The sequence below is a fragment of the Rhodococcus sp. 4CII genome (genome assembly GCF_014256275.1).
Taxonomy (GTDB): Bacteria; Actinomycetota; Actinomycetes; order Mycobacteriales; family Mycobacteriaceae; genus Rhodococcus_F; species Rhodococcus_F wratislaviensis_A.
This window is the reverse complement of record NZ_JACCFE010000002.1, coordinates 1,430,991-1,546,333: the sequence shown is the minus strand read 5'-3', so window position 1 is coordinate 1,546,333 and position 115,343 is coordinate 1,430,991. Positions and strand designations below refer to the sequence as shown.

Here is a 115,343-nt window from a genome sequence, read left to right as displayed (position 1 = left end):
GTGGACGCGACCCCCGAGAGGGTCGTGCGCACCCGGATGACCGGCACCCAGCGCCGGGAGCAGTTGATCGAGATCGGTCGAGCCCTGTTCGCCGAGCGGGGCTACGAGGCGACGTCGATCGAGGAGATCGCCCAGCGGGCGCACGTGTCCAAGCCCGTCGTCTACGAGCACTTCGGCGGCAAGGAAGGCCTGTATGCCGTGGTCGTGGATCGGGAGATGTCGCGGCTGCTGGAGATGGTGACGTCCTCGCTGAAGCAGAACCGGTCACGGATCCGGGTCGAGCGGGTGGCGCTGGCGTTGCTGACGTACGTCGAGGAGCACACCGACGGATTCCGCATCCTCGTTCGTGACTCTCCGGTGGCGGCGCCGGACGGCACGTATTCGAGCCTGCTCAACGAGGCCATCGGCCAGGTGGGGCACATCCTCGCCGGCGACTTCTCCCGGCGCGGGTTCAATCCGGATCTGGCATTGCTCTACGCGCAGGCACTCGTCGGGATGGTGTCCACCACCGCGACGTGGTGGCTGGACGAGCGGACGCCGCCGAAGGAGGTCGTCGCCGCGCATCTCGTCAACCTGTGCTGGAACGGGTTGACCAATCTCGAGGCGGATCCGCAGCTGGGTACCGATCGGTCGCATACCGCCCCGCGGTGAACATGTTCTCGTACTTCGACTCGCGGTTCAACATCCGGAGGGCGGACCCTGTCAAGTGCTAGGGTTCGCTGGAGTTTGCGCCCCGTCGGGGGGGTTGTTCGGGAGGCAGTCGATGGCGAGACAGGTTCGAGCAGAGGTAACTCGGGCTTCGGTCCTGATGGCGGCGGCCGACGTGTTCTTACGCCTTGGCTATGCGAACGCGGGTCTCAACGAGATCATCGAGCAGTCCGGCGTGACCAAAGGCGCGTTGTACTTCCATTTCAGTTCCAAGGAAGACCTGGCTCGCGGTGTGATCGACGAGGGACAGATCCGGCTCACCGCCGGAATGACGTCCGTCAGCGACGGGCCGACGCCGGCCCTGGAGGCGCTCGTCGCACTGTCGTACGTCGCGATCGAGGCGGCGAGCTCCGATCCGATCGTCGCTGCGATGTTGCGGCTACAGCACGAGATCGGTGACTACCAGGGAACGCACGGCAACGTGGTGTCCTCGTGGCAGCGGGGTTTCGAGCGCCTGGTGGCGAGAGCCGTCGAAGAGGGCGACGTTCTCGCGGAGGAGGATGTCTCCACCGAAACGCTGTCCGCCTTCTTGCTCGGTTCGTTGCTGGGGGCACATGTCGTCGCGACCGCGACGGGTGCCTTCGACGACCTTCCGCGTCGTATGGAACGGGTCTGGTACTTCATCCTTCCCGGACTGGTCGAGCCGTCGAAGCTGGTCTACTTCCGGCAGTTCGCGTCGCGGCGCCTGCTGCGCTGAGTGTGTTTCCGGCCGTCGTGCCTCCGCCGCATGTCTAACCGGTGCTGGAACTGGCTCTCGAGCCTCTAGCTTCTGCCGGTCAGGCTGGGTAGTCTCGATCGAAGTGACATTGCTCTCTTGTCTGTGTCGGGGGCCAAGAGAAGGCTGTGGAGGCAGCGCTCACCCATATCGATGGAGCCACCATGTTCCACTTGCAACCCGCGCTTCGTTCACTTGCGGCCGCTGCGGCTGTTGTCATCTCCGCCACGGTCACACCGCTCGCGGTGACACCAGAGGCAGGCGCGGCGCCGACCATCACCTCGGCGGCGCGGCTCTTCACAGGCGACTACAGCAGCGGGGACTTCTCCCAATGGCCGTCGGTGCAGACCAAGGACTACAACGGCCCCGGAACGGGTTACGTCCCCGATTATTCGGCGAGTATCGTCCCGGACGCGACCTACGGCAGGGCGGCCCGTTTCGAGGTTCGCAGTGGTGACGTCCCCTCGTTCGAGGGCGGTGAGCGTTCCGAAGTGGCGGCCGGGAACGAGACCGGCGGCCTCGAAGGCCAGACACGCTGGTACCGATTTTCCACCAAATTCGACCCGGCATTTCCTCAGAACCACGCCACCCTGGGTTGGGGGCTGACGAACCAGTGGCATCAGGACGTCGGCGTCGGAAGTCCTCCGGTCGCGTGGTCGGTGGGCCAGCGGGACGGATACTGGTCGCTGGTCGTCCAGAAGCAGTCCGTGCCCGGCGCCTATCTGGAAACACTCACCCTCTTCGAGACGCCCCTGGACGTGGGGCGGTGGCATGACGTGACGATGCAGATCAACTGGTCGGCGTCGGACACCACAGGCTGGATCAAGCTGTGGCTCAACGGCGTACCGCAGACGTTCACCAACGGCGCCGACACCTACTTCGTCCGCACGCTGATTCCCGGCACGAGCACCGTCTATTACAAAGAGGGCTACTACCGGCAAGCTATGCAACCCACTGGTGTCGTGTTCCACACCGGATTCCGGTGCGCCACCGACGAGGCGGCACTGTAGGAAGTGCCCGATGAATGGCAGGCCGCGCCTGTGATCCCGTGACGCATGTCTGATGTGGCCGTGAAGCCGAAATAGTCCAGGTGTCCAGGCCGGACAGGCGCCAGTTACGTACGCTCGGCAATCAGGATGACTTCACGCACCGACAGCGGGCCGGCGAACTTCGTACGAATGGACATCGGCGCTGCCTTCAGCAGACGCTCGATGGCTGCCTTGACCGCGACCGGCACGTAAGCATGACGCTTTGCCCTGCCTAGGTGTATCAATATCCGACTCGGCACGGCACGGCTGCGCACGCGTCGAAAGCCGGCATCACGAAGCATGGCACCCATCTCCCCGTTGGTGTACTCCCGCAGGTGGAACCCCGTGGCCACAGGAGTGAAGCCGCGCGAAATGTCCCAGGGACCGGTCAGCCGGCTGGGTGTCTCGATGAGAAAGCGCCCTCCCGGCCGCAGAATCTTCCGGACCGCGGCCAGGTGCCCGGGGACGTCGTCAGGGTGCAGATGCTCCATGACCTGACGGCTTACCACGAAATCGGCAGAGGACGGCGGCAGCGGAGGGCTCAGTACGCTACCGACCATGAACCGTGCGTTGGCCGGGCGCTCTCGGTTCGCAAGTTGCACCATCGCGTCCGAGGCGTCGATGCCGATGCATTCGCACACGGCCGGCGCGAATCGCCGAATCAGCCCCCCTCGTCCGCAGCCGACGTCGACCAGCGTGTCAGTCGGCCTGGTCAGTGCCCCGTACTGCTGGAACCATCCTTCTTCGAACGCTTCTTCGGAAGCGGCGTCCGTGACGTGCGCTCGATGCCATGGAACCTCTTCGAACAGGCGGTTGTACACATCGCGAGTGACGGCCTCGCGAGTGTCGGGGGTGCTGGCCAACAGCTCCTCGCGCAGTTCCCGCTCGATGTTCCAGTGAACTCTGGCTCGGTCTTCCGGCGGTGGCCAGTGCTTCGAGGACTCGCCCGGTGGTTGAGACATGTCTATCGAGACCTCCTGCAAACTGACGTGAGGGTTTCCGGCCGAGGCCTCTGACCAGGATGAATCGCTCGAGGACGGAGATCGGCCCACGATCTTCAGTGTAGACATCCGCGCGGCCCGCGCTGAGGTGAACGGTCGACTCACCGACAACACCTGGGCCGTCCCTTCCGGATCGTTCCGGCACTTCCCGTTGCGTCGCCTGTACTCCTCCGGGTCCGCGTCGGCGAAGCGGAGTGCCGGGCTTCCGGCGAGCGTTCGAGTGGAGCCGGTGGAACGAGGCGAAGCCTCGCAATTCGGTGTTCACAGAGCGCGTTTCAGGGTTTCGGCTTGTCGCTCCTTTGGTGGGAGGCGCCAATACGGCTCAGTCACTCCGGTATCACCGGACACTTGGATGAATTTTGTGGTTGCTATCTGACTCGTCCGTCGACGAAAGCGATTCTGCTGCTGAGGAATTAGTTGGATATGCCGATCCTGCGGGGCGCGGCGTACCGGCGGAGGGCAGGGGCGACCGGCCGGCCGCGGAGGAATCCCGCCACACTCCCGGATTCGATCGCCCTGCTGTAGATCTGCAGGGCGTCTCGTGTTGCGTCCAGGGTGTGGGTGATGTCCGCCTCGGTGTGTGCTGCGGATATGACGAACGATTGGCCGAGCACTCCGCCCGACAGCAGTTCCTGGAGGAAGAGCGTGCGGAACTCCTGCGATGGTTGACGTTCGGAGTCTCGGGTGACGAAGACGAGGCAGGACGGTCGGCCGATCACTTGGACGTAGTCTGCGATGCCCAGCTCTGCCGCTGCCGTGTTGACACCGTCGGCCAAACGCTGTCCCGACTGCATCATGTGCGAGATGGGGTCCTCGGCGGCGTAGGCGCGAACGACCGCTCGGAAAGCTGCCAGTCCACCGCGCTCCGGGCCGTGCGTGGTCGACAGGAGGAATACCCGCTCCCTGTCCGTATTCAGGCCCCCCAAGTCCATGAACTCACGTTTGCCCGCGAGGGCTGATATCGGAAAGCCGTTGCCCATGGCCTTTCCCCAACACGACAGATCGGGTTCGACCGCGTAGAGCGCCTGTGCGCCGCCGGCCGCCCATCGGAATCCGGTGATCATCTCGTCGAAGATCAACAGTGCGCCGTGCCGGTCACAGAGGGCGCGGACACCCTGGAGGAAGCCTGGTTCCGGCTCCGCCGTTGCAGTGGCGGCTTCGAGGATGACACAAGCGATCTGACCGTCGTTCCCGTCGAAGAGTGCGGCGAGCGAAGCGAGATCGTTGAACGCGAAGCCGACGGACTTGGCGGCGATGTCGGTGGGGACACCGTTGTTCATCGCTGTGGTACCGATGAACCAGTCGTCGATCGAGAAGAAGGGTTGATTGCAGATGGCCACCATCTCTCGACCCGTCACCGCCCGTGCGAGGCGGACGGCGGCGGTGGTGACGTCCGACCCGTTCTTGGCGAACTTCACCATGTCTGCGGCGGGAACCAGTTCGAGGAAGTCTTCCGCGGCGTGCAGTTCGAGTTGCGTCGGTCTGCTGAAGTTGGTCCCGTCGGCGATCGCTGCGGATACAGCTTCCGTGACGGGACGGTAGCCGTGCCCCAACGTCACCGATCGCAGACCCATGCCGTACTCGATGAACCTGTTTCCGTCCGCGTCCCATACATGTGCGCCTGATCCGCGGACGAGGACGGGTGCCATGAAGTCCGGATACTGGTCGGGACCGCGCGCGTACGTGTGCGCGCCGCCCGGGACCAATCTGTTCAGCCGGGATTGCAGCTCGTTGGAGCGCGTGAACGATCGGCGCGCCGAGCCGTCATCGGGTGCATTCGACATAGCCGAACTCCGGGGTGTAGAGGTGTGCAGCGCCTTCAAGTCTGCGGTACTGTCGACACGAGTCTCTCCCCGTCGGGGTGTGCTCGCAAGCGGCGTCGATCGGAATCCATTCCCCGGCTGCAGCTGACGCGACTGTTGTCGGCCCCGCGTTCTCGCGCGAGACTGTAGCCGTACACGATCTCTCCGGACTCTCGAGGACAGCCATGGCGAACTATGAGGCCGATACGACGGGCATCGACAGTTCGACTGTGCGTGTACTGATCGAGAACGGGGAGTACTGGCTCACCAATAGAGGCGATCTCGCCATCCTCGACGTCACCGTCAGGAGACTGAGCGAACGATGGCCTGGCGCCCGGCTCGGCGTCCTGACCTACGCACCGTCCCTGTTGCGTGCGTTCGCTCCCGCTGCAGAGCCGGTCACCTATCGCCGTGGGAGCAGATGGTCGCGATCCGGACCGTGGTGGCAGGTACCTGCGTATGCGGGGCCCCAGCTGGTCGGCCCGGTGTCGGGGGGCTGGTGGGCTGCCTCCGATCGTCCACGCCGCTACGCGCGCAGGGTTCGTGACTCCTTTCGTAAATCGGTCCCGGAGCCGGACGAAACCGGGCGCATTCCGCGCATTCCGATGGCCGTCCGCGATGCCTCACTCGTGCTCGCCATGGGCGGTGGCTACATGACCGACGTGGATCCCTACCAAGCCCACCGGACCCTCGATCTGCTCGAGCGCGCGGCTGACCTGCAAATACCGACTGCGATGTGTGGTCAGGGCATCGGACCGATCACGGGTGACCACCTACTCGCGCATGCCGCGCGGGTCTTGCCGAAGGTCGACCTCATCGCGGTCCGAGAGGCAGTGCGCGGCCCCGCGCTCCTGCGGTCGCTCGGCGTATCTTCCGAGAGGATCGTGGTCACCGGCGACGACGCGGTGGAGCTGGCCTACGACATGCAATCCGATTCGATCGGGACGGACATCGGGGTATGCCTTCGGGTTGCCGGATATTCCCCGGTCACGGCAAGGGCTCAAGATGTCGTCGGCCGCGTGGTCAGGGGGTTCGCCGGTACGGTCGACGCTGGTCTCGTCCCGCTGATCGTCTCGGAATACGAGGCCGAGGATCGTCGTTCGACGATGCCGCTGGTGGACGGGTTCCCGGTCGTGAGACCCACGTTGGGACGCTTCGCCACTGCCCGAGATCTGGTGTCCGAAGTGGCCCGGTGTCGTGTGCTCGTCACCGGTGCATACCACGTTGCCGTTTTCGCTCTCGCCCAAGGAATTCCGGTTGTGGGATTGTCTACGTCACGCTATTACGACGACAAACTCGGTGGTCTGAGCGGGATGTTCCCAGGCGGCGTCGAGTTGGTACAGCTCGCCGAGGACGGGCTCGACGAACGACTCACGCGTGCGATTCACCGTCTGTGGCGGGCGGCTCCGGATATGCGTCCCGAGCTGCGTGCGGCGGCACGCGCGCAGGTGTGCGCGAGTAGGGGGGCGTTCGAGCGCGTGTTCACCCTCCTGGAGTCGGAACAACCGCACCGGACAACGGAACAATAACGCGCCGTTCGTGTTCCGGTCGAATCACGCGCTACCGAATGCGGTGGACAGGGTGCGTCAATGTTGGATGTCGTGATGTGGTTCCTTCATGGTCGTAGTGAGCGCCCACATATCCGACGTGATTGCCCACATGTCGTGATCTCTACGGTGACCGCCGACGTCGAGGAAGCTGGCAATTGTGCCCTCACGTCTCATGCCCATGCGCTGAGCCCGCTTCGCGGCCGGAGCGTTGTCCACACAGATGGGCGCGGTGACTCGGCGTAGACCCAATGTGTCGATCGCGTAGTCCGCGAGTAGCGCGCCCACGACTGCGCAAACGCCTCTGCCGGTCACCTGTGCGTCGAGCCAGATCCCTAACTCCGCGGTCTTGGTGCGCATGTCGATGCGCTCGAGATTGCATTGCCCCGCGAATCGCCCGTCGACCTCGACTACCAATGGCAGCGAGAGTCCGGCGCGGGCGGCTTTTCGTGACTGCAGGCACTCGTCCACCCATATCGTCTCGGTGTGGCGCTCAGGCCAACTCAGTGCAGAACTGACCCAGTACGGCTCGATCAGATGCTGATCCCGCAGCCGAATTTCCCGCCAGGCGGTTGCGTCGGAAAGCCGCGGGGACCGGAGCGCCACCTCGTGCCCGGCGACGACTGTCGGGCCGAGGCGTAAGGCCGGGGCCCGGCGTGGAACATGAATCCGGCGAAGCGGCCGGAGGTGGAACCTGACGGCCGCGACGACTGCAACTCTTGTTCTCGGAAGATCCAACGACCTCACCTCTGGCCGTCGATGTTACTCGGCTCCAGGCTTCCAAACACCAAATATGGAAAGTCCGCCAAAACCATACCGCAAGTCCTCATTGATGTTGTAAATTAATCCCCAGGTCGGGAATCGTTAAGTCGACACTTCGGGTCGGCACCGTGGGTTGGACGTTTGTGTGCCGAGTCGGCCGACATCACAGCGGGGATGCGCGATTCTCCGCAACCGGTTGGTGGGAGGGACACGTGACCAGCACATTGAACGTTCAGATCGAGCGTATTTGGCGCCGTCGTGTGTTGGTCCTCGTCATCACGGCGCTGGCGGTCCTCGGAGCAGTCGCAGCGGTGAAGGAGGCCGGGGCCAGCTATACGGGCAGGGCGGCGCTGATCGTCTCCTCACCGGGCCGGGCTCCCGAGCAGGACGCAATTCTCGTGGTGGGGTACGTCGACTATTTCAACAACGGGCCCTACCAGGAGCGTATCCGGGCGCAAGCAGGTGTTCCCGACGACGTAGCCTTCGCGGCCAGCACGGCCGCCGCGAGTCCGATCATGTACATCGACGCCACGGCGAACGACCCGGAGACCGCAGCAACCGCGGCAACCGCGATGGCCGGGGCTTTCCGCGACGACGTCAACGCCGTCCGGTTTGCCGGCAGGGCAGACACCCTCGACGAGCTCAGGCAACAGCTGGACCAGCAGCGTTCGTCCCCCCAAGCAGACCCCGTCGCAATGGCACAACTGCAGGACCGGATCACTGCTATCGAACTGGACACGACAAACGAGCTGCAAGACCAGCAGCTCGCCGCAGGCGTCGCCGAGCAGAGCCCATCTCTGATACGGAACGCAGTGCTCGGGCTGTTCGGTGGCCTGATCCTCGGGTGCGTTGCAGCTCTTGCGCTGGATGCGGTGTCGAAGCGCCTCACGACCGCCGCCGACGTGCGTGGGAAGATCGGTGTGGAGACCTTGGTCGAGGTGCCACGCGGCGGGAAACCACGCGCGGAGCAGCGTCGCGAGGAGCAATTCCGACGGTTGGCAAACATTGTAGGTTTGGCCGATCTTCCCCGACCGGCAACGCTTGTGGTGACCGCGCCGCGACGTACGGAGGGGGTTGCACAGGTGGTGCGGGCAATCGCTGAGCACAGGGCGATTCAGGGTGAACGCTCCCTGATCTTGTGGGCGGATCTGCGCAGCTCCGAGCACACAACGAACGTCGACGGAGCTCCGGGCGTCGCCGATTTTCTCGCCGCCGTCAGGCGACCCGGGATCGCTGGGTTCATCCAGGAGTCGGCACCAGGCGCTGTGCCGGAAATGCCGCCCGGGACTGAGCACGGTGATCCCTACGCACTGTTCACTCGTGAGCGGTTCGGTGACCTTCTCCACCACGCGCACAATGTCGCAGACGTGGTTGTCGTCGAGGCTCCGCCGATCACGGAAGCTGCTGAGGCGCAAGTGATGTGCGCGGCAGCAGATGCGGTCGTGCTCGTCGTCGAGCGGGGCACCACGCGCGTCCCCGAAACGGTGGAGGCGTGCCGGCTGCTCGGACAGGTGGGATCGAGGTTGCTCGGCGCCGTGATCATCGATCCTCGATGCACGCCACGCAGTGTGCCGACCCCTTCACCGGACGAGTCAGCCTACTCGGACGACTTGGACACGGTCGACCTGGTCAAGGTCCGCGAGTCCGCTTCGGATCAGACCGCGCATTCGTGACCTGACGACGATGAGCAGTACTCCGCACCTCGCCGACCCCACCAACGTTTCGTCCACGGGTGGATCGGTCTCCCGATGGATGCCGGGCGTCGCGTTTCCCGTGGCCGTGCTCGTTGTGTTCGCGGCTGCGGTGAAGGTACCGACTCACTTCGGTGTGCTTCTCCTGCTCGGCGCCGTGGGCAGCGCTCTCGTCTTCGCCGGGCTGCGCGATCCGGTGGTCGCTGTGCTTCTGCTGCTGGTCACCACGTTTCTCCGGGTGGCTACACCCAGCATCCTGCCGGTGGATCCCTTCGTCCTGGCGTATCTCGGGGTGGTGGGCGCCTGGGCGATCTGGATCGCCCGGGGGGCCGACCGCGCGCCGCGTCTGGGCGCAATCGAGTGTGCAATGGTTCTCTACGTCACATGGAACATGATCTCGATGTTCTCTTCGCACCCCTACGGCTCAGTGATCCCACTCTCCGGCGCAGAACTCTCCGTGCCGCGATTCGTGCTGACCGGCGCCATCATTCCGTTCACGGTATTCGTCGTGGGGCGGGCCACGTTCGACCGGGTGTCCGCAGTCCGGCTACTTCTGTGGACGATTCTGACGCTGGGGGCCTACTCGGCGGCGGTGAGCATCCTGCAATTTCATGGTCCGACTGCGCTCGTGTGGCCCCGCTACATAGTCGAGTCCCCGAGCTGGGAGGGGCGGGCCGTCGGCATCTTCGACCAGCCTGTGGTCAACGGCGTGGTGTTGATCCTCGCTTTCATCGTGGCACTCCTCCTGGCCGCAACACGGAGCGAACCCCGGTGGAGCAGGATACTGGCCACCGCTATCGCGGTAGCGTCCGCTTACGGCGTCTATCTGACCCACACGCGAGTCGTCTGGCTGGCATTCGCTGTCGTCGTGTTGATAGGAGCGGTGTCTGCCAGGGGATTTCGAACGGGATTTGTCACGACAGGTGCGGTCGCCGCGGCCGCCGTGACCGTCAAATGGTCGGCCTTCACCAGCAGCGATCGTTCCGCGGGCGGCGTCGGCTCACCCGACGAATTGCAGGATCGGCTCAATACTGCGAAGACGGCGATCTGGGCGATCCAGGAGAAACCGTTGGCAGGATGGGGGATCGGGCGCTTCACCGCGATGAACACGTACCATCACCAGCGGTGGGCACCCGATGTTCCGTGGATTCGCGGCTTCGGAATCGCGTCCCACTTCAACGAGCTCGGCATCGCGGCGGAGCTGGGACTGATCGGGTTGACGTTGTGGCTCGCCGTGCTTTTTCTCTTGGCCCGCGGTCTCTTCCACTCATACCGGGTGCTGCCGGCCGACGGCCTGTGCGGAAGGCGTCTCGCGCTTGTGGCGATCATGGCCTTCATCGTGCTCGTAATCTCCGGTCTCACGGTGGACCTGCGGTTCTTCGACTTTCCTAACGCGGTCGTGATGCTGCTCGTCGGAATCACGATCGGATGGGCCGATCGATCCACTGAGGGCCATGTGACATCCGATGCGCAAGGATGCAGGTCTGTAGCGATACCGACACGGGAGCGCACGTGAACCGGCAGCGGGCCTTGTGGGCATCGACGAGCACATCTACCCGGGGCGGAGTAGCGAGCTTCGTCCGAACGATGCAAGCCACCCCGCTGTGGGAGCTGTGGAACATTCGCCATGTCAGTACCCACCGGAACGGGTCGGTCGTCACGAGGATCGGGGTGTTCGTGACGGGGCTGGGCTCGTTCGTGACCGCTCTGGTCTTCGACCGGCCGGATGTGGTTCACCTGCATACCTCCGTCGCCGGAAGCTTCATCCGAAAGGCCATCCTCACCTGGATTTGTCGAATCTTCCGGGTGCCGGTTGTGATGCACGTACACGGTTCCGATTTCCATCTGTTCTACGGCCGATCGCCGCGCCCACTGAAGGCGATCATCCGCGCGACCCTCACCAGCGCAGACGTGGTAGTGGCACTCGGCGACCGGTGGGTGGAGCGACTCGGACGGATCGCGCCGCAGGCGAAGGTCGTCTCCGTTCCCAATGCGGTGCGGCCTTGCCGTCCGGTACGGCAGCCGTCCGGAGGAGAACCGGTGCACGTTCTGTTCCTCGGTTGCGTCGGCGATCGCAAGGGGACCTTCACCCTGCTCGAAGCGTGGGCGAAGATGATCGGCGACGGAAAGGGCCGCGCGCGACTGACGATCGCCGGAGACGGTGAAGTACAGCGCGCGCGGGAGCGGGTCGAAGAGCTGTCGGTGGGTAGCACAGTCACGGTGCTCGGATGGCTCGCTCCGGATCGGGTGCCCGAATTGTTGGCAAGCGCCCAGGTCCTGGCCCTGCCATCGCGCAATGAGGGCCAGCCGATGGCGATACTCGAGGCGATGGCCCACGGCGTGTGTGTCGTCGCCAGCGCCGTGGGGGGCATTCCCGAGCTGATCGACCACCGTTGTGGGTTGCTGGTTCCGGTTGACGATGTCGAAGCACTGGCCCAAGCGTTGCGTCATGTCGTCTACGACGACGATGCCCGCACCAGGCTCGGATCCCAGGCGTTGCAGCGCATCCGATCCGAGTTCGACGTCGACGTCGTCTGGCGCCGGTTCGATGCCCTCTACCGCGAGGTGCTGCGATGACCCCCGATCGCCCACTGCGCGTGTTGTATGTGGTGCCCGACCTCCGCGTCGGTGGAGCCGAGCGTCATGTCGCGACGTTGTTCCCCCGGCTGGATCGAAAGAGGTTCGAGCCCAGCGTCATCTGCATCGGGAGTGAAGGGGAGCTTTTTCCGGCCCTGGCGGCCGGTGAAGTTCCCGCCGTGGCGTTGCGACGAACGAAGTTGCAGGTGGTCGGTGCGCTTCGCGACCTCGTGCGGGAGACGCGCAGGATCGCCCCGGACATCATGATCGTGCGCGGCTTCAACGCCGAGACCCTCGGCCGTGTCGCAGCTGTTCTGGCGCGAGTTCCCCGGACGGTCGTCTGGGTTCACAACTGTGGTGAGACCACCACGAGGAGCGTCCTTCGGCGGATCGTCGACCGCGCGCTCGGCCCGGTGACGAGTGCCTATTTCGGCGTGGCGAAATTGCAGGTTCCGTATCTGGTAGACGATCTGCACATCCCGCCGGGCAAGATCCGGATAGTCCACAACGGGGTGGATCCCGCAGCGTTCGATCCGAACGGAGACCGGGCAGCGGCCGCCGAGCTCGGGATCGGCCGGCGCGACCGGGTGGTGGGAATTCTGGCCGCGCTGCGTCCCGAGAAGGACCATGCCACGTTGTTGTGCGCGGCGCGGCTGGTCATCGACAAGCTGCCCGCCGCGAAATTCCTGGTAGTCGGCGACGGGCCGATGCGAGGCGATCTGGAACGGCTGACCGGTGAGCTGGGCATCGCCGACCGCGTCGTGTTCACCGGCTCCCGGCAGGATGTGAGGGAGCTGCTCGGAGTGATGGACGTCTTCGTCCTGAGCTCGTACAGCGTGGAATGCTTTCCGATGGCGTTGCTCGAGGCAATGGCCACCGGTCGACCGGCGGTGTGTACCGCGGTCGGCGGCGTTCCAGAAATGATTTCGGAGGGTGTGACCGGATTCCTCGTGCCCCCACGTGCGCCGACGGCGCTGGCCGAGAAACTGTTGCGAGTGTTGACGGACACCGAGAAGTCCACGGACATGGGCCTGGCAGCGCGAACCCGAGTCGAGTCCGAGTTCAGTCTGCGCGCCAGCGTAGCCGAGAGCGAACGCGCGCTCGAGGAGGTGGCGGGGCGACGCTCACGTCGTTCGACGAGGCCGATCCGGCTCAGTCTGGTGTTGGATCTGACGTTCGTCGGGGGCGTCGAGCTCCTGATGCTGGAACTGTTCCGGAATCTCGATCCGCGGGTGGTACGACCGCGCCTGATCTGCCTGCGCGAGGCGGGGCCGCTCGGCGAGGAGTTCCGGAGGGCGGGATTCGATGTCGAAGTCCTCGAACGCACGGGGCGCTACGACGTTCGAACCCTGTCACGATTGATCCGAAGCCTGCGACGCGATCACACGGACGCGGTGCTCGTTACTCATCACCATCGGGCGGCGCTGGCGCTGGGGCGAATCGCGGCACGACTCGCCGGAGTGCGTGCCAATATCGTGGCGGCCCACGACATGGACCTGACCTCCGTCGGCAAGCGCTGCCTGCCGCGGTCCACCGTGGAGACGCTGTGGCTGTCGACCGCGCTCGTCCTACTGGCCCCGCGACAGGGTGAGTACCTGCGCCGGGAAGAAGGGGTAGGACGCTTCGCCTGGCGCCGCACGCGCGAGGTGGTGATCCCGAACGGGATCGTGCTGCCACCCTTGCCGAGCAACACGGACCGTGAGCGTGCGAGGGCCGCGCTCGGTCTCGACCACCGGGACTTCATCGTCGGAATCGTCGGCCGGCTCAGCGCTCAGAAGGCGCACCAGGTGCTCTTCGAAGCGATTTCCGCTGTGGCGGAATCCGATGTCCGGGTGCGATTGGTTGTGATCGGGGGTGGCGAACGCGAGGATGAGCTACACACTCTTGCCGACGAACTCGGAATCTCCGACCGCACGCGATTCATGGGGGTGCGGCGCGATGTGCGACAACTCCTGCCGGGGCTCGACGTGTCCTGCCTGTCGTCGGTGCACGAGGGAGTGCCGATCATAGCGATCGAGTCCATGGCCGCGGGTGTGCCGCTCGTGGTCACCGATTGCGGTTGCCTGCGAGACATGGTCACCGATGGTGAACAGGGATATGTGGTGCCGGTCGGAGATGCACGTGCGATGGCGCAGCGGCTCCTCTCTTTGGCGGCGGACCCGGGACTACGCGCACGGCAGGGGCGATCCGGGCGTGCACGGGTGGAACAGCGGTACCGGATAGAAGACACGGCGCGCGGTTTCGAGCGCCTGCTCACCGAAGTTGTGGAGGTGTGATGAGTCGGCACATTCTGATTCTGGTGGAAAACCTTTCGGTACCGTTCGACCGTCGGGTGTGGCAGGAGAGCAGCGCATTGGTGGAGGCCGGCTACTGCGTCACGGTGATCTGCCCGATGGGGACGACCCAGGACATCGAGCCGGACGTCACGATCGATGGGGTCCGCATTCTCCGCTATCCGCTCCGCGCTGCGGAAGGTGGCCCGCTGGGTTATCTGCGGGAGTATGGGCTGGCGTTGTGGCACACCACCCGGCTCGCCCTTCGGGTGCGGCGTGACGATCCGGTCGACGCCGTCCACGCCTGCAATCCGCCCGATCTGCTGTTCCTCGTCGCCGCGCTGCTCCGCCCGGCCGGTACCCGGTTTGTGTTCGACCACCACGATCTGGTGCCCGAACTCTTTCTGTCCCGGTTCCCCGGTGGCGGCCCGATCCTCTATTGGGCGACGAGGTTCCTGGAGCGGCTCACATTCGCCACCGCCGACGCAGTCATCTCGACGAACGACAGCTACCGGCGGGTCGCACTCGAGCGCGGTCGTCTGGCACCGGAGCGGGTTACCGTCGTCCGGAGTGCGCCCGATCTGAGTCGGTTCGTCCGCCGGGACCCCGATCCGAATCTGAAGCGCGGCAAGCGATATCTCGCGGCATATCTGGGTGTGATGGGTCCGCAGGACGGCGTCGACTATGCGTTGCGCGCCCTCGCGCACCTGCGGGACCGCCTCGGGCGGGACGATCTCCACTGCATATTCATGGGAGCGGGAGATTCCTTCGACGACATGGTGGCCCTCAGCGAGAAGCTGGGACTCACGGACATGGTCGAATTCACCGGCCGGGTCCCCGACGAGTTCGTGCAGCGGTGTCTGTCGACTGCAGATGTCTGTCTCGCACCGGATCCACGCAATCCGTTGAACGATGTATCGACGATGAACAAGGTTGTCGAATACATGGCGATGGGTCGGCCACTCGTTTCGTTCGACCTCGTCGAATCGAGAGTGTCGGCGGGGGAGTCCGCTGTCTACGCCCCGGCCAACGACGAGGCGGTTTTCGCAGCAGGGATCGACGAGCTGTTACGGGACCCGCAGAAACGTCGCAGGATGGGCGAACTGGGCAGGGCGCGGGTGGAGCAGCAGTTGTCGTGGGACACGTCGCGCCGGGCACTCGCGGACTTCTACGCGCGGCTGTTCGCGGCCGAGCGCGTGATGCGATGAGGGACCGAATGCGGTCAGGGGTTCTCGTTCGAGAGCACGAGACCGTCGTTCGGTTGAAGGATCACCGACGTGACGGTGGCCCCGTTGTCGGTGCTCGGATCCTGGACGCCCTGAATTCGGCGAAAGGTCTTCTCGAGGTGCACTTCTCGCGGTTTGTCATCGGTATTCAGCAGGGCGATTCCGTGCTCGAAGTCGCGACGGAAGAGGCCGTGACCCAGCGACCCGACCCCGTCCGCGTACGGATCGTTGAGGGCAGCTGGCGACGGGTCGGCCATCAGCGGATGCCCGAGGTAACCCGGGCCGAGTCCGCCACCGTCCATCTCGTCGAAGTAGGCCATCTCATCGTAGTCGGCACCCATCGGGGCCCAGAATCCGTCCTGGAGCAACGTCGCCGCCAGAAAGTACCGGGCGCGTTGGAAATCCTGTGCCGAATGCGGTGCGGCACCCAGCTTGTCGATCGTCATCGCGAGGCCGGGTCGACGGTGGTCCCCTTCGGCGGTCAGGCTGACGTACTGCTCGATGTCGAACATGGGATTCCGGTCGGCGGTGGGGTCGGCGAATTTCTCCCACGCCCGGCCGTCCAATTGTTGCTTCAGCAGTGTCCGGTCCCCGTTCGCGACCAGGATGGCATCCGGAATTCGTTGCCGGATGATCTCTTCTGCCCGATTCACGCCGCGCTCCCAGGGGTTGCCGAGCCCGTAGATCGAATCATCCGGTTCGTCGGTTCCATCGGAATCGATGTCCCAGTGATCGCGGTCCGCGCTGTAGATCCGGTCGCCCCAGACATCGAGGAAGATGCCGTCCCACACACCCGAAGACCAGACGTCGTCCACCACCCAGTTCGCGGCGTACTCCGCAAAGATCTGGCCGTCGACCTGTGGCGCCTCATCCGTGAGGTTGGTCATGGTCGACTCCGGCCACTCGCTGACCGGCGCGCCATCCTTTGTGTGCGCCAGCCATGGTTCCGGGAACGCACTGTCGCCGTTCCGGCCGAACTGCCACAGCGCGTATCGGTTGGCCCAGTACGCCGCCGTCCCGAGTTGATCAGGATGGTCGACCACGTTCACGTAGGCGAGCAACCGGAGGCGAGGATTGGCGCGACGGAGCTCGTCGAAGTATGCGCGCGGCTTTCGATTCGCCCATTCGTTGTCGATCACCACCACGTCATATCGAGCAAGCTCCTCGACGGGCGGAAGATCCTGCTGATTCAGGAAATAGGTTGCAGTCCTCGGGAAGGTCAGGGAGTTCGGATCGGCGGTGGCGGTCGCGGGACGCTCTTCCACGGGCGCAGCGCACGCGGCGATCAGTCCAACGGCCGTAACGACCGTCGTCAGGGCGAACCGGAGGCGGCCGAAACGCCGCGAGGCGAGAGTGCCGGACACCGAGTCAGCTTGACACGCCCGACGGCACCTTGTCACCTACCGCACGGTCACCTGCCGCACGACGCTCTCATACCCGCATGGAGTGCGCGGTGAGTCAATTTCTTTGGCGCGTGCGCCGATTGCGGTCGATGAGCACTCGCGAGGTGGCTTGGCGTGCGAGTCGAGCCGCCCGGAGTATGCTTCCGCAGGGCGGGCACGGTGCGATGAGTGACGCGGACGTGTTCGGCACACCCGAGGCGGACTGGGACGCCGCGTTGGCGCGATTCCGGGAATGCGTCGGCAGGCCCGCGCTTCTGGACCGCGACCGGGCGGCCGTCATCGCGCGGGAACATCCGGCCGGGGCCGGGCAGGTGATCGCGGCTGCCGAGCGCGTCGCGGGTCGGCGATTTGCCTACTTCGGGTACCCGGAAGTGACTCTGCCGGAGCCGATCGACTGGCATTACGACCCGCATTCGAATGTCGGCTGGCCTGTCGTGCCCGCATCCCAAATCGACCACCGCACCGCGAAGGGTGATCCGAAGTGGATCTGGGAGCTCAACAGACTCCAGCATCTGCCCTGGCTCGCCGAGGCGTGGTTGTTCACCGGTGACGAGCGTTTCGCTGACGAGGCGTTTCGTCAACTCGACTCGTGGATCGAGCAGAATCCACCGGGCATCGGCATCGGATGGCGTGGTGCCTTCGAGGCGGGGATCCGCTCGATCTCCGTCGCGGTGGCACTCCAGGGTCTACGGGATTCGCCGGCGTTGACAACCGCGCGGTTTCGGGCCGTCGTCCGTGTGCTGGCCGAGTCTGCCCGTCGCTGCTGGGACGAGCGTTCACGGTTCAGCTCGGCGAACAACCACCTCGTCGGGGAAATGGCCGGCCTGGCCACAATCGCAATTCTTCTGCCGGACCTGGCCAGGGCCGTGTCCTGGGAGAGGGACGCGATTCGCGTGTTGTCAGCCGAGGCCACCCGTCAGATCCTGCCCGACGGCGCGGGCGCCGAGCAGGCAATGGGATACCAGATCTTCACGTCGGAACTGCTTCTCACCGTAGCCGCGTTGCTGACCCTTCGCGACGGTCGACCGCCCCCGGAATTGATCGCGGCCGTCGATCGGAGCGCGGACTTCATCGCCGCACTCGTCGGTGATCGTGACCCGGCGCCACGCTACGGCGACGACGACGAGGGCTTCGCGCTCCGGCTCGGCGCCGAGCCGTTGCGCACGGTCCGAGATCATCTCGGCACTGTCGGCGCGATGACCGGAAATATCGCAGCGTGGCGGGTGGGCCGCCCGACGCTGTCGGCGGCCTGGATGAACTACGCTCGCACAGAATCTCTTTCCGGGTCGGGAGCCGTCCCGGACCCCGGTTCCCGTGGCTTCTTCGCCCCGCACGGCGGGCTCGTCGTGCTCCGCGCGGGAGCTCGTCGGCTGACTGCCGACGTCGGCCCACTGGGGTACCTGTCGCTGGCGGCACACGGGCATGCCGACGCCCTCTCGGTGACGCTGAGCATCGACGGCGAGGACGTGATCGGCGATCCCGGTACCGGCAGTTACTACCGGCACCCCGACTGGCGCGTCGCTCATCGGGGCACTCGCGCTCACGCCACCGTGTGTGTCGACGGACTGGACCAGTCGGTGGTCGGCGGGCCGTTTCTGTGGACCGAGCACGCCCGGGTGCGGGTCCGGTCGGTCGACCTCGAGCGCGGTGTCGTCGATGCCCAACACAGCGGCTACCGTCGGCTCTCGAAGCCGGTGGTGCATCGAAGGTGGGTCGTCGCGCCGCCCGATCGCCGCAGCGTCCTGGTGGTCGATCTCGTCGTCGGCCGGGGACGCCACGAGGTGCGCACGTCGTGGCCGCTGTCGCCGTCGCTGGACGTTACTCCGGTCGCGGCGGGTCACCTGGCCAGCCGCAATGGGGAGCCGGTGCTCCAGCTGATCCACGCCGCCAGTGGTGAGCTGATCCCGTACGAGGTGCGCGGTGACGCCGAACTCGGCCTCGGATGGTGGTCGTACCGGCTCGAATCGAGAGAGCCGTCGTGGTTGGTCGGTGGGTACTGCACGGGCGGCGTGCCGGCTGTGGTCGCTACTGTGCTCAACCCGCTGGACGAGCGCCTCGCATGGGCTGAAGACCTCACCGTTGCGGTTCGCGACGGGTGCCTCGTGGCGAGATGGCGGGACAGGGACGCTGAAAATCGAGTAACAATCAACTGCTCGATGGGAACCATGGCGAAAAACGGGGACGTAGTATGGAAGACGTACCACTAGCAAACCTCAAGACCCCTACTGGTTTGGCGGTTGTCATGAGCGCGACCGAATTGCATCTGCGTCCATCCGCGCGGCGGATGACCCTGAGCGTCTTCGGGCTGGGCTATGTCGGATGTGTTTCGGCGGCATGCCTGGCGTCCCGGGGTTTCCGGGTGGTCGGGGTCGACGTCAATTCCGCGAAGATCGAGTTTCTGCGCCGGGGCCAGACCCCGGTCTTCGAGGAGCGGATCGGCCAACTGATCTCCGAGGTTGTGGAATCCGGGCTGCTCACCGTCAGCGAGGATCCCGCCCGCGCCGTCCTCTCGAGCGACGTCACGATCGTCTGCGTCGGCACCCCGTCAGCACCGGGGGGTGGACTGACCACCCGCTATCTCGAGCGCGCGACCGACGAGATCGGCGCCGCGCTGGCGACGAAGGACACCTTCCACGTCGTCGTCTACCGCAGCACCATGGTCCCGGGTACCTGCGAGGAGATACTGATTCCGCGCCTGGAAAGAGCGTCGGGCAAGCGTGTCGGTGTCGACTTCGGCGTCTGCGTCAACCCGGAATTCCTGCGCGAAGGCAGCAGCGTGCGCGATTTCCTCAATCCGCCCAAGACGGTGGTCGGGGAAAGTGACGAGCGCAGCGGCCGGCTGGTCACAAGCCTGTACGACGGGCTCGGTGGACCGCGGTTCCGTGTCCCGATTCCGGTCGCCGAGATGATCAAGTACGTCGACAACAGTTTCCACGCTCTGAAAGTGGGGTTCGGCAACGAAATCGGAGCCATCTGTGCATCTCTGGGGCTCGACTCGCACGCCGTGATGGACATCTTCCTCGCCGACACGAAACTCAATCTCAGTGCCGCCTATCTGCGTCCGGGATTTGCGTTCGGCGGTTCCTGTCTGCCGAAGGACGTGCGCGCGCTGATGCACACTGCACGAATTCACGACGTAGAAGTGCCGGTGCTGGCGAATGTGCTGGTGTCGAACGAGATGCATCTTCGACGGGCAGTGGACCAGGTGATCGCGCTGGGTAAGCGCAGGATCGGCATCTTCGGTCTGTCGTTCAAGCCCGGCACGGACGATCTGCGCGAGAGCCCGATGGTCGACTTGGCGGAACGGCTCATCGGCAAGGGCTACGACGTCAAGATCTGCGATGCCAATGTCGCACTGTCCAGGCTGTTGGGGGCGAACCGCGACTTCATCGAAGAACTGCTACCACACATCGGTCAGGTTCTCACCGATGATGTCGATGCCGTTCTCGACCACGCGGAGGTACTCATCGCAGGGTCCCGGGAGCCCTCGGTGGTGGCGGCGGTCGACCGGGCGGGCGCACAGCACACGGTCGTCGACCTCGTCCGGCTCCCGGGCGCCGAGGAGCGGCGCCGGCGCGAAGGTTACGTGGGTTTGGGGTGGTGACGGTGAGCGTATCGCAACCCCGCCCCGCCTTCAGTTTCCTGACCACCGCCTACCGAACCGAACAGTATCTGGCACAGTCGATCGAGTCGGTGTGCGGCCAGACCCGCACGGACTGGGAGTTGATCGTCGTCGACAACGGGCACTCCGACGACATCGCGAGGATAGTCCGCTCCTTCGCATCCGACAGCCGAATCAGACTGATACGTCAGGAGAATCGCGGATACGAGGGCGGTGTGTCGGCTGCGGCGGCTCTGGCGCGCGGACAGTACTTCTGTGTGCTCGACAGCGACGATCTGCTGATGCCGGACTTCTGTGCCCGAATGGGGGCGGTGCTCGCCGCGGACAGGGCCGTCGACGCGGTCGGCTGTGACGCTTTCCTATTCGACGATCACGGTGGCGCTTCCAAGGGGTACCTACGCTCGATCGGCATCAGGGGGCGACCCCACCCCGGACACCGTCTGGCGTTGACCGAGATGCTCGCGGGGTACATCCCCTACTATACGGGCGCGGTTCGACGGGAGGCGTGGAGCGCGGTGGGTGGGTACGACCGTGCGGCAGAGGAAGTCGAGGCAGATGTCGTCATGTGGCTGAGGCTCGTCGAATCCGGATTCGACGTGCGCATGCTCCCCGAACGCCTCGCTCGCTGCCGCGTCCGGAAGGACTCGGTGTCGCGCGACCCCGCGGGGGTCGAGGCGTTCGAGCGGCGCATTCAGCGGTCGTTCCAGACGGTGGCCCGCTCCACGAGGCGGGCCGAGGACCTGGACGCCTTACAGAGCAACCTGCGGCGGTTACGGTATCGCCAGGCGATGCGGCGGGCACGATGGTCGCTACTCGAAGGGAATCCGGCCGCGGCGCGTGTCGAGGCGAAAGCGGCGTTCGCGCAGCGGCACACGCTCCGCGCTGGCTTGGTAACCTGCTCACTGGCGCTCTTTCCCGAGACGATGCGCAGGCTGCATCCGGTCAAGCACCGGATCACCGTCGCACTCGGACAGACGACCGGTCGGCGCCGCGAGCCCGCGAGTCGGCCGTGAACGAAGGCGGCGCAGTGGATTCGTCGACACCCGGGCGCGCCCCGGAGGGCGGTGACTCGGAATCTGCACCGGCGCCCGAGACCCCCTCGGTCGGCACACTGAGTGGCATCCTGCGCCGCGGAGCCGCCATGGCCGCGGCGGGTCTGCTGATCGTCCAGAGTGTGACGTTCGTGCAGACGTTGGTGCTGGCGCGGTTGCTGAGCCCCGAGATCGTCGGCGTGTTCGCGGCGGGCACCGTAATGACCACCTTCCTGGTGGTCGTCACCCACGGCACGTTGGCCCAGGCACTCGTTCAGCGTGAGCACGACGTCGAGGATGCAGCCACCACCGTGTTCTGGGTCACTCTCGGGACCGGGCTCCTCATGAGCCTGGTCATGTTGGCGGTATCTCCGATCATCGGACGCGTATTCAGCAGCCACGCGGTGGGGACGGTGGCCGCTGTCATGTCGGGTTCGATGTTCTTGATCGCGATCACATGCGTTCCGGATGCCTTAATGCAGCGCCGTTTTCAGTTCAAGCGCCGGATCATCGTCGATCCCGCCGTGGGCATCACGTTCGCGGTGGGTTCCATAGTTTTCGCCGCCCTGGGGTACGGCGTCTGGTCCCTTGTGATCGGATCGTATGCGTCGATGCTCGTCTGGATCGTCGCGAGCTGGTGGCTGTCGAGATGGCATCCGTTCGGTGGGCGGTTCTCGTTTCGGATCTGGCGCGAGATGGCAATCTTCTCCTTTCCTCTGCTGCTCGACGGCGCCGCAGCCCGCGCACAGGAGGTCGTCGAACTGACGATCATCGGCCGCGGGCTGAGCGAGGCCGCGCTCGGCAACTACCGGTACGGCCGCAGGATCGCGTTGCTCCCCGGCATGGCGATCGTCCAGGTCTGCTCGTATGTGCTTTTTCCCGCGTTCGCCCGCATCTCCTCCGACTCGCAGCGGTTCAAGGATGCCTTCCTCCGTGCCCTGAGCTGGATCTGGCGGGTGGCGATGCCGGCCGGGGCGGTGATGGTCGCTGTCGGTGAACCCGCCGTCGTGGTGCTGCTCGGCGAACCCTGGCGCGGCGCGGGTGTGGCGGTGGCATCGATGGCGGGCATCGGACTCGGCGTGGCGATGAACTCGGTGAGTGCGGAGGCGATGAAGGGCGCCGGCCGATCCAGTCGAATGAATTGGATGACCGCAGCCGGCCTGCTGACCGGAGTTCCCTTGCTGTTGCTGTTGCTCCCTCTCGGTCTCGCCGGGGTCGGTCTCGCGGTGTCGGGCGCTGCGATCGTCGTGGGAATCACGGGGCTCGGACTCGCGCGATCGGTGGTCGGGGCGTCGGGTGGTGAGATAGCCCGGGTGATGGTCCCACCGATCATCGCGTCGCTGGCGGCGTTCGCGCTGATCGCGCCGCTCGAACGGTACGTGGTGCACTCGGACCAGCGGTCGATCGCGGTGGGACTCGCGTCGATAGCCCTGGAGTGTGTGGCGTTCCTGATCGCCTACCTCCTGTCCCTACGGCTGGTCGCACCATCCGCCTTCGCCGAGATGCGGGAGGCCGTCCACATGATTGCCGGCCGAGTCGTAGGAGGAGAACGCTAGGTGCGCAGACGAGCTCGATGGCCGCGCTGGACGTTCGTCCTCGTGGTTGCCGCTGTCCTCGGCGCGACGGCAGCGAGTGTGCCGACATATGTCGAGCCGCAACTCGACAAGCTGCACCGGGCGGACGCGATCCTCGTCCTCGGCGGTCCCAGCCACGAGCGCTACACCTACGGACTCGACCTCGCCCACGAGGGACTTGCCGGGCGTGTGCTGCTGTCCGATCCCAGCGGGGGATCCGACGAGTGGCTCGATCGACTCTGCGGAAAGCGGTTCACATTTTCCGTCGTCTGCTTCGATCCCGACCCCGCGACCACAGCCGGGGAAGCGAAGACATTCCGCGATTTCGCGATCGCTGGGGGATGGAACAGCGTCATCGTCGTCACGTTCACTCCGCATGTTTCACGGGCTCGATATACCATCCAGCGCTGTTTTGGCGGGGAAGTCATGATGGCGGCCAGCCCGGCGAACATCTCTGCCGCCGACTGGGTGTGGCAGAGCGGCTATCAGACGGCGGGGTACGTGCGGAGTCTGTTCCAGCAAGGCTGCTGAGGTCCACGAGTGAGCGCACGATCGGCATTCAGCCCGTCCCCGTCGGGAATGTCCACCACCCATTTGCCGGTCAACTGTGGAAGCTGTGTCTGCACTTCCTCGGCCAGGTCTGCGACCGTCAGGAGTACGAGGTCGGGGTCGGCCGCGACCAACTCGGTAGGGGAGATGATCGGAACGTTCGTGCCCGGCATACGGCGCCCCTGCTTGGCTGGGGATGCGTCGGCCACGGCCCCCACCAGTCGCCGATCGATACCGGCCCGGCCGAACAACGCGACGGCGCGCGATGCCGCGCCGTACGCGTAGACGCGCCGACCGTGACCGGCCATCGCGTCGAGCCAGTCGTGCAGCGCCCGGGCGTGGTCGTCCGCGGCATGCTGCAGCCGGCCGAGGGTGCGGGGCGTGCACACGCCGAGTTCGTTCTCGGCCGCGAGGATTCTCCGCACGGCAGGGGAGGTGTCGGACCGGATACCGTGCCGTGCGGCGACCAAGACGGTCCCGCCGTACAGGTCGAACTCCCACGCGGACGACAAGCTCATCCCGACGTCGCCGAGCAGGCGCTGCAGGGCCGTCAGTGAGTAGTACGCGTAGTGGCCGTGTCGCAGCGCGTTCCACTGTCCGTGTGTGACTATCGCAGCGAGAGAGTGGAATTGGACAAGGAGGACACCGTCGCTCGCCGTGGAGTCGGCACGGTGCCGCAGTGCCGTCCGCTGGTGGACTTCGTGCATGAGGCCGAAGCAGTCGAGCACCACCGAGGCCGGCTTCCCCGGGGGCGGCGGGCAGAATCCCCGCGCGGCGAGCAGACCGAGCCAGCTACCCCCGTGCGGGCTGCCGAACTCGAGTACGGTGTCGCCGTCCAGGAAACCCGACACCGCGACCGTCCGAACGGCGTCGGCGGCCTGGTTCCGCAACGCCAGTGGCTCGACGCCCCGCGGCTCCTCCGGGGTCGTGTCGTCCTCCGCGAGTTGCGCGAGGCCGCACCGCAGGCACAGCTCCATAGCCAGCGGATGAGCCGACTCGCACGAGTCGATCGCCGATCGCTCGGGCGGGAAGTGGTCCGCAGCAGGCACAGCCCCGAGATCGAGTACCCGGACCGTGTCGGATCCGACGCATCCGCGGCAGATCATCGTGGCCGTCCCGACTTCCGTAAATGCCGGACCCGCCCACCGCGATGCGGCACGATGGGGAGGTGCGCGTGGAACTCACGGAACTCGACGACGTCCTGCTGTTCACTCCCGAGCCGTTCCGGGACGGGCGGGGACTCTTCACGCGGACCTTCGATGCGCAGATCTTCGACGACGCCGTCGCGAGCCGAGCGTCGACGGGCCGGGTGGTCCGTGCGGCGGACTTCGTCCAGGACTCGCAGTCGCGGTCGGTGCGCGGCGTGATCCGCGGCATGCACTGCAGATCGGGGGACGGCGAGGCCAAGCTCGTGCGTTGTGCGCGCGGAGCGATCTACGACGTGCTCGTGGATGTGCGGCGCACGTCCGCGACGTTCGGCCGGAAGCAGGCGTTCAGGCTCGACGACGACACCTTCTCGCATCTGTTCGTGCCCCGGGGATTTCTCCACGGTTTCCAGGCCCTCACCGACTGCGACGTGTGTTACCGGATCGACCGCGGGCACGATCCCACCGAGGATCTCGCCGTGGCCTACGACGACCCCAGCCTGGGGATCGAGTGGCCGCTCCCCGTGTCCGGCACGAGCCCACGCGATGCCTCGGCGGGAAGCTGGGAGGATCTGCTGCGATCTCTCTGACCGCCGGGTAGTGGCTGTGTCAGGCATGGCCGGCCCCGATTCGGAGAAACCGCAGTGACTCGTCGAGCACCCCCGACGTCCGCAGTGCCTGTAGGTGGGCCAGCCGGGTGAATCGGGTGGTGAACAGCTCGTCCGTGAGGCCCCATCGCACGTAGTTGTCGTACAGCTCGACCGCGCCGTCGGCGACGGTCCATTGCGGTGCGTATCCCTCGAATGCGGTTCTGATCGCGCTGAAGTCGACGCGGTAGGACCGCGGATCCGGTCCCGTCTCGCCGGTGAGGGCGACCGTCGAGCCCGGCACCGCTGCGGCGGCAGCTTCCGCGATCTGCGCCACCGTGACGTTGTTGGCCTCGGTTCCCACGTTGTAGGCGCGGCAGTGGATCGTGCCCGTCGGAGCGGTCAGCGCGGCGCAGAACGCGGCGGCAATGTCGCGCGCATGCACGAGGGGGCGCCACGGGGTGCCGTCGGACAGCACTCGCACCGTGCCGGTGAGCGTGGCGATGCCGACGAGGTTGTTGAGAACGATGTCGGCACGCAGTCGGGGCGAGAACCCGAACGCCGTCGCGTTCCGCAGAAAGACCGGCGAGAACCCGGAGTCGGCGATGGCGGCCACATCGTCCTCTACGCGAACCTTGCTTTCCGCATACGGGGTGAGCGGGCGGAGAGGCGCCGATTCGGTCACCAGGTCCTCGCCCGCCGATCCGTACACCGAACAGGTGGATGCGTAGAGGAAGCGTTGTACCCCAGCGGTTTTCGCAAGACGAGCCAAGCGAACCGACCCGTGATGGTTGATGTCGTAGGTGACGTCGGGGGCGAAGGACCCCAGCGGATCGTTCGACAGCGCGGCAAGGTGAATCACGGCGTCGAACCCGGCCAGGTGGGCCTCCGTCACGTCCCGTAGATCTACATCGACGGACGGGGGATCGGCAGGTGCGGGGCCGAGGAGACAGCCGGCGAACAGTCCGGAATCGAGACCGACGACATCGTGCCCCTCGGCGCGCAGCGCCGGGACCATGACCGAACCCAGGTAGCCCTGGTGTCCTGTGAGGAGCACTCTCATGTCAGGTCCTTCCGAATCGGATGGTCGTCTTCTCGAGGACGAAGGCTTCGGCGTACATTCGCCGGCACTGCACACCCCGTAGCCGGCTGACGCCGAGGAACGCTTCTTCGTCGAACCAGCCGCGGTCGAGCTGTGACGGGTAGTGCTTCAGCAGAACCCGGGCCTTTTCCTCCGCGACCGCCCGTGACAGGGGATGGAAGACGGTGGGGTGTGGAGTGTCGGTTTCCCATTTCAGGATCTCGTATCCCAGCACGAGGTGGTCCCGAAACGCGGTGGGCACGAGTTCGGCCAGTAGCCGGTGATCCTGGTGGGCGTCTCCGCGGTGAGGAGCGAACACGATGTCGGGCTCACACCGTCGCCGAAATCCCTCGAGTGCAGTCTTGATCGGTTCCCAATACGCGGGCGCGTGCCCGTCCGGAACGTCGAGTACGTCGAGTTCGACGTCGGCGCCGGGACACAGTGCGGCGAGCGCGTGCCGTTCCTCGATCTCTCGTCGGGAGTCGTTGCCCGACAGCACGAGCGCGCGCACCCGGAGTCCGGGAGACGTAGACGACATAGTCAGTAGCGTCCCGCCGATGCCGATCGCGATGTCGTCGCAGTGTGCGCCGAGAACAGCGATCTCGGCGACGTGCGGGGCGTGGAGGTCGAGCATGAGCTATGACACCGCCTCCGATTGCTCCCACACCATCCACGGATGGATGCCCTTCGAATAGTTGGCGTCGAGTTCGGCACGCTCCTTGAAGGTGTCCGCCGGCTTCCAGAAGCCCGTGTGCCGGTATCCGAACAAGCGTCCCTCGCCCGCCAGGGTCTCGCAGACGTCCGCCACCAGATCGCCGCCCGGCGGGAGTAGTTCGAAGATCTCGTCGCTGAGGACGAAGTAGCCACCGTTCTCCCAGATCGGTAATCGGCCGACCGGGATGATCTCCTTGACCTCTCCGTTTTCGGCCACGTTCACGCAGTGGAACGAGGATTGCGGCGGAACGACGAGCATCGAGGCCGCGGCACCCGATTCGTGGAACTTCGCGACCACGTCGTCGAGCGGAGCGTCGGTCAGGACGTCGGCGTAGTTCGCGAGGAAGTACTCGTCGCCGTCGAGATGCCGTCGCACGCGGCGCAGTCGCTCACCGATTGCCGATTCCAGACCCGTGTCGACGAATGTGATGGACCAATCGCTGATGTCGGAATTCAAAAGCTCGATCTTGTTGGCGTGGAGCACGAAGTCGTTGGATTCCGCTTCGCGGTAGTCGAGGAAGAATTCTTTGATGGCCTCCGCGCCGTACCCGAGGCAGAGGATGAACTCCTTGTGCCCGAAGTGGGCGTAGTAATTCATCACGTGCCACAGGAGGGGGCGAGGGCCGACCATCTGCATCGGCTTGGGGATGGCGTCGTTGCGGTCGTTCCGCATGCGCATGCCGTAACCGCCACAGAACAGGACAACTTTCATGTCGTGAGACTCCTTGCCACTCGGTCCTGCTGGAAACCGGCGCTGTGCAGGGAGGGGAGCGGGAAGACCAGCTCACCGCCCCACTCGGCGATGTAACGCAGCTGCTCGGTCAGCTCCGCCTCGAGGTTCCATGGCAGCGCGAGGACTACGTCGGGGCGATCCTTCTCGATCTGCTTCGGGTCGAGGATCGGAATCCGGGTGCCGGGCGTGAACCGGCCGTGCTTGTACGGATTCCGGTCGACCGTGTATTCGAGTAGGTCGGGACGAATTCCGCAATAATTCAGCAGGGTGTTCCCCTTGCCGGGAGCCCCGTAGCCGACGACGGTTCTGTTCTGGGCGCGGCAGTCCAGGAGGAATCTGAGCAACTGCTGACGCACGGCCCGCGCCCGCGGCTCGAGTCCGAGGTACCCGTCGACGTCATGGAGCCCGGCTACTTCCTCTCGGTGCAACACCTCGGCTACGCGGCGAGTCGGCACGCGGCCGGCAGCGTCGGGACGCGCCCAGATCCGTATCGATCCGCCGTGAGTGTCCAGCAGTTCCACGTCCACAACGGTCAGGCCTGCGGTCGCGAGCGCACGGGTCGCGGACAGCACCGTGTAGTACTGGAAGTGTTCGTGGTAAATCGTGTCGAACTGCGCGAGGCCGACGAGATTGAGCGCGTGGTGAACCTCGATGCTCAGCCATCCGTCGTCGGCGACGAGTGCGCGAAGGGCCCGAGTGAATCCGAGGAGGTCGGGAACGTGGGCGAAGACGTTGTTCGCGACCACGAGGTCCGCGGGCCCGTGTTCCGTCCGGACCTGCGCGGCGAGGTCCTCGTCGAGAAATGCCGTGAGAGTGGGGACTCCGCGTTCACGGGCCGCCGCGCCGACGTTGTGCGACGGTTCGATTCCGAGGCACCGGATCCCGGCGGCGACGCAATGTTGCAGTAGATAGCCGTCGTTGCTCGCCACCTCCACGACCGACGACGTGTCGTCGAGTCCGAGCCTGTTCACCGCCGAGTCCACGAACGCTCGCGCGTGCTCGACCCAGGAGTCGGAGAACGAAGAGTAGTAGGCATAGTCGGTGAAGGTGTCCTCCGGAGTAATCAGCGCGGGGATCTGCAGGAGCAGACAGTCTTCGCACAGCCGGAGGTGCAGCGGATAGGTGACTTCCGGAGCGTCCAGGGCCGGTCCGGTCAGAAAGAGTTCGCAGGGCGGGGTCGCGCCCAGATCCAGGATGCTGCGCATCCTGTCGGATTTGCACAGTCGGCAGAGCATGGGCAGCCTCCCTTCGCCCCGATCCCCCGGTCGCGACGCCGACTGTCGGATGCGTCACACCAGTGGTACTCGATTCATCCAACTAACCACATCCAGGTCAGGTAAACAAGACCAAAACCAACCTACGGTATGTTAGCTGGCTTTAAAACTGCCGCTGATCCTTTATTTATCTACTCGAGATGGGTGCATAAAAGGGTTCGGCAAAAGCAGTTTGTGACGCTTTCCGGGGTGAATGCTCAGGACTGTGGATTCGTAACGGGGTATGGTTGAACTTGATCGCCGAATTGCTGACGGGCGAACGATATTGCACTTGCAGGCTTAACGTGACGATGACGTCGGAGGGGGTGCCCGATGCCGTTCGTCATAGTCGAACGCAAAGAGACGTTGGTGGCCGGACTGGCCGTTCGCAGCCCGAAAAGGGCGCTCGGAAAGGCGCGCGACAGAGCCCTCGAAAAGACGTGGTCCACCCTTCTCGCGCAGAACGTCGACAGGCCGCTGGCCTCCGCCTATGTCGACCACGCTCCCGAGATCAATTCGTACTACACGCAAATCGTGGGCTATGAGTGCTCCTCGCTCGACCAGGTCGGACGTGGGCACCTGGTATCGCGGATCCCTGCGGGAACCTATGCGAAGTTCTCCTCGGTCGGAACCTTTCCGGACCTTTTCGACGCGCTCTGGGGGCAGATTCGTGATGCGGAGGAATCGCGGCAGATCGAACGATCCTTCACCGGCGACTTCGAGTTCTACCCGCACGCCTTCGGGATCGATTTGTACGTGGCGGTAGTGCCGCCCGCCACGAGGCAGGGGCCGCAATGAGTTTCGAGATCGTCAAGCGCGAGGCCACCGACTTCGGCGGCCTCATCCTGCCGCGCATGGAACTGGGTCCCACGGCGCACGCCACCGATCTGATGAAGTTCACACGCGAGCGGGTCCAGCAGCGTGGCGTCGGCGAACTGGCCACCGTCTACGTCGCGGTCCCGGATCTGGGGTGGACCGCGGTCATCGGGTACCGCTGCATCGACCTCGATCACCTCGAGATCGGCGACGTGCTGGTGCGTGTCCCGTCGGGATATTTCGCGAGGTTTACACCCGACGGGCGGTCGTCCGACCCGATCGAGGACGTGTGGATCCAGGCCGAGCTGGCCGAGAAGGAAGGGCGCATCGAGCGCGCCTACGCGGAGGAGATCGAGGTCTTCCGCGCTCCGAACAACGTCGAACTGTTCATTTCCCTCACGTAATTCCACGTCGACAATTACCGACCTGAAGTTTGTTTTCGTGCCCATTTGAGGCATCACAGGTGACAAATCCGGACTAAACGCGGAAAATGAGTAGCCGCGGGGCTGTGGCCGGGTGTTCGTGTGTCCAGTTCTTGGGGTCTTTACGTAACCCGTGAGTCCCCGGAATTGCCGCACCGACTCCGATGGGAAAGCCAATGCCAGTTGAACAGCTGTCGCGTCCGCAGATCGACGAGCGGTCGACCGAGACCATACTCGACCGAACACTGAGTGTGTGGGATCCCAGATCGGAGTGTCGCTTCGTCGTCGCCCGGCCGTCGGACGAACCCGTGCTGTGGGAAGAATATCTCGAGGGCGCCGTCACCGGCTACCGCAAGTACGGCGCCGAGAAGGCCCTCGAATACCGGCGGATACAGGACGGTGACACGACCGCGGCGTTCTTCGTCGCGATCGAACCGAACGGCTCCGTCGCGGCAGGCGTCCGAATTCAGGGACCCTACCTTTCCGCAGGTCAGGCACACGCGATCACGGAATGGGGCACCCACCCCGGCGCTCCCGCCGTGCGCCGGATGATCGAGGACAGGTTGCCGTTCGGCGTCGTGGAAGCGAAGGGTGCGTGGGTGTCGGACAGCGCGAGCCGCCGGGGTGAACTCGTCAGCGCACTGGGCCGATTCGCCACCTATTCGATGGATCTGCTCGACGTCCAGTTCATGCTCGCGACCGCGGCAGCCCATGTCCTGGAAACGTGGAGGTCCTCCGGCGGGGTGGTAGCCGACCACATTGCTCCCGTGCCGTACCCGGATGACCGCTACGAGACGCGGCTGATGTGGTGGGATCGGAGTAGGCGTCGGGGCCGCGCCGAATCCTTGCAGTTGGCCCAACTGTTACTCACGACGTCCCGACCGACGCCGTCGGCGGACACCGCGATGGTGATGGGAGGAAACGTCGTCCGGCCGATGCGGAGCGTCTCGTGAACGAATCCCGCGGTGACTACACCGCACTGCTGCTCGACGAGGACCACTCCGGGGACGCGGCGGTACTGGACCGTCTCCGCCGCGACCCCGCGGTGGTCTTCGTCGATCGACTCGAACACCAGCGGGACTCGCTTCGCACCCTCGTTCCCACGCCTGCTCCCGACGTGCTGGACGAGGCGCCGGTGTGGGTCTACTACTCGTGGCGGCGCACCGTGGTGCGTCTGCTCGGTCCTGCGGCGTTCCGGCTGCTGCGGCTGGACCGCAATCGCAACAAGGTCACCAGACAGGAGCAGGAGCGACTACGGGACGTCACCGTCGGGATCGTCGGCCTGAGCGTGGGGCACGCGGTTGCGCTGGCCCTCACCCTGGAGGGGGCGTGCGGTGGTCTGCGGCTCGCGGACTTCGACACCCTCGAACTGTCCAATCTGAACCGGGTTCCCGGAACCGTTCTGGACCTCGGCGTGAACAAGGCGGTGGTGGCTGCCCGCCGGATCGCGGAGATCGACCCCTACGTCACTGTGATGTTGTGGGAGGACGGGCTGAACGTCGAGTCGGCCGCGGAATTCCTGGACGGCACGGATGTCGTGGTCGACGAGTGCGACTCTCTGGACGTGAAGGTGTCCCTGCGGAGGGAGGCCCGCCGACGGGGTCTGCCGGTGCTGATGGCCACCAGCGACAAGGGTCTGCTCGACGTCGAGCGATTCGACCTCGAACCGGATCGCCCGATCTTCCACGGGGTGATCGGCGACGTCGACGTGGAATCGCTCGCGGGTCTCGGCTCACGGGACAAGATTCCCCTGGTCCTTCAGATTCTCGATGCCGCGCAGTTGTCGGCGACGATGGCCGCGTCATTGGTCGAGGTGGACGAAACCATCTCCACCTGGCCGCAGCTCGGGGGCGAGGTGCTGCTCGGCGGGGCGGAGGTCGCGGCGGCGGTGCGGCGCATCGCGCTCGGACAGCCGCTCGCGTCGGGCCGGTGCCGCATGGACGTCGACGGGCACCTCGATGCGCTCACCGATCCACCGATGCCGCTCGATCTGGCGGAGCCGCCGAGGGCACGCGCCGCGGACTCAGCGGTGTCGAACGACGCCGACACTGTCGTGAACGCCGCGACCCGTGCGCCTTCCGGTGGAAACGTCCAGCCCTGGACGATCACCGCGGACGGCGAGGGGGTGACCATCTCACTGGCGCCGGAGCACACGACGGCGATGGACGTCGAATATCGGGGCAGTTACGTCGCGCTCGGTGCGGCGCTGCACAACGCCCGGATCGCCGCGTCGGCCGCCGGCCTGCTCGGCGCCGTCACTGTTCAGGACACCGAACCGGGGCTGGCCGCCACCATGACGTTCGGCAGTGGGAGCGAGCAGGAACTCACGGACCGTTACGAGGCCATGCTCGACCGGACCACCAATCGCAGGCCGGGTGTGCCCCGGTCGCTGGACGACGCGCAGGCGGGACTTCTCGCGGAGGCGGCATCGCGCGAGGGCGCACGCCTCTGCCTGGTGACGGACCGGGACGACATCGCGGCGATCGGCGCCATTCTGGCGGAATCGGACCGCATCCGATTTCTCACGCCGACCCTGCATCGCGAAATGATCGGGGAGTTGCGGTGGCCGCCGACCGATTCGGTCGAGACCGGCATCGACGTCCGCGCACTGGAACTCGATTCCGCGGAATTGTCGACCCTCGCACTGCTGCGTCGGCCCGAGGTCATGGAACACCTCGGGGCGCAAGACGGTGGACGGGCGCTCGGCAAGTCCACCGCGGACCGGGTCGCGTCGAGTTCGGCGATCGCCGTCGTCGCGATCCCGGGGAACACCCCTCGGGACTACGTGCGGGGCGGGGAGGCCACCGAGAGTGTGTGGATCGAGGCCCAGGCGCTCGGGCTCGCCGTCCAGCCGATTTCACCGGTGTTTCTCTACGGTGTGGAACGGGCGGAACTCGAACAACTCTCACCACGGTATGCGGCACCATTGGAGAGGCTACGGCAGGAACTGTTCGACGTCGTCGGTGCGAAGGCGGGTGAGGCCCTCGCCCTGGTGCTGCGGCTCAGTCACGCTCCCGGTCCGTCGGTTCGCAGCGAGCGTCGCGCGGACAGGGTCCAACGGCGGATATCGTAAGGACAGGAGGGCCAGTGGATACCGACAAGCAAGTCGAGAAGCAGTCAGAGAAGCTCGAGACCCTGGTGACAACCGTGGCGTCCCGGCTCACCCCCGTCGATGCCGTCTCGTTCAAATCGGTGGCCACCCGTGTCCTGCAGGATCTCGTGGAGCATTTCGAGGTCGATACCAGTTTTCTCCGGTTCACCGATCACGAGATCGGGGCGACGGTGCTGATCGCGGAATACCCGCCGCGGCCGTTCATCCCCGACCCCGACCCGATCGGCGTCGTCTACTTCAAGGGCGCCGATTCGACCTTCGCCCGGATCGAGCACCAGAAGGAAGTGGCCATCATCCGGCCGGAGGTGTCCGGTCCGGACTACAACGAGCGGGTCCGCGAGGCATCCGGAGTTCCACAGGTGTCACTCGCGGCCGTTCCATTGCTGTCCGGTGAAACGACGACGGGCACACTCGGCTTCATCAAATTCGGCGACCGCGACTGGACGCCGCCGGAGGTCGACGTCCTCAAGGCGATCGCCGCCCTCCTCGCCCAGGTTCAGGCCCGGATCGTCGTCGAGGAGCAGTTGCGGTACTCGGCCGACCACGACTCGCTCACCGGGCTCAGCAACCGGCGCGCGCTGTACCACCACCTGGACACCCGGCTGGCGTCGTCGGAACCCGGACCGGTGGCCATCCTCTTTCTCGACCTGGACCGGCTGAAGCCTCTCAACGACTTCTTCGGGCACGGAGCCGGCGACGGATTCATCTCGACGATCGCGGAGAGACTTCGCGCGAGCAGCGCCCCTTCCGACCTCGTGGCGCGACTCGGCGGCGACGAATTCGTCCTCGTGCTCGGCGGGTCGGTCGGCCTCGCGGAGGCGGAGGTCCGCGCGCAGCGCATCCGGGACGTCGTCACCGAGCGGGTACGGCTCGGCCGCGAGGTCGTGAGCCGCAGCGTCAGTATCGGCGTCGCGGTGGGACATCCTGGCAAGGCCACCACGAGTTCGCTCCTCAGTCAGGCCGACCAGGCCGTCATGGTCGCGAAGACCAAGGGCGGGAATGCGATCAGCGTCTTCACGGACGAGATGCAGGAGGAGAGCGAGAAACGCAACATGATCGAGCTCAGTCTGCGTGCGGCCATCGCGGACGAATCGCTGTTCCTCGAGTACCAGCCAGAGGTCGACCTGCGGACCGGCCGGATCATCGGGGTGGAGGCCCTGGTGCGCTGGAATCACCCGCTGCTCGGGCTGCTGCAACCGGCATCGTTCATCGACGTCGCCGAGGCCACCAATGTGGCGGGGGACCTCGGACGCTGGGTGATTCGAAAGGCCTGCCGACAATGGGCCGACTGGCGCTCGCAGGTGCCCGCGCTCGATTTGGACCTCCGCGTCAACGTGTCGCCGGGGCAGCTGGCCGGTCTGGACTTTCTGGATGTCGTCGCGAATGCGTTGGCGGAATTCGACCTTCGGAAGGGTGCCCTGTGCCTGGAGATCACCGAGAACGCGGTGCTCAGTGACCTGACCTGGACGCGTGAGGCGCTCGAAGGGTTGCATGCGATGGACGTGGAGGTCGCGATCGACGACTTCGGCACCGGGTTCAGCTCGCTCAGCCACCTCAAGGCGCTGCCGGTGGGGACGCTGAAAATCGACAAGGGTTTCGTGATGAACCTGGACACCAATCCGGAGGATCGAGCGATCGTGAAATCGATCATCGGTCTCGCCGAATCTTTCGGCCTGGAATTGGTGGCGGAGGGCGTGGAGAACGTCGCGTCGGCACGACAGCTGATCGACATGGGATGTCATCGGGCTCAAGGATTTCTGTTCAGCCGCCCGGTGTCGGCGGAGAAGATCGGCGCCCTGCTGGTGGCCGGAACCATCGAGGTCGGTTTATAGGCGGCCGCGAGGCTGTAAATGTACCGAAAGTTTGGTTTTAAACGCGAATAATATTTAGAGGCATGTGATTGCAGCTATAACGGGCTCGGAGTATGTTTTTAGTATTCAACTCCGGCGCGATCAAATCGATGCGGCGGCGGGCGGGCTCCGAGCATGGGTTTGATCAATGTGCGAATGTGGAAGCGAATTCGAGGCACTGAGTGTGTCCGAGCGAACCCAGCTGCTCATCGGATCCCAATGCGCACATGGCCGTAGAGGGGCGGGGCTACCCACTGTCCCTGGCCGAGCCGTGCCCGAGAGCCCGTCTCCACGACCCTCCTGGGAGCGTTCGTATTCTCATGCAGCGGTGTGCAGCGATCTTCTCAGCGTCGTCGCTGCCGACCTCTTCGTCACCGTCGTCTACCGTCAGATCTCTCTCTGGACGTGGGGCGGCAGCCTCGCCGTCGCTTTCGCGGTTCCCGTGCTGGCGATGCTGTCCCTGGCGTTGGCGCACGCGTGGGATCCGCGCATACTCGGCAGCGGTTCCGAGGAGCTGCGCAGAGTGGGACGAGCGTACGTCTGGGTCATTGCGGTGATGGCTCTCGCCGGGTATGCCCTGGGGACCGCCAACGGGCAATCGTGGGTGTTCGGCGCGCTTCCCCTCGCAGCGGCGCTGACACTGCTCGGACGGTACATGCTGAGGCGGGAACTGCGCAGGCGCCGGAGGGCGGGAGGGAGTCTGCGCTCCGTCCTCGTCGCCGGTGAGATCGAGGAAGTGCTCGAACTGATCAAACGCACGCCGGACATTTCGCAAGCCGGGTGGCGGGTCGACGCCGTGTGCCTGGCCGATGTGGGACCGGGCGAACAGCTACCCCTTGCCGTCGACGACACTCCGGTGATCGGCACGGAGAAGGACATCGTCGGTATCACCAGGCTGCATTCCTTTCAGGCGATTGCGGTTCTCCCGTCGAGCGGCTGGACCCCCACCCGCACCGAGCGGTTGAGCTGGGAGCTGGAAGGTACCGGAACGGATCTGTTGATCGCGCCCGTGCTCATGGATGTCGTCGGACCGCGCCTGCACATCGCCCCCGTCGCCGGGGTCCCGCTGATGCAGCTGAGCGCGCCGACGTACTCGGGCCCCGCATGGGTGATCAAGAATGTCCTCGATCGGATCTTCGCTCTCCTTCTCGTCGTTGCCATCGCGCCGGTCCTGCTGCTGATCGCCGGTGCAATCCGCGCCAGCAGCCGTGGTCCCGCGCTGTTCACCCAGACCCGCGTCGGCCGCGACGGCGAACTGTTCACGATGTACAAGTTCCGCAGCATGGTGGTGGGTGCGGAGGGGCGCGCTTGCGAACTCGCCGCGCTCGACCAGGGCGCCGGCGTCCTGTTCAAGATCCGCGACGACCCGCGAGTGACCCGGGTGGGTAAGTTCATTCGCCGCTACTCGCTCGACGAGCTGCCACAGTTGTTCAACGTCGTCACGGGAAGCATGTCCCTCGTCGGTCCCCGTCCGCCGTTGGAATGCGAGGTGGCGCAGTACGGCGACGACGGCGCGCGGCGGCGGCTGTTCGTCAAGCCCGGCCTGACGGGGCTGTGGCAGGTGAGTGGCCGGAGCAATCTCAGCTGGGAGGAGTCGGTGCGTGCCGACCTGCACTACGTCGAGAACTGGACCTTCGCGCTCGATGTGCTCATCTTGTGGAAGACGATCCGGGCCGTGTTGAGGCCCGACGGTGCGTACTGAGGGCGGCACCCGGTTCCTGCCGGTGCGCAGGATCGGGCCGCGGCCGTGGTGACGGGGAACGTGCGGCCGCTGACGTCAGTCGCTGTCGCACCGGTCACGCCCGCGTCCGACTGATCCGGACCCCGGACCGTCCGTGTGCGATATCGACTAGGCTGGCTCAGTCCGCAACTGGCCGCCCGCCCCGGCCCGAGCTGTTCGCCGGCAGTTCGTCACCACTGCTCAGGAGTGCGTCGTTGTCTTCCCCGCTCATCGCTGCCGAGCCCTCGTCCGCCGACACCCCGCTCGCCGGTCTGGCGAAGATCGCACTGGGCGACGGCGTCGTCGCACAGGTGACCGAGGCGCTCGGGCGCCGTCATCTCGATGTCGTCGCCCCCGGACCGGCCCGGCCGTTCGTCGCCGCGGCCCTCGCCGAACGCACCCACCTGCTGCTGGTCACCGCGACCGGTCGTGAGGCCGACGACCTCACCGCCGAACTCCAGGAGATGATCGGCGACGCCGTGGCGCAGTTCCCGTCGTGGGAGACGCTGCCGCACGAGCGGCTCTCGCCGAGCGCCGACACGGTCGGTCGCCGGGTGGAGGTGCTCCGCCGACTCGCGCGGCCGGACGACCGCTCCTACGGCGCCCCGCTCCAGGTCATCGTCACCACCGTCCGTTCGCTGGTGCAGCCCATGGCCCCGGGCCTCGGGGAGATCGAGCCCGTCACGCTGCGCGTGGGTGTGGAGCACGACTTCGACGGTCTGATCCAGCGCCTCGTCGAAATGGCATACACCCGCGTCGACATGGTGGGCAAGCGCGGCGAGTTCGCCGTCCGCGGCGGCATTCTGGACCTGTTCTCGCCCACCGCGGATCATCCGGTGCGCGTCGAATTCTGGGGCGACGAGGTCACCGAGTTGCGTGCCTTCTCCGTGGCGGACCAGCGGTCGCTGCCCGAACTCGCGATCGACGCCGTGATCGCCCCGCCCTGCCGGGAACTGCTGCTCACCGAGGACGTCCGGGACCGCGCCGCGCAGCTCGCGGTCGACAACCAGGCCGACGCCGCGCTCGTCGAAATGCTCGACAAGATGTCGGCCGGCATCCCGGTCGAGGGCATGGAGGCACTGCTGCCCGTGTTGCGGCCGGGGCAACTTCAACTGCTCACCGACGTGCTGCCCGACGGCGCGCACGTGCTCCTGTGCGATCCGGAAAAGATCCGGACGCGCGCCACCGATCTGGTGCGCACCGGTCAGGAATTCCTCGAGGCGTCGTGGACGGCGGCGTCGATCGGCGGCGCCGCCCCACTCGACACGTCGGTGCTCGAGGGCGACGGCATCGACCTCGGCGCGTCCGCGTACCGCTCGCTCAGCCAGGTGCGGGAGTCCGCGGAGACGGCGGGACTGCCGTGGTGGACACTGAGCCCGCTCGCGTCCGGGAGCGGTGAGGAACTCGAGTTGGCGATCACGGCGGCGCCGCAGGTGCGCGGTTCCGACGACCTGTTGTCCGAACTGTTCGTGAGCCTGCGGGCACATGTGACCACCGGCGGCCGCGCGGTCGTCGTGGTCGCGGGCGCCGGCACCGCGCTTCGAGTGCTGGAACGCCTGCGCGAAGCGGAAGTGCCCGCCGCCGAACTCGCACCCGGTTCCGAGCCGGTGCGCGGTCAGGTGGGAGTACTGCGCGGTTCGCTCCACGACGGTCTGGTGTTCCCCGGCGACGACTCCACGCCCGGACTCGTCGTCGTCACCGAAGCCGACCTCACCGGCAACCGGGTGGCCGCGGTCGGCGACGGCAAGCGGTTGCCGGCGAAGCGCCGCAACCAGGTGGACCCGCTGGCGCTCACGGCCGGCGACATGGTCGTGCACGACCAGCACGGCATCGGACGGTTCGTCGAGATGGTCGAACGGACCATCGGCGGCGCACGGCGCGAATACCTCGTGATCGAGTACGCCGCCAGCAAGCGCGGCCATCCCGGCGACCGGTTGTTCGTCCCGATGGAGTCGCTGGACCAGCTGTCGCGGTACGTCGGCGGCGAACTGCCCGCGCTCAGCAAGCTCGGCGGGTCAGACTGGGCCAATACGAAACGCAAGGCCCGCAAGGCGGTTCGTGAGATCGCCGGGGAACTCGTCCAGTTGTACGCCGCACGGCAGGCGGCGCCCGGTCACGCGTTCGGCCCGGATACCCCGTGGCAGAAGGAGATGGAGGACGCGTTCGCGTTCACCGAGACCCACGACCAGCTGACGGTCATCAGCGAGGTCAAAGCAGACATGGAAAAGGCGGTCCCGATGGACCGCGTCGTCATCGGCGATGTCGGCTACGGCAAGACGGAGATCGCGGTGCGGGCGGCGTTCAAGGCCGTGCAGGACGGCAAACAGGTGGCGGTCCTGGTGCCGACGACGCTCCTCGCGCAACAGCACCTGCAGACGTTCACCGAGCGCATGGCGGCGTTCCCGGTGAAGGTGCGCGGGCTCTCCCGCTTCACGGATGCGGGCGAATCCAAGGAGATCATCGCGGGCATGGCCGACGGCGAGATCGACGTGGTGGTCGGCACCCACCGGCTGCTGCAGACCGCGATCCGATGGAAGGATCTCGGTCTCGTGATCGTCGACGAGGAGCAGCGTTTCGGTGTGGAACACAAGGAGCACATCAAGGCGCTGCGTACCCACGTGGACGTGCTCACCATGTCGGCGACGCCGATCCCGCGAACGCTCGAGATGAGCATGGCGGGCATCCGGGAGATGTCCACGATCCTCACGCCGCCGGAGGAGCGGCACCCCATCCTCACCTACGTCGGCGCGTACGCCGACAAGCAGGTGGCCGCCGCCATCCGACGGGAGCTGCTTCGTGACGGGCAGGTGTTCTACGTCCACAACCGGGTCAGCTCCATCGACAAGGCGGCCCAGCGGATCCGCGAACTCGTGCCCGAGGCACGCGTGGTCGTGGCGCACGGGCAGATGAACGAGGACACCCTCGAACGGACTGTGCAGGGCTTCTGGGAACGCGACTACGACGTCCTGGTGTGTACCACCATCATCGAGACCGGCCTCGACATCTCCAACGCCAACACACTGATCGTCGAGCGCGCCGACTCCCTCGGCCTGTCGCAGCTGCATCAGCTGCGCGGCCGCGTGGGGCGTAGCCGCGAACGCGGGTACGCCTACTTTCTGTACCCGCCCGAGAAGCCGCTCACCGAGACGGCGTACGACCGCCTCGCCACCATTTCGCAGAACTCCGACCTCGGCGCCGGTATGGCGGTCGCGATGAAGGACCTCGAGATCCGTGGTGCCGGAAACGTGCTGGGAGCCGAGCAGTCCGGGCACGTGGCAGGTGTCGGGTTCGACCTGTACGTGCGACTGGTGGGTGAGGCCGTCGAGGCGTTCCGCGCGGCAGCGGACGGCAAGCCGATCACGACGGACGACGCCCCGAAGGAAGTGCGCATCGACCTTCCCGTCGACGCGCACATCCCGCCCGACTACGTCACCAGCGACCGGCTCCGTCTCGAGGGGTACCGCAAGCTCGCGGCCGCGACGGAACTCGATGGCATCACCGCCGTGGTGGACGAACTCGTCGACCGGTACGGACCGCTCCCCGAGGAGGTCCGGCGTCTGGTCTCGGTGGCCAAGCTGCGGCTGCTGGCCCGCGAGTACGGGCTCGAGGAGATCGCCGTCGTCGGGACGCAGCTGAAGATCTCGCCGATGGCACTGCCGGACTCGAAGCAGCTGCGTCTCAAGCGCATCTACCCGAGCGCCCAGTACCGTGCCACGACCGGAATGGTGCAGTTGCCGCTGCCCCGTTCGGGTTCCGGCGGAATCGGTGCGGAGCGGGTACGCGACGTGGAGCTGCTGCAGTACATCGCGGATTTCGTGCTCGCGCTGGACGGCAAGGCCGCCGGGTCCGTGGTGATGGAGGCCTGACCCGGTGACGGTGGTTCTGCTCGACCCGTTGCGGCCCACGACGTTGCCGATGGAGGCCGTCGGGTTGGTCGGTGACGGTGTGGAGTTCACCGACGACGTCCCCGAGGACGTGCGGACGCTGCTGCGCGCCGCACCGGGTGCCACAGTCCTGGTCGGTACCGATCCCGACCACCCGACCGTGCGCGAGTGGGTCGCGGCCGGCTCCCGCGTCGTCGCGGCACCGAAAGTACCGGGCGACAACCTCGTCGAGGCCGCTGAGGTGATGGACCGGTTGTGGAGCTACGGCGGCTGGGAAGTGACCCAGACACACCGAAGCCTGTCGCACTACCTCGTCGAGGAGACGTACGAGGTGCTCGATGCGATCGAGTCCGCCGACCCCGGTGATCTGCGCGAGGAGCTCGGCGACCTGCTGCTGCAGGTGCTGTTCCACTCGCGCATCGCATCGGCCGCGGGCAATTTCGACGTCGACGAGGTGGCTGCCACCCTGGTCGCGAAACTCGTGCACCGCAGCCCCCACCTCGGGGAGGATGTCGTGGGCCCGATCGACATCGCCGAGCAGGAACGGGCGTGGGAGATTCGGAAGGCGGCGGAGAAGGCCCGGAGTTCCTGTCTCGACGGCATCGCGATGAGTCAGCCGGCGGCGTCGCTGGCGGCGAAGGTGATCGCCCGAGCCGGCAAGGCGGGTCTGCCGCCCGAGTTGGTGCCGGCGGAGATCATTGCAGACAGCTCAGCGGTGGTTGCCGCCGAGTCGCGGCTGCAGGCGGCAACGCACGACCTGATCGCCCGGATTCGCGCTGCCGAGAACGCTGCGCGCGCGGCGGGGAAGTCCGAACTCGGCCGGGACGAGTGGCTCGGCTACTTCGGGGCACGATAGCGACATCGTCAGCCGCTCGGCCGGCGAGCGCTGTAACACGGGGGCCGTAACCCGGCGAATCGCACGGTCAGCGTACGTGGGGTTGCGGGGTGGTTGCCGGCCGTGCGATCCACGGGGAGGGGTGCCGCGAGATGATTGAAAGAAAAACAAACCTGAAAAAGGTTTTTGGTGCATAATACGAACGACAAGTTGCTGTAGTGCCATGTTGGACGGACAAGTATCCGCAATACAGGGCCGTGGAAGGCTGATGGTTAGCAAATGGGGGTCTCATGCCGTCGATGAACAACGTGTCGATCAACAGTGTGGTAACTGAGACTGTGCAGCCGGGCGGATCGCGGGCGTACCCCGTGCGCGCCGACACCGTCCGCCACTCGGTCGGTGTCGTCGGCTTGGGTTATGTCGGGCTTCCGACCGCTCTTGCTCTCGCCGATGTGGATGTCGACGTGGTGGGTTACGACATCAGCGAGGCGCGGCTTGCCTCGATCAAGGCGCAGACTGTCGACCTTCTCCCGGCGGACGAGGAGCGGCTCTCTCGGTTACTCGGCTCGGAGCTGCTCAGCCTGACAACGGAACACGCAGCGCTGAGTGCGGTGGACACGGTGATCATCTGCGTGCCGACGCCGGTCGACAGTCATCTCGTGCCCGATCTGACCATGCTGTCCGAATGCTGCGAAGCCGTGGTGAACTCGACGCGCTCCGGCCAGACAATCGTCTTGACCTCGACGACGTATGTGGGCTGCACTCGCGAGTTTCTGATCGACCCTCTGCGGCGTCGAGGGCTGATCGTCGGGCAGGACGTCTTCGTCGCCTTCAGTCCGGAGCGAATCGACCCGGGCGTTGCAGACCACACTCAGGAGAGCACGCCCCGCGTGGTCGGTGGCGCTTCCGCGGCATGCGCCGATCGGGCCATCCGGACGCTGGCCAGGGTGGCTGCCGTCACCCACCGGGTTTCTACGCCGGAAGCCGCCGAACTCACCAAGCTGCTGGAGAATACGTTTCGAGCGGTCAACATTGCGTTGGCCAACGAGTTCTCCGGCATCGCGTTGCAGCTCGGTGTCGATGTCATCGAGGTCATCGGTGCTGCCGCAACCAAACCGTACGGCTTCATGCCCTTCTACCCCGGGCCGGGTGTGGGCGGCCACTGCATCCCGTGTGATCCGCACTATCTGCTGTGGCAACTCAAGGCCAACCGCAAGCAGTCTCCCGTCACGGAGGCTGCGATGGCGTCCATTGCCGCTCGCCCGCGATCGGTTGTTACCCGAGCCCAGGAAGTTCTCGCCGAGGCGGGCCGCCCGCTCTCCCGCGCTCGTGTCCTGCTCGTCGGCGTGGCCTACAAGCCCGGGGTTGCAGACGTGCGGGAGTCGCCGGCTCTGGAGATAGTCGACGAGCTCGTCCGCCGCGGTGCCGAGGTTTCCTACACCGACGCTCTGGTCGAGAGTGTGACGACCAGAACAGGAGTACTCACCGCCGAAGTCGAACCCGAAACGGGCGACTGGGATCTCGTGATCGCCCACACGTTGCATCCTGCTGTGGACCATTCCTGGATTGCAAGCGCACCTTTGGTTCTCGACGCGACGTACAAACTCGACCGGGTCATCCATCCGTATGTTCTCTGATTCGCCCACTGCCGCCGCGGTCTGCCGCAGGTTCCGCGGCCACCCAGCTCGAGGAGACTCTACTTGTCCGGAATAGTGGCCTATCACGGTCTTTCCCTGAATTCTTCGGCGTCGAGATTCGGTCTCGCCGGGCAGGTCGATGATCGGTATTTGGTCGAACATTCTCCGGCCGCTGCGAGTGGGGAGCACTGGGGCGCAGGCCGAACCGACACCCGGCTCGCGACGTTGATCGACAGCAGGGAGGAAGTGTTCGGCATCAGCTATCTCGTCGGCGCCCGACCGGGCGCATCGGAGGCGCTTCCGCGGGTGGACTGCACGGAAAGAGTCGCCGTGGTCCTCAGTGGTGGTATCGAGAACGCCGAATTCGTGCGTCAGGAACTGATCGCTACGGGGCATGCTGTTCACACCGAGGATGGCGCAAGCCTTGTCGCGCACCTGGTAGAGGAGGAACTCGCCGGCGATATCGGCTGCAGTCTCTCTCGGCTGGCTCTCTCGGTTTCCGCCGTGGTGCGCCGGTTGGCAGGCTCTTGGACCTTGGCGGTGACGGCTGAGGGAGTGCCCGGCGTCGTGTTGACGTCTCATACCCAGCCACTGTGGATCTCCGAGACCGCGGGTGATCTGTTGGCCTCGTCCGACGAGTCCGTGTTCGGCGCCGACAACCGAATGGTGTGCAGAGTTCCGTCCGGTGTGGTGGTCACTCTCGGAGAAGGCCGAGAGGTGCGCCGGTACGACGCCGACGGAACACCAATCCTCGACGCGACGTCGCCGAGGGAAGCGGAGGCAGGAGAGGCTGACGCGGGACCCGGGCGGGAGCATGTTCTCCGCGGAGTGTTGATTACGGCGCTGCTGGTCGTGATCGTGGCGATCTGCCTGGTCAAAGTCGTATCGCTCGACAATTTGCGCTCAGAACCGGTGTGGGCGGTGTACAGCCTCCTCGTCACCACCTTCATTCTCTCGCGCTTCGGACTGGCCTTCTTCTACCGCCCACGGCTGACCGCAGAGGCGTCTACCTATTGCCCATCGGTAGCGATCATCGTCCCTGCGTTCAATGAACCGGCGATTGCGGAAACCCTGGAAGCGTGTCTTTCGGTGGAATACCCGACGGATCGACTACGTGTCGTGGTCGTGGATGACAAGTCGACGGACGACACACTCGCACGCATCCGTGAGGTCGCCGCCGCCCATCCCGAACTGACGGTCGTTGCATCGGAGTCCAACGGCGGCAAGCGCCATGCGATGGCCACCGGAATTGCTGCGGACGGAGATTCGGAAATATTCGTCTTCATCGACTCCGACTCTCAGGTACGGCCGGATGCTGTGCGCAAATTGATCGCGTACTTCGCGGACCCGTCGGTCGGGGCCGTAGCGGGCCACACCGATGTCTCGAATCAGGACACCAACCTACTCACCCGGATGCAGGCCATGCAGTATTACATCGCCTTCCGGGTATACAAATCGGCAGAGGCGCTCTTCAGCTCGGTAACCTGTTGCTCCGGTTGCTTTTCCGGCTACCGTCGGGCAGCGGTGGACCCCGTTCTGCACAGCTGGGCCAACCAGAGGTTCTTCGGCCAGCCGAGTACCTTCGGAGATGACCGCAGCCTGACGAATTTTCTCCTGCCCGACTGGCGTGTGTTGTATGCGCCGGACGCCCAGGCATATACGGCAGTACCCGATCGAATGCAGCAATTCCTTCGTCAGCAGCTTCGGTGGAAGAAGAGCTGGCTGAGAGAGTCCGCGCGCGCTGCCAAGGTGATGTGGCGCAAACATCCGGTGATGGCCCTCATGTTCTATCTCGGGTTCCTTCTGCCCTTCATGGCGCCGCAAATAGTGCTCAGGGCCTTCGTCGTACAACCTCATTTTCTCGGCGAGTTGCCCTACTGGTATCTCGGCGGCGTCGCAGCGATGGCGATCATCTACGGCCTCTACTACCGCCTTCATCAACGTGAGAAGTATTGGTACAAAGGAATATTCTTCACGATGTTCTACACGCTCGTGCTGGTGTGGCAACTGCCCTATGCACTGCTCACCATCCGGGATTCCAAGTGGGGCACCCGATGACCCACCGCGGAACCGAACACCTGCCGCAGTCGTCGATCGGATTCTCCGCTCGCCTGCGTTCCGGAATCGTTGTCATCGGATTGGCTGTTGTCGTTGCGGGTTACCTTTTCCTGCCCGCCGTCTGGCAATGGAGAAGTGCCGCAGAGAAAGCGGACAAATCGATCGTGCAGATCGAGACGTTCGCGTCCGGTCCGAGTGACCCCGCTCTCGTGGCCGAGCTTGCGGCAGCCGAGAACAGTTTACAGAGTCCGCCGTTGATTCTGACGTACCACGACATCGCCTACAATTCCAGCCGCTACACCGTGACACCCGAGGCGTTCGCCGCCCAGATGCAACTTCTCCACGACGCAGGCTGGAGCACGATTTCGGCAGACCAGCTTTCGGGCTGGTTGGAGGGACACCCCCTGCCGCCGCGTAGCGTGATGATCAGTTTCGATGACGGTGCCAGGGGAGTGTGGCAGTATGCGGATCCGATTCTGGCCCGTTACGGTCAGCGCGCGATTGCGTACATCATCACCGGCAACGTGGGCACGCACGCTCCGTATTACATGACCTGGCCGGAGGTGCAGCAGTTGCAGTCGAATGGTCGCTGGGATCTCGGTTCGCACACGCATCTCGGTCACGATCAGATTCCCGTCGACGCGGCGGGTAACGAAGGCCCGTTCCTGTCCAGCCGTCTGTACCGCGCGGACCTGCAACGGTATGAGTCCGTCGACGAATATCGCACCCGCGTCAGTACCGACCTGTCGGCGTCGAAGGCCGAGTTCGCGGCTCACGGGTTGCCTGAGCCCGCGTTCTTCGCCTATCCCTTCTCCTCGCACGAGGAAACACCTCCCGAGAAGGATTCGACCGGGAGCGGGCTTCTCAATGCTGCGGTCACCGCACAGTTTCAGGCAGCCATGCTCGACACGCCCGGTGGCGTCGCGACGACGACGAGTGCTGAGCTCGCCGTCCGGCATCTCGACCGTATGGACATCACGACCGATGTCACGCTCGCCCAATGGGCGGCGAGGCTGCGTGATGCGAGTCCTCTGGACCCGTCCACGGCCCAGCCGTTCAGCCGGATCGGTGAATGGGCGAGCAGTACCGGAGAACCACTGACCGTCGTCGCCGACCGACAGGTTGCGCTGAATTCGACCGCGGCGAGTTACGTCGTCAGCCGCTTCGCTCGTCACAGGACGACGATGTGGAACAACTACACGGTCAGCGCCGATCTCGGCGGCTTCGGCCAACCCGGAGACGGAACATCTACAGGTTTGACGGCGCTGTCGGGTGACGACATCAATCAGGTCGAAGTGTCGGTCAGCAACGGTTCCTATCAGATCCGTCGCGGCGCCGCCGGGGCGGTCGTGGTCGCGACGGGCACCCTGCCGAATGCGGGATCGTACCGGGCCGAGATGACGGTCCGTCCCGATCAGGTCAGCGTGCGGATCGACGGACTCGAGGTCGGTTCTTTCCCGGTGCACGGACGTGGACCCATTGCTGCGGCCGGAGGGATCGCCATCTCCGGTGTGAGGCAACGGCCCACCAGCCCGGTGCCACTTGTCGGCGACCTGTCGGTGTCCTGACAGCGCGTGCAGTGAGAAGGTTGGTCGTGGCCGCACATCCTGGCTACCCGGGTCCGCCCGTCAGGTCTCTTCGTCTTCGATCGATGTGCGTGGTCGGTCTCGTCGTCGCGTGCGCGTCCTGCTCGGCGTCAGCTGACACGCGCTCACCCACCGGGATCTGGGATTCGTTCACCGGTCGGGACGAATTGATCGTCTCCGAGCGCAGTCCGGTCTCGGACGGTTCGCCGTGGATGATGACCAGCGGATCTCTGTTCCGCCAGGACAATGAGGGGTGGACAGGGACGCCGGACGACGGGCGTGCAATCGATGCCACCGGTTCGGCGGTGTTCCGGATGATCTCTCGTGATCGCGGCTTTGCCGACGTCGACGTGACGATGCGGCTGAGGGTGGATGAACTCGTCGAAACTGATCGGACACCGGCGCAGGATTTCGACGGGGTGCACCTCTGGCTGCGATACGAGTCGGAGTGGCAGCTGTATGCGGTGAGCGTCGACCGTCGCGACGGAGAGATGATCATCAAGAAGAAATGTCCCGGCGGAGATTCCAACGGTGGCACGTACGTCGATCTGGGTTCGGTCGCGACCGATGTGCCGATCCCGCTCGGACTCTGGCAGCACGTCGCGGCGTCGGTCCGCGACCTTCCCGACGGTTCGGTGGAGATAACCGCAGACCGCGACGGCACTCGGGTCAGGGCTGTCGATCAGGGGGTGGGATGTGCACCGCTGCGGGGCGCCGGCGGGGTAGGCCTGCGCGGCGACAACGCTACGCTCCGGGTCGACGACATCGAAGTCGTACCGGCGGATCCGGCGGCCTGAGTATCGGACCTGGCGACGGGCTCTCCCGCGACCGTTACGAGAACCTCCGCCGATCCCGATGAGCTGATTCGGTAAACATACTGGAAGTATCGTTTTGGGCTATATTTCAGTATGCACGTCGTGCAAAGATGGATCTCTAGCAACTTCGAATCCAGATTGGTAACGACGGCAGTTCGGGTGGTGACGATGGGACATCGGACACCCGACCAAATCGCGACGTCGTCGCGGGCAGGGGCGGTGGTGTCCAGCGGCGCGGTGTGGAGATCGCCGTGATCTTCACCGCGCCTGCGTTGTTGTTCGCACTGACGGCGTGGCAAGGGTGGGGCGGGACGTTCGCGACCATCGTCGTTGTCGACGTGGGCTTGCTGGTGTTCGCTCTTGCCGCGACCGGATGTGCCGCCTGGGCCGCCTGGAGAGGGCGGGGTGGTGGGCGCCGCAGCTGGCTGGCGCTGGCGGGTGGGCTGGGAGCCTGGTCGGTCGGCCAAGCTATCTGGTGCTACTCCGTGGTGGGACAGGGAAGTGATCAGATACCGTTCCCCTCCGCCGCGGCTGCGGCGTATCTGTTGTTCCCGATCGGTGCCTGCGCAGCGCTGTTGTTTTTTCCCGCAGGTAACAGTGAACAGTCCCGTACCACTCTGATCCTGGACGGGCTGATCGTAGCGAGTTCACTGTTCGTGGTGTCGTGGGTGAGCGTGCTCGGAAGCGTGTACCGCGCCGGGAGTGATACCCCCCTCGTCCTCGCGCTGTCCCTCGCCTATCCCGTCGCGGACCTGGTGATTGCGACGATGGCGATTGTTGTGCTGACCCGGGCGCGGCCTGGCCAACGCCTGACTCTGGGACTGCTGTGCATCGGGGTCATCCTGATGGCGTTGTCCGCCAGCGCAGTCTCCTATCTGACCGCGCTGGGCACGTATCGGAATGGGGGCGCGACTGACGTGGGCTGGGTGGCCGCCTTCGTCGCGTGCGCTCTGGCGGCGTTGTCGAGCACCCGCGACCCGCCACTCGAGCCGGTTCCGGTGCAGACCCCGTCTCAGGCTCGGTTGTGGTTGCCCTACATTCCGTTGCTGCTGGCGGTGGCGGTCGGTCTGCAGCGGGAGCTGCCCAGTCTGGGCTCCGGCCCGATTCCCGCCGCGATCCTGGTTCTGGTATTCGCCTTGCTGGCGCGGCAGTTCATCGTGTTGGCCGAGAACCGGCGTCTATTACTCACGGTAGCCCGGCAGGCTTTTCGCGACAGACTGACCGGACTGGCGAACCGTGCCCTGTTTCTCGACCGGCTCGAGCAAGCCCTACAGCGCCGGCGACGCAGACTGATACCGATCGTGGTGCTGTGTATGGACCTCGACAATTTCAAAACGGTCAACGACAGACTCGGTCACCCCGCCGGGGACGAGTTGTTGATCCGCGTCGCCGAACGACTGACGGGGTGCATGCGGAGCACCGACACTGTGGCCCGTCTCGGAGGCGACGAGTTCGCGGCGCTGGTCGAGGGTAGCGTCGAGGATGCCCTGACGGCAGCGGATCGGGTGCTGGAGGCATTCACCCCGCCGTTCGTCATCGACGGTGTCGCCCTGTCCATCCGTCCCAGTATCGGATTGACCATCGCCACCGCCGAGATGTCCGACACGACGACCGAAAACCTGCTCAAGCAGGCGGACCAGGCCATGTACGCGGCGAAACGCTGCGGCGGCGGTTGCCTGCGCAGCTTCACGCCGGATCCGGTCTCCGGCGAGCTCGACCGCCGGCCGGGCTTCGACGGCCCCACACAGCACACCCTCGTCAGCGGAGCCGGGGAAGCCGTCACCGGTCCGCCGTCCGTGCGAACCGTCACGAATCAGGGTGCGGCAGGGCCCTCGACCCCGGGGCACCGCCCATCGCGACCGGTTCGGACGAAGTGGGTGTCGCCGCCCGACCCGTCGCGGTGCGCTCTCGGGGTGGCCGTCGGAGTTGGGCTGATCGCCGCGGTGCTGTGCGGGATCGCGGTGGGGTCCAGTGATCGGGAGGCGGGGTGGACCGTACTTCTCGAGGTGCTCTCCGACGGACTGGCACTGACGGCCACCCTTCTGGTCGCGGCTCGTGCGTGGTGTGTCGCGGCGGAGCATCGGGCGTGGTGGCTGATCGCGCTGGGGATGGCGAGCTGGTGCGTCGGCGGCGTGGTGGCGCTGGTGGGGGTGCCCGACGGCCGGTCGCCGTCGGTGGCCGACCTGCTGAAATTGGCCTTCTACCCTCTCGTTTACGCAGGGCTGGTTCTGCTCCTGCGCGCGCGAGCGCGGCGGTTACCGGCCGAGATCTGGTTGGACGCCGTCACTGCCGGACTCACTCTGGGGGCGCTGGCAGCCGCGCTCGCGTTCAGCCCGATCGAGTCCGTCTCCGGCGGCACACCCGCCGCGGTCGTCGTGGGGTTGGCCTACCCGGTGGGCGACGTGCTGCTGTTGGCCCTCGCGGTCGGGGCTCTCGCGGTGCCGGGTTGGCGTGCCGAGCAGCGGTGGGTGCTCCTCGTCGCGGGATTCACGCTGTTCGCGGTGGCCGACACCGTCTACCTGTTCCGCAGTGCCGACGGCTACGTGGCGGGGACGTGGATCGATGCGCTCCCGCATGCCGCCACCGTGTTGGTGGCCGCGGCGAGCTGGCGGGCCTCCGGCCGACGTCGAACCGTTCAGCGGCCGGGACTGGTCATCTGGGTCCCACCACTGGTGTGCACCGCCGTTGCCGTGGGGCTTCTCGTCCTCGACCACGATGCGCGGTTGCCGCGGCTCGCGGTGGTGCTGGCAGCGCTCAGCCTGATCGCGGTCGCGGCCCGCTTCGCGGTGACGTTCCGTGAGGTGGTCGTGCTGGCCGACAGCCACCGTCAGGCGAGGACGGATGACCTCACCGATCTGGCAAACCGGCGGGCAGTCGTGGCCGCGCTGTCGGCCGCATACTTCGACGAGGTTGCAGGACCGGACGGGCACGTTTCCGGCCGGGGCCCTGGTTTGCTGTTGATGGATCTGGACCGCTTCAAGGAGATCAACGACTCCTTCGGACGGTACGTCGGCGACCAATTGCTGTGCCAGGTGGCGGACCGGCTCTCCCGGTCCGTGCGGCCGGGGGATCTGCCCGCACGTCTCGGCGGAGACGCGTTCGCGGTCCTGCTACCTGCGGGGGCCGACATCACGGACGCCCGTGCACTGGCCGGCCGTGTCCTGGAGGCACTGCGCGACCCCTTCCACCTCGAGGAGGTCACGGTGGGCGTCGAGGCGAGAATCGGGATAGCCCTCTGCCCGCAACATTGCGCAAACCCCGAGGACCTGCTGCAGCGCGCCGGAGTAGCGATGTACCGCGCCAAGTGCACCCGACGCCCGATCGCGGTGTACGACGCGACCGAGTACCAGCACAGCATCGAAGAGAGGCAATCCGTCGAGGAGTTGCGCACGGCGATCGCCGGTGGTGAGCTCACGTGCTATTACCAACCCAAGGTCAGTGCCTGCGACGGACAGGTGCACAGCGTCGAGGCTCTCGTGCGGTGGGAGCACCCCCGCCACGGCTTGCTCCTGCCCGATCAGTTCCTACCGCAGGCCGAACAGTCGGGACTCATGCGCCCACTGACGACGAAGGTGCTCGAGCTTGCTCTCGGTCAAGCGCGCCGCTGGCTCGACCGCGGTATCACGCTGACCGTCGCCGTGAACCTGTCGGTGACGAACCTTCTCGACGTGGACCTTGTGGCCGACATCGACCGACTGCTGAACGACTTTCGGTTGCCCGCCGACGCGCTGATCCTCGAGATCACCGAAAGCGTGCTGATGACCGACTACCTGAGCGCGAGGCGGGTGGTCGAGGCGTTGCAGGAGCTGGGAATCGGATTGTCGATCGACGACTACGGCACCGGCTGGTCGTCCCTGGCCTACCTGCAGGACCTGGCCGTCGACGAGCTGAAACTCGACAGGATCTTCGTCGCCCGCCTCGCCACCGACCCCCGCTCGGTAGCGATCGTGCGCTCGACGGTGGAACTCGCGCACAGCCTCGGTGCGTCCCTGGTCGCCGAAGGTGTCGAAGACGAAGACACGTTGCAGGCCTTGCGTCGGTACGGCTGCGATGTCACCCAGGGGCACTACCACGGGCTGCCGCTCCCGGCCGACCAACTCGACCTCCGGTTGATCGGCCGGCACGGGTGACGGCTACGTGAAGAGGCCCTGCCCCCAGTACTGCCCCTCGGCGAGTCCGGGTGGGCAGGCGAAGAGGGCGGAACCGACGTGCTGGATGTACTCGTTCATCGCGTCGTTCCGGGACAGGTTGAGCTGCATCGGCACGAATTGTTCCTGCGGGTTGCGGCAGTAGGCGATGAAGAAGAGTCCGGCGTCGAGGTGGCCGAAACCGTCGGATCCGTCGGTGAAGTTGTAGCCGCGGCGGAGGATCTGGATGCCGCCCAGTTCCTGCGCGGACGCCAGCCGGACGTGTGCGTTCACGTCGATTACCGGGTCGTGCCCCTTCTTGGAATCGAAGTCGAGTTCGTCGAACTCCGACTTGCCGCTCAGCGGAGCGCCGGTGCCCTTGGACCGTCCGATCACTCGTTCCTGCTCGCCGAGCACCGTGCGGTCCCACTGCTCGATGAGCATGCGGATCCGCCGGGCGACGAGGTACGAGCCGCCGCCCATCCACGGCTGGTCGTCGCCGGATGCCACCCAGACGTTCTCGTCGACGACGTCGGTTTCCTCCGCCTTGATGTTGTTCGTCCCGTCCTTGAAACCGAACAGGTTTCGCGGGGTGTCCTGGGTGGTCGACGTCGACGACGTGCGGCCGAATCCCAATTGCGACCAGCGGACCGAGGCAGTCCCGAACGCGACCCGAGCAAGGTTGCGGATGGCGTGCACGGCAACCTGCGGGTCGTTGGCGCACGCCTGGATCGCGATGTCGCCACCGCTGCGCGCCGGATCCAGGTTGTCCGCCCGGAAGTGCGGAAGTTCCACGAGCGCCGCGGGTTTCTTGGACGCGAACCCGAACCGGTCGTCGAACAGGGATGGCCCGAATCCGATGGTGAGGGTGAGCTGGGACGCCGCGAGCCCCAGCGCCTCACCGGTGTCGCTGGGCGGAACGTGGGCGCCGTCGCCGATGGCACCGTCCGGGGTCGCCTCCTCGCCGGAGGTCATCCGCTCGGCCATCTCGGTCCACTTCTTCAGCAGTGCTTCGAGTTCCTCGCGAGACTTCGTGGTGACGTCGAACGCGACGAAGTGCATGCGATCCTGCGCCGGTGTCACGATGCCTGCCTGGTGTTCGCCCCGGAAGGCGACGACGTCGGCGTGCGACAGGGGCGGTTCGGCGGCGGTGGCGCGCCCGACCAGTGCGCCGGCGCCCGCGAGGGCGGCTCCCGCCCCGACGGCGCCGAACAGACGTCGTCGGGACACGCCCCTGCGCTCGTCCACCGTGGTTGTCGTGTCGGTCGTGCCGGTCGGATCAGTCATTGTCATGCGCCTGCTACCACGCCCTGAACCTGGCTGACCTCGGCCGAGAGGGCGTCGATCTGGCGCGACAGTTCTTGGCGCTGTTGTTCGTTGACAGTGTCGTAGAAGACGAACCCGTCACCCTGGCGGTACTGAGCGAGTTCGGCATCGAGGTCCGCGAACCGCTGGGTGAGGTTCGCGGCCAATTCGGGATTGCGTTCTTCGATGATCGGCTGCAGTGCGGCGACCGCAGCCTGCGAGCCGTCGACGTTGGCCTGGAAGTCCCACAGGTCGGTGTGGGAGAAGATGTCTTCCTCGCCGGTGATCTTCGACGTCGCGATCTCGTCGAGCAGTCCCTGTGCGTCGCCGGCGATCTTGGTGGGATCGATCGTGTAGTCCTCGGCGTTCACCTGGTCGGCGAGGTACTGGACGTCGACGACGAGTTGATCGGCGATCGCGTTGGTGTCCGGCTGGGGGCCCGTGACCCACAGATCCTTCTCGAGCCGGTGGAAGCCCGTCCAGTCCTGCCCGGGTTCGAGGTCGGCTTCCCGCAGGTCGAGCTTGGGGTCGAGTTCGCCGAAGCTCTCGGCCTCGGGTTCGATGCGCTCGTAATAGGTGCGGGCGACAGGGAAGAGGGACTTGGCCTGTTCGATGTTGCCCGCCTTGACGGCGTCGACGAACTGCTGCGTCGTGTCCTGCAGGGCCACGACCTGGCTGCGGATGTAGCGACGATAGCCCTCGGCGGCCTCGGCGAGCTTCCCGCTCTCGTCGGACGCATTCGTCGAGTCACCGGTGACGGTGAAGTCCTGGCGGATGCCGTTGCCGACCATGCCGGGCTTGCACGCGAGCTGGTAGGTGCCGGCGTCGGGCAGCGACACGATGAGCTGGCGGGTGAGGCCGGGACCGATGTTCTCCACCTCACCCATCGCCCGGTCGCCCTCGGCGAACACGTAGAACTCGGTGACCTTGCTTCCGTTGTTGGTGACCTGGAACGTGCTTGTGCCGGTGGTCCCGGAGTCGGTGCTGACGTCACACGAGTCGTCGCTCGCGGCGACCGTGATGTCGTCGTTGTTGTTCGCCGTCGACTTCTCGGTGCAGCCGGCGAGCGCGAGCGGCAGCACCGCGACCGAGGCGAGGGCGAAAGTGGTTCGGCGCGTGGTCTTCATGGGCGGGACGGTGCCTTTCACGAGACGGTTTCATCGGGGGTGGTGGAGGGAGAATCGGTGCGCTCGCTGGAGCCACCGGCAGTGGGTGCCGGTTTCGGCGGGGAGGCGGGCCGGAGGAACAGGAACAGGACCACGACGACATACACGATCCAGGCGACTGCCTGAAGGATGGTCGGGTCGGGGCGGAAGTTGAAGATGCCGGCCAGGACGGTGCCGTACCAGCCGGAGGCGTCGTAGCTGTCGGAGATGTCGAAGGCGAGTGCCGAGCCCCCGGGCAGGACGCCGCCGACCTGCAGGGCGTGGACGCCGTATCCGAGAATTCCGGCGGCGACGATGATCAGGAAGACGCCGGTGTATTTGAAGAATTTCGCGAAATCGAGTCGGACGGCACCGAAGTACAGGAGAACCGTGAGGACCGCGGCGGCGACGATGCCGAGCAGGAGTCCGATCAGGGGCCAGACGCTGCCCGCCGTGTTCTCGGCGTATCCGACCATGAGGAGTGCCGTCTCGACGCCTTCCCGGCCGACGGCGAAGAAGGCGAGGGTGAGCACCGCGACCGGTCCGGCGACCAGTGCCTTCTCCATACCGGCCTCGAGATCGTGGGAGATGGTCCGCGCAGCCTTTCGCATCCACAGCACCATCGCGGTGACGATCGCGACCGCCACGAGGGAAGCGACGCCGGCGATGATCTCGGCGGTCAGTCCCGCGACGGTGGACGTTCCGTAATGAATGACGAGGAAGATGGCCGCCACCATCGCCACGGCGACACCGACGCCGAGCCACACCCACTTGAGAGCGTCCCTGCGCTGTGCTTTCACGAGGAACGCGGCGAGGATCATGACGACGATTCCCGCCTCGAGTCCCTCGCGGAGTCCGATCAGTCCGCTGCCGAACAGTTGCGTGGCGATCGACGGCGCGGTCGCGGTCCCTGCGGCGAGGACGGACATGAACACTCCTGAGCGAGACGAGGTCGAGCAGAGGTATCCGCAATGTTGGGTAGGCAACCTTGCGGTAGGCAAGGCGAACCTTAGGCCTGAGAAAAAACATACACCGAGTCCGCTTCCCGGAAGAAGCCCTCACCAGTACTTTTGCAACTCTTTACTTTCGCGGTGGTGTGCACTCATTGGGCCCGCGCGGTGTGGGGGCTGTCTCGCGGTCCGGGATCGACGACTTTCGTGTGGATGATGGAGACGTGAACCGATCTCCCGCGCGGCCGAAGCGTCGTTCCCGATGGCCCGGACCGGTGTTCGCCCTTATCGCGGCGACGGTTGTCGTGGTTCTCGCCTACGGCGCGTGCTCGCGGGAGCAGCAACCGCGGATCGCGATTCCGGAAGGCATCCCGCCCGGCCCCGGCGCTGCAACGCCGCCGATCGACATCGACGCGCCGGGACGATCCGCGGACCAGTTACACGAATGGTCCGCCGGGCTGGCCGATTCGATCGGCGTCGGACACACCGCGCTCGAGGCGTACGGCTACGCGGCGGCGGTGATGGCGCAGACCAGACCGGACTGCGGCATCGGGTGGACCACCCTCGCCGGCATCGGGAGCGTGGAGAGCAGGCACGGCACCCACGGCGGTGCGACGGTCGGGCCGACGGGTCAGGTCACACCGGCGATCCGCGGAATCCCCCTCGACGGCGGACCCGGCGTCGCCGAGATCCCGGACACCGACGGCGGGGCGATGGACGGCGACCCCGCCCACGACCGGGCCATGGGACCGCTGCAGTTCATCCCCGAGACCTGGAAGCGGTGGGGGGTCGACGCCAACGGCGACGGTGTGGCCGACCCGGACAACATCGACGACGCGTCGTTGACGGCAGCCCGCTACTTGTGTGAGCGAGGCGGCGACCTGACGACTCCCGAGGGCTGGCAGTCGGCACTGATGGCGTACAACCTGTCGGGCGACTACCTCGCGTCGGTGCGCGACCGGGCGTCGGCCTACTCGGTCGGAGTCCGCCCGTAAGACCCTGTCATCCGGCCATTCGTCCACGATGTGCGCGCCATCCCGCGCCGGTTTCGGTGTGCCGTTACGCTGTGTCCTGGCACGATCTGGTGTCCTGGCACGATCGGACCGGTCGGTGCACAGTGCGAAGCCCAATAAAGGAGAATCAGCAAGTGTCCATCATTGAGCAGGTCGGAGCCCGTGAGATCCTCGATTCCCGTGGTAACCCCACGGTGGAGGTCGAGGTGCTGCTCGACGACGGAAGTTTCGCTCGCGCCGCGGTTCCGTCGGGCGCGTCGACCGGTGAGCACGAGGCCGTGGAACTGCGTGACGGCGGCGACCGCTACAACGGCAAGGGCGTCGAGAAGGCCGTCGAGGCCGTGCTGAACGAGATCGCGCCGGCCATCATCGGCATCGACGCCACCGAGCAGCGCACCGTCGACCAGGCGCTGCTCGACGCGGACGGCACCCCGGACAAGTCCCGCCTCGGCGCCAACGCGCTCCTCGGTGCGTCGCTGGCTGTGGCACGCGCGGCCGCCGAGTCCTCGGGACTCGACCTCTTTCGCTACGTCGGCGGCCCCAACGCCCATGTCCTGCCCGTCCCGATGATGAACATCCTCAACGGTGGTGCGCACGCCGACACCGGTGTCGACGTTCAGGAGTTCATGGTCGCCCCGATCGGCGCCGCCACGTTCAAGGAGTCGCTGCGCTGGGGCGCCGAGGTGTACCACGCGCTGAAGTCGGTGCTCAAGGAGAAGGGCCTGGCCACCGGACTCGGTGACGAGGGCGGCTTCGCCCCCGACGTCGCCGGCACCAAGGAAGCCCTCGACCTGATCAGCGTCGCCATCGGCAAGACCGGTCTGGTGCTGGGCACCGATGTCGCGCTGGCACTCGATGTCGCCGCCACCGAGTTCTACACCGACGGCACCGGCTACAAGTTCGAGGGCAGCAATCGGACGGCAGCCGAGATGACGGCGTTCTACACGGAACTGGTCGATGCGTACCCGATCGTGTCCATCGAGGACCCGCTGGACGAGGACGACTGGGACGGCTGGGTCGCCCTGACCGATCAGATCGGCAACAAGGTGCAGCTGGTCGGCGACGACCTGTTCGTCACCAACCCCGAGCGGCTCGAGGAAGGCATCGTCAAGGGCGCCGCGAACGCGCTGCTGGTGAAGGTCAACCAGATCGGCACGCTGACCGAGACCCTCGACGCCGTCGACCTCGCGCACCGCAACGGATACAAGACGATGATGAGCCACCGGTCCGGCGAGACCGAGGACACCACCATCGCCGACCTCGCGGTCGCCGTGGGCAGCGGTCAGATCAAGACCGGTGCACCCGCTCGTAGCGAGCGCGTCGCCAAGTACAACCAGCTGCTGCGCATCGAGGAGAACCTGGGCGACGCCGCCCGCTACGCAGGCGAGGTCGCGTTCCCGCGATTCGCGTTCGAAGGCTGACGTTCGACAGTTCGACGTAAGGGGTGTTGGGGTAGGTGGTACAGCGCGGTAGGCCGCGGTCGTCCGGAGCCAGTCCGGGCGGCCGGGGCTCCGGGCGTGGTGAACGCGCGCGCGGAAGCCGCGCGGACGGCGCGCCCGGAGCGCGGCGTCCCCGCACCACCAAGTCGACTCCCGGTCAGGCCGACGGCAAACCGGAGTCGGTCGATGGCGCCGACACCGGCAAGGTGCTCCCCGGCCGCGCCCGCCCCAGACGGGTGGGCGCGACCGGGGCCGCCCGCATCACACGGTCCGAGCACACGATCCTCGGGCTGTCGACCGGCCGGGCGCTGATCCTCGTGATGGTCGTATTGCTTCTCGCCCTCACCCTCGCAGTGCCGCTGCGCAACTACCTCACCCAGCGCAGTGAGGCGGATCGTATTGCGGCGGAACAGGTTCAACTCGAGAAGGAATTGAAGGACCTGCGGGTGCTCGAGGAGCGCTACTCGGATCCCGCCTACATCGAGGCGCAGGCGCGGGGCCGGCTCCGCTGGGTGAAACCCGGAGACACCCCGTTCCAGGTGCAGTTGCCCGGCGACTACAAGGAGCCGGAGAAGCCGGAGGAGAAGGACGCCGAGATGGCGGGCCCCTGGTACTCCGACCTGTGGAAGACCATTTCAGAACCGCCGGTCGCACCCGAGGTGCAGCCGGCGCCGGCGTCGGCGCCCCCCGTGGTCCCGCCGCCCGTACCGCCAGAACCAGGAGAACCCACCGGGTGACCACTTCGTCCGACCCGTCCAGCCCCGTGCCGCAGGAAGACCTCGACGCCGTCGCCGCCCAATTGGGCCGCGAGCCGCGCGGAGTGCTCGAGATCGCGTACCGCAGTCCCGACGGCAAGCCCGGCGTCGTGAAGACCGCGCCCAAACTTCCCGACGGAACCCCGTTCCCGACGCTGTACTACCTGACGGACCCGCGACTCACCGCGGAAGCCAGCCGGCAGGAGTCCGCGGGTGTGATGCGCGAGATGACCGAGCGCCTCGCGCAGGATCCGGAACTCGCGGCCGCATATCTGCGCGCCCACCAGTCGTATCTCGCCGAGCGCGACGCCATCGAGCCCCTCGGCACCGACTTCACCGGCGGTGGAATGCCGGAGCGCGTCAAGTGCCTGCACGTGCTGATGGCGCACTCGCTGGCGAAGGGGCCGGGCGTCAACCCGCTGGGCGACGAGTCCGTCGCCCTCGCCGCGTCCGCTGCCGGTGGCAAGCTGCGGGGTACCGCGATCCCCGCGGACTGGCCCGGCATCGACGACGTCGAAAGCCCCGAGCGGTGACGCGGGTCGCTGCCGTCGACTGCGGCACCAACTCCATCCGCCTGCTCATCGCCGACGTCGACGACCGTGGCGCACTGCACGACGTGCGCCGCGAGATGCGGGTCGTTCGGCTCGGCCAGGGCGTCGACGCCACCGGGCGTCTCGCGCCCGAGGCCATCGAACGCACTCGGATCGCGTTGGCCGAGTATGCCGGAATGATCGCGGAGGCCGGTGCCACCGCTGTCCGCATGGTGGCCACGTCGGCCACCCGCGACGCATCGAACCGGGACGATTTCTTCTCGATGACCCGAGAGGTGCTCGGTGCCGTGATCGCCGGCGCCGGCGCCGAAGTCATCACCGGCGACGAGGAAGCGCGGCTGTCGTTCACCGGCGCGGTCGGCGAACTGGATCCGGCGCAGGGACCGTTCGTGGTGGTGGACCTCGGCGGCGGTTCCACCGAGGTCGTGCTGGGCGACGAATCCGGCGTCCACGCGGCGTTCTCCACCGACATCGGGTGCGTGCGCATCACCGAACGGTGTCTCCACGACGACCCGCCGACGCCCGCACAGGTCGAGGACGCAAGGGCGTTCGCGCAGGAGCGTCTCGACGACGCCTTCGCCCGCGTTCCTGTCGAACAGGCCCACACCTGGGTGGGCGTCGCCGGGACCATGACTACGATCGCCGCGCTCGCGAAAGAACTGCCCGAATACGACGCCGAGCAGGTGCATCTCTCCCGCATCTCACTGCCGCGGCTGCGGGAGGTCTGCAACTCGCTGATCGCCATGACCCACACCGAACGCGCCGCGCTCGGTCCGATGCACCCTGGGCGGGTCGACGTCATCGGCGGCGGCGCGATCGTGACCCTGGTGCTGGCAGATGCATTCGAGAAGAAGGCCGGAATCGACCACCTCGTCGTCAGCGAACACGACATCCTCGACGGAATCGCATTGTCGATCGCCTGAGCTAGGGTGATCTGCGCACGGTCGCCGAGCCACCCCTCGGCGACCGCTAGCCCCTATAGCCCAATTGGCAGAGGCAGCGGACTTAAAATCCGCACAGTGTCGGTTCGAGTCCGACTGGGGGCACCACCACCATCGTCAGCGGCTATGTGCAGACCAGCGGCGGTCAGATGACGTTGCCCATATTCTCGGCCTACCGGCAACCTGACGTGGAATCCCGAGGATGTTCGCTTCCCCGGTTCGCGGTTCCTCACACGGTTCGGTGTCGACCGAACGGACGAGTCTGAGAAGTTCCTGTGGAAGCGGACCGGTCGGTTGTGTACCTTTTCGTGGAGCAGGTCGGTTCAAGCAGGGAGCGGCGCTTCGGCGCACCGTTCGAGTAAATCAGCCGGAAGAAATGGGGAGATCGACAGTGAGCCCGCGAAGCTCGGCAAAAAGATGTCTTGTAGTGGTCCCCGTGTTCGGCCAGATCGCGATGACACACGATCTCATTCCCGAGATTCTTCGTGAGTCGAATCTGGTCGACGTTCTCGTCGTCGACAATCGCGGCGACTACGTGCCGTACGCGGCCGAGCGTGTCGCCACGCCGGGGACGAATCTCGGGTGGGCCGGCGGTTCGAACCTGGGATTTCGCATCGCGTTCCGTGAGGGCTATACCCACGCGATGACGCTGAACAACGACACCCGCCTGTCGCCGGGATTCTTCGCCGGTGTGCTCGACGAGAGATTGCCGGGCGACGCGGGTCTCATCGGCCCGATGTACGACGATACCGGGGGGCATGGTTGGCAGAAGGCCGAATTCGATGGCCCCGCAGCCGAGTACGAGCCGGTCGAGCGCTATTGGCAGGTGCCCTGTTTCGACGGCACGGCCATGATGATCAGCGCGGGCGCCTGGGAGGCCGCCGGCGAAATCGATGAACGCACATTCGGGAAATACGGGTGGGGCGCCAATCTGGACTGGTGCCTGCGTGTGGCGGACGCCGGCTTCGGCATCTATCTCACCGAGATGTCGTACATGAATCACCTGGGCAGAAAGACGGCTACCGCGAATACACACAATCTCCGCTACCTGTTCGACGCAATTCGTGGTCTGCGGGGCGGCATGAGCACCGTCTACGGGCGGAAATGGCGCGACAAGTTCAAGCACGCGCCGCAGCCCTGCGCGCTGGCCGAGGAAGTGTCAGCTTAGGATCCGCCGCCGCGCTGCTGTCAGGGCGTCCGGACGAGTTCCGCCCGCATCTGGGTGAAGAGGAACAGTCCGGGGCGTCCGGAGATCTGCTCGTACTCGCGCACGACGTCGTCCATGAATGCGGGGACGTCTGCGTCGTCGAGGTGCGTGGTCCAGTCGGTGGATCCGACGGTGCACCACCGAGTGAATTCTTCCCGGGAACCGAAGTCCCATTCGACGTCGCGGACGACGAGGTCGGTGGTGTCGAGTCCCGCTTCACGGGCGAGGTCGCGGAATTTCTCCGGCTCGATGTGGATGTACGGTGCCGTGAAGCCGGTGAAGAATTCCGCCCAGCGCGGGCGCGCGGAAACGGCCATCTCGACGTCTTCGACGCTGGTCCGCGGGCTCGCGCAGACCATCTGGACGATCACGCGTCCGCCGTCCACGACGCTGCGGGCGATCCCGGCCAGCGCGTTCCGCAGGTCGGGGACCCAGTGCAGTGCATTGAACGACACCGCGATGTCGAACTCGTCGTGGAAGGGGAGGTCGAGTGCGTCGGCCACCCGAAACTCTGCGCGGGCACCGTCCGGCACCGCCCTGGATCGAGCCTTCTCGATCATCCGCGGCGACGCGTCCACTCCGATCACCGAACCTCGGGGAAGTCGTTCGGCGATCCGGAGGGTGACGAATCCGTCGCCGCACCCCACGTCGAGCACGGTTTCAGTGCCCGTGAGGGTGAGCTCGGCGATGGTGTTCTCCGCGACGGCCCGCTGGAGTGCGCCGACGTCCGCGTACCCTTCGCCGTCCCAATCGACCATGCCGGTGGCCCGGTTCTCTCAGGCTCCCTGGTGGTGCGGGCTCGAGTGTGCGCCGCCCGCGGATCGCGCGATGCTCGCACGCACCCGGGCGGTGGCCTGCCAGATCTGGGTGCTGTCGTGGACGCTGATACACGGAATGCCCTGTTCACGAGCATTCTGGATCGCCTGTGCGTCCTGGGGTGAGCCGACGCCGTCGAGGACGTCTTCGGTGACGATCGCGCACAGCGCGGGGCCGTCCATCTTCCGGACCGGCTCGAGTCCGTGGACCACCATCCACTGCTTGACCATCGCCCAGTGCGACACTTCTTTGTACCGTGTGGGGTTGCCGATGAAGAGAACCCGACGGGAGCGGCGGGCGCGAGCGATATCGATGTGCGTGACGGTAGCCATGGCGGAGGGTTCCTGTCCGTTGCGGGATTCCGTACTGTCAATCCCCGCTCACGTCGGTTTCGTTACGCATTCGCCCCGAATTTCCTACCGTGCGGTAGTCAGCTGCCGAACGGGCTGCCGGACGAGCCCCCGCCGCCCGGTCCGGACGTGTCGGTGACGGTGACGGTGATGGGGTCCTCGATGCCCCACTGCTCGAACGACGGAATGCTCGAGCAGGACCATTGCACCAGGTACTTGCCGGGATCGACAGTAGCCCGCAGTTCGCCGTCGTCCTCACCCATCACCACAGTGGGTCCCACGACGGCGGCGGGGACGGTTCCCTCGGCGGGGACGACGTTCAGCACACACAGCACGGCGCCGGGAACGTCGTACGCGACGTCCATGACTATCGCGTTGCCATCGACGGCGATGTCCACGGAGAGGTCCTCGGGTGCCGCAGATGCGGTGGGTGCGGCGAGCAGTGCCGCGCCGGCGACAGCGGTGGACATTCCTACGGTTCGTGCAATCGTGACCTTCATCGGTGCATCCTTCCGGACTTCTCGGTTACCGGTTGATACGAGGCAGGAGCCACGGGGAGTATCGCACCCCGGACCGGTATCCGCTGGGACGCAGCGAGCGGGTGTTTGGGCGCGCCGCACGGTGGCGGTTGAATGGTCCGGGTCGGTGATCCTGTCGGCAGGGCCCGATACCGTGTACCGGGCGACGGTCGGCCACGACCCTTTCGGAGAGGAGGATCATGAGCGTCTGGTTCACGTCCGACCTGCACCTTCGGCACGCGCGGCTGGTGGAGATCCGAGGCTTCGACAAGGAGATCGACGCGCACGACGAGTCCATCCTCGACAGCATCGGGGCCGCCGTGGTGAGTGGCGACGAACTCTGGGTCCTGGGCGACGTCACCGTCGGAGGCCGGGCGGCCGAGGACTGGGCGCTCCGTGCGCTGGGCGAGTTGGCGCGGGCGCGGAACGTCGAACTGCACCTGGTCCCGGGCAACCACGACTCGTGCCATCCGATGGCGAACCGCAACAGCCATGTGAGGCAGCGCGTCTTTCTCGACACGTTCGCGTCGGTGCAGCTGTTCGCCCGACGGAAGATCGCGGGCCGCACGGTGCTGCTCTCCCATTTCCCGTACACCGGCGACCACACCGCGGAGGACCGGGGTGTGCAATACCGCCTGCAGGACGAGGGAGACTGGTTGCTGCACGGGCACACTCACCAGTCCGGCGTGCTCGACCCGTCCGTTCACCCGCGGCAGATCCATGTCGGCTGGGACAGTTGGCGCAGACCGGTCCACATCGACGAGGTTGCCGAGATCATCGAATCCGACTCGCCTACCCCGTGAGGAGTGCGGCTTCGGCGCGGTAGGTGCCGGGCGCCGATCCGTGGGTGTTCTTGAAGAGCCGGGAGAAGTGGGCGGCGTCGACGAATCCCCAGCGCGCACCGATGGCCGAGACCGGCAGATCGCGGTAGCGGTCGTCGGCCAGGTCGCGTCGGCACCGTTCGAGCCTGCGCCGCCGGATCCACGCACTCACCGTGTCACCCTCGGCCTCGAACAGCTTCTGCAGGTGCCGAACCGAGATGTGATGCGCGGCCGCGATCGAATGCAGATCCAATTCCCGGTCGGCGAGCCGATCGTCGATGAACGCGGTGACCCGGACCCACAGGTCGTCCCGGCGCGACGTCGGGGCCCGCCCGTCGACGAGGTGAAGTTGCTCCGCGAATGCGGCGCCGACCAGGTCGAGGACGGCATCACCGAGGTGGACGGCGACTGCGGGGGACGCGTCCGCGATCTGCTCGCCGAGTCCACGCAGCAGCGGGGTGACGAGGGCGCCGAGCCCGTGCGTGCCCGAGACCCGGGACGCGGTGAGCTGGGCGACGCCGTCGGATGGAACGCGCAGGAGATTCCGGGGAAACATCACGACGAGCATCTGGAACCGGTCGTCGAAGGACAGTTGATACGGCCGGGTGGTGTCGTAGATCGAGAAGTCGCCGGGGGTGAGCGCGGCTTCCCGGCCGTCCTGCGTCAGAACACAGCGGCCGCGCACCTGCAGTCCGAGTTTGAAGTAGTCGGGGTTGGAAGCGCGGATGGTCCGCGGCGTCCTCCGAATAACGTGAGGGGCCGCGACGATCTCGGTGATCCGGACCGCGCCGACCGCTGCGCCGCGAACGACGCCACGGAATTCGTCGCGGTTGTCCGACGTCATCTCGAGCGGTACGAACGCGTCGCTCACCGACTCGCGGAACTCGTCGAACGAGACGAGGCTCTGGTCGCCGGGGTGGAAGAGACTGCTCATGCCCTGTGCACCGGCTTCAGCTGCGTGTGATCGCGTCTTGCGCCGCCGTTCCCGACGCCAGTTTCTCCAGCAACCCGATCAGGGCCAGCCGCTCCGACGGTGTCAGCGCCTCGGTCCACGCCTGCTCGCGCTTGTTGTGCGTGGAATAGGTACTGACGATGGCGTCGTGTCCGGCGTCGGTCAGGTCGAGATCGACGGCGCGGCGGTCTCCGGTGGACGGCTGTCGTGTCACCAGACCGTCCCGCTCCAGCGTGTTCACCAGGGCAGACACCGCCGACCTGCTCATCCCGGACAGCGACGCCACCCGTTTGGCCTCGCACGGTCCGGCGAGCCACAGCACGAACAGCACCCGGAACCCGGGCCAGCTCCACCCGCTGGGCCGGTGGACCGCGGACTCGAGGTCGTAGACGAGGGCGCTGGTCACCCGGTGCAACGCGAGAACGAGCCGCATCGAGACAGGGTCGACGTCGGGCAACTCGTCGACGGTCTTGCCGACCGCGAAGTCCACGAAGGACAGAAAATCCAAATTGCTCTGGTCGGTCGTCTCCTCGGGCATGGATTCAGACTAGCGCCGGAAGCGATGTAGTCAAAGCATTGACCAACCCGTCTCGCGAGTACTTGTCGACGTCGGGCGGTTGATGAGTACTCACAGGCCGCGGGCCGCATTGCCCGCGTCGACGGGCAGCACGGTGCCGCTGATGTGTGCGCTGCCCTCCGCTGCGAGGAACAGCACCACCCGGCTGATCTCGGCCGCGTCCAACCATGGGACGGGCTGGGCGTGCAGGCTGCGGAACACCGGTTCCACATCGTCCGCGCCGGGTGCCTCGAGGTCGGGGCGCATCAGTCGGTAGAGGGCGTCGTTGTGGATCATCGGCGTCGAGATATTGCCCGGCGCAATCGCATTCACGGTGATACCGTGTGGTGCGAGATCGAGGGCCGCGCTCTTGGTGAGCCCGATGACACCCCACTTCGACGCCGCGTACGCCGCCATGTTGGTGCTGCCGGCCCGGCCGAGCATCGACGAGATGGTGACGATCCGCCCGTATCCGCGCCGGATCATGCCGGGCGCCACCGCTCCGACCGTGTTGAAGACGCCGGTGAGGTTGGAACCGATCGCCTCCGACCACTGCTCCTGCGTGAGTGACTGCACCGGAGCGGCCACCGAGACGCCGGCGTTCGCGACCGCGATGTCGATCCCCCCGAACTCGGATTCGGCCTCCGCGACCAGTGCGTCCATCGCGGCACGGTCGGCGGTGTCCGCCTTGGCGGTGAGGCATCGGCGGCCGACGGCGCGCACCAGTTCGGCGGTCTCGTCGAGGTCGGCCGCGGCCGCCAGGGGATAGTTCACCGCCGCGCTGTCCTCGCAGCGGTCGCACAGGACAATGTCGGCGCCGCGTTCGGCCAGCCCGACCGCGTGGCTGCGGCCCTGGCCGCGGGCGCCGCCGGTGATCAGGGCGACTCGGCCCTCGAAGTCTTCCATCGTCGTTCTCCTTGTCCGGCGAACTAGCGAAGCTTGATGCTGCCGCCGTCCGCCATCAGTGTCTGTCCGGTCATGTAGCGGGAATCGTCGGAGGCGAGGAACACCGCGACGGGCGCGATGTCCGTCTCGGGATCGCCGATGCGTTGCAGCGGAACCTTCGCGACGGAGGCGGCGGCGCGGTCGGGGAACCGTTCCTGCCAGGCGACGACGCCCTCGGTCGCGGCGAACGGGCAGATCACGTTGACCCGGATCTGATCGGCCGCCCACTCGTTGGCCGCCACCCGGCTCACGCCGCGAATCGCTTCCTTCGCCGCGGCATACGACGTCTGCGTGGGCATGCCGTCGAGCCCGGACCCGGACGCGAAGTTGATCACCGAGCCCTTCGCCGCCTTCAGCTGCGAATAACAGGCCTGCATCAGGTGCACCACGGGATAGAACCCGGTCTGGAACGAGAGGTCGAACATCTCCTGGGTGTGGTCGATCAGCAGCGCCTGACGCGACGCGTGGGCGTTGTTGACGAGCACGTCCACGGACCCGAACGCTGCGACCGCCGCGTCCCGGATCTGCTCGGCGGACTCACGGAGGGAGATGTCGGCGTGCACGAAGCGGGCGTTCGCTCCCTGTTCCTGCTCGAGTGCCCGGCCGCGTTCGTCGTCGATGTCGACGAAGAGGACGTTCGCGCCCTCGCGGACGAACACGGTCGTGATTGCCCGACCGATCCCGCCGGCGCCGCCGGTCACGATCGCCGTCTTACCGTGCAGCCTCATCGCACAGCGGCCGTGTCGCCGGTCGCCAGCGCGGCCTTCTCCAATTCGGCGACGCTGAACGCCGCGTAGTTCTCGTACGGTCCGCGGCCCGCGAAGTACGGCGTGAGGAGGCCGTCGAGCTCCTCCGGCGAGAACGCGGAACCCGCTGCGTCGAAGCGGTTCTCGACCTTCGGCGCCGCCATCAGCGCGACCATCCTGCCGTACACGACGAACACCTGACCGTTGATCTCGTCGGCGGCGGGGGAGGACAGGTAGTGGACGAGGGTGGCCACCCGTTCCGGCGACAACGGGTCGAGTCCCGCGTCGGCCGTGTTCTCGCCGAACGCGTCGGCGGTCATCGCCGTCCTTGCCCGCGGGCAGATCGCGTTGGCCCGAATTCCGTAGCGGGACAGTCCCTGCGCCGTCGACAGGGTGAGTGCGGTGATCCCGGCCTTCGCGGCCGAGTAGTTGGGCTGGCCCGCCGACCCGAACAGGAACGCCTCGGACGACGTGTTGACGACCCGCCCGTACACCGGGCCTCCGGCGGCCTTGCTCGCCTCGCGCCAGTGCACGGCCGCCGCGCGGGACGTGGCGGCGTGCCCCTTGAGGTGAACACGGATGACGTCGTCCCAGTCGGATTCGGAGAGGTTGAAAATCATCTTGTCGCGGAGGATTCCGGCGTTGTTGACGAGGATGTCCATCGACCCGAAGGTGCTGACGGCCGCATGGACGAGGCGTTCGCCCAGCGCCCAGTCGGAGACGTCGCCGGTGACGGCGGCGGCGCGGCCGCCGGTCGCGGTGATCTCCGCGGCCACCTCGTGTGCGCCGTCGCCCGTGTCGTTGACGACGACTGCGGCTCCGGCGGCGGCGAGTGCGAGGGCTTCGGCCCGGCCGAGGCCTGCGCCGGCGCCGGTGACGACGGCGGTGCGTCCGGTGAGGCTGAGTGATTCCGTCATGGCTACTCCTGATGGGAAGGAAATTAGATTTCATTCTAGTTGTATCGCATGAACAACTGATCAGTCACTACATATGTGCGATCTTGTGCAGGAATGTTTTCTATTTCTTCTGCGGATTCGGTGTCGACGACACCGGCAGCGGGCAGGTCTCGGTGAGTGGGAACTGTGGTCGACGTCACTGGGCGGCATGCCAGGTTGGGCGTGCTGATCCTCACGAATCCCCCGGAGTCACATATGCATAACATGCCCCTGTCCCCAGGCGAGGCGGAGCGCGCACCCCTCTCGCGCGGGAAGTCGTTCGCCCTCCTGGCCTTGATCATCCTTCTGGTCGAAGTCATCCCGCTCGCCTACAACTTCGTCACCCCGGCGCTGCCGGAGATCGCGAAACACTTCGGCACCGCGAACGTCGGCTGGGTGATCACCATCGTCACCCTCATGCTCGCCGCGTCGACTCCGCTGGTCGGCAAACTCGGCGACATCTACGGGAAGAAGCGGATGATGCTGGTGTCCGCCGCCGTATTCGGCGCCGGATCACTCCTCGGTGCGCTGGCCCCCAACTTCGAACTCTTTCTCGTCGGCCGCGGGCTCCAGGGTGCGGGCATGGCCATCCTCGTGCTCGCCTACGGGTTGATCCGAGACATCCTGCCCCCGTCGATCATTCCCGTGGCGGTCGGCTTCGTCGCCACCGGCATGGGCGCCAGTACCATCCTCGGCCCGATCATCGGCGGCTACCTCATCGACCACTTCGGCTACACCGGAGTGTTCTGGGCGCAACTCCTCCACGTGGCGATTGCCGGAATCGCGGTCGCGCTCTTCGTTCCCGAGACCACGTTGCGGACTCGGTCGAAGCTCGACGTGCTCGGCGCGGTCATCCTCGGACTCGGCGCCTTCGTGCTGCTGTTCGGCATCGGCAAGGCCACCGCATGGGGATACACCGCCCCGCAGACGCTGCTGTGCGTGGGAGGCGGTCTTGCCGTTCTCGCTGGCTGGCTGCTTTACGAACGTACGCCCAAGGAACCGCTCATCGACCTGCAGATGCTCAAGCACGGACCCGTCGCGAAAACGCTGGCCGCCAGTGGTTTCGTCCAGTTCGTCCTGGTGAGCCATTCGATGCTGATCCCGATGTTCGTGATGACCGATCCCGGCCTCGGTCTCGGCTACGGATTCGGCGTCACCGCCCTGGCCGTCGCGATCTACACCGTTCCCACGGGCGTCGTGTCGATGATCGCGGGCCCCGTCGGCGGGTACTTCACGCGCCGCATCGGTGCGGCACCGGTGCTGGTGTTCGGCGGCGCCTCCCTCGCGCTCGGCTCGGTCCTGCTCGCCACGCTGCACGACTCGACGGCGCAGATGATGTTCGGACAGTTGGTGATCGGCCTCGGCCTCGGTTCCGCGTCGGCGACGTTGCCGAACCTCATCATGCGCACCGTGCCGGCGCACACGCAGGGTATCGCGGGCGGAATGCTCAACCTGTCTGGCTCGCTGGGGAGCGCGATCGGCAGCCAGGTGATGATCGCGATCGTCGCGATCCCCGGTGTCGTGCTGGTGGGCCGCGCCGCGCAGTACTCGGAGAAGGGATTCGTCTACGCGTTCTTCACGCTCGCTGTCGCCGGACTGCTGGCCGCGGTGATGGGACTCCTGCTCACCCGCAACAGGATCGACCGCACCGCCGACGTGGCGGCGCCCACCTCGGAGATGGCCGCCTGACCTTCCCTCCGCGCAGAAGGCACGAGGCCCGCAGCAGTGCGGGCCTCGTGCCGGTGTCTGCAGTCAGGCACGTACACCCGCGGCAAGCAGCGAGCGCGCCTCCTCGCGGCCGTCGAGCAGTCGATTGATCCGTCGGGTCACCTTCCACTCACCGTCGATCTTGGCAAGTTCCCACCGGTTTGCCGTGATCCGGTGCACCCGGAACCCGTTGTCGTCGGAGATGATCAACTGCGACTTGCACGTGGCCACGGCGGTGTCGCCGTCGACGCGCACGTGCCCGGGCTCGAGCATGTGCGCGCAACCGCCGCCGATCCAGCCCTGATGTGCCTGCGACTGCACCATCGCCGTGATGGCCGCATGTCCGCGCATCACTCCGGTGTCGACGTCGTACACGCCGTCCTCGGTCCACAGCCGCGCGACGGCGTCGGCGGAACCGCTGTCGATGGCGGGGCCGTAGGCGGTCATCAGTTCGAGGATGGCGATCTTGTCTTCGAGCGCGGTGACCCGTTCGGCGAGTGCGCGGACGAGTTCATCGGTGCCGGTCATGGGCGGATCCTGTCTTCGGTGGGGGTGCGGAAGAAAAGGCCGAGTTGGTCGCCGAGTTGCCGGAGGGCGTCCAGTTGCTCGCAGTAGTGGTCGGCGCTCGTGGACGCGAGGGTGGCACTGACGACGGTGGTCCCGGCGTCGCGTCGTCGTTCGAGTGCACGGGCGACGGCGTCGCGGGACCCGATCGGGTCGAGCGGCGCGCCGGCGCTGAGGACCACCTCGAATTTTTCGGGGAGATCGACCTTGCCGAGCAGGGCGCACAACTCTTCGAGCGACAGGCCGAACGGCACCCACCCGTCGCCGAGCGTCGCCGCGCGGCGCAGGGATCGCAGTGTCCGTCCCCCGATCCACAGCGGGACCCGCGGCTGGACGGCGTGCGGTTCCACGACGACGCCGTCGAAGTCGAAGAACCTGCCGTGGTACTCGGGCCGCGGGTGCGACAGCGACGCCCGCAGCGCCGCGAGGGCGTCGTCGGCGCGGGCGCCCCGGTCGTCGAAGTGGGCGCCGAGCAGGTCGAATTCCTCCCGCAGGCTGCCCACGCCAAGGCCCAGCACGAGGCGTCCGCCGCTGACGACGTCGAGCGTGCCGTACCGCTTGGCGATCTCGAGTGGGTGGTGGTACCCGAGTACCAGAACCTGTGTGGCCAGGCGGATGCCACCGGTGTGGGCGGCGAGGAACCCGAGGGTCGCGAGCGGGTCCCAGTAGGTGCCGCCGCGTTCCACGGCGACGTCGGTGGGCACGGCGACGTGCTCGCTGCAGGTGAGGTGGTGGTAGCCGAGGCGGTCGGCGGTCCGGGCGATCGCGGTCAACTCCGCGATCCCGGCGCAGGCTTCCCAGTCCGCGCGGACGGAGGGGTGCGCGATGACGATGGGCGGCGCGATTCCTATGTGCATCTGTGGGTGACTCCGCTGTCGGGGATCGGTGTGTGGTCACCGTTGTACTCGAGGTGCCCGAGGGCCGTGCGGGCATTCCCGGTCACCGGACGCGATGGTTGCCCAATTTCTTCCCAGCGACGCGCACGGCTGTTAGTATTTTAAGAATTCATTTCAATTTTCGTCGGACGTATGCGTGTGACCAGGATATTTGGAGGCGTCGATGACTGTCGTCGATTCGGATGATGCACTGTCGGTACCCGCTGCGAAGAAGGATCTGCCCCCGTCGATGGTCGAGCGGATGACGCTGATCCTCGACGCGTTCGACGGCCGCACGTCGCGTCTGACCCTCGAAGAGGTGGCCTGCCGCACCCGGCTGCCGCGGTCCACGGTGCACCGCATCCTGGACCAGCTCGTCCGCCTCGACTGGGTCGATCACGCGAGCTTCGGCTACTGCCTCGGACGGCGTGCGATGGGCCTCGGCGGCGGCGACAACGGGCACAGCCAGGTGCGGGCGGCCGCGGCGCCGCTGCTGCACGAACTCCACATGCAGACCGGGATGGTGGTGCACCTCGCCGTGCTGGACGGCGCGGACAGCGTGTACCTCGACAAGGTGGGCGGGCGGATGGCCGCCACCCTGCCGTCCCGGGTGGGCGGGCGTGTTCCCGCCTACACGACCGCGGGCGGCAAGGCGATGCTCGCGTGGGTCGACCCCGAGCAGGTCGACGGCCTGTACGGGCCGCGGCTGGGCCGCCGCACGGACCGCACGATCACCGAATTGTCCACGCTGCACCAGGAACTCAACCGGATCCGGCAGCGCCGCGGTCTCGCATTCGAGCGTGGTGAGGCGGTCCGCGGAATCGGCTGCGTCGGTGTCGCCGTCCGCAGCGCGGACGGACCGGTGGCCGGTATCTCGTTGTGCGGGGACGCGCGCACCGTCCAACTCGAACGCGTCGCCCCGCTCGTCGTCGACGCCGCCCGGGAAGTCACCCGGACGTTGCACCCCGAACTGGGCGCACCCCGTCGCGGGCGCCGGACTCCGGAGATTCCGGATAACTCATGGTCGACCGAGACCCTCGATCAGCTTCTCGCGGTGCAGTCCGGCCAGTGGCTGTAGCCCCCGTGCGGGTGTGACGAGTCTCCGGACTCGCTACGCGCGCACGGGCCGCGAAGCGGCGTCGACGCCGAAACCGCCCCGGAAGAACACCATCGGACGCTCCTCGCAGACCGATTCGAGTTCGCGGACGCGTCCGATCACGACGTCGTGATCACCGGCGATGTGCACCGACTGCACGTCCGCGTGCACGCGCAGCAGGACCCCCGGCAGCGCCGGCGTCGACCACCGCGACCGCTCCCACTCGAGCCCGTCGAACTTGGAACCCCGACTCGAACCGAATCGGAAGCACAGGTCCGTCTGGTCCTCGTGCAGCACGTTGATCGTGAACCGGCCCGACCGCCGGATGCGCGGCCATGCCCGCCCCCGGTGGTCGGCGCAGAACAGGATCAGCGGCGGCTCCAGCGACACCGACGCGAACGACTGGCACGTGAACCCCACCGGACCCTCCGTGTCGAGTCCGGTCACCACCGTGACGCCACTGGCGAATTGGCCGAGGGCGCGGCGCATCTCGTCCGGTGAGGGTGCGTCCGCGCGTGTGCCAGGCTTCGTGTCGGCCGGTTCGGGTGCCATCAGATCGCCTCCGAGTGCTGTTCCGTCGCCGACCCGTTCGACGATCGTCCCCGAGGCTAGGGACGGCGCCGAAGTGTCACGAGATGCCGTCTCGGTCAGTGGAAATCCCCGTCGGGTGTCTTCCGCGGCCGGGCGGTGTCTCGCTGACCGGGATCGCTTCTGTCCGAGCGGGGGGCGCGCTGGCAACGTGATCGACCATGACGACTGACTCGAGTTACGAGGGCACCCTGAAGGAGCTGAAGACCGACCTCGGCGTGCTTCGCTACCACGAGGCCGGCGACGGTCCGCCTCTGCTCCTGCTGCACGGCTCCGGCCCCGGCGTGACGGGGTGGCGCAACTTCCGCGGCAACCTCGGCGTCTTCGCCGAGCACTTCCGCACCTTCATCCTGGAGTTCCCGGGGTTCGGGGTCAGCGACGACTTCGGCGGTCATCCGATGCTCACTGCCGGTGACGCGGTGCTCCGCTTTCTCGACGGGCTCGGACTCGACGAGGTCGCGATTCTCGGAAACTCGATGGGCGGCATCGTCGCCACCCAGTTCGCGATCGCGCATCCCGACCGGGTCGCCAAACTGATCACCATCGGCGGCATCGGCAGGAACCTGTTCAGCCCCGGCCCCGGTGAGGGCATCAACCTGCTGATGGAGTTCACGGACGACCCCACCCGGGAACGCCTGATCGCGTGGCTGCACTCGATGGTGTTCGATCCCGCCATGGTGACCGAGGAACTGATCGAGGAACGCTGGACGCAGGCCACGGATCCGGAGACGCTCGCCAGCGCCCGCAAGATGTACAGCAAGGCGGCGTTCGCGGCGGGCGCCCGGGCCGCACTCGAGTCCGACGCGACCCCGTACTGGGCTCAGCTGCACAAGGTGACGGCCCCGACACTGCTCACGTGGGGTCGCGACGACCGGGTCAGCCCACTGGACATGGCGATCATCCCGATGCGGTCGATTCCCGAGGCGGAGCTGCACGTGTTCCCGAACTGCGGGCACTGGGCGATGATCGAGCAGAAGACGGCCTTCGAGAGTGCCGTCCTCGCCTTCCTCCTCCGCAAGGACGGCAGCGGACGATGAGCGAAAGCTTCGACAGCACCGTCGATTTCCTCGTCGTCGGTAGCGGCGGCGGCGGAATGGCCGCCGCGATCACGGCGGCCCACCGCGGACTCGACACCCTCGTCATCGACAAGGGCGCGACGTTCGGCGGATCCACCGCCATCTCCGGGGGCGGCATCTGGATACCCAACGCCCCCACGCTGCGTCGGAAGGGTGTGATCGACACGAGGGAGTCGATCCGCCGCTACCTCGACATCATCACCGAGGGCACGGTTCCCGCCGACCGCCTCGACGCGTTCGTCGACAAGGGCCCCGAATTGATGGACCTGCTCGACCGCAGTCCGCACATGAAGCTCTACTGGGTGAAGGGCTATTCCGATTACCACCCGGAGTACGAGGGCGGCCGTCCGCTCGGGCGCACCATCGAATGCACGCCGTTCGACACCCGGGCGCTGAAGGAGAACGAGAAGTTCCAGCGTCCCAACAGCATGAAAGGCCCGCTGGGCCTGTGGGTCACGTCCAAGGACTACCACGACCTCGCCATGGTCAAGCGCACGTGGAAGGGCCGCAAGGCGTCACTGGTGGCGGCGTGGCGGGTGGCGTCCAACGTGATCCGCCGGCGCCACATGGCCACCGGCGGACGCGCGCTGGTGGCACGGATGCGGATGGTCCTCGAGGACGCCGGAGTGCCGCTGTGGTTGAAGACGTCCATGACCGAACTGATCGTCGACGACGCCGGAGTGGTCATCGGTGTGCTCGCCGATCGCGACGGACGGACGGTCCGGATCGGGGCCCGCCGCGGTGTGCTGCTCGCGACCGGCGGATTCGATCACAACCAGGACATGCGCGCGAAGTACCTGCCGCGGCACGGCGCCCCGGACCTCAGCGCGGGCGCCCGCGAGAACACCGGCGACGGCATCGTCGCGGGTCAGCGACTCGGTGCCGCCGTCGACCTCATGGACGACGCCTGGTGGATGCCGTCGGTGCTGCACCCGATGGGCGCCGTGATCCCGCTCGTGTCGGAGCGGTGCATTCCGCCGTCGGTGATCGTGAACGGTCGCGGCGAACGCTTCACCAACGAGTCGTCGCCGTATGTGAACTTCGTGCACGATCAACTCGACGGCGGGCACGTCCCGGCGTGGTTCGTGATGGACGGCAAGGCGAAGTCGCGGTACCCCTTCGCGCAGGTGCTCCCGGGAGTGCCGTTCCCGCAGGGGTTCTACGACTCCGGCGTCGTGCACAAGGCCGACACGCTGCGCGACCTCGCCGAGCAGATCGGTGTCAGGGCCGACACCCTCGTCGCGACCGTCGACCGGTTCAACGGCTTCGCCCGCTCCGGCAAGGACGAGGACTTCGGCCGCGGCGACAGCGCGTACGACCGGTACTACGGCGACCCGACGATGAAGAACCCGTGCCTCGACGAGATCACGCAGGGACCGTTCTACGCGATCCGCTGCGAAGCCGGCGACCTCGGCACGAAGGGCGGCCTCGTCACCGACGCCGACGCGCGGGTGCTCCGCGAGGACGGATCCGTAATCGACGGTCTGTACGCCACCGGCAACACGTCGGCGTCGGTGATGGGCAATGAATACGCCGGGGCCGGCGCGACCATCGGCCCCGCGATGGTGTTCGGCTACATCGCCGCGCAGCACGCCGCCCAGGTGAGTGGTAACGAGTCCCCGAACACACGACAGCACTCACGTGCGGGTGAGGTGGCGTGATGCTGAGCGACGCGCAGCGGCAGTCGGCCGCCCGCCTCCTGCGGAACGCCGAACAGGACCGCGCCCCCATCGACCCGCTGACCACAGTCTTTCCGGACATCGACGTCGTCGACGCGTACGAGATCGCGCTGCTCAACATCCGGGCGCGGCTGGCGGCGGGGGAAACGGTGTACGGCCACAAGGTCGGACTGTCCTCCGAGGTCATGCAGAAGATGATGGGTGTCGACGAGCCCGACTACGGACATCTGCTCTCGAGCATGGTGCACGCCGAGGGAACGCCGATCGACACCGCGCAGTTCTGCTACCCGCGGATCGAGGTGGAGATCGGGTACGTCCTCGGCGAGACCCTGCCGGGGGAGGGGTGCACCGATGCGGACGTGCTCGCGGCCACCGAATACATCGTTCCCAGCATCGAACTGATCGACTCCCGCATCACGGACTGGAAGATCGGGCTCGCCGACACGATCGCCGACAACGCGTCCTCGGCCGGGGTGATCCTCGGCGCCGGACGTGTGGAGCCGTCGAACGTCGACATCGGCGGGATCTCCGCGATGCTCTTCCGGGGCGACGAGCAGATCGCGCGGGGCGAGGCGTCGGCGGTGCTCGGCAATCCCACGAAGGCCGTCGCCTGGCTGGCCCGGAAGGTCGCGAGCTTCGGTGTGCGGCTCGAGGCCGGGCACGTGATCCTGCCCGGTTCGTGCACCCGCGCGATCGACGCCCGGCCCGGCGACGTGTTCCGCGCCGACTTCAGTGACATCGGTTCCGTATCAGTAGAATTCAAGTAAAGGCGACAACTGTGACCAAGGCTCTCGCCGCGATCGTCGGATCCGGCAACATCGGCACCGACCTGATGTACAAGCTGCTCCGCTCGGAGATCATCGAACCGCGCTGGATGATCGGCGTCGACCCCGAGAGCGAGGGACTGAAGCGCGCCGCGGACCGGGGCGTGATCGCCAGCGCCGAGGGTGTCGACTGGTTGCTCGCCCAGAACGAGCGTCCCGACATCGTGTTCGAGGCCACGTCCGCGTACGTGCACCGGGCGAACGCCCCCCGCTACGAGGAACTCGGCATCCAGGCCGTCGACCTCACCCCCGCCGCGCTCGGACCCGCCGTCGTGCCTGCCGTGAACATGGGCGAGCACCGGACTGCGCCGAACGTCAACCTCATCACCTGCGGTGGCCAGGCGACCATTCCCATGGTTCATGCCGTCTCCCGGATCGCCGACGTGGCGTACGCCGAGATCGTCGCGAGCGTGGCGTCGCCGTCCGCGGGCCCGGGCACCCGCGCGAACATCGACGAGTTCACGATCACCACGAGCCGCGGCATCGAGACGATCGGCGGCGCGAAGAAGGGCAAGGCGATCATCATCCTGAACCCGGCCGAACCGCCGATGTTCATGAAGGACACCGTGTTCTGCTCCATTCCCGCCGACGCCGACCGGGACGCGATCACCGCGTCCATCCGCGACGTCGCGGCGTCCGTGCAGGCCTACGTCCCCGGCTACCGGCTGCGCGCCGAACCCCAATTCGACGACCCGACACCGATCAGCGGCGGGCTCGCCCGGGTCGGCATCTTCCTCGAGGTCGAGGGCGCGGGCGACTTCCTGCCGCCCTACTCCGGCAACCTCGACATCATGACCGCCGCCGCCACCAAGGTCGGCGAGAGCTTCGCGACGCAGATCCTCGGCGCCAGCGTCTGAGCGCGTCCGCCCACTCACTCTTCGAAGGAATACCGATGCCCTACAGTGCTGATCTCGACATCCGGGTGACGGACTCGTCGCTGCGCGACGGCTCCCACGCCAAGCGCCACCAGTTCACCGTCGAACACGTCCGCTCCATCGTCGGGGCGCTCGACGCCGCCGGGGTCCCGGTCATCGAGGTCACGCACGGCGACGGACTCGGCGGCTCCTCGTTCAACTACGGCTTCAGCCACACCCCGGAGCAGGAGCTGATCAAGGCCGCGGTGCAGACGGCGGAGCAGGCGAAGATCGCGTTCCTCATGCTCCCCGGTCTGGGCGTCCAGTCCGACATCCGCGAGGCCGCCGACAACGGCGCGAGTATCTGCCGCATCGCCACACACTGCACCGAGGCCGACATCTCCGTCCAGCATTTCGGTCTCGCCCGCGACCTCGGGCTGGAGACGGTCGGGTTCCTGATGATGTCGCACAGTCAGCGGCCGGAGGTCCTCGCGAGGCAGGCCCGGATCATGGCCGACGCCGGCTGCCAGTGCGTCTACGTCGTCGACTCGGCCGGGGCCCTGATCCTGACCGGCGTCAGCGACCGGGTGTCCGCACTGGTGACCGAACTCGGCGACGACGCCCAGGTCGGCTTCCACGGGCACGAGAACCTCGGCCTCGGTGTCGCCAACTCGGTGCTCGCCGTCGAGGCCGGCGCCCTGCAGATCGACGGATCCACCCGGCGTTTCGGCGCCGGAGCGGGGAACACCCCGGTCGAGGCGTTCGCCGCCGTCGCCGAGAAACTCGGAATCCGCACGGGCATAGACACTCTGAAGATCATCGACGCGGCCGAGGACGTCGTCCGGCCGATCATGGACGACGACTGCCTGCTCGATCGGCTGTCGCTGACCATGGGCTACGCGGGTGTGTACTCGAGCTTCCTCAAGCACGCGGATTCCCACGCCCGCCGGTACGGGGTCTCGGGCGCGGAGATCCTCATCGAGGCCGGCCGGCGCAAGCTGGTCGGTGGTCAGGAGGACCAGCTGATCGAGATCGCGCTCGGCCTCGCGGACCGGAAGTCCGCGGAAGCCGCCGTCGCCGAGAAGAAGTCCGCCTAGGCGTTTCGCCGGGTACCGACACCAGAAAGCCGAGATCATCATGGGCCAGGTTCTTGCCAGGATCGAACAGTACGCGGACGAGATCCGCGCGGAAGGCGCCGAGGGCGACAGGCTGATGCGCCTGTCCGACACGTCCGCGAAACGGTTGCGCGACTCCGGCGTGATGCGGATGCTGCAGCCCAAGGAGTACGGGGGCTACGAATCGCATCCGCGCGAGTTCGCCGAGACCGCGATGGGCATCGGCGCCATCGACGGGGCCGCGGGCTGGGTCAGCGGGATCGTCGGCGTCCACCCCTGGGAACTGGCGTTCTTCGACCGCACCGCGCAGGACGAGGTGTGGGGCGAGGATTCCGACATGTGGATGGCCTCGCCGTACGCCCCGATGGGCGTGGCCGTGCCGACCGACGGCGGCTACGTCCTCAACGGACGGTGGTCCTTCTCCTCGGGTACCGACCACTGCGGGTGGATCATGATCGGCGCCGCGGTCGGTGACCGGGACGGCAACCGAGTGATGCCCCCGAAGATCCTGCACGTGCTGCTCCCGCGCTCGGATTACGACATCGACCAGGACAGCTGGAACGTCGTCGGATTGCGCGGCACCGGCTCCAAGGACCTGATCGTCAAGGATGCATTCATCCCGCAGCACCGGACGCTGCAGGCCGACAAGGTGTTCGACGGATCCGCGCCGAAGGCGTTCGGCCGAACCCAGACGCTCTACAACTTCCCGTTCTCCTGCATCTTCCCGCTCGGCATCACGTCCTCGCTCATCGGCATCGCCGAGGGCGCGCTGGCCTGCCACCTGAACGCGCAGCGCGAACGCATCACCGTCTCCGGCACCGCAATCAAGGAAGACCCGTACGTGCTGTTCGCGATCGGCGAGGCGGCCGCGGAGATCGCGGCATCGCGCGCGGCGATCCTCGAGACGGTCGACCGGTTCTGGGACATGACCGAGAAGGGCCAGGAGGTGTCGTTCGAACTGCGGTCCATCGGCCGGCGCACCCAGACCGCCGCCGCCTGGCGGGCAGTGCGCGCCGTGGACGAGATCTTCGCGCGCTCCGGTGGCGGTGCGCTGCAACTGAAGACACCCATGCAACGCTTCTGGCGCGACGCCCACGCGGGCCTCTCCCACGCCATCCACGTGCCCGGATCGATCTTCCACTCCTCGGCTCTGACCCAGCTCGGCGGAGAACCCCAGGGCATCCACCGCTCCATGATCTAGGCGCTTCGCGCCCGTGCGCCTTTTTGGTAGTTCCAGCAACCAGAAAGGCGCACGGGTGGCGGAGCCGCCTCCAGGAAAGGACTTCCACATGACCGACATCCGAGGGCTCGGCTACCTGCGGATCCAGACGAAGGACGTGCCACGCTGGCGTGAGCTGGTCGTGGACGGGCTGGGCATGGCCGAGGGTTCCGGCCCCGAGCCCGACGGCCTCTATCTGCGCGTCGACGAGCGACGGTCCCGGCTGATCGTCCTGCCCGGCGACACGGACCGGGCGCTCGCCGTGGGGTGGGAGGTGCGTGACCAGTTCGCTCTGCAGCGGGTGCGCGAGGCCGTCGAGAAGGCCGGTGTCGAGGTGACCGTGCTCTCGGAGGAGGAGTCCCGATACCGCGACGCCGAGCAGGTGATCGCGTTCGACGATCCGTCCGGCACCGGGGTGGAGGTGTTCTTCGGGCCGGTGCTCGACCACAGCCCGGTAGTCACTCCGCACGGCGGCCGTTTCGTCACGGGCGCGCAGGGACTGGGGCACGTGGTCCTCCCGACGCCCGCGTTCGAGGAGACTTACACGTTCTACACCGAGGTGCTGGGTTTCCTGCCCCGGGGCGCGATCCGGCTCGGACCGGCCGACGCCCCGGGACCGGCCCGCCGGGTGCGGTTCATGGGTGTCAACCAGCGCCATCACAGTCTCGCGTTGTGCCCGGCGCCGCACAGCGGCGAACCCGGGATGGTGCATCTGATGACGGAGGTCGACACCCTCGACGCCGTCGGCCAGGCACTCGACCGGCTCGGCAAGCTCGGATTCTCCATCTCGTCGACCCTCGGCCGTCACACCAACGACCGCATGGTGTCGTTCTACGTACGCGCTCCCGGCGGCTGGGACCTCGAGTTCGGCACCGAGGGCACGCTCGTCGACGAGGCGCACTACACCGCCGAGGAGATCACCGCGGACAGCTACTGGGGTCACGACTGGTCGGGTTCCGAGCCGCTGGCGGCGTTCTCGTGACGGCGTCACGGGCCCGGATCGGCGTGATGGCCGCGCTCGTCCTCCTCGGCGGAAGTGCCTGTTCCACTGCATCATCCGAGACGGCGACGGACCCGGACGCGCTCCGGCCGGGTCAACTTCTCTCGTCCCGAGCCGTCGACGACGGTCCCGCGCTGCCGAGCGCCGGACGGAACGAGGTGATCACCTACGCATCCCAGGACGGCAACGGCGACCCGGTCGTGGTGTCGGGCACCGTGTCGATCCCCCGCACACCGGCACCCGAGGGCGGGTATCCGGTGATCAGCTGGGCGCACGGCACGACCGGCGTCGCGGACGCCTGCGCCCCGTCCGCGGATTTCGCGGGTGGCCCCGCCCACGGCTATCTCACCGGGGTGGACGCGTTCCTCGACGACTGGGTCGCGAAGGGGTACGCCGTGGTGAGCACGGACTACCAGGGTCTGGGCACGCCGGGTATCCATCCGTATGTCAACGGCGACACGGAGGCGAACGCTGTCGTGGACATCGTCCGCGCCGCCCGCGACATGGATCCGGCCGTCGGCGCGACGTGGTTCGTGATCGGTCACAGCCAGGGTGGTCAGGCGGCGCTGTTCACCGCGGCCCAGGGCGCGGAGCGCGCACCGGAGTTGAATCTCGGTGGCGCCGTGGCAATCGCTCCGGGAAGCGGACTCGACCAGACGCCGCAGTACTTCCGCTCGGGTGTTCCGGGCATCGAAGCGGCCGAGTCGTTCCTCCCGCTGATCCTCCTCGGAGCCCAGGCCGCGGATCCGGCCATCGACCCGTCGGCGTTGCTGACGGAGCAGGCCCAACCGCTGTTGACGACGGCGCGGACCGGGTGCATCGACGACATTCGCAAGGTGCCGCCCGTGCCCGCCGATCAGGTCTTCCGTCCCGACGCCGATCTGGGACCGCTGACCGACTACCTGGTGCGCCAGGAGCCGTCGAGGGTCCACGTGCAGGTCCCGACGCTGGTCGCGCAGAGTTCCGGCGATCGGGTGGTGAGCAAGCCGTCGACGGACTTGATGGTGAAGACGTTGCAGGACAACGGGAACGAATTGACGTACCGGACGTACGAGGGCGTCGATCACCGCGGGACGATCGGGGCGGCGCAGCAGGACGCGCAGGAGTTCGTCGCCGGGATCCTCGCTCGCTGAGCACAGGGTGTTGACTGGCCGCACATCGCGGAGGCGCTCGGCCTCGGTTCGGCGCAGGCCGCCCAGTAGCGCCTGAACCGGGTCGCCGCCCGGTTCGCCGGTTACCACCGGCGGCTCGAACTCCACGAGGACCTCATCGCCTCCCTCGGCCTGACCCGCCGACTCGGCCTAGTCTCGAACTCATGGGCCTGCGACGTCGAGACACCATCGGACAAGAGTTGCGCGAGCTTCGCTACGAGCCGACGGCGAAACGGATCCGCGCCGTGCTGAACGGGACCACGGTGGTCGACAGCGACCGGGCGATTCTGGTCTGGGAACCGAGGCGTGTCGTCCCCACGTACGCGGTGCCCGCGGAGGACGTCGCCGCGGAGTTGTCACCGCAGCCGCCCGGCGCGGCGCGGACGGACGAGACCGGCGACGCCGGGTTCGCCCTGCCGGACGTGACGACGATGCGGGTACTCGATCCGCGGGTGCCGTTCTCGGTGCGCAGCACGGAGGGCGAGTCCGTGGAGATCCGCACCGGCGGTGCACGGTCGGCGGCGGGTTTCCTGCCCGCCGACCCGGATCTGAGCGGCTACGTGGTGCTCGATTTCGACGGCTTCGACCGCTGGCTGGAGGAGGACGACGAGATCGTCGGGCATCCGCACGACCCGTTCCAGCGCATCGACGTCCGCCGCACGTCCCGGCACATTCGGGTGATGCTGGGCGACACGCTCCTCGCCGACACCAGACGGGCTCGAATGCTGTTCGAGACGATGCTGCCGGTCCGCTACTACCTGCCGCCCGAAGACGTCGTCGCGGAACTGCGACCGAGTACGACGACAACCTACTGTGCCTACAAGGGTGAGGCCGCCTACTCGTCCGTCGTCACCGCCGACGGCGTGCTCGACGACATCGCATGGCGTTACGACGAGCCGCTCGTCGACGCGTCGGAAGTGCGGGGGCTCGTAGCGTTCTTCGACGAGCGCATCGATCTGGTCGTCGACGGTGTGGCCCGGCCCCGGCCGGTGACTCCCTGGTCCTAGTGATCCTCGCCGGCACCGGCGTCCGCGCGGCCGAGTGCGACCTCGAGCGCCCGGGCCTCGTGAGCGTGCCCGAGCAACTCGTATCCGACGACGGTGACGACCGGTGCCAGCATCACCACGATTAGGCACCATGCCATCGACACGCCCTGCGCCGCCAGCACCAGGGCGAGCGCGATCGTCGCCGCGGTCAGGACGAGGAGCAGGATGTGGAACGGGTCGGGAACCCGCACCAGATAGGTGTAGAGCAGGTACACCCCCGCGAGGAAGATCGCGACGGGCACGGCAGCGGAGAGCACCGTTGCCGTCGCGCCGAGGTGGGACGCGTGTTCGATGTAGTACGCCGCCACATGCAGCCCGGCCCCCACCGCGGCCAGCGACGCGAAGAGCACGATGTGGCTGTATCCCCAGACGAACGACCGGTTGCGATACACCTCGAGTATCTCCGCCGACGGCAGCGTGTAGTAGACCCACCACAGTCCGAACGTGAGTCCGATGCCCGCGACCGCGACGAGTATCGCGTCCAGCGTCCAGCCCTGGTGATCGACCACGGCGGACAGCGAGGTCACGGTGCCGATCACACCCTCGCCGAGCGTGATGATCACGAGCAGTCCGTGACGCTCGACGATGTGGTGTGCGTGCCAGGGTGTTCCGCCCTTGTACCGTTCGGCGATGACGGGGCCGCTCATCTCGAACAGGATGAGTATCACGCCGAGGCCGAACGCGTACTCGACGGTGAGCGGCGCGATCACCAAGGCGACCCACCCGATCTGCGCGACAACGAGCGTCGTCACATAGGTCAGTGACGCGGAACGGTGGTCGGGGTCGTGCCGGGCGGCGCGCAACCACTGGAACACCATCGCGACGCGCATGACGATGTACCCGGACACCATCACGGAATTGTCGAGTTCGACTCCGCGGTCGATGGACGCGAACATCGGCGGCATGCCGAGCGCCAGGATGACGACGCCGATCATCTGGATCATGGTGGTGACCCGGTAGATCCAGTCGTCGGTGTCGTAGGCCGAGGCGAACCAGGAGAAGTTGATCCACGCCCAGATGATCGAGAACATCGCGAACGAGAATCCCGCCAGCCCGGCGGCGACGTGTCCTTCGGCGAGGAGGTGCGCGAACTGATTACCCGCAACGCCGAACGCGACGACGAACGTCAGATCGAACAGCAACTCCAACGGTGTTGCCGCACGGTGTTCCTCGTGTGGATCTCGTCCGACCATCTTCTGGACGCGGTGGGCGAGGCTCCCGTTGTCCGGTGCAGATCGTTCGGGCGCGTTCACGGCGGGGAAGTTACGGGGTCGCCTGGTCTGCCTGCACGACCAGGTCGGCGACGGCCGCGGGCTGGGACACCAGGACGGCGTGCGACGCGGGCACTTCGGTGATGTGCGCGCCCGCCCGGGTGGCCATGAACCGCTCCGAGGCCGCCGGGATCACGCGATCATTCTGGGCGACCATCGCCCAACTGGGGGTCGACGCCCACGACGGATCGCCCGACGGCTCGAGGTTCGCCACGAGCGCCGCCGATTTCTGGTGCGCGATCATGCCGGCGACGGTGGCGTCCGAAACGTCCTGGGCGAACACGTCGTGGAAGCGGCCCGGGTCGATGTAGCCGTCGAGGTTTCTGCCCGCGATTCCGGTGGGATCGTTCTCGACGACCTTCACCTGCAGCACCGGCGGAAGCAATTGGCTGCCGGGGAACCGGATCGGATCGAGGTTCAGCATGACCGGCTCGCCCCGCGCCGGGGCGAACGCCGCCACGTAGACGAGCGCCTCGACGTTCGGGGAATGCACGTTGGTGATGACGGCGCCGCCGTACGAGTGGCCGACGAGCACCACCGGCCCGGGGATGTCCGCGAGCACCTTCTCGATGGCGGCGGAGTCGTACGCCGGACCGCGCAACGGGTTGTCCGGGACCACGACTTCGTACCCTCGTCCGCGGAGGTCCGCCGCCACCGCATCCCAACTGGTCGTGTCGGCGAACGCACCGTGCACCAGCACCACCGTCGGCCGATCCTGGGCGAGAGCCGGTCCGGCCCCCACGGTCACGGTGCCTGCGACGGCGATCGCGCACGCGGCCAGGGTGGTTCGAAGTCGAAGAAGTCGCATCGCTCGTCTCCCGAGTCAGGACGGAACCCAGCGGTCAGGGGTGAAGGGGCCTGCGCGCCAGGAACAATCGTGCGTCGACGGGCAGTGTCATGGATCGAGAGGCACTGTCGTACGACGAGCGACGCCGTGGCCTGGCCCTTCGGGGCTGAGATTACTCGCCCGCAGCGCGGTCGGCACCATTTCGGCTAGCGTGATCGGAGGGAGACGTTCCACTCGTGTGCTCGCTCCGCCGTCGTCAGGAGGAATCCGTGGATCTCGCGCTGCACGGCACCGTCGCCGTGGTCACCGGAGCCAGCAAGGGTATCGGGCTCGCCATCACCCGCGCGCTCGCCGCGGAAGGCGCCTTCGTGGTGGCGGGCGCACGTTCGCCCAGCCCCGAACTGGACGAACTCGTCCGCGGCGGAACCGTGGAGGCGGTGAGCGTCGACCTGTCGACGCCCACCGGTCCGGGCGAACTCGTCGCCGCCGCCACCGCACGCGGCAGTCTCGGCGTCGTCGTCAACAACGTCGGAGCCGCCCACCCGAGACTCACCGGCTTCCTCGACGTGACCGACGAGGATTGGATCACGACGATGAATCTCAACCTGATGTCGGCGGTGCGGACGATCCGGGCCGCGCTGCCCCCGATGATCGCTGCGGGCCGGGGCAGCATCGTGACCACCAGTTCGGTCAACAGTTTCCTGCCCGATCCCACCGTCATCGACTACTGCGCGTCCAAGGCGGCGCTCACCAACTTCTCGAAGGCACTCTCGAAAGAGGTGGGACCGCTGGGCATTCGGGTCAACACCGTCAGTCCCGGACCGGTGTCGACCGCACTCTGGCTCGGGGACGACGGCGTGGCCGCGACGGTGGCGCGGGCCGCAGGCGGCGATCCGGCTGCCGTGGCGGAGGGTGTCGCGAAACAGGCCGTCACGGGCCGGTTCACCCGCCCCGACGAGGTGGCGGATCTCGTGACGTTCCTCGCGAGCGACCGGGCGGGCAATGTGACGGGGTCCGATTTCGTGATCGACGGGGGACTGGTCACCACTCTCTGACGCCCGCTAGTGGCTCGTGATTGAAGTGTCTTGACGGTTCGCTTTGGTTAGTACTTGGTCGGCGGTCTTGGTCCAGACGAACGGCGCACAGCGGGTGTTCCATCCGTTGATGAAGGCACGGATCTTGGTGGTCAGATCCCTAACGGAACCGAAGGTTCCGCGGTGAATGGCTTGACGTTCGATGATCCCGAACCACACCTCCACCAGGTTCATCCACGATGCCGAGGTGGGTGTGAAATGCACATGGATACGGGGATGTTCGGCCAACCACGTGCGGACTTCGGCCTTCTTGTGAGTGGCGTAGTTGTCCATGACCAGATGCAACTCCCGTTCCGGGTAGGCGCGGGCGAGGTGTTTGAGGAAGACGAGGAACTCCTGATGACGGTGCCGCGGTTTGCACAGGCCGGTGACCTTTCCGGTGGCGATGTCGAGGGCGGCGAACAAGGTCGAGGTGCCGTGCCGGACATAGTCGTGGGTGCGCTTCTCGACCGAGCCGACGCGCATCGGAAGCATCGGCGCGGTCCGGTCCAGGGCCTGGATCTGCGACTTTTCGTCCACACAGAGCACGATCGCGTTGTCCGGTGGGTCCAAGTACAGCCCGACGATGTCGGTGACCTTGGCGACCAACTCTGGGTCCGTCGAGAATTTGAACGTCTCACTGCGCCAAGGCTTGACGCCGTATTCGCGCCACGCCGACGCGACCGTGGTGTTACTGATTTTCAACCGGTCGGCGAGCAACCGGCTGCTCCAATGTGTCACGCCGAGATTCTTTGGCGGCGGAGCCAGCGTCGCCGTCACGATGGCGGCGTGGTCGATCTCTCGGGGACGCCCGGAACGCTGTTCGTCCTCGAGGCCCGCGATTCCGAATCGCTCGTAACGCGAGCGCCACAAGATCACCGTCGGTCGCGATACCCCCACTGTCCGCGCGATCCGTGCGTTCGACTCTCCGTCGGCGGCCAGCACCATCATCCGCGCCCGCTGCGCCAAATCCGCGCGCACTGACTTCGACCGTGCCAACGCGGTCAACTCGTCCCGATCTCCGTCACGCAACATCAAAGGAGCAGCTCGCATGCCTTATTGTCGCAAACAAGACCGTCAAATTACTTACCCCACGCCGCACTAGCGGCGGCCCAGAAGCTTCCGCATACCCTCGGCCGCCCCGCGCAGGAGAGCGTCGCGAGGGAAACCGCTGCGCTTCCGGGCCGCGTCGTAGTTGCCGCCCGCCACCCACACCGGGCCGTCGGCGAGGTGCGCGAGCCCCTCCCGGGCAACGTCTTCGGGCTCGGCGACATTCATCCCGGGAAGATCGAAGTTCAGGCCCGCCCGGACCATCGCCGGCGTGCGGGTGACGCCGAGGACCAGTTCGACCACGTGCACGCCGAACGGTGCGAGTTCGAGCCAGAGGCTCTCCGCGAAGATCCGGCCGAACGCCTTGGACGCGGCGTAGATGCTCTGGTCCTCCGAACCCAGATACCCGGCCAGCGAGCCGACCAGCACGATGCCGCCCCGGCCGCGGTCCTTCATCCTCGCGCCGAAGTGCTGCGAAACGTGCAGCTGAGCGGTGATGTTCAGGTCGATGACACGCTGGAAGCCGGCGAGGTCGCCGCTGACGAACTCGTGCCCGTAACTGTTGGCACCGGCGTTGAAGATCAGCAGGCCCACCTCGACGTCGTCGGTCGCGGCGCGGATCCGGTCGAGTGCGTCCGGGTCGAGGAGATCGAGGGCGAGGGTGCGGACCTCGATCCCGTGGGCGCGGACCTTCTCCGCGGTCTCCTCGAGCGGTCCGGGCTTGCGCGCGACGAGGACGAGATTGATCCCGGCCCTGCCCAGTTCCTCGGCGAAACTCGCGCCGACGCCCTCGGAGCCGCCGGCGATGACGGCCCACGGGCCGTAGTGATCGATGTCGATCATGGTGTGTCTTCCTTCGAAATCGTTCAGGGGACGACGACCGGAGTCGGCACCGGGTCGTGGTCGCGCACCGGGACGGCACCTGCTTCCGCGGCCCGGGTGATCGTCGCGGTCAGCGCCGCGCACCCCTTGCGGGGAGCGCCGGGGCGCCCCGGCCCGGCGCTGTCGATCTCGCGGCACCGGGCGCGGGCCGTGTCGTCCCACTGGACGGACGTGTGCTCCCAGCTGTTCTTCTGGACCAGGACCCGCGCGCCGCACTCAGTGCACTGCAGCGGCCGCATCGGCTTCGCGCACCTTTCGCGCGAGATTCTCGTCCACTTCCCTCTTCCACGACTCCACGGGCCGGGTGGTGTCGAGTTCGAACTCGAAACGCTCGGTCATCTGCGTCGTCACCGCGGCGACGTCGACGTAGAACTGCTCGTACCACCGCCGCAGCTGGTAGACGGGGCCGTCCTCCTCGCACAGCAGCGGATTCTCGATGCGGGTCTTGTTCTTCCAGATCTCGATGTCCTGTTCGAAACCCTTCGCGATGAACGTGCCGAAGCCCTTCGCCATCTCGGCGGCCGCGTCGCCGTCCAGTTTCGTCGACTTCTTGACGATGATGCCGTACTGCAGCACGAACTTGTCGGCGCTGACGGGGTAGTGGCAGTTGATCAGCACGGAGTCGACGTCGTGGGTCTCGTACTCGTACGTCAGGTCGTCGACCATGAACGACGGCCCGAAATAGGTGGCATCCGAGCGGCTTCCGACCATCCTGGGCTGACCCGACGCGTGCGGGCGCATGTCCTCGCGGGCCTGGCCGCGCATGAACTGGCTGGCCACGTGGCCCTCGAAGACGTTCTTGAAATAGGTGGGGAACGAGAAGTGCACGTAAAAGAAGTGCGCCATGTCGACGATGTTGTCGACCACCTCGCGGCAGTTGGTGTCGACCGTGGTCCGGTACCACACCCAGTCGGTCCACTCGTCGTCGAGTGCCCCGTCGATCCGGGGAATCGTGACGTCCGCGGGCGGCGGGTTGCCTTCCGGGTCGTTCCAGACGAACAGCATTCCGTCCTGGTCGAGCGCGTGCCACGAGCGGGTCCGGGCGAGCGGCGGAACCCGCCGCGCGTACGGAATCTTCTTGCAGCGGCCGTTGCTTCCCCAGCGCCAGTCGTGGAACGGGCACGCCACCTCGTCGCCCTTGACCGTGCCCTGGCTGAGGTCGCCGCCCATGTGCCGGCAGTATCCGTCGAGGACGGCGAGTTCGCCGGCGCTGTCGGCGAAGACGACGAGTTTGGTGCCGAACGCTTGGACGGAGTGTGGCTTGCCGTCCTTGAAGTCCTGGGACAATCCGAGGCAGTGCCATCCACGGGCGAATCGGGTGGGCGCTGCGCCGGTGTCGATTTCGCGTACCTCGACTGTGTCGGACTGCTGGGTGGTCACGATGCGTCCCGTCCTCTCCTTGGCTTGTGCGATGTCCTGCACGCTAAGTCAGCGGAGACGGCCCACATCCTGTGGTCCCACTGGACGGGACCGTGCGGTGGTGCGCGTTTCCCGTTGAGCGAGACGCATATCCATGCACGGGAGCGATGGCCCTACCCTCCGACAGATGACGAACGAGGTCCTCCGATCGGTCCGTGGTCTGCTGCCGACGATCGCGGAGTGCGCGGACAAGGTCGACGAGTCCCGGCGGGTGTCCGAACAGGTGATCCGCGAACTCGGCGACGCCGGAGTGTTCAAGATGCTGCAGCCCCGGCGGTACGGCGGCGCGGAGAGCAATCCGGTGCACTTCTACGAGGTGGTGCGCGCCGTGTCCGGTGTGTGCGGGTCCACGGGGTGGCTGGCGTCCGTGCTCGGCGTGCACCCGTGGCACCTGGCCCTGTTCGACGACCGCGCACAGCACGACGTGTGGGGCCACGACGATTCGGTTCTCGTGTCGTCCGCCTATGCGCCCGTCGGGCGGCTCGTCCCGGTGGACGGCGGGTATCTGCTGACCGGGGATTGGCACTTCTCCTCCGGCTGCGAACATGCGTCGTGGGCGCTGCTCGGCGCGATGCTGGTCGGGGCCGAGGGCCGCCCGGTCGATTTCCTGACCGCGCTGGTGCCGCGCTCGGACTACCGCATCCACGACGTGTGGGACGTGGTGGGGATGCGTGGCACCGCCAGCAACGAGATCAGTGCCGAGGGCGTGTTCGTTCCCGAACACCGGATCAAGAGGAATTACGAGACGGCGCAACTGCGCGGACCCGGGCAGAAGGTGAATCGGGGGCCGCTGTACCGGTTGCCGTTCGCCACCCTGTTCACCACCGCCGTCGCGGCGCCCGGGGTCGGTGTCGTCGCGGGATGCTACGAACGCTATCTGACGTTCATGCGGGAACGGGTGCGGCTCAGCCTCGGCGGCGGCAGATTCGTCGACGACCAGTTCGCCCAGGTCGCGGTGGCCCGGGCGTCGTCGGAGATCGATGCCGCGATATTGCAGATGGATCGCAACGTGCGGGAATTGTGGGAACTGGCGGAGGCCGGTGCAGAGCTCCCCATGGGTCTGCGCCTGCGGGTGCGCCGCGACCAGGTGCGGGCCACCGAGCGTGCCCTCGACGCGATCGACCTGCTGTTCAAGACGGCAGGTGGGAGTTCGCTGTCGCGCGGCAATGCGATCGAACGGTCGTGGCGGGATGCCCACGCGGGCAGCGTGCACGTGGCGAACGAGCCCGAACGCGCCCTCGCCCTGTTCGGCAGGGGCGCGTTCGGACTCCCGGTGGAGGACAACCTCGTGTAGTCAGCTCTGCATGTGCTGAACTGCCCGGTAGGAGAACACCATTGCGGTGCCGAGCGGCACACCCGGGCCCGGATAGAAGCGGCCACTGAGGGAGGCGCTCGTGTTGCCGGCCGCATACAGTCCGTCGATGGCCGTGCCGTCGGCGCGCAGGACCCGGGCGTCGGCGTCGGTCCGGACACCGCCCTTGGTGCCGAGGTCGCTGAGGACGATGCGGGCCGCGTGGAACGGGCCCTGCGACACCGCGCTCAGCGCCGGATTCGGCGGCGCGTCCGCGCCCGCGCCCGGAGGGCAGAAGAAGTTGTCGTACGGATCCTCGCCCCGGTGGAACGCCTCGTCGACGCCGTGCTTGGCGAAATCGTTGAACTGTTCGACGGTGCGGCGCAACGCGTCCGCGGGGACGTCGATCTTCTCCGCGAGTTCCTCGATCGTGTCCGCCGTGACCCAGGTGCCCGCCGCGAGATGCTGCTCGGCGGAAATGTTCGGAATGGAGATGGCCGGCAACACGGGCCCGCCCTCCTTCGAGTCGAACACGAGATACGAACTGCTGCTGCCGTGCTCGATCATCGCGCGCCCGAACTGGTCGTACGGCAACGACTCGTTGAGGTACCGCTCGCCGGCCGTGTCGACCAGAATTCCGCCTCGCACCCCCACCATGAAAGCGCCCGAGCCGTCCGGAAGTTCGACCCCGGGGCACCACCACGCCTCGTCGAGGAGCGCGGTGTCCGCGCCGACCTCCACCGCAGCCTGCAGGAGGTCGCCGGTGTTCGCGCCGCGCGGGCCCATGCTCCATTCCGCCTTGCCCGGTGTGCCGTTCTCGGTGCGCAGGGCCGCGCTGCCCTCGATGCCGCCCGCCGCGAGGAGGACGCCGCGCGTGGCCCGGATCCGGATCGTCTCACCGGCCGCATCTGTCGCCACGGCGCCGACGACCCGGCCGTTCTCGACGATCAGCGAACGGGCCGCGGTCTCGGTGCGCAGTTCCGCGTGCCCGGTGCCGTAGAGGGCCATGAGGAGACGGCCGATCAGGGCGCGGCCCCCGTTCAGCGTTCCCTCGGGGTGCGGCTCGCCGGCACGGTCGACGTCGGCTTCGGGCCGGATGACCTCGCGGAGTTCCCCGATCTCGTCGCCCGGCAGGTCGAGCGGATTGATAGCGCGACCGTAGTCCATGCGACCGGGCGCCTTGTAGTAATCGGGGAACGCTCGCCACTCGAATTCGATGTGGGGATCGGATTCGAGAAGTGCGACGACCTCGGGTGCGGTCGACACGTACGCCTCTTGACGGTCGATCTCCCCGTCGCCCACCACCGCACGCAGGTAGGTGCGGGCCTTGTCCGTGGAGTCACCGATCCCGGCGCGTTCCTGCACCGCGGTGCCCGGCAGCCACACCGCGGCGCCGGAATACGCGGACGTCCCGCCGAACAGTGGGGTCTTCTCGAGAACGAGGGTGCGCAAACCCTGCGAAGCGGCCGTGTAAGCGCCGGTCAGGGCGCCGCCGCCCGAACCGACCACCAGCACGTCGCACTCGGTTGTCCAGTCCTGCATCGTCGTTTCCTCCGTTGATGGTCTATGGAGACTGGAGGCCCAGTCGTGGGGTATCACGCAAACGCATCCGGGCGATGCGCGGCACGGGCGGTCCCACTCACCGGACGTAATTCGATGCTTTCCCGATCCAATGCGAGAATCGACACCGGATCCGGGGCTGTGCGCGGAGTGAAGGGGGACCGAGGGTGCCGAGAATCGCCGAAGCGCGGGATGCTGCCGAACCGAGTTCGGAAGAACAGCGGGCCCGCCACGTCCGCATGCTCGAGGCCGCCGTCGAACTGGCCACGGAGAAGGAACTCGCGCGGGTCCAGATGCACGAGGTGGCCAAACGCGCGGGTGTCGCCATCGGGACGCTCTACCGGTATTTCCCGTCCAAGACGCACCTGTTCGTCGCGGTGATGGTCGATCAGATCGATCGGATGGGTGTCGGGTTCAGGAAGACCGCGCCCCCGGGGGAGTCGCCGCAGGATGCGGTGTACAACGTGCTGGTCCGGGCCACCCGGGGTCTGCTGCGTCGCCCCGCCTTGTCCACGGCGATGATTCAGTCCACGAGCACCGCCAACGTCGCGTCCGTGCCGGACGCCGGGAAGGTCGACCGGGCGTTCCGGCAGATCATGCTGGACGCCGCGGGGATCGAACACCCGACCGAGGAAGATCTGACGGCACTGCGCCTGCTGGTGCAGCTGTGGTTCGGCGTGATCCAGTCGTGCCTCAACGGCCGCGTCTCGATTCCCGACGCCGAGTCCGACATTCGCAAGGCCTGTGACCTCCTTCTGGTCAACCTGTCGCACCGCTGACCGCTCGTCCGCCGGACGGAGTTATGTCGGCGCATACGAAGTGAAATTCACTCTCTCATCCTGACCTGCGACGAAGCTTTCCTTCGCAGGCTAAAAGGTATTGATGTCTTCTCAGAAATAGAATAAATTCCAATAATGAGGCGCGGACGAGTCCGTGAGCCAGAAGAACCCGAGGAGCAGAACATGGGTAACGCCGTCATCGTCGACGCGGCACGGACGCCGATCGGCCGCCGGCGCGGGGCACTGTCCGGGCTGCACCCGGCCGAACTGCTCGGCGCCGTCCAACGAGGTGTCCTCGAGCGGGCGGGCGTCGCCCCGGAGGACATCGGGCAGATCGTCGGCGGATGTGTCACCCAGGCCGGTGAGCAGTCCAACAACGTGACCCGGCAGGCGTGGCTGCACGCCGGATTGCCGTACACGACGGCGGCCACGTCGCTCGACTGCGCCTGCGGGTCGTCCCAGCAGGCCGTCCACGTCGTGGCGGGTCTCATCGCGTCCGGCCAGATCTCCGCCGGCATCGGGTGCGGTGTCGAGGCGATGAGCCGGGTATTCCTCGGCCAGGCCGCCACACCTGAGACGGGCAATCCGTACCCCGACGACTGGTCGATCGACATGGGCGACCAGTTCACGTCCGCGCAGCGGATCGCCGACCTGCGCGGGTTCGAGCGTGGTGACGTCGATGCTCTCGGCCTCGAGTCGCAACGACGCGCCGCCCAGGCCTGGGCGGAAGGGCGGTTCGACCGCGAGATCGTCCCCGTCACCGCGCCCGTCGTGGACAAGGCCGGCGCACCGACCGGTGACGTCGCGGTGGTCACCCGGGACGGGGGACTGCGGGAGACGACGGCGGAGGGCCTGTCGGCCCTGAAACCTGTGATCGACGACCACATCCACACCGCGGGCAACTCCTCCCAGATCAGCGACGGCGCCGCCGCCGTCCTGCTCATGGACGAAGACCGTGCCCGCGCGCTCGGATTGCGACCGCGCGCGAGGATCGTCGCGTCCGGCATGGTCGGCTCCGATCCCTACTACCACCTCGACGGGCCGATCGAGTCGACGCGGATGGTCCTCGCGCGCGCCGGAATGTCGCTGGGCGACATCGATCTCGTCGAGATCAACGAGGCGTTCGCGTCCGTCGTGTTGTCGTGGGCGCAGGTACACGGCGCCGACATGTCGAAGGTGAACGTCAACGGCGGTGCCATCGCACTCGGCCACCCGGTGGGCTCCACGGGGGCCCGGCTGATCACCACCGCACTGCACGAATTGGAGCGGTCCGACACCTCCACAGCGCTGATCACGATGTGCGCGGGCGGTGCGCTGTCCACCGCAACCGTCATCGAACGCATCTGAACCCCCCGACCAATCGACGAGCACCGACGAGGCCGACATGACAATGGGATTGACCGAAGAAGAGCGCGATCTGCGCGACTCGGTGCGAGGCTGGGCCGCACGCACCGTGACACCCGCCGTCCTCCGCGAGGCCGTCGAGGCAAAGACAGAGCAGCGACCACAGTTCTGGGCGTCGCTGGCAGACCTGGGCGTACTCGGGCTGCACCTGCCGGAGGAGGTCGGCGGCGCGGGATGCGGGCTCGTGGAACTGGCGGTGGCCACCGAGGAACTCGGCCGGGTACTGCTGCCCGGTCCCTACCTACCGACCGTGTTGCTCGGCGCCGTCCTGCACGACGCGGGTCACACCCCTGCGCTCTCCGGCCTGGCCGACGGTTCGACACTCGGGGCGGTCGCCCTGCAGCCGGGCACACTGCGCCTCGTCCGGGACGGCGGCGTGGTGTCGTTGGACGGTGAATCCGGGTACGTCGTCGGCGGGCAGGTCGGCGACCTGTTCCTGCTCGCGGCGCGGGACGGCGACGAGACCGTGTTCGTGGCGCTGGCCCGCGACCGGCTCGACATCACCGACCTGCCCAGCCACGACCTGGTGCGCCGCAACGCAACAGCGGCGGTGAATGCGGTCGAGCTCGCCGAATCCGAAGTCCTGCAGATCGATTCGCAGCGTGTTCTCGACCTGGCCGCCACCCTGTTCGCCGCCGAGGCGTCGGGGGTCGCCGACTGGGCCGTGACCACCGCCGCCGACTACGCCAAGGTGCGTCAGCAGTTCGGTCGCCCCATCGGCCAGTTCCAGGGTGTGAAACACACGGTGGCCCGGATGCTGTGCCGCGCCGAGCAGGCCAGGGTGTGCGCCTGGGACGCGGCCCGCGCGACGACGCCCGGCACGGGCGCAGCCGAGGCGTCGCTCGCGGCCGCGGTCGCGGGCGCCACCGCCCTCGACGCGGCGTTCACCGTCACCAGGGACTGCATCCAGGTACTCGGCGGCATCGGCTACACGTGGGAACACGACGCCCACCTGTACCTCCGCCGGGCGCAGTCGCTGCGGATCCTGCTCGGGTCCACCGCGTCGTGGCGGCGGCGCGTGGCGCGAGCGACCATCGGTGGCACCCGCCGGCTGCTCGGCGTCGACCTGCCCCCGGAAGCGGAAGGTATCCGCACCGACGTGCGCACGGACCTGGTGCCCGCCGCCGCCCTGAGCGAACGCGAGCGGGTGACGTATCTGGCCGGGAAGGGCTACACCGCACCGCACCTGCCCGCGCCATGGGGTAGGGGAGCGGGCGCCGTGGAACAACTCGTGATCGCGGAGGAACTACGCGCGGCCACGCTGAGACCCCACGACATGATCATCGGGAATTGGGTGGTACCCACCCTGATCGCGTACGGCAGCGAAGACCAGGTGCAGCGTTTCGTGCCCCCGTCGCTGCGCGGCGACATCGTGTGGTGCCAGCTGTTCTCCGAACCCGGGGCCGGATCGGACCTCGCGGGCCTGACCACCCGGGCCACGAAGGTGGACGGCGGCTGGGTGCTGCAGGGGCAGAAGGTGTGGACGTCGATGGCCCGGGACGCGGATTGGGGCATCTGCCTCGCCCGCACCGACGCGTCGGTGCCCAAACACAAGGGACTGTCGTATTTCCTGATCGACATGAAAGGTAGCAACGGCCTCGACATCCGGCCGCTGCGGGAGATCACCGGCGAGGCACTGTTCAACGAGGTGTTCTTCGACGACGTGTTCGTCCCTGACGACCTCCTGGTGGGCGAACCGGGTGACGGCTGGAAGCTGGCCCGCACCACCCTCGCCAACGAACGGGTGTCGCTGTCGCAAGACTCCTCGCTCGGTTCCGGCGGTGAGGCTCTGCTGACCCTGGCCGAGGAGCTGCCCGGCGGCATCGACGACGAGCAGCTGACCGTGCTCGGCAAGGTCCTCTGCGACGCACAGTCCGGTGGGCTGCTCGCACTCCGCACCACCCTGCGCTCGATCGCGGGCGGGCAACCGGGCGCCGAGTCGTCCATCGCGAAACTGCTCGGTGTCGAACACATCCAGCAGGTGTGGGAGGTGGCGATGGACTGGGCGGGACCGCGGGCCCTGCTCGGCGATCAGCCCCGCACGTCGGACACGCAGATGTTCCTGAACGCGCAGTGCATGTCGATCGCGGGCGGCACCACCAACGTCCAGCTCAACATCATCGGCGAACGCCTGCTGGGTCTGCCCCGCGACCCCGAGCCCGGAAAGTGAAGTGAGGACCGACATGGCGATCGACAGGGACGTGGCCCTGATCAGCGACCCGACGGTGCGGGAGGTGTCGTGGACCGAACGCGACGTGATCCTGTACCACCTCGGACTCGGCGCCGGCGAGAATGCGCTGGACCCCGCCGAACTGCGCTGGGTGTACGAGAAGAACTTGCAGGTTCTGCCCACCTTCGCGGTGGTGGCGGGGCAGGGAATCTCGGCAGGCGCGATACCCCCGGTCGGCATGACGCTGCCCGGCATCGACATCGACCTGCGCAAGATCCTGCACGGCGGGCAGTCGCTCACCGTGCATGCGCCGATTCCGGCGTCGGGCACGGCCCGGCTGTCCTCGCGGGTGGCCGACGTGTGGGACAAGGGCAGGGCCGCCGTCGTCGTGCTCGAACAGACGGCCACCGACTCGGACGGGAACCCGTTGTGGACCGCGGGGATGCAGATCTGGGCCCGCGATGAGGGCGGGTTCGGCGGCTCCCCGGGGCCCGAGTCGGTGGCCACGGTGCCGGACCGGGAACCGGACAAGGTGCTCGTGTCGCGCACGGGGCCGGCGCAGGCGCTGCTCTACCGGCTCAGCGGCGACCTCAACCCGCTGCACGCGGACCCCGATTTCGCGGCCGCGGCCGGGTTCGACCGGCCGATCCTGCACGGGCTCGCGTCGTACGGTGTGGTGTGCAAGTCCGTCGTCGACGGGGTGCTGGACGGCGATCCCACCCGCCTGCGCCACTACGCGGTGCGGTTCGCCGGATCGGTGTACCCGGGTGAGACGGTGGAGACCGCGATCTGGCGCGACGGCGACCGACTCATGTTGCGTGCCATCTGCCCCGACCGCGACGGCCAGTCGGTACTGACCCACGCGACGATGGAGGTGAGCGAGTGAGCGTCGGCACGCATCCCACCTGCGCGACCAGCCCGTCGGGGACGGTGCTGACGTCGCCGCCCGATGGTTCCGCCGTCGACCGGGCGACCGGGGCCGCCCGCCGCGTGGTCGATGCGCTGCTGCGGACCGACCGCGGCAACGCCAACCTCGACCGCGTCGCCGAAGAGCTGAACAGCATCGCCGGGCACCTCGAGGAGCACGCCCCCGCGGTCGCCGAACGGCTGATCGACATGTGGAACGGCGAGGGCGTCACCCGGCACGATCCCGTGACCGGACCCGAGAACGCGATCGCGCCGCCGCTGGTCCTCGAGGGACTGTCCGACGGATCGGTCCGGGGCACCGTCACGCTGACCATCCCGTACCAGGGCCCACCCGGACACGTGCACGGCGGTGTGTCCGCACTGCTGCTCGACCACGTCCTCGGCGTCGCCAACGCCTGGGCCGGAAAGGCGGGTATGACAGCGCAATTGAGCACCCGCTACCACCGTCCGACTCCGCTGTTCGAACCCCTCACCCTCAGCGGGAAGCTGATGTCGGTGGACGGCCGCAAGATCACCACCGCCGGCGAGATCCGCACCGCGGACGGGCAGGTGTGCGTCTCCGTCGAGGGACTGTTCGTCGACAAGACGGTGCCCCGCCCGCGTTGATCGGATACCTCTCGCTCGCCGAATGTCACCGTGGTGCAGTTCAACTGCACCACGGTGACATTCGGCGTCAGGGTCTGATGGTCAGACGGTGATGTCGCGGCGGATCATCTTGCCGGTCGCATTGCGGGGCAACAGGTCCGTGGTGATCCGCCACCGCGTCGGGACCTTGAAGTACGACAGTCGCTCGGACGCGTACGCACGCAGTTCCGCCTCCGTGGTCGCGGCACCCGGTCGCAGGACCACGACAGCCGACACCTCCTGCCCCAGATCCTGGTGCGGTGCCCCGATCACCGCGCATTCGAGCACGTCGGGGTGTTCGTCGAGGCACTGCTCGATCTCGGTGGGGTACACGTTCTCGCCGCCCCGCAGGATCAGATCCGAGCGCCGCCCGGTGAGCCGCAGGCGACCGTTCTCGACGAGTCCGTAGTCGCCGGTCCGGAGCCACCGGCCGGGGGCGATCGCGGCGGCGGTGGCGGCCTCGTCCTCCCAGTAGCCGAGCATCACGAACGGACTGCGGACACACACCTCACCCTCGACGCCGTCGGGCAGCCACTCCCCGTACGGGTCGCGGATCTCCATGCTCACCGTGATGATCGGCCGCCCCAGAGTGCCCGGGAACTGCTCGAGTTCGGGGGCGGTGGCGACGGCGATCGCGGTGCTGCACTCGGTGAGTCCGTAACTGTCCACGAGCGCGTTACGGGCGAACGGCACCTTCTCGCGCAGCCGTTCCTTGAACGCGACCGACGACGGTGCGGACGCCAGCGAGAACGACGTGAGCGACGACAGGTCGTACCGGTCGAGGTTGTCGTGTTCGACCAGGCGGGACGCCATGGTGGGCACCGCACCCCAGTTGGTGACGCGTTCCCGCTCGACGAGACGGAGCACGGCGTCGACGTCGAATCCGCCCTGGTGCATGACGACGGCGCCGCCGGTCGCCAGCCGCGGAATCACCAGATTGTGCAGGCTGGCAATGTGGAACAGGGGGGAGGTCAGGAGGTAGCGCTGCGGACTCGGCACCGCCGGATCGACGGGCCGTCCACTGAATTCGCCGACCACCGCGTCGCTGAACCGGTGGTAGTCGACGACGGCCAGGATGTTGCGCTGCGAGTGCAACGCGCCCTTGGGCCTGCCGCTCGTGCCGCTGGTGTAGAGGATGGCGGCCGGGTCGTCCTCGTCGACATCGGTGTGCGGCATCGGGGAACCGGCGTACCGCGCGAAGATCGCGGGCAGATCCTGTTCCATCGTGAGGACGGGGAGATCGGTGCCGACGGCGGCGAGCGTCTCGGCGCGTTTTGCGTCCGCGATCACCACGGTCGGACGGCTGTGGGCGAGCCCGTACTCGACCTCGCGCGGAACCCACCAGCCGTTCAATCCGACGCTGATGGCGCCGAGCACCTGCGTGGCCCAGAACGCGATCACCCACTCGGGGGTGTTCGCGGCCAGGATCGCGACGCGATCACCCTTGCCGACGCCGTGGTCCTCGCGCAGCGCCGTCGCCAAGGCCGCGACGGCGGCGGCGTGCTCGGTGTACGACAGCCGGCGGTCGGCGGTGACGAGGTAGTCGCGGTCGCCCCACCGGAGCGAGGTGGTGAGGAGTTCGCCGACCGAGCGTCCGCGGTGTTTCATCACCGGCATCCGGGTGCCGAGCACCGGCTCCTCGACGAGTTCGAACCGGCCACCGGGTCCGGTGAGACGGGACATCACCTGATCCAGGTGCAACTGTGGATCTGTGGGGGCTGTCATCGGGGCGACCTTTCGTCCTCGGGCACTCGTACCGACACAAGATGGCACGCCGTGACGGGCGCCCGGACGTGGTTACCACTCAGCGAGACTGCCGCGATCCGCGACGTCCCGGCGCCGTTACGTTCGACAGCGAATCGCAGCTGGAGGAACTCATATGACGATAGATCTCGACCCGCCCACAGTGAAGGTCGATCCGCTCGCCCCGGCCAGGCTCGGGCCGATCACTCTGCGCAATCGCGTGATCAAGGCCGCGACGTTCGAGGGCCTGACCCCGAAGGGTCTGGTCACCGACGAGCTCATCGACTTCCATCGGCAGCCCGCCGCCGGAGGCGTGGGCATGACGACCGTCGCGTACTGCGCGGTCGCTCCGGACGGACGGACGGCGCCCGGCCAGATCCAGTGGACCGACGAGACGATGCCGGGCCTGCGGAAGCTGACCGACGCCATCCACGCCGAGGGAGCGGCGGTGTCGGCGCAGATCGGCCACGCGGGACCGGTCGCGGCCTCGAAGTACATCGGGTACCCGGCGCTGGGGCCGTCCCGGGCGTTCCGGATGACCACGCAGAACTTTTCCACGCCGGCCACCGCGGCGGATATCACGAGGATCGTCGAGGCGCACGCGAACGCGGCTCGCCGCGCGGTGGAGGCGGGGTTCGATGCCGTGGAGATCCATTTCGGCCACAATTACCTGATCAGCTCGTTTCTCAGCCCGAAGGTCAACAAGCGCACGGACGAGTACGGCGGATCCCTGGCGAACCGGGCCCGGTTCGCGCTCGAGACCGCCCGCGCCGTCCGCGATGCGGTGGGCGACCGGATCGCGATCCTCGCGAAGCTGAGCATGGACGACGGTGTGCCCGGCGGGTTCTGGGTGGACGAGGCGATTCAGGTGGCGCGGTGGCTCGAACGGGACGGCTCGCTGGACGCGCTCGAGCTCACCGCGGGCAGTTCGCTCCTGAATCCGATGTATCTGTTCAAGGGCGACGCGCCGCTCCGTGAGTTCGCCGCCGTGATGCCGCAGCCGACGAAACTGGGAATCCGGCTGGTGGGTAAGCACTTCCTGAAGGAATACCCCTACCGCGACGCCTACCTTCTCGAGAACGCCCGCCAGATCCGGGCCGCCGTGACGATGCCGCTGGTCCTGCTCGGCGGTATCACCGGCAGGGCGACCATGGACCTGGCGATGGCGGAAGGCTTCCAGTTCGTGGCCGTCGCGCGGGCACTGCTGCGGGAACCCGACCTCGTCAACCGGATCGCGGACGAGACGCACAACCCCGGTCTGTGCATTCACTGCAACAAGTGCATGACGGCGATCTACGGTGGCACCCACTGCGTGCTCCGCGTGCCGTGAGCGCGGGCACCGTGTCGACAGGAGAGATGGCGTTGGAACGCACCACGATCGCCCGGATGCTGCTCGACCGGCTGGGCGACGACCGGATGGGAGTCCGTACCCGCGAACAGGATTGGACGTGGGACGAGGTGGTGCGCGCGAGTGCGGCCCGCGGGGCCGTCGCGTCCACGCTGCGGCGCGACGGTCCGTTCCACATCGGTGTGTTGCTCGAGAACACCCCCGAGTTCCTGTTCTGGCTCGGCGGCGCGGCACTCGCCGGAGCCACCGTCGTCGGCATCAACCCGACCCGCCGCGGGGCGGAACTCGAGGCCGAGATCCGGTACGTCGACTGCCAGCTGATCGTGACGGACAGTGCGGGGAAGGCGCAGCTCGCCGGTCTCGACCTCGGGCTGTCCGACGACCGGTTCCTGCTCGTCGACGATCCGGCGTACACCGAACTCGTCGCGGCCCACGCGGTCGCGGATCCGGTCGAGAATCCCGCGATCGACGCGTCGACGCTGTTCCTGCTGCTGTTCACGTCCGGCACCACCGGCACGTCGAAGGCGGTGCGGTGCAGCCAGGGCCGGCTCGCCCGGCTGGCCTACGCGAACACCGCCAAATACGGGCACGTGCGCGAGGACGTCGACTACTGCTGCATGCCGCTGTTCCACGGCAACGCGCTGATGGCCCTGTGGGCGCCCGCCCTCGCCAACGGCGCCACCGTCTGCCTGCCCCGCAAGTTCACCGCGTCGGGATTCCTGCCCGACGTCCGGTTCTTCGGCGCCACGTTCTTCACGTACGTCGGCAAGGCGCTGGCGTATCTGATGGCCACACCCGAGCAGCCCGACGACCGGGACAACACGCTCGTCCGCGGTTTCGGGACCGAGGCGTCCCCGGAGGACAAGACCGAATTCGTCCGGCGGTTCGGTGCCGAACTGTACGAGGGGTACGGCTCGAGCGAGGGCGCCGGTTCGGTGACGCTCGACCCGAACGCCCCCGAGGGGGCGCTCGGCAGGCCCGCGAGCGAGAACATCGTCATCGTGGACCCGGACACCCGGGAAGAGCAGGCCCGGGCGCGGCTCGACGAGCACGGGCGCGTACTCAACCCGGACGAGGCGATCGGCGAGATGGTCGACAAGGCCGGCGCGGCGCGGTTCGAGGGCTACTACAAGAACGAGGACGCGGTCGCGGACCGCATCCGGCACGGCTGGTACTGGACCGGCGACCTCGGGTACGTCGACGAGGCCGGCTTCCTCTACTTCGCCGGCCGCAAGGGCGACTGGATCCGCGTGGACGGGGAGAACACGTCGGCGTTGATGGTGGAGCGGATTCTGCGTCGCCATCCGAAGGTGATCGCCACCGGCGTGTACGGCGTCCCCGACCCGCGGTCGGGCGATCAGGTGATGGCGGCCGTGGAGGTGTCGGACCTGACCGATTTCGATCCGGTGGAATTCGCCGCGTTCCTCACCGACCAGGACGACCTGGGCACGAAGGCCGCCCCGCGGTTCGTCCGGGTGTCGACGAACCTGCCGGTGACCGGCTCGAACAAGGTGCTGAAACGAACGCTGCAGGAGCAGGGCTGGCGGTGCGGCGATCCGGTCTTCCGGTGGGCGGGACGCGGTGTTCCCGAGTATCACGAGATGACCGACAGTGAGAAGGCCGCGCTGGAGCAGGAGTTCCACACGCACGGCCGGCAACGATTCCTGCACGTGTGACGGTGAGGGTGAGATGAAACTGGGTGTGGTGATTCCCGTCGAACTGGGACGGGCGGGCGAGCCCGAGTGGATACTCGAATTCGCCCGGGCGGCCGAATCACTCGGATTCGACGAGATCTCGGCCGTCGAGCATTCGGTCGTCATCGCCGACACGACGAGCGACTATCCGTACTCGCCCACCGGGAAGTCGCACCTGCCCGACGACTGCAGCCTCCCGGACCCGCTGGAACTGCTGTCGTTCGTCGCCGGTGCCACGACGACCCTGGGTCTGGCGACGGGAGTGCTGGTCCTGCCCAATCACCACCCGGTGGTATTGGCGAAACGGCTCGCCACCCTGGACCTGCTGTCCGGGGGACGGCTGCGCATCTGCCTCGGTCTCGGCTGGATGCGGGAGGAGATCGAGGCGTGCGGCGGCGACTTCGATCGGCGCGGTGCCGTGGCCGACGAGGCGATCGCGGTGATGCGGGCCCTGTGGTCGGGCACGGGCGCCGTCGACTTTCCGGGCGAGTACTTCTCCTTCCGCGGAGCCCAGAGCTGGCCCAAACCGCACCGGGATTCGGGAGTGCCGCTGTACATCGGCGGACACAGCCCGGCGGCCGCGCGGCGGGCCGGGAGACTCGGGGACGGGTTCCAGCCGCTCGGTCTCGCCGGCGACGACCTGGACGGGGCGATCACCCGCATGCGGGCGGCGGCAGCGGACGCCGGACGCGACCCCGCCGACGTCGACCTCGTGCTGGGTGCCACCCTGCCGCGACTGGACGAGGCCAGGCTCGATCGGTTCCGGGAACTGGGCGCAGACCGGCTCGTGCTCTCGGCGTCCCGGCACGCGCAGTCCCTCGGCCAGGTCGTCGACGAGATGGCCGCCTGCGCGGCGCGATTGGGGCTCAATCCGGCACCGTGACCGGCACGTCCTCGCTGAAGTCGACGATCAGTTCGCGCCGGGAGAACTTCCAGCCGGCGTCGCCGAGCACGTAGCGGTCGTGGTAGCGCAGCGCGATCCGGTTGTCGCGGTAGCCGTTTCGGCCCGAATAGACGTGATGCGCCGTGCAGTACGTCTCGCCCGACGCCGTCGACCCGTCCACGTCGATCACCTGCTGGTGGACGACGTGCCGGGTGGACTGCAGATGCGAGACCGCGTCCACGACGGCGCCCGCGAGCACCGCGTTGCCGCGGAGTTCGCTCGCCGCACCGGTGCCCGTCAGCGCCGGGGGAAGGACGAACGTCGCGTCGGTGTCGAACAGTGCCGCGAGCGTTGCCGCCTCGCGCCGGTCGACGGCCCGCGCGTAGCGGGCGGTGAGTTCGGTGACAGCGAATCCGGTGGCCATCCGACCATTCCAGCGGACATGCGGCACCGGCGACAACCACCTCCCGCTCACCGAGACATCGGCGGTGAGGCGGGGGAGCGCTGGTTAGCGTCCACAACACAGGTGGCGACAGCCACGCACAGGCTCGAGGAGGACGCCGATGAATCTGAGGGAATCGCCCGCGCAGCGGGAACTCCGGCGGGAGTTGCGCGCCTACTTCGCGGCGCTGCTGCCGGAGGAGACGAGGCGCGTCGCCGGCGAGGAAGGTGTGGGCGGCGAGCACTTCCGCGACATCGTGCGGCTGCTGGGGAAGGACGGCTGGCTGGGCGTCGGCTGGCCGGTGGAGTACGGCGGGCAGGGGCGGTCGATCGAGGACCAGTTCGTGTTCTTCGACGAGGTGCAGCGGGCCGGGTTGCCGTTCCCGTTCGTCACCGTCAACACGGTCGGCCCGACGCTGATGAAGTACGGCACCGCGGAGCAGAAGGCGCGGTTCCTTCCCGGCATCCTCGCCGGAGACATCGTCTTCGCCATCGGCTACACCGAACCGGAGGCCGGTACCGACCTGGCGTCGCTGCAGACCCGGGCCGTCCGTGACGGCGGCTCGTGGGTGGTCGACGGCAGCAAGATCTTCACCAGCGGCGCCAACACCGCCGATTACGTGTGGCTCGCGTGCCGCACCGACGCGGACGCCCCGAAGCACAAGGGCATCTCGATCCTCATCGTTCCCACGGACGACCCCGGCTTCAGCTGGTCACCGATTTCCACGGTGGGAGGGCTGACGGTCACGTCGACGTACTACAGCGGGATCCGGGTCGGTGACGAGGAGGTCGTCGGGGAAGTGCACGGCGGGTGGCAGCTGATCACCGCGCAACTCAATCACGAACGGATCGGGCTCGCGGCGCTCGGCGGACGCACACTCGGGCTGTGGCATCAGGTCCTCGACTGGGCCCGGCAGAACGGCGCCCTCGACATCCCATGGGTGCAGACGGATTTCGCGCGCACCCACGCGAAGCTCGAGGCGATGCGTTTGCTGAACTGGAAGATGACCGCGGCGGTCGCGCGGGATGCGTTGTCGGGAGCCGACGCCGGCGCCACCAAGACGTACGGCACCGAAACCCACGTCGACGTCTATCGCACGCTGCTCGGGATCCTCGGCGCCGCCGGACGGCTGCGGCCCGGGTCGCCGGGCGCGATCCTCGCCGGCCAGATCGAACAGATCTCCCGGCAGAGCGTGGTCAACACGTTCGGCGGCGGAGTCAACGAGGTACTCCGCGACATGGTCGGCACCCTCGGCCTCGGACTCGTCCGCGAGACGAGGAGCAAATGAGCGACCTCCTCACCCGGCTGCGCGCCTTCGAGGGACGGACGATCGTCCCGGCCACCTGGGGCCCCGACCCCGTGAACACTCCCATGATCCGGCACTGGGCCGAAGCGATGGGCGACACCAGCCCCGTGTACCTCGACGACGACGCCGCGCGCGCCACCGGCCGCGACGGCGCCGTGGCGCCCGCCCCGATGCTGCAGGTGTGGACGATGCGCACGTTCGCCGACAAGATGTCGGGCGCCGACCCCTCGGCCGTGTGGACGGCGCTGATCGGCACGCTCGACGAGGCGGGTTTCACGTCCGTCGTCGCCACCGATTCCGAACAGGAATTCTTCACCGAACTCCGTCCCGGCGACCGGGTGTGCATGACCGAGGTGGTCGAGTCCGTGTCGGCGGAGAAGCAGACCGGGCTCGGCGCCGGACATTTCGTCACCACGCTCAAGACGTACCGCAACGGCGACGGTGAGATCGTCGGCACCCAGCGGTGGCGGACACTCCGCTTCCGGCCCGCCCAGCACGAGGCCCCGTGCGCCCTGCGCCCGCGGCCCGCCCTCAACGACGACAACGCCTTCTGGTTCGCCGCCGCGCGCGAGCACCGCCTCGTCATCCAGCGGTGCACGAACTGCGGTGTGCTGCGGCATCCGACCGGGCCGATGTGCGGGGAGTGCCGCTCCACCGACTGGGACACCGTCGACGCGTCGGGGCGCGGCACCGTCTACACGTTCGTCGTCAATCACCACCCGAAGATCGACGCCTTCGACTACCCGCTGATCGTCGCGGTGATCGAACTCGCGGAGGGCACCCGGCTGATCGCCAACATGACCGGCGTCGAACCCGAGCACGTGCACATCGGGATGCCGGTGGAACTGGACTGGATCGACGCCGACCCGGAACTCACACTTCCGGCGTTCCGGCCCGCAGCACTGGAGGAGAACTGATGGACTTCACATTCAGCGAGGAGCAGGAGGCGGTGCGCGGACTGGCCGCCGACGTGTTCGCCGCCGGGTCGCGGCCCGAGCGGATCAAGGACGTCGAGACGAGCGCCGACCGGATCGACCGGGAACTGTGGCGCGAACTGGCCACCACCGGGCTGCTCGGCATCGCCCTGCCCGAGAACCTCGGGGGCGGCGGCACCGGACTCGGGGAACTGTACGTGCTGCTCGAGGAACAGGGCAAGCACGTCGCACCGGTTCCGGTGTGGCCGCACGTGCTCGCTGCGCTCGCGATCGGCGAATTCGGGACGCCGGAGCAACGGGACGCACTGGTCCCCGCGGCGGCCGCCGGCAGCCTGATCCTCACCGTCGGGCTCGAGGAGTTCGGACCGGCCGACCCGGGCGAACCGTCGACGACGGCACGTGAGGTGGACGGCGGTTGGCAGGTGCACGGCGCCAAGGCCGCGGTCCCGGCGGCGCACGTCGCCGAACACCTCCTCGTCACCGCGACCACCGACACCGGTCCGGCGCTGTTCCTGGTGGACCGCGGCGCGGCGGGAGTGACTGCGCAGCAGGCGGAGTCGACCACCCGCGAGATCTGCGGGAACGTCACGTTCGACGCCGCTCCTGCGGAGCCGCTCGGCCCGGCGGACGGCACCGGCGTGCGGTGGCTGCTCGACCGGGCGGAACTCGCCGTCGCCGCCCTGCAACTGGGCGTCGGCGAAGGCGCGGTGCGTCAGGCCGTCACCTACCTCAACGGACGCACCCAGTTCGGCCGCCCACTCGCGACGTTCCAGGCCGTGACGCATCAGCTCGCGGACTGCTACATCGACCTCGAGGCCATGCGCGTCACCCTGTGGCAGGCCGTCTGGCTCCTCGCGAACGGGGAGGATCCGGGAACCGCTGTGCTGGTGGCCAAGTGGTGGGCGACCGACGGCGGTCAGCGGGTGGTGCACCGCACGCAGCACGTGCACGGCGGAATCGGAGTCGACACCGACTACCCCGTGCACCGGCACCTGCTGTGGGGCAAGCAGCTCGCGGCCACCCTCGGCGGCGCGAGTGCCGATCTGGCCTGGCTGGGTGCGCAGCTCGCGGCCGGCGTCGAGGTGGTCGCATGACCGCGACCGTCGGCGCCACGATCTACGAGCTCGTCGCGATCGGCGATCGGCTGCCGGAGCTGCAGATTCCCCTGACCCGCACTCTGATCGTCGCCACCGCCCTCGCCACCCGCGACTTCCAGGACGTCCACCACGACCCGGCACTCGCGAAGGAGAGGGGATCGAAGGACGTGTTCATGAACATCCTCACCACCAACGGGCTGGTGGGGCGGTTCGTCACCGACTGGGCCGGTCCGCGCGCGTCGTTGCGCCGGATCGCGGTGCGGCTCGGTGCCCCCAACCACCCGGGTGACGTGATGACTTTGACCGGTGAGGTGATCGCGAAGGACGACGGCCTCGTGACCGTGCAGATCCGGGGCGCGAACAGCCTCGGCGATCACGTCACCGGCACCGTCGCCGTCACGTGGACCGCGGGAGGGAACCGGTGACCAGCACCCTGTCCGGCGCCGCCGCCATCGTCGGCATCGGAGCCACCGAATTCTCCAAGAACTCCGGGCGAAGCGAACTGCAACTGGCCTGCGAGGCGATCGTTGCCGCCCTCGCCGACGCCGGGATCGACCCGTCGGAGGTCGACGGCCTCGCCACGTACACCGCCGAGACGAACGGGGAGGTGCTCGTCGCCCGCAACACGGGCATCGGGGAGCTGAAGTTCTTCTCCCGCATCGGATACGGCGGCGGCGCCGCGTGCGCCACCGTCCAGCAGGCGGCCATGGCCGTCGCCACGGGTGTCGCGGAAGCCGTCGTCTGCTATCGCGCGTTCAACGAACGGTCCGGCGTGCGGTACGGACTCGGGCAGCACGACCGTCCGATGGACAGCACCGCCGATCGTGCCGCGTACGCCTGGCTGACCCCGCAGGGACTGTCGACGCCCGCCCAGTGGGTGGCGATGTTCGCCCGCCGGTACATGCACCGGTACGGCGCCACGAGCGAGGACTTCGGCCGGGTCGCGGTGGTCGCGCGCAAGCACGCCGCCGTCAACCCCGCCGCCTGGTTTCACGGACGGCCCATCACCCTCGACGACCACCAGCAGTCGAGGTGGATCGCGGAACCGCTGCACCTGCTGGACTGCTGCCAGGAAACCGACGGCGGGCAGGCCCTCGTCGTCGTCTCCGCCGAACGCGCCAAGGACCTCCGCACCACCCCTGCGATCGTCAAGGCCGCCGCGCAGGGCTCCGGCAAGGACCAGCACATGATGGCCAGCTACTACCGGCCCGAGATCACCGGAATACCCGAGATGGGTCTCGTGGGCAGGCAACTGTACGGGCAGAGTGGTCTCGCACCGGACGACATCTCGGCGGCGATCCTCTACGACCACTTCACCCCGCTCGTCCTCCCGCAACTCGAGGAACTCGGGTTCTGCGGCCCGGGCGAGGCGCAGGACTTCATCCGGGACGGCAACCTCGAGGTCGGCGGTCGGCTCCCGGCCAACACGCACGGCGGCCAGATCGGCGAGGCCTATCTGCACGGCGTGAACGGCATCGCGGAGGCGGTTCGCCTGATCCGCGGAACGTCGACGACACAACCGGACGGCATCGGCAACGTGCTGGTGACCGCGGGCACGGCAGTGCCCACCAGCGGCCTGATCCTGGGCAGAGAGGACTGATCATGACGACGACGGAACGCACGACGGCCGGAGCGTGGAGTGGCGCGGATCTCGGAACCCGCACCGTGAGTTACGACGAGCGCGACGCCATCCTGTACGCACTGTCGGTGGGTGCGCGCGCCACCGAATTGGACCTCGTCTTCGAGGAGCGTCTGCGGGTGCTGCCCACATTCGCTCTCACGCTCGCCCAGTGGGCGCCGGACGAATTGGGGTCGCGGGGCGCGTTCGACACGAAGACGGCGTTGCACGGATCGCAGGAACTGACGGTGCTGGCACCGCTGCCGCGGCGCGGCGAGATCGCGTTGTCGGCGTCGGTCGGGGACGTGTGGGACAAGGGCTCGGCGGCCGTGTTCGAGGTGCGCGTCGAATCCGAGTTCTTCGTCGCAACCTGGTCGCTGTTCGCACCCGGTGCGGGCGGTTTCGGCGGCGACCGAGGGCCTGCGAAACCGGCTCGGCCCGAGGGCGAACCGGTCGTGCAGACGGTGATGCGGACCGCGGAGAACCAGGCGGCGCTGTACCGGCTCACCGGGGACCGGCACCACATCCACATCGACCCGGCGGCGGCCGAGCGGATCGGGCAGCCCCGGCCGATCATGCACGGGCTGTGCACGCTCGCCGCGAGCACCCTCGAACTCGCGCGGGAGCTGGACGTCCACCCCGCCGACCTCGTCCGGCTGGAGGGGCGGTTCGCCGCACCGGTGTACCCGGGCGACGCGCCGTCCCTGCGGGCGTGGGGTGACGCGGGTGACGCGGCGTTCGAACTCGTCCAGGGGGACCGCGCACTGATCGCCGGCGCCCGCGCGTCGTTCGGCTGACCGCACGCACGGCTTCCGTCGCCGAATGTCACACCGGTGCAGTTGAACTGAACCGATGTGACATTCGGCGCGGGAGGTGGGGTCAGGAATGGGTCGCGAGGTACCGCGCCGGGTATTCGCCGCCGCCGTGGACGGCGAGATCGGCACCGTTCACATACGACGCCTGGGCGCTCGCGAGGAACAGGCAAGCGTCCGCGATGTCGGAGGGCACTGCCATCCGGCCCATCGGCAGGGTCCGGGTGACGGCGGCGCCGCCGTCCTCGCCGTAGACGGAGGCTGCACTCGCCGTGCGGATGAGGCCCGTGGTGATGTGGTTGATCCGCACCTTCGGAGCCCATTCGAGTGCAAGCGCTTTCGTCAGCACCAGCAGGCCCGCCTTCGCGGCGCTGTACGCGGCGGTGCCCGGCTGCGGGTCGTGAGCGGAGACGCTGCCGATGTTCACGATGGCACCGCCGCCGGGTTGTCCCTGCATCACCGCGTTGGCGGCCTGGGCGACGGTGAAGGGCGCGAGCAGATTCAGCGCGACGATCTTCTCGACGAAACGCGGCGAGACGGTGGCGGCGTCGGCGTCGGGCGACCCACCCGCGTTGTTGACGAGGACGTCGAGGCGGCCGTAGCGGGCGACGGCCTCGTCGATCAGTGCGGCGGCGTCGGCGTGGTCGCGGACGTCGGTGGCGCGGAACGCGGCGGCGCGGTCACCGTGCGCGGGCAGGCTGTCCGGCTCGGATCGGCCACAGACGAGCACGTTCGCGCCGGCGGCGAGAAACGATTCGGCGACGACGAAGCCGATGCCCTTGGTGCCGCCGGTCACGACGACGGTATGGCCACTGAAATCGGGATGCGGGAGTGTCACGGGAGGCCTTCGGGGTAAGGGAGCGCGAGGATTTCAGGCGCTCGAATGAGATCGGGTAATCGGCACGGACGCCGGAAGCAAGCAAATGCTTGGTGCGATAGTAGAGGAACGGGAGTGGCCATGAGCAAGCTCGACGGCAAGGTTGCGTTGATCACGGGTGCGGGGCAGGGAATCGGGCAGGGCATCGCCCTGGCGCTCGCCAAGGAGGGCGCGGCGATCGCCGTCGCGGGGCGGACGGAGTCGAAACTGCACACCACCTGCCGGATGCTTGCGGACTTCGGTGCACGCAGCGAGCCGGTCGCGTGCGACGTCAGCAGGCGCGAGGACATCGAGGCCGCGGTCGCAAGGACGGTGGACATGTTCGGCGGCGTCGACATCCTGGTCAACAACGCCAACGACAGCAGGCCGGGACCGATCCTGTCGGTGATCGACGAGGAGTACGAGCGGTCGTTCGCCACGGGACCGCTCGCGACGCTGCGCATGATGCAGTCGTGCCATCCGCACATGAAGGCACGCGGCGGCGGCGTGATCGTCAACCTCGTCACGTCGGCGGCCGTGCGCTGGGACGCGAGCAACTACGGCGCCTACGGTTCGGTCAAAGAGGGGATGCGCTCGCTGACCAGGTCGGCGGCGTGCGAATGGGGGCGGGACGGCATCCGGGTGCTGTCCGTCGCACCGCACGCGAAGAGCCCGGCCCTCGCGCGGTGGATGGACAGCAATCCGGACGAGGCGGCGGAATTCGTGGCAGGTATCCCGCTGGGCCGCGTCGGCGACCCCGAATCCGACATCGGCCGGGCCGTCGTCTTCCTCGTCGGCGAGGACGCCGGCTACCTCACCGGGGCGACCATCCCGCTGGACGGCGGGCAGTCCCGCTGGGGATGACGGTGACGGTCGAGGTCCCGCCCAGCGGGAAGGCCTGCGGACGGCGCCGCCGATCTGCACTAGTTTCGGCAGGATCGAATTACCGTACCGAGAGGGCACCGTCGCGATGACGACCGTTGAAACACCACGCAGTTCGCGATCAGTAGTGGTCACCGTGGCCGCTGTCGTGGAGGAGACGTCCGACGCCCGGTCGCTGGTCTTCGACGTCCCGGACGAGTGGCGGCCCGAATTCGCGTACAAGCCCGGGCAGTTCCTCACGCTGCGGATCCCGAGTGACCGGACGGGATCCGTCGCCCGGTGCTACTCGCTCGCCAGTTCGCCGTTCACGGACGCCCTTCCGAAGGTGACGATCAAACGCACCGCCGGCGGCTACGGCTCGCACTGGTTGTGCGACAACGTCGGCGTCGGCGACCGCATCGAGGTTCTGCCCCCCGCGGGAGTGTTCACCCCGGCCAGTCTGGACGAGGACCTGATCCTGTTCGCCGCGGGCAGCGGAATCACCCCGGTGATGTCGATCCTCAAGTCGGCGCTCAGCGAAGGAGGCGGGAAAGTCGTTCTCGTCTACGCCAATCGGGACGAAACGTCGATCATCTTCGCCGACGAGTTGCGGGGCCTCGCGGCCCGCCACGAGGATCGGCTGACCGTCGTGCACTGGCTCGAAAGCGTGCAGGGACTGCCGACGCCGCGGCAGCTGGTCACGCTGTCGGACCGGTTCCGGCACCACCGGGCCTACCTGTGCGGACCGCGGCCGTTCATGGACGCGATCCACGAGGCGCTCGCACTCGCCGGCGTCCCACGGGACCGGGTGCACGCCGAGGTGTTCACGTCGCTGTCCGGCGATCCCTTCGCGGAGGTCGCCGTCGAGGAACTGCCGGACACGGGAGAGGCGTCGACGGTCGAGGTGGGACTCGACGGCGAGGCGCACAACCTGAGCTGGCCACGCACGGCGACGCTCGTCGATGTCATGCTGTCGAAGGGGCTCGACGTCCCCTACTCCTGCCGCGAAGGCGAATGCGGTTCCTGCGCATGCACGGTGGTGGAGGGCGAAGTGGACATGGACAACGCGTCGATCCTCGATCCCGAGGACATCGCGAGCGGATACATTCTCGCCTGCCAGGCCCGTCCCGTCAGCGGACACGTGCGGATCGAGTTCTGACCGGGTGGGGTGACTCCACCCCTGGGGGTGCTTCGAAAGATGCTCCGGCGTGGGCAGAGTAGTACCTGTCACCGACACACCCCACTCGATCACCACCCCGGGAGAAACCGAATGATCAACGCCCGTCGCACCGCCGCCGCCATCGCCCTCGCCACCCTGCCGATCCTCGGTGCATTCGGAGCAGCCACGGTCGCTCACGCCGAGCCCATCGGCCCGAACGGACCCTCCGGTTTCTGCCCGATCGTGAACACGGACTCCCAGGGCAACGAGACGGTGACGCACGGCAAGCCCGGCGATCGCAACGGCGCCCTGGTGTGCGGAGCGGACGGCGAGTGGACGGTCGGCAAGTCGGGAGTCGTGAACAACGGTCCGGGCAGGATCCAGACTCAGCCGGGCATGTCGGTCCGTTAGCTCACGATCCGCCGACTGCCGCGCACCGATTTGCCGGTTTCCCGCGCGTTTACCGGCGAATCGCCGTGCGGCTGTGCTACTTCTCCGTCTGCGCCGCGGCGGCGCGGGCGTTGAGGTCTTCGAGGCGGATCGGGTACCGCGGCGGGTGACCGACGATCAGCTCGCGAGTAGCGCCGAGGTCGCGGTCGACGTGCAGCAGTTCGCCCGGTTGCAGCGGTGTCCAGCCCGGATCTTCGTCCATCTGCTCGCTGGCGACCACCACCGCCGGATAGTCGACGAGATGCTCGGACCTGGCGCGGATCCTGCCGGGGGTACTCGCGTGCTGGAGGTGGCGGCCACCGCTCGGACCACCGGCGCGCCGCTCCAGGAAGAGGAGATCGTGGGTGTCCGGGTACCGCAGCGCCCACAATTCGCCGGGCGTGGTCAGCAGGATGTTGAGCGCGTAGATCGGCACGTTGTCGGCCAGCCAGCGGGCGGCCGCGGTGATGCCGGCGGTGACGTCGCCGCCGTTGCGGCCGATCTCGCGGGTCACGAGTGCGAAGACGCGTTCGGAGTCGGTGTCGCCGCGGACGAGGCTCAGATCGGTGCCCAGTTCGGCCTCGAGTTTCGGTAGGTCCTCGACCACGCCGTTGTGGGCGAACACGCGGCCCGCCTGAGCGAAGGGATGCGTGTTCTGCGGAAGCAGTTCGCCGGTGGTCGCGAAACGGATGTGCGCGACGAACGTGGCCGAGTACCGATGCTTCGCCTCCTGTGCGAACTCCGCGTCCTCGTACGCCGCGAGAGGCTGCTTCTCCACCAGGGGAGTTCCGTCCTCCGCGAAGGTTCCGAGACCGGTGCCGTCGGGTTCCCTGTGGCTCTGCTGCGCGAGACTGTCGGGTGCGTCCAGCAGCCAGAACGAGGCGCGGACACGATGCGGGGCGGCGGACAACCCGAACAACCGGCACATGACGTTCCCTTCCGGCCGGACGACTCAGCGGTAGTCCGGGTTGGCGAAGTCGGGCCTGCATCCCGCGTCCCACTCCGAACGCTGATTCCCGTACACCGGGAATCCGCCGGCCGCTTTCAGCAGCGCCGCCGTGTGCATCAGGTTGTACGTCATGAACGTGGTGTTGCGATTGGTGAAATCGTTCTCGGGACCACCCGACCCCTCGTCGAGGTACGACGGGCCGGGGCCGGCCTCACCGATCCACCCGGCATCCGCCTGCGGTGGGATCACATATCCGAGATGCTGCAGGCTGTACAGGATGTTCATCGCGCAGTGCTTCACACCGTCCTCGTTCCCGGTGATCAGGCAGCCACCCGCGCGCCCGTAGTAGGCGTACTGGCCGTGGTCGTTGAGCAGCGACGAGCACCCGTACAGCCGCTCGATCACCTGCTTGGTGACGGAACCGTTGTCGCCCAGCCAGATCGGGCCGGCGAGGACGAGGATGTCGGCGTCCAGCACTCGCTGAAACAGCTGCGGCCATTCGTCGCTCGGCCATCCGTGCTCGGTCATGTCGGGGTACACGCCGGTCGCGATGTCGTGGTCCACCGCCCGGATCTGGTCGACTGTGACGCCTTCCTTCTCCATCAGGCCGACGCTGCGGTCGATGAGCCCCTGGGTGTTGCTCACGTCGGGGGACCGCTTGAGGGTGCAGTTGACGAACATGGCGCGCAGACCACTGAACCGCGGCCCGTCCTGGGGCGATGGATCGGTCATCAGTCCACGATAGGTCGCGGCGGGTGCTCTTCGTGGCAGAAAGGTCGTGCTAACTCTCGATCGGCGTCGCGGTCTCCAGCGCCGCGGCCAGGAAGTCCGCCGGGACGTCCGGCCACTCGGACTGCCAGCGGCCGGCGTGCAGATCCTCGAGGAGCGCCGTCAGCGCCGGCACCACCCGCGGGCCGCCGTCGATCAGATAGCGCACGAAGCCTATTCGCGCGCACGTCGCGGCGACCGCGGCGAGCACCGGTTTCGCCTCGTCGATCCGGCCCGCTGCCACCAGGCACGCGACGAGCAGGCGGTTGGCCTGCATGGCCGCCCTCGGCCTGCTCTCCCGCTCGACCCGGCGCACCCACTCCTCCGCGCGGCGGCACGCGGCATCGGGGTCGGTGGCCGACAGCGTCCGGATCTCGGTGGCGTCGTCGAGTTGTGCGACGATCTCGGCAAAGCCGAAATCTGGTACCCGGGTGGATTTTCCGTCCATGGGCGGAGGCTGTGGCGACGCGGGCAGGCCGAGCCTGACCCGCTCGTTCTCCACCCGGGCCCGCAGCCGGGGGAGCCCGAGTGACGCCGCCGCGGACGCTCCCTCGTCGAGGTGGCGGGCAGCGGACACGAGGTC

100 protein-coding genes, 1 tRNA gene and 1 pseudogene (1 of these 102 only partly in view) are annotated in these 115,343 nt (G+C 67.2%); 66 read left to right on the top strand and 36 right to left on the bottom strand.

Annotated elements, in window-relative coordinates:
* The first annotated feature begins 36 nt into the window (after window positions 1-36).
* The 3 genes from H0B43_RS08050 to H0B43_RS08040 all read left to right on the top strand — a co-directional run bounded on the left by H0B43_RS08050 (window position 37) and on the right by H0B43_RS08040 (window position 2,433).
* Window positions 37-651, top strand: a complete 615-nt coding sequence (locus tag H0B43_RS08050; RefSeq protein ID WP_213015630.1) for a TetR/AcrR family transcriptional regulator — start codon at window positions 37-39, stop codon at window positions 649-651.
* 112 nt (window positions 652-763) lie between these two features.
* A complete protein-coding gene (locus tag H0B43_RS08045; RefSeq protein WP_185728398.1) occupies window positions 764-1,405 on the top strand; it encodes a ScbR family autoregulator-binding transcription factor in 642 nt (213 codons plus the stop codon).
* Between the two features lie 182 nt (window positions 1,406-1,587).
* Entirely contained in the window at window positions 1,588-2,433 is an 846-nt protein-coding gene (locus tag H0B43_RS08040) for a polysaccharide lyase (protein WP_185728399.1), read from the top strand.
* A gap of 104 nt (window positions 2,434-2,537) precedes the next feature.
* On the opposite strand, the gene H0B43_RS08035 is transcribed toward H0B43_RS08040, so the two are convergent.
* A complete protein-coding gene (locus tag H0B43_RS08035; protein WP_185728400.1) occupies window positions 2,538-3,413 on the bottom strand; it encodes a class I SAM-dependent methyltransferase in 876 nt (291 codons plus the stop codon).
* A 452-nt stretch (window positions 3,414-3,865) separates the two neighbouring features.
* Window positions 3,866-5,236, bottom strand: a complete 1,371-nt coding sequence (locus H0B43_RS08030; RefSeq protein WP_185728401.1) for a glutamate-1-semialdehyde 2,1-aminomutase — start codon at window positions 5,234-5,236, stop codon at window positions 3,866-3,868.
* A gap of 203 nt (window positions 5,237-5,439) precedes the next feature.
* Here H0B43_RS08030 and H0B43_RS08025 point away from each other — a divergent pair, with 203 nt between their 5' ends.
* Complete coding sequence (locus H0B43_RS08025; protein ID WP_185728402.1) at window positions 5,440-6,783, top strand: polysaccharide pyruvyl transferase family protein; 1,344 nt, start codon at window positions 5,440-5,442, stop codon at window positions 6,781-6,783.
* Between the two features lie 57 nt (window positions 6,784-6,840).
* Here H0B43_RS08025 and H0B43_RS08020 read toward each other — a convergent pair whose 3' ends face one another.
* On the bottom strand, window positions 6,841-7,407 hold the full coding sequence (locus H0B43_RS08020) for a GNAT family protein (RefSeq protein ID WP_312033874.1): 567 nt from the start codon (window positions 7,405-7,407) through the stop codon (window positions 6,841-6,843).
* Window positions 7,408-7,775: 368 nt separating this feature from the next.
* Here H0B43_RS08020 and H0B43_RS08015 point away from each other — a divergent pair, with 368 nt between their 5' ends.
* The 5 genes from H0B43_RS08015 (at window position 7,776) to H0B43_RS07995 (ending at window position 15,312) form a co-directional block, all read left to right on the top strand.
* Window positions 7,776-9,236, top strand: coding sequence for a hypothetical protein (locus tag H0B43_RS08015; protein WP_185728404.1), 1,461 nt, complete (start codon window positions 7,776-7,778; stop codon window positions 9,234-9,236).
* 10 nt (window positions 9,237-9,246) lie between these two features.
* Window positions 9,247-10,770, top strand: a complete 1,524-nt coding sequence (locus H0B43_RS08010) for an O-antigen ligase (protein ID WP_185728405.1) — start codon at window positions 9,247-9,249, stop codon at window positions 10,768-10,770.
* A 71-nt stretch (window positions 10,771-10,841) separates the two neighbouring features.
* On the top strand, window positions 10,842-11,831 hold the full coding sequence (locus H0B43_RS08005) for a glycosyltransferase family 4 protein (protein WP_252189846.1): 990 nt from the start codon (window positions 10,842-10,844) through the stop codon (window positions 11,829-11,831).
* Window positions 11,828-14,107 carry a glycosyltransferase gene (locus H0B43_RS08000; protein ID WP_185728407.1) on the top strand — a complete coding sequence of 760 codons (2,280 nt, stop codon included), beginning with the start codon at window positions 11,828-11,830 and terminating at the stop codon, window positions 14,105-14,107. The genes H0B43_RS08005 and H0B43_RS08000 overlap by 4 nt, the downstream gene beginning before the upstream one ends.
* Window positions 14,107-15,312 (top strand): glycosyltransferase family 4 protein, encoded by a 1,206-nt coding sequence (locus tag H0B43_RS07995; RefSeq protein ID WP_185728408.1) that lies wholly within the window; start codon window positions 14,107-14,109, stop codon window positions 15,310-15,312. Before H0B43_RS08000 ends, H0B43_RS07995 begins: the two co-directional genes overlap by 1 nt.
* Before the next feature lie 14 nt (window positions 15,313-15,326).
* Here H0B43_RS07995 and H0B43_RS07990 read toward each other — a convergent pair whose 3' ends face one another.
* Window positions 15,327-16,694, bottom strand: a complete 1,368-nt coding sequence (locus H0B43_RS07990; protein ID WP_312033875.1) for a putative glycoside hydrolase — start codon at window positions 16,692-16,694, stop codon at window positions 15,327-15,329.
* Between the two features lie 203 nt (window positions 16,695-16,897).
* Between H0B43_RS07990 and H0B43_RS07985 the strand changes: the two genes are divergently transcribed.
* Genes H0B43_RS07985 through H0B43_RS07965 form a run of 5 tightly spaced genes read left to right on the top strand, consistent with a single transcriptional unit; the run spans window position 16,898 to window position 23,491 of the window.
* Window positions 16,898-18,940 carry an alginate lyase family protein gene (locus H0B43_RS07985; RefSeq protein ID WP_252189847.1) on the top strand — a complete coding sequence of 681 codons (2,043 nt, stop codon included), beginning with the start codon at window positions 16,898-16,900 and terminating at the stop codon, window positions 18,938-18,940.
* Between the two features lie 35 nt (window positions 18,941-18,975).
* Window positions 18,976-20,337: a nucleotide sugar dehydrogenase gene (locus H0B43_RS07980; RefSeq protein WP_213015100.1), complete on the top strand. Its 1,362-nt coding sequence runs from the start codon at window positions 18,976-18,978 to the stop codon at window positions 20,335-20,337.
* A gap of 2 nt (window positions 20,338-20,339) precedes the next feature.
* Window positions 20,340-21,368 (top strand): glycosyltransferase family A protein, encoded by a 1,029-nt coding sequence (locus tag H0B43_RS07975; protein WP_185728410.1) that lies wholly within the window; start codon window positions 20,340-20,342, stop codon window positions 21,366-21,368.
* A gap of 14 nt (window positions 21,369-21,382) precedes the next feature.
* On the top strand, window positions 21,383-22,942 hold the full coding sequence (locus tag H0B43_RS07970) for an oligosaccharide flippase family protein (protein ID WP_312033877.1): 1,560 nt from the start codon (window positions 21,383-21,385) through the stop codon (window positions 22,940-22,942).
* A complete protein-coding gene (locus H0B43_RS07965) occupies window positions 22,943-23,491 on the top strand; it encodes a YdcF family protein (protein WP_312033878.1) in 549 nt (182 codons plus the stop codon).
* Here H0B43_RS07965 and H0B43_RS07960 read toward each other — a convergent pair.
* Entirely contained in the window at window positions 23,446-24,615 is a 1,170-nt protein-coding gene (locus tag H0B43_RS07960) for a transferase (protein WP_185728411.1), read from the bottom strand. The genes H0B43_RS07965 and H0B43_RS07960 overlap by 46 nt on opposite strands.
* 62 nt (window positions 24,616-24,677) lie before the next feature.
* Here H0B43_RS07960 and H0B43_RS07955 point away from each other — a divergent pair, with 62 nt between their 5' ends.
* Window positions 24,678-25,244, top strand: coding sequence for a dTDP-4-dehydrorhamnose 3,5-epimerase family protein (locus H0B43_RS07955; RefSeq protein ID WP_185728412.1), 567 nt, complete (start codon window positions 24,678-24,680; stop codon window positions 25,242-25,244).
* Between the two features lie 19 nt (window positions 25,245-25,263).
* Here the strand turns inward: H0B43_RS07955 and H0B43_RS07950 are convergent, their stop codons facing one another.
* From H0B43_RS07950 to H0B43_RS07935, 4 genes are read right to left on the bottom strand one after another with little or no spacing between them, the layout of a single operon-like run.
* A complete protein-coding gene (locus H0B43_RS07950) occupies window positions 25,264-26,304 on the bottom strand; it encodes an NAD(P)-dependent oxidoreductase (RefSeq protein ID WP_185728413.1) in 1,041 nt (346 codons plus the stop codon).
* A 1-nt stretch (window position 26,305) separates the two neighbouring features.
* Window positions 26,306-26,956 (bottom strand): PIG-L deacetylase family protein, encoded by a 651-nt coding sequence (locus H0B43_RS07945; protein WP_185728414.1) that lies wholly within the window; start codon window positions 26,954-26,956, stop codon window positions 26,306-26,308.
* 3 nt (window positions 26,957-26,959) lie between these two features.
* Window positions 26,960-27,748 carry a glucose-1-phosphate cytidylyltransferase gene (locus H0B43_RS07940; RefSeq protein WP_185728415.1) on the bottom strand — a complete coding sequence of 263 codons (789 nt, stop codon included), beginning with the start codon at window positions 27,746-27,748 and terminating at the stop codon, window positions 26,960-26,962.
* Window positions 27,745-29,004: a class I SAM-dependent methyltransferase gene (locus tag H0B43_RS07935; RefSeq protein WP_185728416.1), complete on the bottom strand. Its 1,260-nt coding sequence runs from the start codon at window positions 29,002-29,004 to the stop codon at window positions 27,745-27,747. The genes H0B43_RS07940 and H0B43_RS07935 overlap by 4 nt, the downstream gene beginning before the upstream one ends.
* Window positions 29,005-29,355: 351 nt before the next feature.
* Between H0B43_RS07935 and H0B43_RS07930 the strand changes: the two genes are divergently transcribed.
* From H0B43_RS07930 to H0B43_RS07870, 13 genes are all read left to right on the top strand, one after another.
* Window positions 29,356-29,820, top strand: coding sequence for a GyrI-like domain-containing protein (locus H0B43_RS07930; protein WP_185728417.1), 465 nt, complete (start codon window positions 29,356-29,358; stop codon window positions 29,818-29,820).
* A complete protein-coding gene (locus tag H0B43_RS07925) occupies window positions 29,817-30,242 on the top strand; it encodes a hypothetical protein (RefSeq protein ID WP_185728418.1) in 426 nt (141 codons plus the stop codon). Before H0B43_RS07930 ends, H0B43_RS07925 begins: the two co-directional genes overlap by 4 nt.
* A 194-nt stretch (window positions 30,243-30,436) precedes the next feature.
* Window positions 30,437-31,213 (top strand): hypothetical protein, encoded by a 777-nt coding sequence (locus H0B43_RS07920; protein WP_185728419.1) that lies wholly within the window; start codon window positions 30,437-30,439, stop codon window positions 31,211-31,213.
* Entirely contained in the window at window positions 31,210-33,333 is a 2,124-nt protein-coding gene (locus tag H0B43_RS07915) for an Rv1355c family protein (protein WP_185728420.1), read from the top strand. The genes H0B43_RS07920 and H0B43_RS07915 overlap by 4 nt, the downstream gene beginning before the upstream one ends.
* 14 nt (window positions 33,334-33,347) lie before the next feature.
* A complete protein-coding gene (locus H0B43_RS07910) occupies window positions 33,348-35,204 on the top strand; it encodes a bifunctional diguanylate cyclase/phosphodiesterase (protein WP_185728421.1) in 1,857 nt (618 codons plus the stop codon).
* Between the two features lie 346 nt (window positions 35,205-35,550).
* The gene (locus tag H0B43_RS07905) at window positions 35,551-36,924 is read left to right on the top strand and encodes a sugar transferase (protein ID WP_312033879.1); all 1,374 of its coding nucleotides are present in this window, start codon (window positions 35,551-35,553) and stop codon (window positions 36,922-36,924) included.
* Window positions 36,925-37,157: 233 nt separating this feature from the next.
* Window positions 37,158-40,808 carry a transcription-repair coupling factor gene (mfd, locus tag H0B43_RS07900; protein WP_185728423.1) on the top strand — a complete coding sequence of 1,217 codons (3,651 nt, stop codon included), beginning with the start codon at window positions 37,158-37,160 and terminating at the stop codon, window positions 40,806-40,808.
* A gap of 4 nt (window positions 40,809-40,812) precedes the next feature.
* The gene (locus H0B43_RS07895; protein ID WP_185728424.1) at window positions 40,813-41,682 is read left to right on the top strand and encodes a MazG family protein; all 870 of its coding nucleotides are present in this window, start codon (window positions 40,813-40,815) and stop codon (window positions 41,680-41,682) included.
* Window positions 41,683-41,960: 278 nt separating this feature from the next.
* Window positions 41,961-43,298, top strand: coding sequence for a nucleotide sugar dehydrogenase (locus H0B43_RS07890; RefSeq protein WP_185728425.1), 1,338 nt, complete (start codon window positions 41,961-41,963; stop codon window positions 43,296-43,298).
* 63 nt (window positions 43,299-43,361) lie between these two features.
* Window positions 43,362-45,356, top strand: a complete 1,995-nt coding sequence (locus H0B43_RS07885) for a glycosyltransferase (RefSeq protein ID WP_252189848.1) — start codon at window positions 43,362-43,364, stop codon at window positions 45,354-45,356.
* Complete coding sequence (locus H0B43_RS07880) at window positions 45,353-46,924, top strand: polysaccharide deacetylase family protein (protein ID WP_185728426.1); 1,572 nt, start codon at window positions 45,353-45,355, stop codon at window positions 46,922-46,924. The genes H0B43_RS07885 and H0B43_RS07880 overlap by 4 nt, the downstream gene beginning before the upstream one ends.
* An 83-nt stretch (window positions 46,925-47,007) precedes the next feature.
* Entirely contained in the window at window positions 47,008-47,739 is a 732-nt protein-coding gene (locus tag H0B43_RS07875) for a hypothetical protein (protein WP_185728427.1), read from the top strand.
* A 269-nt stretch (window positions 47,740-48,008) separates the two neighbouring features.
* A complete protein-coding gene (locus tag H0B43_RS07870; RefSeq protein WP_312033881.1) occupies window positions 48,009-51,887 on the top strand; it encodes a bifunctional diguanylate cyclase/phosphodiesterase in 3,879 nt (1,292 codons plus the stop codon).
* A 3-nt stretch (window positions 51,888-51,890) separates the two neighbouring features.
* On the opposite strand, the gene efeB is transcribed toward H0B43_RS07870, so the two are convergent.
* The 3 genes from efeB to efeU are packed head-to-tail and all read right to left on the bottom strand — an operon-like array spanning window position 51,891 to window position 55,263.
* Complete coding sequence (gene efeB, locus H0B43_RS07865; RefSeq protein ID WP_185728428.1) at window positions 51,891-53,171, bottom strand: iron uptake transporter deferrochelatase/peroxidase subunit; 1,281 nt, start codon at window positions 53,169-53,171, stop codon at window positions 51,891-51,893.
* Window positions 53,172-53,173: 2 nt separating this feature from the next.
* Complete coding sequence (gene efeO / locus H0B43_RS07860) at window positions 53,174-54,316, bottom strand: iron uptake system protein EfeO (protein ID WP_185728429.1); 1,143 nt, start codon at window positions 54,314-54,316, stop codon at window positions 53,174-53,176.
* Window positions 54,317-54,333: 17 nt separating this feature from the next.
* Entirely contained in the window at window positions 54,334-55,263 is a 930-nt protein-coding gene (gene efeU / locus H0B43_RS07855; protein ID WP_185728430.1) for an iron uptake transporter permease EfeU, read from the bottom strand.
* A 245-nt stretch (window positions 55,264-55,508) separates the two neighbouring features.
* On the opposite strand from efeU, the gene H0B43_RS07850 reads away from it, so the two are divergent.
* The 7 genes from H0B43_RS07850 to H0B43_RS07820 all read left to right on the top strand — a co-directional run bounded on the left by H0B43_RS07850 (window position 55,509) and on the right by H0B43_RS07820 (window position 61,151).
* Window positions 55,509-56,279, top strand: a complete 771-nt coding sequence (locus H0B43_RS07850) for a lytic murein transglycosylase (protein WP_185728431.1) — start codon at window positions 55,509-55,511, stop codon at window positions 56,277-56,279.
* Between the two features lie 152 nt (window positions 56,280-56,431).
* A complete protein-coding gene (gene eno, locus H0B43_RS07845; protein WP_185728432.1) occupies window positions 56,432-57,718 on the top strand; it encodes a phosphopyruvate hydratase in 1,287 nt (428 codons plus the stop codon).
* Between the two features lie 35 nt (window positions 57,719-57,753).
* Window positions 57,754-58,473: a septum formation initiator family protein gene (locus tag H0B43_RS42790; RefSeq protein WP_185728433.1), complete on the top strand. Its 720-nt coding sequence runs from the start codon at window positions 57,754-57,756 to the stop codon at window positions 58,471-58,473.
* Window positions 58,470-59,024: a DUF501 domain-containing protein gene (locus H0B43_RS07835; protein ID WP_185728434.1), complete on the top strand. Its 555-nt coding sequence runs from the start codon at window positions 58,470-58,472 to the stop codon at window positions 59,022-59,024. The genes H0B43_RS42790 and H0B43_RS07835 overlap by 4 nt, the downstream gene beginning before the upstream one ends.
* A complete protein-coding gene (locus H0B43_RS07830; protein ID WP_185728435.1) occupies window positions 59,021-59,965 on the top strand; it encodes a Ppx/GppA phosphatase family protein in 945 nt (314 codons plus the stop codon). Before H0B43_RS07835 ends, H0B43_RS07830 begins: the two co-directional genes overlap by 4 nt.
* Window positions 59,966-60,014: 49 nt before the next feature.
* A tRNA-Leu gene (locus H0B43_RS07825) sits at window positions 60,015-60,091 on the top strand.
* 268 nt (window positions 60,092-60,359) lie between these two features.
* Window positions 60,360-61,151, top strand: coding sequence for a glycosyltransferase family 2 protein (locus H0B43_RS07820; protein WP_213015618.1), 792 nt, complete (start codon window positions 60,360-60,362; stop codon window positions 61,149-61,151).
* Window positions 61,152-61,171: 20 nt separating this feature from the next.
* Here H0B43_RS07820 and H0B43_RS07815 read toward each other — a convergent pair whose 3' ends face one another.
* The 3 genes from H0B43_RS07815 to H0B43_RS07805 form a co-directional block, all read right to left on the bottom strand.
* A complete protein-coding gene (locus tag H0B43_RS07815; RefSeq protein WP_185728436.1) occupies window positions 61,172-61,948 on the bottom strand; it encodes a trans-aconitate 2-methyltransferase in 777 nt (258 codons plus the stop codon).
* Window positions 61,949-61,966: 18 nt separating this feature from the next.
* Window positions 61,967-62,338, bottom strand: coding sequence for a hypothetical protein (locus H0B43_RS07810; protein ID WP_185728437.1), 372 nt, complete (start codon window positions 62,336-62,338; stop codon window positions 61,967-61,969).
* Between the two features lie 98 nt (window positions 62,339-62,436).
* Window positions 62,437-62,856, bottom strand: a complete 420-nt coding sequence (locus H0B43_RS07805; RefSeq protein ID WP_185728438.1) for a hypothetical protein — start codon at window positions 62,854-62,856, stop codon at window positions 62,437-62,439.
* A gap of 218 nt (window positions 62,857-63,074) precedes the next feature.
* Here H0B43_RS07805 and H0B43_RS07800 point away from each other — a divergent pair, with 218 nt between their 5' ends.
* The gene (locus H0B43_RS07800; RefSeq protein WP_185728439.1) at window positions 63,075-63,677 is read left to right on the top strand and encodes a metallophosphoesterase; all 603 of its coding nucleotides are present in this window, start codon (window positions 63,075-63,077) and stop codon (window positions 63,675-63,677) included.
* On the opposite strand, the gene H0B43_RS07795 is transcribed toward H0B43_RS07800, so the two are convergent.
* The 5 genes from H0B43_RS07795 to H0B43_RS07775 all read right to left on the bottom strand — a co-directional run bounded on the left by H0B43_RS07795 (window position 63,667) and on the right by H0B43_RS07775 (window position 67,811).
* Complete coding sequence (locus tag H0B43_RS07795; protein ID WP_185728441.1) at window positions 63,667-64,629, bottom strand: helix-turn-helix domain-containing protein; 963 nt, start codon at window positions 64,627-64,629, stop codon at window positions 63,667-63,669. The genes H0B43_RS07800 and H0B43_RS07795 overlap by 11 nt on opposite strands.
* 16 nt (window positions 64,630-64,645) lie before the next feature.
* Entirely contained in the window at window positions 64,646-65,185 is a 540-nt protein-coding gene (locus H0B43_RS07790) for a MarR family winged helix-turn-helix transcriptional regulator (protein WP_185728443.1), read from the bottom strand.
* 90 nt (window positions 65,186-65,275) lie between these two features.
* Entirely contained in the window at window positions 65,276-66,109 is an 834-nt protein-coding gene (locus tag H0B43_RS07785; protein WP_185728444.1) for a mycofactocin-coupled SDR family oxidoreductase, read from the bottom strand.
* Between the two features lie 23 nt (window positions 66,110-66,132).
* Entirely contained in the window at window positions 66,133-66,876 is a 744-nt protein-coding gene (locus tag H0B43_RS07780) for an SDR family NAD(P)-dependent oxidoreductase (protein WP_185728446.1), read from the bottom strand.
* Window positions 66,873-67,811: a 3-oxoacyl-ACP reductase gene (locus H0B43_RS07775; RefSeq protein WP_185728448.1), complete on the bottom strand. Its 939-nt coding sequence runs from the start codon at window positions 67,809-67,811 to the stop codon at window positions 66,873-66,875. The genes H0B43_RS07780 and H0B43_RS07775 overlap by 4 nt, the downstream gene beginning before the upstream one ends.
* 243 nt (window positions 67,812-68,054) lie before the next feature.
* Here H0B43_RS07775 and H0B43_RS07770 point away from each other — a divergent pair, with 243 nt between their 5' ends.
* A complete protein-coding gene (locus H0B43_RS07770) occupies window positions 68,055-69,518 on the top strand; it encodes an MFS transporter (protein ID WP_185728450.1) in 1,464 nt (487 codons plus the stop codon).
* A 63-nt stretch (window positions 69,519-69,581) separates the two neighbouring features.
* Here the strand turns inward: H0B43_RS07770 and H0B43_RS07765 are convergent, their stop codons facing one another.
* Both H0B43_RS07765 and H0B43_RS07760 read right to left on the bottom strand, forming a co-directional pair.
* Entirely contained in the window at window positions 69,582-70,064 is a 483-nt protein-coding gene (locus H0B43_RS07765) for a nuclear transport factor 2 family protein (protein ID WP_185728451.1), read from the bottom strand.
* Window positions 70,061-70,957, bottom strand: a complete 897-nt coding sequence (locus H0B43_RS07760; protein WP_185728452.1) for a TIGR03619 family F420-dependent LLM class oxidoreductase — start codon at window positions 70,955-70,957, stop codon at window positions 70,061-70,063. The genes H0B43_RS07765 and H0B43_RS07760 overlap by 4 nt, the downstream gene beginning before the upstream one ends.
* Before the next feature lie 202 nt (window positions 70,958-71,159).
* Here H0B43_RS07760 and H0B43_RS07755 point away from each other — a divergent pair, with 202 nt between their 5' ends.
* Complete coding sequence (locus tag H0B43_RS07755) at window positions 71,160-72,053, top strand: IclR family transcriptional regulator (RefSeq protein ID WP_185728454.1); 894 nt, start codon at window positions 71,160-71,162, stop codon at window positions 72,051-72,053.
* 33 nt (window positions 72,054-72,086) lie between these two features.
* Here H0B43_RS07755 and H0B43_RS07750 read toward each other — a convergent pair whose 3' ends face one another.
* Complete coding sequence (locus H0B43_RS07750) at window positions 72,087-72,623, bottom strand: flavin reductase family protein (RefSeq protein ID WP_185728456.1); 537 nt, start codon at window positions 72,621-72,623, stop codon at window positions 72,087-72,089.
* Window positions 72,624-72,820: 197 nt separating this feature from the next.
* Between H0B43_RS07750 and H0B43_RS07745 the strand changes: the two genes are divergently transcribed.
* The 9 genes from H0B43_RS07745 (at window position 72,821) to H0B43_RS07705 (ending at window position 82,584) form a co-directional block, all read left to right on the top strand.
* Window positions 72,821-73,696, top strand: a complete 876-nt coding sequence (locus H0B43_RS07745; RefSeq protein ID WP_185728458.1) for an alpha/beta fold hydrolase — start codon at window positions 72,821-72,823, stop codon at window positions 73,694-73,696.
* Window positions 73,693-75,396 carry an FAD-binding protein gene (locus H0B43_RS07740; protein ID WP_185728460.1) on the top strand — a complete coding sequence of 568 codons (1,704 nt, stop codon included), beginning with the start codon at window positions 73,693-73,695 and terminating at the stop codon, window positions 75,394-75,396. Before H0B43_RS07745 ends, H0B43_RS07740 begins: the two co-directional genes overlap by 4 nt.
* Complete coding sequence (locus H0B43_RS07735) at window positions 75,396-76,181, top strand: 2-keto-4-pentenoate hydratase (protein WP_185728461.1); 786 nt, start codon at window positions 75,396-75,398, stop codon at window positions 76,179-76,181. Before H0B43_RS07740 ends, H0B43_RS07735 begins: the two co-directional genes overlap by 1 nt.
* Before the next feature lie 11 nt (window positions 76,182-76,192).
* Complete coding sequence (locus H0B43_RS07730) at window positions 76,193-77,095, top strand: acetaldehyde dehydrogenase (acetylating) (protein ID WP_185728463.1); 903 nt, start codon at window positions 76,193-76,195, stop codon at window positions 77,093-77,095.
* 35 nt (window positions 77,096-77,130) lie between these two features.
* Complete coding sequence (dmpG, locus tag H0B43_RS07725) at window positions 77,131-78,189, top strand: 4-hydroxy-2-oxovalerate aldolase (RefSeq protein WP_185728465.1); 1,059 nt, start codon at window positions 77,131-77,133, stop codon at window positions 78,187-78,189.
* Between the two features lie 40 nt (window positions 78,190-78,229).
* A complete protein-coding gene (locus tag H0B43_RS07720) occupies window positions 78,230-79,408 on the top strand; it encodes an acyl-CoA dehydrogenase family protein (RefSeq protein WP_185728466.1) in 1,179 nt (392 codons plus the stop codon).
* An 88-nt stretch (window positions 79,409-79,496) separates the two neighbouring features.
* The gene (gene bphC, locus H0B43_RS07715; protein WP_185728468.1) at window positions 79,497-80,408 is read left to right on the top strand and encodes a biphenyl-2,3-diol 1,2-dioxygenase; all 912 of its coding nucleotides are present in this window, start codon (window positions 79,497-79,499) and stop codon (window positions 80,406-80,408) included.
* Window positions 80,405-81,559: a lipase family protein gene (locus tag H0B43_RS07710; protein ID WP_185728469.1), complete on the top strand. Its 1,155-nt coding sequence runs from the start codon at window positions 80,405-80,407 to the stop codon at window positions 81,557-81,559. Before bphC ends, H0B43_RS07710 begins: the two co-directional genes overlap by 4 nt.
* A gap of 182 nt (window positions 81,560-81,741) precedes the next feature.
* A complete protein-coding gene (locus H0B43_RS07705) occupies window positions 81,742-82,584 on the top strand; it encodes a DUF427 domain-containing protein (RefSeq protein WP_185728471.1) in 843 nt (280 codons plus the stop codon).
* Here the strand turns inward: H0B43_RS07705 and H0B43_RS07700 are convergent.
* Both H0B43_RS07700 and H0B43_RS07695 read right to left on the bottom strand, forming a co-directional pair.
* Complete coding sequence (locus tag H0B43_RS07700) at window positions 82,581-83,816, bottom strand: low temperature requirement protein A (RefSeq protein WP_185730071.1); 1,236 nt, start codon at window positions 83,814-83,816, stop codon at window positions 82,581-82,583. The genes H0B43_RS07705 and H0B43_RS07700 overlap by 4 nt on opposite strands.
* Before the next feature lie 70 nt (window positions 83,817-83,886).
* Entirely contained in the window at window positions 83,887-84,702 is an 816-nt protein-coding gene (locus H0B43_RS07695) for an alpha/beta fold hydrolase (RefSeq protein WP_185728473.1), read from the bottom strand.
* A 248-nt stretch (window positions 84,703-84,950) separates the two neighbouring features.
* Between H0B43_RS07695 and H0B43_RS07690 the strand changes: the two genes are divergently transcribed.
* Window positions 84,951-85,736, top strand: coding sequence for an SDR family oxidoreductase (locus tag H0B43_RS07690; protein WP_185728475.1), 786 nt, complete (start codon window positions 84,951-84,953; stop codon window positions 85,734-85,736).
* 6 nt (window positions 85,737-85,742) lie between these two features.
* Here H0B43_RS07690 and H0B43_RS07685 read toward each other — a convergent pair whose 3' ends face one another.
* From H0B43_RS07685 to H0B43_RS07670, 4 genes are read right to left on the bottom strand one after another with little or no spacing between them, the layout of a single operon-like run.
* Window positions 85,743-86,807: an IS630 family transposase gene (locus H0B43_RS07685; RefSeq protein ID WP_185725958.1), complete on the bottom strand. Its 1,065-nt coding sequence runs from the start codon at window positions 86,805-86,807 to the stop codon at window positions 85,743-85,745.
* A 48-nt stretch (window positions 86,808-86,855) separates the two neighbouring features.
* Entirely contained in the window at window positions 86,856-87,647 is a 792-nt protein-coding gene (locus H0B43_RS07680) for an SDR family oxidoreductase (RefSeq protein ID WP_185728477.1), read from the bottom strand.
* Between the two features lie 23 nt (window positions 87,648-87,670).
* Window positions 87,671-87,925 carry a hypothetical protein gene (locus H0B43_RS07675; protein ID WP_185728479.1) on the bottom strand — a complete coding sequence of 85 codons (255 nt, stop codon included), beginning with the start codon at window positions 87,923-87,925 and terminating at the stop codon, window positions 87,671-87,673.
* Window positions 87,903-89,066 carry a Rieske 2Fe-2S domain-containing protein gene (locus H0B43_RS07670; protein ID WP_185728480.1) on the bottom strand — a complete coding sequence of 388 codons (1,164 nt, stop codon included), beginning with the start codon at window positions 89,064-89,066 and terminating at the stop codon, window positions 87,903-87,905. The genes H0B43_RS07675 and H0B43_RS07670 overlap by 23 nt, the downstream gene beginning before the upstream one ends.
* Window positions 89,067-89,232: 166 nt before the next feature.
* Between H0B43_RS07670 and hsaA the strand changes: the two genes are divergently transcribed.
* The gene (gene hsaA, locus H0B43_RS07665) at window positions 89,233-90,399 is read left to right on the top strand and encodes a 3-hydroxy-9,10-secoandrosta-1,3,5(10)-triene-9,17-dione monooxygenase oxygenase subunit (RefSeq protein ID WP_185728481.1); all 1,167 of its coding nucleotides are present in this window, start codon (window positions 89,233-89,235) and stop codon (window positions 90,397-90,399) included.
* Here hsaA and H0B43_RS07660 read toward each other — a convergent pair whose 3' ends face one another.
* The gene (locus H0B43_RS07660; RefSeq protein ID WP_185728482.1) at window positions 90,400-91,938 is read right to left on the bottom strand and encodes an FAD-dependent oxidoreductase; all 1,539 of its coding nucleotides are present in this window, start codon (window positions 91,936-91,938) and stop codon (window positions 90,400-90,402) included. It abuts the gene before it with no gap.
* 185 nt (window positions 91,939-92,123) lie between these two features.
* Between H0B43_RS07660 and H0B43_RS07655 the strand changes: the two genes are divergently transcribed.
* From H0B43_RS07655 to H0B43_RS07635, 5 genes are all read left to right on the top strand, one after another.
* The gene (locus tag H0B43_RS07655; RefSeq protein ID WP_185728483.1) at window positions 92,124-92,735 is read left to right on the top strand and encodes a TetR family transcriptional regulator; all 612 of its coding nucleotides are present in this window, start codon (window positions 92,124-92,126) and stop codon (window positions 92,733-92,735) included.
* Between the two features lie 183 nt (window positions 92,736-92,918).
* Window positions 92,919-94,082: a steroid 3-ketoacyl-CoA thiolase gene (locus H0B43_RS07650; protein WP_185728485.1), complete on the top strand. Its 1,164-nt coding sequence runs from the start codon at window positions 92,919-92,921 to the stop codon at window positions 94,080-94,082.
* Window positions 94,083-94,119: 37 nt separating this feature from the next.
* Window positions 94,120-96,309 carry an acyl-CoA dehydrogenase gene (locus tag H0B43_RS07645; protein WP_185728487.1) on the top strand — a complete coding sequence of 730 codons (2,190 nt, stop codon included), beginning with the start codon at window positions 94,120-94,122 and terminating at the stop codon, window positions 96,307-96,309.
* A gap of 13 nt (window positions 96,310-96,322) precedes the next feature.
* Complete coding sequence (locus H0B43_RS07640) at window positions 96,323-97,195, top strand: MaoC/PaaZ C-terminal domain-containing protein (protein ID WP_185728489.1); 873 nt, start codon at window positions 96,323-96,325, stop codon at window positions 97,193-97,195.
* Window positions 97,192-97,842: a PaaI family thioesterase gene (locus tag H0B43_RS07635; RefSeq protein WP_185728490.1), complete on the top strand. Its 651-nt coding sequence runs from the start codon at window positions 97,192-97,194 to the stop codon at window positions 97,840-97,842. Before H0B43_RS07640 ends, H0B43_RS07635 begins: the two co-directional genes overlap by 4 nt.
* Window positions 97,843-97,923: 81 nt before the next feature.
* On the opposite strand, the gene H0B43_RS07630 is transcribed toward H0B43_RS07635, so the two are convergent.
* Window positions 97,924-99,585: a class I adenylate-forming enzyme family protein gene (locus H0B43_RS07630; RefSeq protein WP_185728492.1), complete on the bottom strand. Its 1,662-nt coding sequence runs from the start codon at window positions 99,583-99,585 to the stop codon at window positions 97,924-97,926.
* Window positions 99,586-99,739: 154 nt separating this feature from the next.
* Between H0B43_RS07630 and H0B43_RS07625 the strand changes: the two genes are divergently transcribed.
* From H0B43_RS07625 to H0B43_RS07615, 3 genes are read left to right on the top strand one after another with little or no spacing between them, the layout of a single operon-like run.
* Entirely contained in the window at window positions 99,740-100,933 is a 1,194-nt protein-coding gene (locus tag H0B43_RS07625) for an NADH:flavin oxidoreductase (protein ID WP_185728494.1), read from the top strand.
* A gap of 26 nt (window positions 100,934-100,959) precedes the next feature.
* Window positions 100,960-102,627 carry an AMP-binding protein gene (locus tag H0B43_RS07620; protein WP_185728496.1) on the top strand — a complete coding sequence of 556 codons (1,668 nt, stop codon included), beginning with the start codon at window positions 100,960-100,962 and terminating at the stop codon, window positions 102,625-102,627.
* 13 nt (window positions 102,628-102,640) lie between these two features.
* Complete coding sequence (locus tag H0B43_RS07615; protein WP_185728498.1) at window positions 102,641-103,528, top strand: LLM class F420-dependent oxidoreductase; 888 nt, start codon at window positions 102,641-102,643, stop codon at window positions 103,526-103,528.
* Here the strand turns inward: H0B43_RS07615 and H0B43_RS07610 are convergent.
* Window positions 103,512-103,952 (bottom strand): nuclear transport factor 2 family protein, encoded by a 441-nt coding sequence (locus H0B43_RS07610; RefSeq protein ID WP_185728499.1) that lies wholly within the window; start codon window positions 103,950-103,952, stop codon window positions 103,512-103,514. The two genes, H0B43_RS07615 and H0B43_RS07610, sit on opposite strands and share 17 nt — an antisense overlap.
* 139 nt (window positions 103,953-104,091) lie before the next feature.
* On the opposite strand from H0B43_RS07610, the gene H0B43_RS07605 reads away from it, so the two are divergent.
* From H0B43_RS07605 to H0B43_RS07580, 6 genes are read left to right on the top strand one after another with little or no spacing between them, the layout of a single operon-like run.
* Window positions 104,092-105,258 carry an acyl-CoA dehydrogenase family protein gene (locus H0B43_RS07605; protein ID WP_185728501.1) on the top strand — a complete coding sequence of 389 codons (1,167 nt, stop codon included), beginning with the start codon at window positions 104,092-104,094 and terminating at the stop codon, window positions 105,256-105,258.
* Window positions 105,255-106,193, top strand: coding sequence for a bifunctional MaoC family dehydratase N-terminal/OB-fold nucleic acid binding domain-containing protein (locus H0B43_RS07600; RefSeq protein WP_185728503.1), 939 nt, complete (start codon window positions 105,255-105,257; stop codon window positions 106,191-106,193). Before H0B43_RS07605 ends, H0B43_RS07600 begins: the two co-directional genes overlap by 4 nt.
* Window positions 106,193-107,305, top strand: a complete 1,113-nt coding sequence (locus H0B43_RS07595; RefSeq protein WP_185728505.1) for an acyl-CoA dehydrogenase family protein — start codon at window positions 106,193-106,195, stop codon at window positions 107,303-107,305. The genes H0B43_RS07600 and H0B43_RS07595 overlap by 1 nt, the downstream gene beginning before the upstream one ends.
* The gene (locus H0B43_RS07590) at window positions 107,302-107,733 is read left to right on the top strand and encodes a MaoC family dehydratase (RefSeq protein WP_185728507.1); all 432 of its coding nucleotides are present in this window, start codon (window positions 107,302-107,304) and stop codon (window positions 107,731-107,733) included. The genes H0B43_RS07595 and H0B43_RS07590 overlap by 4 nt, the downstream gene beginning before the upstream one ends.
* The gene (locus tag H0B43_RS07585) at window positions 107,730-108,908 is read left to right on the top strand and encodes a lipid-transfer protein (protein WP_185728509.1); all 1,179 of its coding nucleotides are present in this window, start codon (window positions 107,730-107,732) and stop codon (window positions 108,906-108,908) included. Before H0B43_RS07590 ends, H0B43_RS07585 begins: the two co-directional genes overlap by 4 nt.
* Before the next feature lie 2 nt (window positions 108,909-108,910).
* Entirely contained in the window at window positions 108,911-109,723 is an 813-nt protein-coding gene (locus H0B43_RS07580) for a MaoC/PaaZ C-terminal domain-containing protein (RefSeq protein WP_185728511.1), read from the top strand.
* A gap of 82 nt (window positions 109,724-109,805) precedes the next feature.
* On the opposite strand, the gene H0B43_RS07575 is transcribed toward H0B43_RS07580, so the two are convergent.
* Window positions 109,806-110,576 (bottom strand): SDR family oxidoreductase, encoded by a 771-nt coding sequence (locus H0B43_RS07575; protein ID WP_185728512.1) that lies wholly within the window; start codon window positions 110,574-110,576, stop codon window positions 109,806-109,808.
* A 120-nt stretch (window positions 110,577-110,696) separates the two neighbouring features.
* On the opposite strand from H0B43_RS07575, the gene H0B43_RS07570 reads away from it, so the two are divergent.
* The 3 genes from H0B43_RS07570 (at window position 110,697) to H0B43_RS07560 (ending at window position 113,025) form a co-directional block, all read left to right on the top strand.
* Entirely contained in the window at window positions 110,697-111,458 is a 762-nt protein-coding gene (locus tag H0B43_RS07570) for an SDR family NAD(P)-dependent oxidoreductase (RefSeq protein ID WP_185728513.1), read from the top strand.
* A gap of 106 nt (window positions 111,459-111,564) precedes the next feature.
* Entirely contained in the window at window positions 111,565-112,614 is a 1,050-nt protein-coding gene (locus H0B43_RS07565) for a ferredoxin--NADP reductase (RefSeq protein ID WP_185728514.1), read from the top strand.
* Window positions 112,615-112,725: 111 nt separating this feature from the next.
* Entirely contained in the window at window positions 112,726-113,025 is a 300-nt protein-coding gene (locus H0B43_RS07560) for a hypothetical protein (RefSeq protein WP_185728516.1), read from the top strand.
* Between the two features lie 76 nt (window positions 113,026-113,101).
* Here the strand turns inward: H0B43_RS07560 and H0B43_RS07555 are convergent, their stop codons facing one another.
* From H0B43_RS07555 to H0B43_RS07545, 3 genes and pseudogenes are all read right to left on the bottom strand, one after another.
* Window positions 113,102-113,971: a class II glutamine amidotransferase gene (locus H0B43_RS07555; RefSeq protein ID WP_185728518.1), complete on the bottom strand. Its 870-nt coding sequence runs from the start codon at window positions 113,969-113,971 to the stop codon at window positions 113,102-113,104.
* Window positions 113,972-113,995: 24 nt separating this feature from the next.
* Window positions 113,996-114,724, bottom strand: a complete 729-nt coding sequence (locus H0B43_RS07550; RefSeq protein ID WP_185728520.1) for a flavodoxin family protein — start codon at window positions 114,722-114,724, stop codon at window positions 113,996-113,998.
* Between the two features lie 49 nt (window positions 114,725-114,773).
* Window positions 114,774-115,343, bottom strand: a pseudogene (locus tag H0B43_RS07545) (protein kinase) (it continues 2,977 nt past the right edge of the window).

What these genes read in the sequence shown, in the direction of transcription:
- H0B43_RS07940 (WP_185728415.1), bottom strand. Translation starts at nt 27,748, where the DNA reads ATGAAAGTTGTCCTGTTCTGTGGCGGTTACGGCATGCGCATGCGGAAC.
- H0B43_RS07805 (WP_185728438.1), bottom strand. Translation starts at nt 62,856, where the DNA reads ATGAAGGTCACGATTGCACGAACCGTAGGAATGTCCACCGCTGTCGCC.
- H0B43_RS07890 (WP_185728425.1), top strand. Translation starts at nt 41,961, where the DNA reads ATGAACAACGTGTCGATCAACAGTGTGGTAACTGAGACTGTGCAGCCG.
- H0B43_RS07945 (WP_185728414.1), bottom strand. Translation starts at nt 26,956, where the DNA reads ATGCTCGACCTCCACGCCCCGCACGTCGCCGAGATCGCTGTTCTCGGC.
- H0B43_RS07630 (WP_185728492.1), bottom strand. Translation starts at nt 99,585, where the DNA reads ATGACAGCCCCCACAGATCCACAGTTGCACCTGGATCAGGTGATGTCC.
- H0B43_RS07930 (WP_185728417.1), top strand. Translation starts at nt 29,356, where the DNA reads ATGCCGTTCGTCATAGTCGAACGCAAAGAGACGTTGGTGGCCGGACTG.
- H0B43_RS07985 (WP_252189847.1), top strand. Translation starts at nt 16,898, where the DNA reads ATGAGTGACGCGGACGTGTTCGGCACACCCGAGGCGGACTGGGACGCC.
- H0B43_RS07685 (WP_185725958.1), bottom strand. Translation starts at nt 86,807, where the DNA reads ATGCGAGCTGCTCCTTTGATGTTGCGTGACGGAGATCGGGACGAGTTG.
- H0B43_RS08010 (WP_185728405.1), top strand. Translation starts at nt 9,247, where the DNA reads ATGAGCAGTACTCCGCACCTCGCCGACCCCACCAACGTTTCGTCCACG.
- H0B43_RS07640 (WP_185728489.1), top strand. Translation starts at nt 96,323, where the DNA reads ATGGCGATCGACAGGGACGTGGCCCTGATCAGCGACCCGACGGTGCGG.
- H0B43_RS07565 (WP_185728514.1), top strand. Translation starts at nt 111,565, where the DNA reads ATGACGACCGTTGAAACACCACGCAGTTCGCGATCAGTAGTGGTCACC.
- H0B43_RS07950 (WP_185728413.1), bottom strand. Translation starts at nt 26,304, where the DNA reads ATGAGAGTGCTCCTCACAGGACACCAGGGCTACCTGGGTTCGGTCATG.
- H0B43_RS07795 (WP_185728441.1), bottom strand. Translation starts at nt 64,629, where the DNA reads ATGAGCAGTCTCTTCCACCCCGGCGACCAGAGCCTCGTCTCGTTCGAC.
- H0B43_RS07700 (WP_185730071.1), bottom strand. Translation starts at nt 83,816, where the DNA reads ATGGTCGGACGAGATCCACACGAGGAACACCGTGCGGCAACACCGTTG.
- H0B43_RS08040 (WP_185728399.1), top strand. Translation starts at nt 1,588, where the DNA reads ATGTTCCACTTGCAACCCGCGCTTCGTTCACTTGCGGCCGCTGCGGCT.
- H0B43_RS07785 (WP_185728444.1), bottom strand. Translation starts at nt 66,109, where the DNA reads ATGGAAGACTTCGAGGGCCGAGTCGCCCTGATCACCGGCGGCGCCCGC.
- efeO (WP_185728429.1), bottom strand. Translation starts at nt 54,316, where the DNA reads ATGAAGACCACGCGCCGAACCACTTTCGCCCTCGCCTCGGTCGCGGTG.
- H0B43_RS08025 (WP_185728402.1), top strand. Translation starts at nt 5,440, where the DNA reads ATGGCGAACTATGAGGCCGATACGACGGGCATCGACAGTTCGACTGTG.
- H0B43_RS07960 (WP_185728411.1), bottom strand. Translation starts at nt 24,615, where the DNA reads ATGATCTGCCGCGGATGCGTCGGATCCGACACGGTCCGGGTACTCGAT.
- H0B43_RS07560 (WP_185728516.1), top strand. Translation starts at nt 112,726, where the DNA reads ATGATCAACGCCCGTCGCACCGCCGCCGCCATCGCCCTCGCCACCCTG.
- H0B43_RS07555 (WP_185728518.1), bottom strand. Translation starts at nt 113,971, where the DNA reads ATGTGCCGGTTGTTCGGGTTGTCCGCCGCCCCGCATCGTGTCCGCGCC.
- H0B43_RS07765 (WP_185728451.1), bottom strand. Translation starts at nt 70,064, where the DNA reads ATGACCGGCACCGATGAACTCGTCCGCGCACTCGCCGAACGGGTCACC.
- H0B43_RS07750 (WP_185728456.1), bottom strand. Translation starts at nt 72,623, where the DNA reads ATGGCACCCGAACCGGCCGACACGAAGCCTGGCACACGCGCGGACGCA.
- efeU (WP_185728430.1), bottom strand. Translation starts at nt 55,263, where the DNA reads ATGTCCGTCCTCGCCGCAGGGACCGCGACCGCGCCGTCGATCGCCACG.
- H0B43_RS07675 (WP_185728479.1), bottom strand. Translation starts at nt 87,925, where the DNA reads ATGCGGCCGCTGCAGTGCACTGAGTGCGGCGCGCGGGTCCTGGTCCAG.
- H0B43_RS07590 (WP_185728507.1), top strand. Translation starts at nt 107,302, where the DNA reads ATGACCGCGACCGTCGGCGCCACGATCTACGAGCTCGTCGCGATCGGC.
- H0B43_RS07620 (WP_185728496.1), top strand. Translation starts at nt 100,960, where the DNA reads ATGGCGTTGGAACGCACCACGATCGCCCGGATGCTGCTCGACCGGCTG.
- H0B43_RS07755 (WP_185728454.1), top strand. Translation starts at nt 71,160, where the DNA reads ATGACTGTCGTCGATTCGGATGATGCACTGTCGGTACCCGCTGCGAAG.
- H0B43_RS07790 (WP_185728443.1), bottom strand. Translation starts at nt 65,185, where the DNA reads ATGCCCGAGGAGACGACCGACCAGAGCAATTTGGATTTTCTGTCCTTC.
- H0B43_RS07935 (WP_185728416.1), bottom strand. Translation starts at nt 29,004, where the DNA reads ATGCTCTGCCGACTGTGCAAATCCGACAGGATGCGCAGCATCCTGGAT.
- H0B43_RS07645 (WP_185728487.1), top strand. Translation starts at nt 94,120, where the DNA reads ATGACAATGGGATTGACCGAAGAAGAGCGCGATCTGCGCGACTCGGTG.
- H0B43_RS07695 (WP_185728473.1), bottom strand. Translation starts at nt 84,702, where the DNA reads ATGCGACTTCTTCGACTTCGAACCACCCTGGCCGCGTGCGCGATCGCC.
- H0B43_RS07745 (WP_185728458.1), top strand. Translation starts at nt 72,821, where the DNA reads ATGACGACTGACTCGAGTTACGAGGGCACCCTGAAGGAGCTGAAGACC.
- H0B43_RS07735 (WP_185728461.1), top strand. Translation starts at nt 75,396, where the DNA reads ATGCTGAGCGACGCGCAGCGGCAGTCGGCCGCCCGCCTCCTGCGGAAC.
- bphC (WP_185728468.1), top strand. Translation starts at nt 79,497, where the DNA reads ATGACCGACATCCGAGGGCTCGGCTACCTGCGGATCCAGACGAAGGAC.
- H0B43_RS08005 (WP_252189846.1), top strand. Translation starts at nt 10,842, where the DNA reads ATGCAAGCCACCCCGCTGTGGGAGCTGTGGAACATTCGCCATGTCAGT.
- dmpG (WP_185728465.1), top strand. Translation starts at nt 77,131, where the DNA reads ATGCCCTACAGTGCTGATCTCGACATCCGGGTGACGGACTCGTCGCTG.
- H0B43_RS07625 (WP_185728494.1), top strand. Translation starts at nt 99,740, where the DNA reads ATGACGATAGATCTCGACCCGCCCACAGTGAAGGTCGATCCGCTCGCC.
- H0B43_RS07570 (WP_185728513.1), top strand. Translation starts at nt 110,697, where the DNA reads ATGAGCAAGCTCGACGGCAAGGTTGCGTTGATCACGGGTGCGGGGCAG.
- H0B43_RS07815 (WP_185728436.1), bottom strand. Translation starts at nt 61,948, where the DNA reads ATGGTCGATTGGGACGGCGAAGGGTACGCGGACGTCGGCGCACTCCAG.
- H0B43_RS08035 (WP_185728400.1), bottom strand. Translation starts at nt 3,413, where the DNA reads ATGTCTCAACCACCGGGCGAGTCCTCGAAGCACTGGCCACCGCCGGAA.
- H0B43_RS07680 (WP_185728477.1), bottom strand. Translation starts at nt 87,647, where the DNA reads ATGATCGACATCGATCACTACGGCCCGTGGGCCGTCATCGCCGGCGGC.
- hsaA (WP_185728481.1), top strand. Translation starts at nt 89,233, where the DNA reads ATGACGAACGAGGTCCTCCGATCGGTCCGTGGTCTGCTGCCGACGATC.
- H0B43_RS07550 (WP_185728520.1), bottom strand. Translation starts at nt 114,724, where the DNA reads ATGACCGATCCATCGCCCCAGGACGGGCCGCGGTTCAGTGGTCTGCGC.
- H0B43_RS07720 (WP_185728466.1), top strand. Translation starts at nt 78,230, where the DNA reads ATGGGCCAGGTTCTTGCCAGGATCGAACAGTACGCGGACGAGATCCGC.
- H0B43_RS07740 (WP_185728460.1), top strand. Translation starts at nt 73,693, where the DNA reads ATGAGCGAAAGCTTCGACAGCACCGTCGATTTCCTCGTCGTCGGTAGC.
- H0B43_RS07615 (WP_185728498.1), top strand. Translation starts at nt 102,641, where the DNA reads ATGAAACTGGGTGTGGTGATTCCCGTCGAACTGGGACGGGCGGGCGAG.
- H0B43_RS07800 (WP_185728439.1), top strand. Translation starts at nt 63,075, where the DNA reads ATGAGCGTCTGGTTCACGTCCGACCTGCACCTTCGGCACGCGCGGCTG.
- H0B43_RS07810 (WP_185728437.1), bottom strand. Translation starts at nt 62,338, where the DNA reads ATGGCTACCGTCACGCACATCGATATCGCTCGCGCCCGCCGCTCCCGT.
- H0B43_RS07775 (WP_185728448.1), bottom strand. Translation starts at nt 67,811, where the DNA reads ATGACGGAATCACTCAGCCTCACCGGACGCACCGCCGTCGTCACCGGC.
- efeB (WP_185728428.1), bottom strand. Translation starts at nt 53,171, where the DNA reads ATGACTGATCCGACCGGCACGACCGACACGACAACCACGGTGGACGAG.
- H0B43_RS07820 (WP_213015618.1), top strand. Translation starts at nt 60,360, where the DNA reads ATGGGGAGATCGACAGTGAGCCCGCGAAGCTCGGCAAAAAGATGTCTT.
- H0B43_RS07705 (WP_185728471.1), top strand. Translation starts at nt 81,742, where the DNA reads ATGGGCCTGCGACGTCGAGACACCATCGGACAAGAGTTGCGCGAGCTT.
- H0B43_RS07920 (WP_185728419.1), top strand. Translation starts at nt 30,437, where the DNA reads ATGCCAGTTGAACAGCTGTCGCGTCCGCAGATCGACGAGCGGTCGACC.
- H0B43_RS07605 (WP_185728501.1), top strand. Translation starts at nt 104,092, where the DNA reads ATGAATCTGAGGGAATCGCCCGCGCAGCGGGAACTCCGGCGGGAGTTG.
- H0B43_RS08030 (WP_185728401.1), bottom strand. Translation starts at nt 5,236, where the DNA reads ATGTCGAATGCACCCGATGACGGCTCGGCGCGCCGATCGTTCACGCGC.
- H0B43_RS07770 (WP_185728450.1), top strand. Translation starts at nt 68,055, where the DNA reads ATGCCCCTGTCCCCAGGCGAGGCGGAGCGCGCACCCCTCTCGCGCGGG.
- H0B43_RS07995 (WP_185728408.1), top strand. Translation starts at nt 14,107, where the DNA reads ATGAGTCGGCACATTCTGATTCTGGTGGAAAACCTTTCGGTACCGTTC.
- H0B43_RS08045 (WP_185728398.1), top strand. Translation starts at nt 764, where the DNA reads ATGGCGAGACAGGTTCGAGCAGAGGTAACTCGGGCTTCGGTCCTGATG.
- H0B43_RS07650 (WP_185728485.1), top strand. Translation starts at nt 92,919, where the DNA reads ATGGGTAACGCCGTCATCGTCGACGCGGCACGGACGCCGATCGGCCGC.
- H0B43_RS07925 (WP_185728418.1), top strand. Translation starts at nt 29,817, where the DNA reads ATGAGTTTCGAGATCGTCAAGCGCGAGGCCACCGACTTCGGCGGCCTC.
- H0B43_RS07580 (WP_185728511.1), top strand. Translation starts at nt 108,911, where the DNA reads ATGACGACGACGGAACGCACGACGGCCGGAGCGTGGAGTGGCGCGGAT.
- H0B43_RS07880 (WP_185728426.1), top strand. Translation starts at nt 45,353, where the DNA reads ATGACCCACCGCGGAACCGAACACCTGCCGCAGTCGTCGATCGGATTC.
- H0B43_RS07875 (WP_185728427.1), top strand. Translation starts at nt 47,008, where the DNA reads ATGTGCGTGGTCGGTCTCGTCGTCGCGTGCGCGTCCTGCTCGGCGTCA.
- H0B43_RS07610 (WP_185728499.1), bottom strand. Translation starts at nt 103,952, where the DNA reads ATGGCCACCGGATTCGCTGTCACCGAACTCACCGCCCGCTACGCGCGG.
- H0B43_RS07600 (WP_185728503.1), top strand. Translation starts at nt 105,255, where the DNA reads ATGAGCGACCTCCTCACCCGGCTGCGCGCCTTCGAGGGACGGACGATC.
- H0B43_RS07660 (WP_185728482.1), bottom strand. Translation starts at nt 91,938, where the DNA reads ATGCAGGACTGGACAACCGAGTGCGACGTGCTGGTGGTCGGTTCGGGC.
- H0B43_RS07760 (WP_185728452.1), bottom strand. Translation starts at nt 70,957, where the DNA reads ATGCACATAGGAATCGCGCCGCCCATCGTCATCGCGCACCCCTCCGTC.
- H0B43_RS08000 (WP_185728407.1), top strand. Translation starts at nt 11,828, where the DNA reads ATGACCCCCGATCGCCCACTGCGCGTGTTGTATGTGGTGCCCGACCTC.
- H0B43_RS07980 (WP_213015100.1), top strand. Translation starts at nt 18,976, where the DNA reads ATGAGCGCGACCGAATTGCATCTGCGTCCATCCGCGCGGCGGATGACC.
- H0B43_RS08050 (WP_213015630.1), top strand. Translation starts at nt 37, where the DNA reads ATGACCGGCACCCAGCGCCGGGAGCAGTTGATCGAGATCGGTCGAGCC.
- H0B43_RS07780 (WP_185728446.1), bottom strand. Translation starts at nt 66,876, where the DNA reads ATGAGGCTGCACGGTAAGACGGCGATCGTGACCGGCGGCGCCGGCGGG.
- H0B43_RS07595 (WP_185728505.1), top strand. Translation starts at nt 106,193, where the DNA reads ATGGACTTCACATTCAGCGAGGAGCAGGAGGCGGTGCGCGGACTGGCC.